Source organism: Larkinella ripae, assembly GCF_054780775.1.
Genome location: NZ_BAAGVR010000025.1, coordinates 1 through 115,343, shown reverse-complemented (window position 1 = coordinate 115,343; position 115,343 = coordinate 1). Strand labels below are relative to the sequence as shown.

Sequence of the window (115,343 nt, the reverse complement as noted above, 5' to 3'; positions counted from 1 at the left end):
TAGAAAGCCGCCAGCGAAATCAGCTGGCCTTCCGACGGATAGAACTCGAAGCGGGCGTCGGCATTGTGAATCCGGGCGGTTTTCAGGTTCGGGTTCCCAACGCGCGACACGTCGTAGTTAAAGTCGTAGTACGAAAACTGCGCCAGCTCCCGGAACTCCGGCCGGTTGACGGACATACTATACGCCAGCCGAATCAGCGACTTGTCGGTCAGATTATAGGATGCGTTAACCGACGGCAGCGGGCTAAACAGCGGATTGTCAACCCGAATCCGTTGCACACCGTTCACCACACTCTGCAGTTGCTGGCGGTTGTATTCGCCCCGGAAACCAACCGTGGCATTAAACCGGGCCGACAACGGGATGTAGGCACCCACGTAGCCCGAAACCAGCAGGTTCTGCGCATCGTAGCGGTCCTGCGTGTTCGTTCCTTCGTTGTAATACAAACCGGTTGACGACAGATTCGAGGTCCGGAAGAACTGCTCCGGCGATTGCGACAGCACCTCGGCGCTGACGTTGTTGGGGTTTACGATCCCGAAATACCGCGCCCGGAACGCCCGGTCTTTGTATTCGGTGTAGGCACCGGCCCGCAGTTTGAGAATTTGCTTGTCTTCCGTTTCGGCCGGAGCGGCTTTTTTGAATTCATAATCGACGCGGCCCGTGGTGACATATTCCGTCAGGTTTGAATAAAACCGGGCGGCATTCTGGAAGGTCGGGCTGGGCTGCTGCGGAACGTCGATGCGGAACGGTTCGTTGCTGCCCTGCGGACGGCTCGACGTAAACCGGCGGTAGTCGGGCTCCTGGCGGTTCGTAAAACCGTACCCGCCCGTCCAGCGCAGACGGCTCTGTCCGTTCAGTTCGTGCGTACCGCTCAACTGGCCGGTGTAAATGCTTTTCTGCTCGTAGCGAAACGCGTAGTTATTCAGTTCCAGGTTGTTATCGTTGTAACCATCCCGCAGCGTCGTTTCTTTCGTACCCAGCTGGTTGAACAGGTTGCGGAACTCAATTTTCGTCCGCGGATTCAGAATCAATGCCCAGTTGGTCAGCACCCCCAGGCGCGTGTTTTCCGACAGAAACTGATCGTTGTAGGCGTATTGAATATCGCTCCTTCCGGTGGTGGGGTCGGTGGCAAAATACCGGTACTGCTCGACGTTCGAGAAGGTGTGCGTGTTCGTGTAGTTGAAGTTGGTAAAGTTGGTCAGCTCCTTGCTGCCGATGTAAAACCGCTTGCTGAAACCCAGTTGCGCCCGCAAATCCGGCGACACCATCTTGTTTTGCAGCGTGAAATAGGGCGAAAGTGATCTGAACTTGTTTACCACCGGCTCCGACGAAGCGCCAAAGGAGTTGATCCGGCGTTGTGACGGGAAATTGGCCGGCAACCGGCGCGTACCGTCGTCGAAACCAAGCCAGTCGGTTTTGCCGCCCTGGTAGGTGTTGTGGTTCTGGAAGGTGGTGTTGGCGCGGTAGGACGTAGAAAAACCGGCGTAGAAGCTGTTGGCGTCCGGGATGGTTTTCGTGTAAATCTTGATGATACCGCCCCCGAAGTCACCCGGCAATTCGGCGGCTCCCGATTTGAAGATCAGCATCCGGTCGATGGCCGAACTCGGAATGAGATCGAACGAAAAGGATTTGATGTCAACTTCCGTCGAAGGCGTAATGATGTCGTTAAGCATCACCGTGTTATACCGCTCGTTCAAGCCGCGTACGATGACGAAGCGGTCGTCCTGAATCGAGATGCCCGGCACCCGGCGGATCACCTGCGAGGCATCGCGGTCCTGGCTGCGGGAGATTTGCTGCGCCGAAATTCCGACGGCCACCTGCTCGATCTGCTTGATTTCGGTGATGACGGCCATTTCGGTGTTGGTGCCGCGCTGGCCTTTTACGATGACTTCCGCCAGCGTTTTGTTGTCTTCTTCGAGGGCCGAGTTGATCAGGGTTGTTTTCCCGGCTTCAACGCGCACGTTGTCGATGGTTTTCGTAGCGTAGGAAACGTAGCTGATTTGCAGTTGGAGAACCCCGGCGGGGACTTTGGCAATCTCGAAATTGCCTTCGATGTCGGTGACCGAACCCAGAACCGGGTTGGAGCCGACGACCTGAATCGTGGCGCCGATGATGGCTTCGTTATTCTTGGCGTCTTTGATGGTCCCTTTGAGGGACCCGCTCTGGGCGAATGCCGCTAAGCTGAAGAAAAGCAGGTTAATTCCTGTTAAAAATACTTTCATGTTTTGGTGTCTTTTTGAACACCCAAAAGTAGAGCAGCAATATTACCCCAGTGTTACGGGAAGGTTATGGGAGGATTGTGTTTTTTCGGGATGGCTTTAAAAACCGGCAGACCGGTATGAGCGACCAGAGACCGCCAGATCGCATTTCGTATTTTTTAAACTGAAATACCGGCATTTCAGCTGTAAATAACTGACTGTAAGATGATTGTCAGCGTTACTAAATGCTACTGGTCAATTTAAATTGATGCGGAAATGCGCCACCGTATTTATGCGTTAGCGGACCTTATAAAGATGGTATTATAAGAACAAATGGCAAAAAATGAAACTGATAATTGCTTTTTCCACGCTGACAATCGCTGTCCTGACGGCGTGTAAACCGAATACAGACAAAAACACAAAAATCACAAGTATGCCAATTACCGCCGATCGTTCGACTTTCAAGAGCGGCTATTCCGCAGTGAACGGACTGAAAATGCAGTATGAAATTTATGGGCAGGTAAGCCGCCTGTTCTCATTCATGGAGGTGGATCAACGCTTCAAACAACGTTTGAAAAGGTTACTCCCTTAGTTGAAAAAACCGAAAAGTCATCGCCATTAAATTGCAGGCTCACGGACGAACAGATGACAGCGATTCAGACCTTACCTTTGACCAGGATGCTGACGATACCGCTCTACTTCTCAAAAAGCTAGCCATTGAAAAAGCCGACTTTTTTGGTTGTAGCAATAACGGAACAACGGCCCTACAACTGGCGATTCGTCCCGCTGAACGGGTAGACATAATAGAATACCTCGGCGAGATAACGACCTTAAAATCCGACACAAAAGAAAGCGAATTGGTAGCGCCAACGATTGAAAAATTCCTCAACAAAACCGCACACTAAAAACAACGACCCGCTACAGCAAAGTAAGTACCAAAGGCCGGCTAAACACCGTATCATTGGACTCCAAAACGGCGTTTCACTGGTACTTTCCCAATCTGTTAACGGTTTTTTTAAACAGCCACCCTGAGTAAAAAACGAGTTTTTTACCGCATCCACACGAACTGAATGAACAGACACCCGGCTATTTTATCACTGCTATTTTTTCTGACCGGCAATCTTCTTTTTGGACAAACGAAGCAAGACAGTTCAGCCATCCAACAAGCCGCCCTGGACTACATCGAATCGCAACACAAGCCGAATCCCGGGCAAATGGAAAGGGCATTGCACCCACGAATGGTGAAACGCACCTTCTGGAAGGACAAAGCAACCGGTAAAGATTATGTGCGCGAAACAACGACCGAATCAATGATTTTGCTGGCCGAAAGCTATAACAAAAAGGGCGATCAATTTCCGGCTTCACCCAGAAAAGAAGTGCTGCTGCTGGATGTTTCGGAACGGACGGCGTCGGTTAAACTGGTGGCTGACGACTGGATTGATTACATGCATCTTGTCAAGATTAATGGAGTCTGGAAAATCATCAATGTGCTTTGGCAATTCAATAAAACTGATCAGCATTAAGGTAGAGAAACCGCTCACGAACCGTCCATGAACTGGAACAAGGGCGCGTCTCCCCCATCGGCTACCGCCTTGAAATTCCCGGAAAATCAATCCCTCAAAATGAGAAACCTGATCAACACCAACGACCTGGAAGGCATCGAACAGGCGCTTTCGGCCAATCCGGCGCTGGCCAACGAAGGCATTCCGTACGATGAACGGAACACAACGAAGGCGCACCCGCTCCACCGGATTTGCGATGGCGTATTTTCGGGTTCCTGCACCGATGAAGAAGCCGTACGGATCGCCCGGTTATTTCTGGCCTACGGCGCCAACGTGGACGGCAACGGCCTGATCGAAAAACAGGACACCCCGTTGCTGGCCGCATCGAGCCTGCACGCCGATCAGGTGGCCCTTTTGTACATCGAAAACGGGGCCAGCATTCATCACCCGGGCGGCCACGGCGGTACGGCTTTGCACTGGGCCGCCTGGTGCGGCAGACCGGCCGTGGTGAGCAGACTGATTCAGGAAGGCGCCGAAATCAACCGGCGATGCCTGGATTTTAAGGCAACTCCGCTCTTCTGGGCCGTTCAGGGACTTAAGAAGGGCGGTAATCAAAACCCGTCTGCTTCTGTGGAATGCGTCGACCTGTTGCTTCGGGCCGGTGCGGACAAAACAATTCCCAATGGCGCCGGAAAAACCGTCTTCGATTTGCTGGCGGAGGATGACGCGGATTTGAAAAACCGCCTGCAGTGAATGAAATTACGTACCCGTTGAATGAGTATAAAACCGCAACCATCTGATTATAGCGAAAACCAGGCCCGTCTTCATGCGACTTTTTCAGACGCTTCTCTGCTGCTTTCTGCTAACGGTAAAAACGCTGGGGCAATCCGGCAAACCGTTTGTGCTGGGTGTCATTGACGAAATTCAATCGAAACAACTGGCCGAGAAACGGATTTTAAACATTTACCTTCCGGAAGGCTACACCGCCACCGACACCACCCGGTACCCGGTTATTTACCTGCTCGACGGTTCGGCGGATGAAGATTTTATTCATGTGGTGGGGCTGGTGCAGTTCAATACTTTTTCGTGGATAAACCGGGTGCCAAAATCCATCGTCGTCGGCATTGCCAACACGGACCGCAAACGGGATTTTACGTATCCGACCACCATCGAAGCCGACAAAAAGCGGTTTCCTACCACCGGGCAGTCCGCCCGTTTTATGGCTTTTATCGAAACCGAACTGCAACCGTTTATTGAAAAAAAGTACAGAACAACCGCATCCAGAACCCTCATTGGCCAATCGCTGGGCGGGCTTCTGGCCACCGAAATCCTCTTCAAAAAACCAACGCTGTTCAGCCGTTACATCATCATCAGCCCGAGTCTCTGGTGGGACAACGGTTCGCTCCTGCGTCAGAATCCCGCCGTTTTGCAAGCCGGTTTCACGCAAAAAACCGCCGTTTATGTGGGCGTCGGCAAAGAAGGGCTGTCCCCCGGCAGCATTCCGCACGTGATGGAAGTGGACGCCAACCTGCTGGTCGATCAACTTAAAACCGCCGGCACGAACCACCTGACGGTTTATTTCGATTATTTACCGCAGGAGGACCACGCGACGATTACCCATCAGGCGGTTTTCAACGCGTTCCGGCTGCTGTACCCCGTTGCAGATGGCAAATAGGATGCCTTTCGTGTCTTCTTCATTCATCATTCCACCACCCCCGTCGCCAGCTTGTTGTCTCCGGTGCTGACATCCAGCCAGAAACCGTTCACGAACACATACCGCAACTGATTGCCCCGGCGCAGCACGAAGGTCGGAATCCGGCCGGTTTGCACGGGTCGGACGGCCGGGGTGGTGGGCTGGAGCAGGTGAACCGGCGCGAGGTGCGTCGTCGCCCGCGATGGAGTCGCCAGCCGGAACGTGGTCACCCCCTGCTGCACCAGCGAATCCAGTTTGTACTTTTTCAGATCCGCCAGCGAACGCAGCGTATCCGGATGAATCCGGCCCGGTGCGAGCGTCAAACCGGTTGCGTCGATTTCTTCAATCCCAAAAAAGGTGGACAGATCGCCGAAATCGTCAATGCTGCTGCGATACCCAAACGTGGTCGCGTTGCCGACATTCACTTCGTAGCGGTTGATGCCCAGATCGACGGTCACCGGTTTTCCTCCCCGCATAAGCTGCGCGTTCCGGATCAGGACGTCGAACAGATAGCGTTCGTTTTCGGGAATGTTGCTGTACTCCGACCGCGATTCGGTCTTGTACGCATCGGTCGCGATGGCTTGCAGGCCCGCCAGAATGGTCACATAATTCAGTTTCCGGATAAACTGCTTCTCGGGATCGTTCGGAAAACCGCCCGATTCGATCAGGATCAGCGTGGTGCCCCATTTCTGGATGTTGTCGCCAAACGCCCGGGGTTCGAACTCGTCGGAAAACCGCCCGACCCCGCCCGGAATAAACTGCTGCAACACCCGGTTCATGCCCACAATCAACTGCATCGACCGCTCACGCACGGGGTTGATGGTGCGCGCTACGTCATAGGCCGTCGCCAGAAACGAAATGGTGGCCTGTTTGCCCGTTTGGCCAGCGCTGTAGCGCGTGTTCTGATCGTGGAGGTTAAAGCCAAAATCCGGTTTCAGACGTTGCTGTAACCCTTTCAGAATCACCGACTCCGGCGATTGCAGCCGCAACGCATCCCGGTTCAAGTCAATGTCCAGGGCATTCCGGCGCTGGTACCGTTCGGCCCCGTCGGGGTTCAGCATCGGCACAAAATAAAGGGTTGTTTCGGCCAGCAACTGCCGTTTGAAATCCTCAAACGGCCCGTCGGTACGGAGCAGGTTGAAAATGTCGAATAGCGCCATGGTGGCCGAGGGTTCGTCGCCGTGCATCTGCGACCACAGCAGCACCTTACGCGGGCCCTTCCCCACCTTAATCATCTGAATAGGCCGTTTTTCGACCGATTCGCCGACGGTCGTTACCTCAAACCGGGCGTCGGTTTTTAATTGGTCGATCAACGGCAGGATATCGCCCTGCTTAAACCGCCGGTGCGTCAGCATGCGCTCGCGGTAGGGATCGTAGGTATCGAAAAGGTATCGGGAGAAGGATAAATCCTGACTGGATGCGGTGGTCATTAGCAAGAAGTTAAACGCAAAGATCAAAAAGGCCGTCGGCGGTTTTCGCATGTCGGTTAGCGGTTTTTTCGGCGAATCTCATCATTCCAAGCTGATCATCAGGGACGCCCGAGGTACAAACCTACCCCCGTCGCCAGCAAACACAACACCACATTGAACACCACATTGGACGCTGCGGCCAGCCAGCGCCCGGTTTGCATCATAAATAAGGTATCCGCACTAAACGTCGAAAACGTGCTGAAACCGCCACAAAAACCGACGCCCATCAGCAGCCGGTAGCTTTCGCGCCCGGACGTCCGGGCCGTCAGCCAGCCCACCAGAAATCCGAGAAGCAGACTCGCGACGACATTGACAAGCAGCGTTGAAACCGGGTAAGGGGTTTTCAGCAGGGGTTGAATATACCGACTGACGCCGTAGCGGGCCACGCTGCCCAAACCGCCCCCCATAAAAACCAGCCAAAACGGATTCGTCATCATTTCTGCCAAATCAGGTCGTAAAAATAGCCGGTTTTTGGCGAAAAAGCCTATTATTGTGAAATGACACCAACCGACCCCAACCGCTCATCGCAACTTCTTCGTCTGTTGGGCGTCGGCTTTGGCGTTGCCGTCACCATCGGCGGTACCATCGGCACCGGCATCCTCCGCCGACCGGGCACCATTGCGCAGGAGTTGGGGCAACCGTCGCTGGCCCTGCTGGTCTGGGCGCTGGTGGGAGTCTATGCCCTGATTGGTTCGCTGCAAGTGGTCGAATTGGGCACGATGATTCCCAAAGCCGGGGCCTGGTACGTGTTTGCACGCCGGGCGTTTGGCGATTACGTCGGGTTTGTGATCGGCATCAGCAGCTGGCTGGGCAGCATTTCGGCGATGGCCTTCGGAGCGGCAGTGATGGGCGAATACATTGCGCTGCTGGTGCCCGACTGGTCGGCCTATATCCGGCTCATGGCGATTGGTATTCTGGTGGCGTTTACGGGTTTTCACTGGTTTGGCGTCCGGCTGGCGAGTCGGGCGCAGGAGGTGATGAGTTTTGTTAAAGCCGTTGGTTTAATGGCGTTTGTCGTGGTCTGCTTTGCCTACACACCCGACGAACCGCTGCACTTTTCGGGCGATAACAGCCTGCCCATCGAAGGGTCGCTTTTCGTCGGGATTCTGGCGGCTTTGCAGTCGGTTTTCTATACCTACGACGGCTGGCACTCGGCGGCTTATTTCACCGAAGAGGATGTCGATCCAAACAAAAACCTGCCCCGTTCGATGATGATCGGGGTCTTGACGATCATCGGCATTTACCTGCTGGTTAATCTGGCCCTGTTTCACGTTTTGCCCATGGAGCAACTGGCGAAATCCAAGCTCCCGGCGGCTGATGCGGTTCAGGTGCTGTTCGGACCGGCCAGCGCCAAAGTGGTGACGCTCCTGCTGATGATTTCGATCATGGGGATTATCAACGCCCAGATTATGTTCAACCCGCGGGTGCTGTTTGCCATCAGCCGCGACGGGTTGTTTGCCCGGTATTTTACCCGCGTCAACGCCGGCGGAACGCCCGGCCCGGCTATGTTTCTGACGGCCGGCGTGTCGATCCTGATGATTATTACCGGCACCTACAGCAAATTGTCGGACATTGCTTCCTTCTTTTTCGTCCTTTGCTACGCAGCCGCGTTTGCTTCGCTGATCCGGTTGCGAAAAACCGCCCCCGACCTGCCGCGCCCGGTTTTAGCCTGGGGCTATCCGGTGACCACCTGGCTCATGCTGGCGGCCTCGCTGGCCTTTCTGGTGGGCGTCATTTACAGCGATGTATACAGCAGCGCCTACGCCGTCGGCTTCATTGCTCTGAGCTATCCCTTGTTTTTGCTGGTGAAGCGATTCAACCGCGCCTAAAACCGGTATCCCAGGTGAACCGTAGGAAAAACCGACCATTCCGCCTGCCGATACGTCTGCCCTTCCACTTGAACGGTTTTTGCCGTGGGCTGGTGAATCAGGGCAATCCACGGAACCAGGTACAGTCCCCGGCGGTGGCGCTCCGGTTTTCCAAACAAAAACCGGTAGCCGGTTCGCAGGCCCAGCGTTGCGCCACGCACGTAAAGAACTACGACCGTTCGCTCATTCGTTTCCGAATCCGGCTCAGCGAAACCGGCGTGATGCCCAGAAACGACGCCAGAATATACTGGGGCACGCGCTGTAAAAGCTCGGGATGCTCGTCGGCAAACTTCCGGTAGCGCTCCTGCGGGCTATCCAGCAAGTAAGAGGCAAACAACCGCTGGGCGTTAATGAAGCGCTGCTCGACGACGCGACGCATGATGACGTGCGTGCTGGGAACTTCCTGATAAAGCCGGTCCAGCGCTTCTTTGCTGATGACCAGCACCAGGCAGGGTTCCAGCGTCTCCAGCGTTTGCAGGCTCGGTTGCTGCGCTAAAAAACTTTCGTGGCAACTGGCAAACATGCCTTCCGAAAAAAGGAAAGACGTGATCTGGTCGCCATTTGGCCGGGTGTAGAGCAGGCGCATCAGCCCGCTTTGCAGGTAAAAAAGCTCGGTGGCGACCTGCCCTTCGGCCGTTAATTTCGTTTTCGCCGGAACTATCCGGGCGGAAAAAGAGTCTTGGAAGCGATTCCACTCCGGTTCATTCAGCGGGACAAGTTTATCCAGCAGGGCTTTCAACGAATCGGCAGCGGGGTAGCGCATAACGGTCGGGGCGTTGTTACGTTCGAGTCCTAAAGGTACGGAGCCGGGCCGGAATGAATTCCGTACGCACAAATTCTTCTTTCGATGCTGTCAACGTTAAAGGCCTTGTTCACCCGCGATCTCGGGCGGCTGCGACGCGAAATCGAGCTTTACCGGGATGAAAAGAAGCTCTGGATCACAGCCGGAGAACTTGCGAATCCCGCCGGTAATCTGTGTCTGCACCTGATCGGCAATCTGAACACGTACATCGGTGCGGTTTTGGGCAATTCTGGTTACATCCGCCACCGCGATCTGGAGTTTTCGCTCCGCGATGTGCCCCGGGCGGAGTTGGTGCAGAAAATTGATGACACGCTGACTACCGTTCTGCATTCGCTGGATCGGGTGAGCGAAAACCAGCTTCAGGCGGACTATCCGCTGCTGGTGTTCGACGAAAAAACCAGTACGGAATTTTTGCTGGTTCATCTGACCACACACCTGACCTACCACCTCGGCCAGATCAATTACCACCGGCGTCTGCTGGATACCGCCGACTAGTACCGCCTTTTATCCTGCCATTCAACCATCGGTACAAATTTTCTCCAAGAAAATACAAAACCGGGTGCCTTGCGGTCCAAACTCCCTAGTTTTGCCACGGCTTTTTGGGCCAACTCTCTTTAACTCAAACAACTATACGATGAAACTTGCTCCACTTCTACTCGCGTTCAGCCTCGTCATTGGCTTGGCCGGCTTTGCAAACTCGTTCACCTCCAGCCTGGACAAAACCTCGTTCAGCGTCAGCGAATCGGATGATTCGTACCAGATTGCCGCCACGTACGACCCGGCCAAAACCGATAAAGTACGAGCGGCTCTGGATGATCATTTAAAGCAACGGAACGACGGCTCGTTTAAAAATACGGATCTGGATGCCACAATGACGCTGAGCAACAACACCATTTTTTACATCAAATCGTCCCCCGGCCAATTGCTCATCAAGCTCGATAAAAAGCGGAATTCGGACCAGGCGCTGGCCCGTTTCAAGAAATTGAGCCAGGATTTGCGGGAACTCCTGACCGACAAAAGCTAAACGCAGCGGGCCAAACGCCCCCTTCAAACAAAAAAACCGGGTCATTGCTGACCCGGTTTTTTGGTGATTGTCTCCTTATTTCTTCGGCTCGTCGTAACTCAGGCCGTATTGTTTCAGGACGTCTTCTGGCACACCGTCCCATTTGTTCGGCGTATTGCCCACATACCCCAGGTCGTCGATGCCCATTTTACTGGTGTAAAAACCGCCCAGCACAAAATTGCGCATCATGGTAAAAAACGCGACGCCCTGTGTCAGATCGGGCGAAACCTGTTTCCCGGGATACGCAATCTGCTCAATCAGGTCGATTTGCTGCGCCCGGGTGCATTTGGCAAACGGATTGCCGTACCGACTCACGCATTTGTTGTTCAGCCAGCGCAAGCCCCCCCGCATCGGCGTCTGAAGCCGCGGCTGGTCGCGCATCATAAACTCGATGAAAGCCGGCACACCCGCCTGCGACGCGCTGCCCGATTTTTCATCGGCCGGAACAATGATGTCGCCCAGCAAGGTTACGGTTTGCAATTCCGCCGGGGTAAAAAACTTCTCGGTGGCGGTGAGCAGTTTCACATCGCGCTCCGCTTCGAATTTCTGCCGTCCGGGCAGCAGCTTAACGGCGGGTTTGGGTTCGGGTGGCTCCGGCACCGCGGCCTCCACCGGATTCACCGCCAAACCCAGGGAAGTCAGGGAGAGGGCTTTTAAGGTATCTCTGCGTTTCATTTCTTTTTCGTTTAAGGTTTGGGGTCTAAGGTTTAACGTGTTTGGAGTCACTGGCTTCGTTTTTTTTATACTTCCAGCCTTTTAATTCAGAATCTTTTAGTTTGGATATTAAGCCGTTCAGCATTTGGCTGACCCTTTTTGCCTTATCAAGCATTCCGGCGAATGTTTCCTGCTCAACATAAGACTGATCCAACGCCCTGTATAGTTGAGAGCGAACTTCACCAGCAGAACCTTTTGAAATAGAAAGAAACTGAATAAACTCACCTCGACTCCCTCTTTCAAAGCCTTCGGCGATGTTATCCATGACTGAACCGGAGGAGCGCCTTATCTGGCTGCGTAAATCAAAATCTTTCGCAAAATTTCCTGAGGAGGAACAGTGGTAAATTTCCCTGGAAAGTTCTCGAGACAACTTCCAGACTTCCAGGTCTTCAAACTGCTGAATCGTTGCCATGCCAAACTCCTTAAACGTTAAACTTTAAACCTCAAACGAATTAAATATTCTTCCGTTTCACTTCGTCAATCAAGTACTCCGACGTGCGCATGGAGGCTGCCAGGATGGTCCAGGTCACGTTTTTGTCGCCCTGCGAGACGAAGGGGGCCGCGTCGACCACGAACAGGTTCTTCACATCATGCGCCTGCTGGTATTTGTTCAGCGCCGACGTTTTGGGGTCGTTGCCCATCCGAACCGTACCCACTTCGTGGATGATCCGGCCGGGAGCCGCCAGCCCGTAGTTTTGCTCCTTGCCCGGTTTGTTGCCCGTCGGAATGCCGCCCATCGCGTGGATGATTTCCTCGAACGTGTCCTGCATGTGCTTGGCCTGTTTGATTTCGGCATCCGACCATTTGTAGTGAAACCGCAGCGTCGGAATGCCGTATTTGTCCACCGTGTTCGGATCAATTTCGCAGTAATTGCTTTCCAGCGGCACCGGCTCACCCCGCCCCGACATGCTGACGTATGCGCCGTAAAACCGCCGGATGTCGTCTTTCAGCCCGGCGCCGTAGCCGCCCGCCGGTTTCATTTTGCCGTCGCGTCCGGGAATTTTACCGTTCAGGGATTCAATGCCGCCCCCAAAACCGTAGCCCGGCATGCCCATGCCCCCGCCGTATTCGATGTGGTAGCCGCGCGGGAAATCGAGCTTGCTGTTGTCGAGCCACCAGGGCGTAAAGACGTGCATCCCGCCCACGCCATCTTCGTTGTAGCGTTTGCGATCCATCAGCGCGGGTACAAAACCGGAGCGCGACGCCCCCGTTGAGTCGTTCAGGTACTTGCCGACCACCCCGCTCGAGTTGGCTAGGCCGTTGGAAAAACGCGGGGATTTGGAGTTGAGCAACAGACGTGCACTTTCGCAGGTGCTGGCGCCCAGGATGACGGTTTTTGCCCGCACCGAAACTTCCTGCAAACTGACCGTATCGACGTAGGAAACGCCCGTCGCCAGGCCGGTTTTTTCGTCCGTCAGCACTTCCCGCACCATGGCGTTATTAATCAGCGTCAGGTTACCGGTTTTCATGGCCGGAATACACAGCACCGACGAGGACGAAAAATCCGCGTAGGCCGAACAACCCCGGTTGCACTGGCGGCAGTAGAAGCACTGCCCCCGTTCGTTGTTGATGGGCTGCGTCAGAATCGACAGCCGCGACGGAATCACCGGAATACCGATGCTGGTGGCGGCTTTCTTGAGCATCAGCTCGTGCAAACGCGGTTTGGGGGGTGGCAAAAAATGACCGTCGGGTTCGTTGTGCAGGTTTTCAACCGAGCCAAAAACGCCGATCAGTTTGTCAACCCGGTCGTAAAAAGGCTTGTAATCCTCGTAGGTGATGGGCCAGTCGTCGCCCACGCCGGAGAGCGATTTACGCCGAAAGTCATCGGGACCAAAGCGCATCGAAATCCGGCCCCAGTGGTTGGTGCGTCCGCCCAGCATCCGCGACCGAAACCAGAAAAAGTCGCCCCCCGGTTTGGAGGAATACGGTTCGCCCTCGATTTCCCAGCCGCCCCAGGCTGCGTCAAAATCGCCCCCTGAGCGCGTGGTGCTGGCTCCGCGCCGGGGCGACTCATACGGCCATTTGAGTTGCGTCATGTACTTGGGGTCGGCGGGGTCGAAATAACCGCCCGCTTCGAGAAGCAATACTTTGGCACCGGCCTTGGTCAGCATGTACGCGGCCATGCCACCCCCGGCACCCGATCCGACCACAACGGCATCGTAAACCACCGGGGCTTTTTTGAGTTGAAATAAATCCATTGAGAAAGGTTTAGGAGTAGGCCTACCGGAAATATACTACGAAATCCGGCAATTATACCCTAAAAAGCAGCCCGCCCGCACCAAACTACTGATGCGGGCGGGCGGTTCATCTGAAATGCCGGGAAAAAGGTCGGAGCGGCTGTTAGACTTTGTCCGTCCGTTCCCGGTTCGGGGTGATTTCGGGCGCACTGCCCGCCCGGGAAGCAACGGCCGGACCCGGTTTTGTTTCAAACATCTTCAGGTCCCAGAGCGCAATGGATTCGTGCGGAACGTTTAGTTTGGCCAGCTCCGTGAGCAGTTCGTTGTAGGAACGCAGGTTCAAACTTTTCAGGCTTTGCAGGTCGGCGGGTTTCAGCAGCGCCAGGGTTTCGATCAGCGTCAGCCGGCCCACTTCGGCCAGATTGCAGATTTTCCGGCGTCGCACCACCGAATAAAACGCGATTCGGGTTTGCACCCGCAACGGAATCTGCTCCAGCGTAATGGCCGGAATTTCCCGAAGGATCTGCTTGCGCCGTTGGATTTCACTTTCCAGAAACGACTGCAATCTGATCAGTTCAGTCCCGGAAACACTTGCGATTTTCTGGCGCAACTGCTCAAGGCTCAATTCCTCCTGCATGGGACAAAATATCAAATACGGTGGTTAATTTCTCCAGCAAAAATAGCGGCTGACGGACGGCAATGCAACGCAGCAATTCTCATTTTTGGAAAGAATTTCTGGTTTTGACCGCACGGAATCAATACCGCTGGTAAATCGCCGTCAGAAAAGTCGCCGTGCGGTTTCGCATGTCGGCAACCGATCCGGCAAAGTTGTTATTCATCAGGCTGAACACCAGCAACTTTCCTTTTTTCGTGATCAAATAACCGCTCAGGTTGTAAACGCCGGTCATCGAACCGGACTTGGCAAACACAAACGGCCGGTCGGTTTTGTACACCCGCTGAATCGTTCCGCTCGACCCGCCCACCGCCAGCAGTTTGAAAAGCCGCTCCTGCGGTACGGTTTTGTAGATTTTTTGCAGCAGGACCACCAGTGAACGCGGGGTAAACAGGTTGTAGCGCGATAAACCCGAGCCGTCGACCCAGTTGGGTTTGTCCGGCAAATCGGCCAGGTGCTTTTGCAGAGCAGTCTGAATCCCAACGGAGCTATTGACCGTATCCTGCACCGACGAACAAAGCAGCATGAGCTGCTCGGCCAGCGTGTTATCGCTTACCTGCAACATTCGTTTGTAAAGCGAGTCGGCGGGCTGGCTGTAGATGGTTTTTGCCGAGCGATCAAACCGGATGCTGGCGACCGAAACCGGGCGGTGCAGGGTGTCGGCCAGCAGGTGCGCGGCCAGTTCCGGCGACCAGCGGAACGGAATGTCCTGCCGGAACGGGCGCACGGCTTCGGGCCGGTCGAAACGGTTGGTCAGCTCACTCCGCTGAACGCTGCGCGAGAATTTCCGTCCCGAAACCGCCGTGACGCTATCCCGAAAAAACCGGGGTTCGACATCCAGCCGGGCCACGCGATCGGGCGAGGTGAAGCGCACAAAATTGCCGTACAGCGGCAAGGGCGCCAGTTCAGTCGAATATTCATCGTTGAAATCATCCCAGGCCCAGCCGGGTCCAAACCGCTGTCCGCTGGAATTGGCCGCTGAAAAAACCAGCCGTTCGGGCCGGTTGCGCAGAAACCGCAAAACCGTGGTGTCCGGTAAATTCAGATTCAGCAGCGAGGGGTCGCCGGTGCCCCAGAAAATCAGCGAATCCCCGCGCGCGACGTACCGCAAGGCCGGAATCGAATCGCCGAGCGTGACCAGACCGGCGTAAAAACTAACGAGTTTGACGTTGGAAGCGGGCGTAAAATACTGGTCGGCGTTGTGCTGCACCACCATTTTCTGCCGTTCCCAATCGTAAAGCGCAAAACCGGTAAAGTGATCGGTGAGTTGGGGGTTTTGCCGAAGCTGGCGCTGAATCGGGCGGTAGGATGCGCAACTGGTCAGGAGCAGGCAAAGGCCAAGGGCGCACAAGGTTGATCTCATACCCCAAAATACGGTTTTTGCGCTAAAAATAAAACCGCCCGGAAACAGCCGGTCAGGAAACCGAAAAGTCCCGGAGGGGCAAAAATAAAAACCGCCTGGATGCTACACCCAGGCGGTTTTGTTGCCAGCGAATAAAAAGCTTAAGCCGGTTTCAGCTTCAGGGCCACCGAATTAAGGCAATACCGCATCCCCGCTGGTGCAGGACCGTCGTTGAAAACGTGGCCCAGGTGCGCATCGCACACCGCACACAACACCTCGACCCGCGTCATGCCGTAGGCATAATCGTTTTCGAGCGTAATCAGCTCCGGATCAATGGGTTCGGTGAAGCTCGGCCAGCCCGTTCCGGAATCAAATTTCTGTTTGGACTCGAACAGGTCGGTGCCGCAGCACACGCACTGGTAGAGACCGGGGTCGTGGCTCTCGCAGTATTCGCCGGTAAAAGCCCGTTCGGTGCCTTTCTGGCGCGTCACCCGGTATTGTTCCGGCGTCAGTTGCTGCCGCCATTCTTCGTCGGTTTTTATCACTTTAGTGATCATAAGGTTCGGTTTGATCGTGAGAAAATGGGTGTCTGATAACCGCTCAGGCCGTTCAGCGAAAGTTCGGTTAGTACCATAAACTATTTTCGGATTGATTTATCTTTACGGCTGGTATGACCATCCACCAAATTCTGAAACAATTCTGGGGGTACGAGTCGTTCCGGCCGTTGCAGGAGGACATCATCCGTTCCGTGCTCGACCGGCGCGACACGCTTGTCCTGCTGCCGACCGGCGGGGGCAAATCGCTTTGTTTCCAGCTCCCGGCACTGGCGCTCGGCGGAGTCTGCATCGTCGTAACGCCCCTGATTGCGCTGATGAAAGACCAGGTTGAGCAGTTGCGTCGGCGCGGTATTCCGGCCGTGGCGATTTATTCCGGCATGCACTGGCGCGAAATCGACCGGGCGCTCGACAACTGCATTTACGGCAACACCCGGTTTCTTTACGTCTCGCCCGAGCGACTCAAAACCGAAATTCTGATTGAACGGGTCAAGCAGATGAAGGTCGGTTTGCTGGCCGTCGACGAAGCCCACTGTATTTCGGCCTGGGGGTACGATTTTCGGCCTCCTTACCTGCAAATCGCGGAGTTTCGCAAATTACTGCCCAGCGTGCCGGTGGTGGCGCTGACGGCATCGGCCACGCCGGAGGTGCAGAAAGACATTGTGGAAAAACTGGAAATGCCCGGGCCGCAGGTGTTCCGGCAAACGTTCGCCCGCAAGAATTTGTCGTATTCCGCGTTCTACGAAGAGAATAAAGAAGCCCGCTTGCTGAAGGTGTTGCAGGGCGTTCCGGGTTCGGCGATTGTGTACGTGCGCAGCCGGCGGCAAACGCAGGAAATTGCGGAATGGCTCCATCACCAAAACCTTCGGGCGGATTATTACCATGCGGGCCTGACGGCGAAGCAACGGTCGGATAAACAGGACGCCTGGCTCCATAACCGGATTCGGATCATCGTGGCCACCAACGCCTTTGGCATGGGCATCGACAAACCGGATGTTCGAACGGTTGTTCACCTGGACGTACCCGATAGCCTGGAAGCCTATTACCAGGAAGCCGGACGGGCCGGGCGCGATGAGAAAAAAGCGTATGCGGTTTTGCTTTACAACCACAAGGATCTGAGCGACATCGAGCAGCGGATCATTCAGCAATATCCGCCGATTGAGATGCTCAAACGGGTGTATCAGGCGCTGGCGAATTACGCCAACCTGGCGGTCGGTGGGGGCGAATTTATGAATATTGATTTTGACCTGACGGCTTTTTGTCAGGCGTTTCAACTGCCGGTGACGGAGACGCATTACGCCCTGAAACAGTTGCAGCTGGAAGGCTTTATTGAGTTGAGTGAAGCGTATTTCAGTCCGTCGAAAGTGGTATTGGCGGTGGACAACCGGGCGTTGTACGAGTTTCAGGTTATGAATCCGCATTACGACCTGTTTCTGAAACTGCTGCTTCGGATGTACGGCGGGGAGTTGTTTACCAACTTCATCAGCATTGCGGAAAGTGCGATGGCCAAAACCGCCCGGATGCCGGAAGAAGAAATTTTTTCGATATTGGAACAGTTGTCGCAGCGGTCGATTCTGCACTACGAAAAACAGAAGGATAAACCGCAGCTGACGTTTCTGACCCCGCGTTTCGACGCCCGGAATCTACCCATCAACGTGATGGAACTGGAGCGCAGCAAGCAACGGAATCTGGCGAAAGTGCGGGCGATGGTCGACTACGTGCAAAACCCGGTGCAGTGCCGGACGCGGCTCTTACAGGCGTACTTTGGCGAAGAACCAAAAGAGGCCTGCGGGGTTTGCGATCATTGCCTGAGCCAGCAGCAGGCGCCGGTGGATACGGACCGGCTGCGGCAACAGATTATTCAGCAACTCGAAGCGACCAACGGGCAGGGGCTGGCCCCCCGTCGGCTGGCCGACCAGCTGAATCTGAATACCGACCGGCTTTCGGACGTTCTCCGGCACATGCTGGCCGACGACCTGCTATGGATCGATGCCGCCGGTCATTTGCACGCCGTAAACACAATGAATCAACGATAAGCGTTTTATGAAAAATTACGTTTCGCGCCTGTTCCTGGCGGTTTTGGTGGGGTGTGGCTCCTCCACGGTTTGGGCGCAGTATCACCCGGGGCTGGTGAGTAGCAATTACGGCGGTATTCACCGGATGCTCCAAAATCCGTCGTCCATTGCGGGTTCGCGGTATAAATTTCAGTTTGTAGCCTTCACCGGGCATTCTTCCGTCAATTCTTTATACACGAAATACGTCGCAAAAGGCTTGTTTCAAACCATTCAGTTACCGTACAGCCGGGGCCTCAGTCTGCCGCTCCGCACCGTCGGTTCCATTACCAACGCCCCCCGTACCACCGCCTACTCCGAAATTCTGGGGCCGTCATTTCTGATTAATGTCGATGGCAATCAGACCATTGCGCTGCACACGCGGATGAAAAGCTATCTCTATGGCTCGGCCCTGCCCGAAAACCTGACGGAAGCCTACCGAAACCGGCTTTTTTACCGGAATCTGCAACCCTCGTCGGGGAACTTCGATTTTGGGCTGGCGCATAACAGCTACGGCGAAGTCGGCCTGACCTACGGGTTGCAGGTGTTCGACGGACACTGGCACCGGCTGAAAATCGGCGCGACGATCCGCCGGATTGTGGGCGCTCAGTTGAGTTATCTGAACGCCCGTGGCAACTACGCCATTCTCCAGAACAACGGTGACGTGGAAAAAACACTCGCTCTTACGAACCTGGATTACGAACTGGGTCAGACCACGGCCCGGAAGGACTTTAGCTTAGGCTCGGTTTTTTCCAGTGCCTACGGCAGCGGTTGGGGGTATGATTTCGGCGCTACGTACGAGATCGGGAAGCGGACGACCGGGCGTGGTTACAATTCCCAGACCCCCACGAAAGACCCGCGTCCGGCCTACTGGCTCCGGCTTTCGGCGGCTTTGATGAACGGCGGAAGCATCAGCTATCCGGCGGGCCAGGCCGTGACCGGCAGCGGCCCGTTAACCTTCAATCAGCCGGAGCTGGAGCAATTAGGAAATGCGCCGATGGATTACCTCACCGCCAAATCCGATAACAGTTCGCAGTCGTATGAACCCGGCAAAGTGGCTCTTCCGCGTATGCTCCACCTCGAAGCCGATATGCGGCTGGCAAGGTCATTTTACGTAAACGGCTTATCAATGAACAACTTAACATCCGGCGCGACGGTTCGTATGCCGAATATGCTGATCATTACGCCCCGGTTTGAAGATGAGGATGTGGAATTTGGCTTACCGGTTTCCATCATTGGTCCCGACAGCCGCGTGGCCGTCGGCATGTCAACCCGCCTAGGACCCATCCACCTCGGTTTTAGCGACATGCGCCGACTGTTCAGCAAAAAAGGCGAAAACCGCAGCTCGCTGGTCTGGATCGGCTTCTCCGTCTGGAAATGGCGCAAAAAAGAATGATGAAGTAGGCATGATGAACGATGAGTTAGCTAATGCAGCGTAATTAATTCATCGTTCATCATGCCTACTTCGTCATTCCAATTTACTTACTCGCTTTGACGACGATGGTGAATTCGCGGGATTTCAGGGAGGCTCCGCCGATCAAACCGCCGTCAACGTCGGGCTGAGCGAACAGTTCGGCAGCATTTTTCTCGTTGGCGCTCCCGCCGTACAGAATTGACGTATTATCGGCCACGTCCTGACCGTAGTGGCTGGCGATGTGCTGACGCAGAATTTCGTGCATCTCCTGCGCCTGCTCCGAGCTGGCGGTCAGTCCCGTGCCGATGGCCCAGATGGGTTCGTAAGCAATGACAACGTGGGCAAATTGCTCCGGCGAAAGGTGAAACAGGCTCTCCGTCAGTTGCGTCCGCACAAAATCCTGATGAACCTCATTCTGGCGTTGTTCCAGCGATTCGCCACAGCAGAAAATAGGCGTCAGGCCGTTTGCCAGCGCGCTGTTCACTTTCTCGGCCAGCTGGGCGTTGGTTTCGCCGAAATATTGCCGCCGTTCGCTGTGCCCCAGAATGACGTGCGAAATGCCGATCGACTTCAGCATGGGGGCCGAGATTTCACCCGTATAGGCACCCGACGCTTTTTCGTGGCAATTCTGAGCGCCCAGCGCCACGCGCGACTGGCCTTCCAGATACGGTTTTAAGGTGGTCAGATAAATCGATGGCGTGCACAACACTACCTCCACATCGCTCGTCACCTCATCCTTAATCATATTGACAACCTCCGACACCAGCGCGACAGCTTCATCGAGCGTCTTGTTCATCTTCCAGTTTCCGGCAACAATCTTTCTACGCATTGCTAACAGTTTTAATGATTTTAAAGCCTGATTACGAATCGGATACAAAAAATTCGGGCTTCATAAACCTTCTGCCGAAATTTCTTGTTCCTCCACTCGCGGGACGAAATTAGCGGTTTTTCAACAGCATTTTTCATTCAAATTGAAAGTATCAGAAACGCAAAATACCATTTTCTAAAAAATTGTGTTATTAGACAAAATAGTTGTATCTTTCCTACGTATTTGATACTAAGCACGATGAGACTGTTTGTTATATTCTTCGGAATGTTGCTCTGCTGGCAGGAGGTGCGGGCAGGCAATGACGAGCAGAACAATTCGGAAAAATACGGTTATTTTATCAGCAATAACCGCAAACAGGCCCGGATTCCATTCCAACTCCATTCCAACCTGATCATTGTCCCGGTCCGAATCAACAATTCGGATACCCTGCATTTTATTCTGGATACCGGCGTTAGCTCGGTTATCATTACCGATCCGACGGCTGTCCGGCGGCAACCGCTGCGTTTTACCCGAAAAGTGAAGCTGACGGGCGCGGGTGAGGGAGGGCAGTTGATGGCTTCCGTTGCCATCGACAACCACCTGAAAATGGGGCAAATGCAGGCCAACCACCAGAACATCGTAGTGCTGGATGATGACATTCTGCGCCTGTCCGAATACGTCGGAGTGCCGATTCACGGTATTTTTGGGTACGAAATTTTCAGCAACTTTGTCGTCACCATTGACTTTCAGCGCCGGGAACTGGTGCTGAACACACCTAAAAATTACCGGTACCGCCGGTCGCACGGGTCCCGTTATCCCATTGCGATCCAGGACACAAAACCGTATACGGATGTAATGGCGCTGCTCGAAAACGGCAAAACGCTGCCCATTCGGGTGGTGATCGACACGGGTGCGGGTCACGCGCTGCTGATTAACCGCAGCAACGGCGACGATATCCGCCTGCCGGATAAGCTCATTCGGGCGCAGCTGGGCCGGGGGTTAAGCGGGGTCATTAACGGAAATCTGGGCCGCATCGAGAAAATCCGGCTGGGCAATTTCGAAATGGCCAATGTGGTGGCTTCGTTCCCCGACAGCGCTTCCTTCGGGCTGAAGATTGCCGAACACGCGGCCGAACGAAATGGTAACCTGGGGTGTGAGATTTTGCGCCGGTTTCGGGTCACGTTCAATTACCAGGACAAGTACATGGTGCTGAAACCCGTCAAACGCATTCTGAAACAGTCGTTTGAACACGACATGAGCGGCCTTGAACTAAAAGCGCGCGGTGATAATTTCCGGAATTATTACATTGAAAAAGTCATCGAAAATTCGCCCGCCGACCGCTCGGGTTTGAAAGACGGCGACGAAGTTCTTTTCATTAACAACACCCCCGCGGGCGACCTGAATGTGAGCGAAATCTACAAGTTGTTGCAGAAAGGCGAAGGCAAGGAGATTAACATTCTGGTTCGGCGCAACGGCGCCATTGTGTTTGCCCAATTCGCCCTGAAACGAATGATTTAAGGCTTGACTAAATAGAAATGCGGAAGTCGCCGAATAGAATTATCCGGCGACTTCCGCATTTTGCTTGACTAAAGTCGGTTCTTTAACGAACAGAGCCCCTTCCGGTGCCGCTGTTTTGGTTAAACCGACAGCGTTCCTTTTTGGTGAGCGTCTTTCAAAACCGCTTCCAATCCTTTTTTGTTGATCGTCCGCATGGCCGAAGTAGCAACCTTCAGTGTAACCCATGCTCCCTGCGACTCCAGGAAGAACCGTTTCTTCTGCAGGTTGGGATAAAACTTCCGCTTTGTTCTATTGTTAGCGTGTGATACGTTATTACCAACCCGCGTCCGTTTTCCTGTAATTTGACAAACTCGTGCCATGACAATACCTTTTTCTGAATGAGCCTGCAAAATTGGCAAATACTTACCAAAAATCCAAACCTGAAGGCATTAAAAGTTATGAATGAAGCATTATGAGTTGGCTGACGCCCTCAAATTATGGTACTATTTTCTTTCGTTAGTTACCTCGAAACCCGAAACGCCGACCCGGCTCAAAGGAAATTCAAAGTAACTTTCAAGTGCATTTAGAACGATTGGATGAAAGTTCTTGATTCATAACTCTTAACTCTTCATTCTCCTCCAGGGGCAGTGTTTGCAGCCGTTTTTGCAGCAATAGCCGCGCTTCAGGTGGTAAGCCCGCGTAAAGACGAGATACCCCGCTTCGTTGATGTAGTAATCTTCGTTGTCCAGTCCTTCAACGTTCGGCTTTTTGGGATTCGTAGCGGGCATAGTTTGTCGGACTGAGCAAGGAGTTGTAATTTTGAAGCGGTTGGCTTTCAGCAGAATTGCCCGAAAATTACGCATCAGCCACCAACTTACCCACTCACCTCCCACTTTGTAATGATGGAAACTTTACCAACAATGACAGCAACCCAACTGGCCATCGACCTGGAATGGCACTACGGAGCCCATAATTACAAACCGGTTCCGGTGGTGCTGAACCGGGGTGAAGGCATTTTCCTGTGGGATGTGGAAGGAAAAAAGTATTTCGATTTTCTATCGGCTTACAGCGCGGTGAGTCAGGGCCATTGCCACCCGCGCATCATCAACGCCCTGATTGAGCAGGCCCAGCGTCTGACCCTGACCTCCCGTGCTTTTCATACCGACCAACTGGGTGTCTGCGAAAAATTCCTGTGCGATTATTTCGGCTATGACAAAGTGCTGATGATGAATTCGGGGGCCGAAGGGGGCGAAACCGCCCTCAAACTCACCCGGAAATGGGCTTACAAAGTGAAAGGCATTCCGCAGAATCAGGCCAAAACCGTATTCGCCACCGGTAATTTCTGGGGCCGGACGCTGGCGGCCATTTCGTCGTCTACCGATCCCGAAAGCACCAACGACTATGGTCCGCTCCTACCCGGGTATCTGCTCGTTCCGTACAACGATCTGACGGCGCTGGAAGACGTTTTCCGAAACGAACCCAACGTCGCCGGTTTTATGGTCGAGCCCATTCAGGGCGAAGCGGGCGTGGTGGTGCCGGACGCAGGTTACCTGAAAGGCGTTCGGGAGTTATGCACAAAATACAACGTCCTGTTTATCGCCGATGAAGTGCAAACCGGCATCGGGCGGACGGGCAAGCGGCTGGCCTGCGATCACGAAGACGTAAAACCGGATCTGCTGGTGCTGGGCAAAGCGCTGTCGGGTGGCACCATGCCGGTTTCGGCCGTATTTGCCAGCAACGAAGTGATGCTGACCATCAAACCGGGCGAACACGGTTCTACCTACGGCGGCAATCCACTGGCCTGTGCCGTAACGATGGAAGCGCTAAAAGTAGTGGAGGATGAACAGCTGGCGGAAAATGCAGAGGCAATGGGTCAGATTTTTCGCCAGCGAATGAGCGCCCTAATCGGAAAAACCGGCCTGGTGAAACGTGTGCGGGGGAAGGGTTTGCTGAACGCCATCGTAATTGACGAACACCCGGTTTACGGTGAAAAAACGTCCTGGGAAATTTGTCTTCGTCTGAAAGACAAGGGATTGCTGTGTAAGCCGACGCACGGCGATAAAATCCGGTTTGCCCCGCCTTTGGTGATTACCGAAGAACAAATGCACGAAGCCTGCGACCTCATCGAGCAGACTCTTCTCGAATTTTCGTAGCCGCCCGCTCCAGCCGCTTAAAAACCGCTACTAAATTGACAAACCGCCGGTGGGCGTTTCCGTGAACGCATCAACCGGCGGTTTTACCCTTCCTTTCGCTCCAAAGAGATCATATGAAGGTTTCGGAACGGAGACGGTGCCGGTTTTAGTACAGATCGCTGAAAAAAAATAAAACCTGGTGCAACGTTGCCCTACCACACCGTGTCATTGAGAAGAAAATCAGCCGCATCCGATTCCTCAGTCCGCTTGGAAACAAAGTTGTATATAGACCGACATGTCGAACTCGTAGAAAGATGTAAACAAGGTGAACGGCGTGCGCAGTACGAATTGTACAAGCACTATTCAAAAGCCATGTTTAACGTTTGTATGCGTATTCTCAACCACATGGGTGAGGCTGAGGACGTATTGCAGGAGGCTTTTCTCGATGCGTTCAACAACCTGCATTCGTTCCGGAATCAATCGACATTTGGGGCCTGGCTGAAACAAATCGTCGTCAATCGGTCTATTAATCAGTTAAGAAACCGGAAAAGCCGGGGCGGAATTCAATGGGTTGACCTGGATTCGCAGCGGCTGGGCGAAGACGATGGTCTGGATCTGGCGGATGCCGAACCGTTTGATGAAGACGGTATTCAACTGGAAGTGGACCGGGTGCGCCGGGCCATGCAGGACCTGCCGGAGGGCTACCGGGTTGTTTTGTCGCTGTATCTGTTCGAAGGCTATGATCATGAGGAAATCGGAGCCGTGCTGGGCATCAGCGAAACCACTTCCCGGACGCAGTACATGCGCGCCAAGAAGCGACTATTAGAGATGTTAAAATAAATTGTGAATGCCAGTATGACGAAATGAGTGAAGATCAACAGCCTGGTCTTCGATCCTGTTCACTCATTCGCTCCATCACCATTCACTTAACGAATATGATGAAAGACCGATTAGAACGATTTGTCCGGGATAACCGGGAAGATTTCGATGTATTTGAGCCGCGGGCGGATTTGTGGAAAGATTTGGAGAAGGGGCTCGGGCACAAAGAACGTCCGCTGTGGTTCGGGCTCAACAGCCCGGCCTGGATGGGGCGCCGAATGGTCTGGCAGATGGCGGCCACCCTTTTGCTGGTGGCCGGTCTGGGCAGTTTCTGGTACTTCAACAGCCAATATGGTGTAACCGACCAGCCCGATGTAGTGGCATTTGATCCAACGTATGCCCGCACCGTGCAACAGTATACCCGTTTGATTGAGGACAAGCGGGGTGAATTAAAAACCGTCCTGGAAAGTGATCCGGCGCTGTACCAGCAGTTTGCGGCTGATCTGGACCGGCTGGAAAAAACGTACCAGAATTTGAAACAGGAGCTGCCCAAAACGCCGAATCAGGAAATCATGATTCAGGCGATGGTCCAGAACCTGAAAATGCAGATCGACCTGCTCAACCAGCAGTTGATGATTATTCAACGTATCAAGCAACAAAACCATGAACCGAATACAAATCCTGTTTAATTTTCTGTTGGTCAGCGTCCTGTCGGTCGGCTTCGTTCGGGCCGATCTGCACGAAATGGGCGAACGGAAGAAAACCATTGTGAAAGTATACGACGTCACCTCCAAAGATCATTTACTAATTGATAATCAGTTCGGAAACGTCAACATCAACCTTTGGAACCGTGACGAAATCCGCGTCGATATTACGATCAAGGCCAGCTCCAGTTCCGACGATCGGATTCAGAAATACCTGGATGCCGTCGAAATCATTGAAAAACGAAACGGCGACCAGATTACCCTGAAAACCAATATTGATAAGAGCGGTTTCGGCGGAAATTGGATCATGACCCGGAACAAGGACGGCGAAAAGAACTTTGTACAAATTGATTACCAGGTGTCGATGCCGAAAACGAATCCGTTGACGGTCAAGAACTCCTTTGGCAACACGAATATTCCGACATTTAGCGCCCCCCTGACCATCAACCAGCAACACGGTAATTTTTCGACCACGGAACTGAACGGAAACCAGGTCGATGTGGACGTGCGGTTTGGTAAAGCCGACATTCAGGCCATGGAAAACGGAAAACTGAACATTCAGTATGCCAAGCTCCAGTTGGAAAAAGCCAACAACATCAACCTGAACAACCAGTTTGGCGGGCTCTGGATCGGTGAAGTGAGCCGGTTAGACGGAAAAATCGGTTATTCGGGCGCCAAGATTGGCACCGTCAAAGAATCGTGTAATCTGAAAGTCGATTTCTCGGGCGGTTTTAAGATCGACCAACTCAACAAATCGGTCAATAACGTTGATATTCAGGCGAGTTACTCATCGGTTACCTTGCCCATGGCCAATACCAACGATTATAATTTCGATGTAACGGTTAGTTATGGCGGGTTCAAATACCCGAACGATGGCCGGATCATGATCAATGCCCAACCCGATGAGGACGAAAGCCGCGGCCCGAAACTGAAAAAACAGTATAGCGGAAAAGTAGGAAAGGGGACGGCTACCCGCGTGCGGGTTGTTTCGCAGTTCGGCGACGTGAAGTTTCAATAACCGGTTTAGGAGTCCGGCGTAAGCAGTTCAATTACTTCGCGGTGCTGCGGGTATTGGCGGACCAACTCCGGCCGACCGGCCAGTTCAAAATCCGCAAAATCGAATCCCGGGGCCACCGTGCAGCCCACCAGCGAATACGCGGTTTCGGCCGCCGGTTTTGAGCCAAACCAGCTCCCGGCCGGCACCACCGCCTGAAACACCTCCCCTGCTGCCGGATTGTTGCCCAGCCGAATAATTTCCAGCGATCCCGACGGGTGAATTACGTACACATTTAGCGGGCCGCCCGCGTAAAAATGCCACATTTCGTCGGCCTGAATGCGGTGCAGAGCCGAGAAATGGTGGTTTTCCAGCAGGAAGTAAATCCCGGTGCTAAAACTCCGGTCGCCGGAAAACCGGGCGGGCAGCGCCGATTGTGGCACGGTTTCGGCCGAGCGGTACGTCTCGACAAAATAACCGCCCTCGGGGTGCGCCTGCATTTGATACGCATCGATCCAGTAATGAGCCGGAAAATTCATGAGCCAAGCCGAATCGGTTAAACGTTACACCCCAATTTTCACCCGCTGAACCAGGGCTTTCACCGGTTCGGGCGACAACACCCGGACCGTGTGCTCCACATCCAGCGGAATATCAATATAGTCACCGGCCGAAAGCCGGATTATTTCACCACCAATCCGGCATTCGCACGTACCTTCCAGAATCAGAAAGCTTTCGCGTTCATCGTGGTGATGCTCGGGCCTGACTTCCTGTTTGACCCAGAGGATAAATTGGGCCACACCGTCGGTGTTCCGCAACGAATGCACATACAGATTTCGAAAGTCACCCGTTGGCTCGATGGCCGCTACGGTGCGTAGCCACTGCTCACTGTCCGCATAGGCGTTGATGAGCGGAAGATTGTTCAGATCAAAGGCCTGCGGCTCAGCCAGTTGCTTTAAAGTCGTCAAAATCCGTTCTTTCAGGTCCGGTCCGGCTGCCGCGGCTTGATTTTCAGCGGACTTCAACAAACGGAAGGCCTGGTCAAGAGCCTGCTGAACTTCGGGATACAAACCCGCCATCCGCTCCACCTCCTGAACTTCCCCGGGCAAAAGCAAGCCCAGGCAGTACTCATCCAGTATTCCAGAGTTGATGAAATCGTTCACTTGGCTCATACCCTAAAATAAATACTGCTTATTTCAGCTACACACGTTGAAATCCGGTTTACCGTAAAACGAAGATACACATTTTTTGCGACCTGCATGCGACTAACTGTTACGCCCGAAACCCTGCTGGAATGGATTGCCCTTCAAATCAATCTGGTTCCGCTGCCGCTGCTGCACGCCCAGATTTTTCCGATTGTTGGTAAAGCCGTCCTGGAAGCCGCGGATAAAGGCGTTTTTGAAGCCGTAAACCAGGGAAAACAGAGCGTTGCCGACATTGCAACCGCCTGCAACCTGCATCCAAAACCGCTGCGGGAACTCCTGGATTTGCTGACGGTTCTGGGTTATCTCCGTTATCAAACGGACCGGTATATGCTCACCCGCATGAGCCAGCGCTGGGTGCTCAGCGAAAATACCGAGTCGGTTCTGGGCCTGATGCTTTTCAACAACCGGGTGGTCTGGCCCTGGCTGGAGCAGTTGGGCCACTACCTGCAAACGGGCGAGGGTATTCAGTATCACGATCACCTGACGACCGAGCAGTGGGCCTATTACCAGCAGGCCATGCTGGCCGCAACCGGCACCGAAGCAAAGGAATTTGGCCGAAAAGCGCCCGTGTCAAAACAGGCCACCCGGATGCTCGACATTGGTGGCTCCCACGGCCAGCATTCCGTGGCCTTGTGCCGAAAACTCCCAAACCTCCAGTCGGTTATTCTGGATTTGCCGCCCGCCATCGAACAGGCGGCCCCGCTGCTGGCGCGGGCGGGTCTGGGCGAGCGGGTGCAGCACCGGGCCGGCAATGCGCTGACGGACGATTTTGGGGAAGCCCAGTACGACATTGTTCTGATGTCGAGTCTGGCCCATCACTTTACGGATGAACAAAACCGGGAAGTCGCCCGAAAAGTGGCCCGGTCGCTCAAACCGGGTGGCGTCTACATCATCAATGAATTCATCCGGCCCGACGCCGACGGCCAATCCGCCGGTGTCGGCACCAACCTCGTGGGCAACAGCATGGATCTGTTTTACGGGTTAACCAGCACCGCCGGGAATTATTCCGTCCGCGAAATCCAGCAATGGCAGACCGCTGCGGGGCTGCAACCGTTTAAAGTAAAAAAGTACCTGTCGATTCCGGGCCGGGCGATGGTGGTCGCTAAAAAGTAACCTCAGTTGAGGACGATCTTTTCGATGAGCAGAATAAACAAATGGATGACTTTGATGTGAATTTCCTGAATGCGGTCGGCGTACCCGAAATGAGGCACCCGGATTTCGACATCGGCGGTACCGGCCAGCTTACCGCCGTCTTTTCCGGTTAGCAAAACGACCTTCATACCCCGGTTTCGGGCGGCTTCCACGGCCCGGACCACATTCTCCGAATTGCCGCTGGTGCTCAGTCCAAGCAGGACGTCGCCTTCGTTGCCCAGCCCTTCGATAAACCGCGAAAATACAAATTCGTATCCGTAGTCGTTGCCGACGCAGGTCAGGTGGCTGGAATCCGAAATGGCAATGGCGGCCAGCGCGCGCCGTTCGTCGCGGTACCGTCCCGAAAGCTCCTCGGCAAAATGCATGGCGTCGCAGTGAGACCCCCCATTGCCGCAGGAGATGATTTTATGGCCGGTTTTCAACGCTTCCGCCATCAGCTGGGCGGCCTGTTCGATGGCCGCAAGCTGGTTGGCGTCGCGGAGAAACGTATCAAGAACCGAACGCGCTTCGGTCAGTTCCTGGCGAATAAGTTGATCAAGCATACTGACGATTCGTTGCGCCGATGGCGTTGACCCGGTTTTTGCAAAAACCGGCCACCATCCGCTCACGGTTTAGAGAACCAGCGTACGGTACGGTAAATTCCAGCGCAGCGCCAGGGAAGTGGATGAGGTGTTGTATTTCAGCCGGTCGGCCTGGCTGTCGCTCATGCGTAAAATCTGTTGAAAATCAACAAACAGGTTGTGTTTGAGCATAAATGACGCCCGCACGTCGGCGTACGTAACCAGCGTTTTGCGGCCCTGCCCAATGTGATGCCCGGTTCCGGCGGGTTGGCCCGGCCATTCGATCCGGCTTTCATAGGGCAGGAGCACATTCCCGCCGTAGTTGCGGCTGGGTGGGTCGGCGCCGTAACTCATCAGCCCAAACGTACCCGTCAGGTTGAAGCGATCCAGGGGTTGATAGCGCACAATGGCCAGCCCTTCGAGGAAGTTGGCGCCGAGCGGGTGGGCCAGCGGTTGGTTGTAATGCGCGTAATTGGTCTGGCCGGACCGGTGTGAATAGGTATACGGTCGGGCCAGATTCATTTCAGCCTGGATGTCAAGATTTGGCACATTAAAGGCATCGATGTATTTCAGGCCCGCCTGAATCGCAAATTTATTGACCCACGACCCATTGCCCGCCCGGAGTTCGCTGATCTTAAATTCGTCGAAGACAATCTGGCTGTAGGCCAGCAATTTCCCCAGAAAATTGCCCTTAAAATCCAGGCCCACCAGCGCATTATCGGCGCTGCCGCGGTACGATTCGATGAACCGGTAAAAGATCACGGGATTGAAATAATTCAATTCCAGCTGGCTGCGGCTGAACACCTCGGCTTCGAACAGTCCGAGGTTAATGTGGTCGCCAATGTTAACGCTCAGGTGGTGAATGGCCGCGTATTTTTGCGGATTCAACTGCTCGTAGGCCCCGGATGTGATCTGCCGGTTTTGAAATTCCGTCAGCAAATTGGTGTACTGAAACCGCCCCAGTTTGGTGCTGATTTTCAGAAACAGATAAGGCGACGAGTTGTCGGATAACAGCAGCGAGCGATAGCCGTTGCCGAAGAAATTGCGGTCGTGGCCGAACTGAATATTGATGATTTTTAAGGCATTGAAGGTGATGTAGCCCCGCGCCGACAGAAAATCAGCGCCAAACAGCAAACCGGGCGGCCCCGGTTTTTTCTTAGTGAACCCTTCAAAGGGCGCAAAACCCAGTTCCGAATTGATCAGGTACTGGTACTGCGTCCCATATTCCCAGATGTAGCGCGGAAACAGCGCCTGATTGTCTGATAAATAGCTATAAAAGCTTAAGCGCTTGCGAATGCTGCCCCGAATCTCAAACCCTCTCGAGTTGACGTACGGATGAAAAGACTTGCCGAGGTCGCCCGAATTAAATTCCGCTCCGTAGCTGAAATTAACCGCCGGGTTGATGTGGATGTCAAAATCTTCGTTTTGATAGCTGTACAGATCGGCTTTTCTCTGATAGAAAGGCCCCCAACCACGCCGGCTATCACCCGTTTTTTTTTGTCCGGCGTGCAGTTCAGTCGCCCGAACCGGGAGCAAAGACAAGGAATCCGGATAGGTAGCGGGAACCCACTCCCAGCTATCGTCGCGCAGGTAGCGGACCGTAGCGCGGTCAACCGGCGATAAGCGAACAAAAGGATCGCTTAGAATACTGTCGGTTAACTGCACGACCGACTGGCGGTTATACGGTTTAACCGTACTGTGAAAACCGCCCGCCCACCGGCCCTGTTTGATTTCCAGCCGGTCGATGAGGTGATAATAATCACTGTTTAAAGGAATTTTCTGGCTTTGAGCCTGCGCCAATCCTGGCACCAGCCAAACAAAAGCTATCCCGATTCTAAAAATATTCCTCATAGGAAGCTTCACACTGGCAACTGCCTGAACAAGTTACCATCATAACATTGACTTAATTCCATGCACAAATTAGGGAAAGGGTTTGGATTATCCGATACATTCCCTTTAAATTAGGCTGAAAAAGCCTCTATGTTTGTTTTTGCCGATCATCCTTCCATTGCCGACCAGTTTATTGCCGAGCTCCGTGATGTTACCATTCAAAAAGATCCGATGCGGTTTCGGCGCAATCTGGAGCGCCTGGGAGAGTTGATGGCCTACGAAATATCCAAATCCATGTCGTTCCAGATGGTGTCGGTACAAACGCCCCTGGGGGTTGCTCCCACACCGCTGATCAGTAAACCGCCGGTGCTGGCCACCATCCTCCGCGCCAGCCTGCCTTTCCATCAGGGCTTTCTGAACTATTTCGACCGGGCCGAAAACGCTTTCATTGGCGCTTACCGCGGTTATTTGCCGGTTGGTGAGGAATTTGAAGTGGCGATGGATTATATTTCCAGCCCCGATCTAAGCGGAAAAACCGTCATTCTGATGGACCCGATGCTGGCCACCGGTCGGTCGCTCGAAAAAGTATATCACGCCCTGCTCCGGTTTGGAACGCCCGCCAAAACGCACATTGCCGCCGTGCTGGCCAGTCCGGAAGGCGTTCGGTATGTGCAGGAGAAAATGCCCCAGTGCCACCTCTGGCTGGGTGCCGTCGATGAACGGCTGGACGCCCATTATTACATTGTACCCGGTTTGGGCGACGCGGGCGACCTGGCGTTTGGTGAAAAAATCTGATCAGAAGCCTTCTTTTTTGTCGTCTTCTTTCTCTTTTTTCTTCTCCACCACCTTTTTCGGCGCTTCTTTCGCTCCGGCCGCCGGTTTTGGTTGCGGTTTCGGTTTTTCCTTGGTTTTGTATTGATCCAGGTACCGGCCCGTAAACTGGTTCTTCTCGAAAGCGTCCGCCGTGATGATGGAAACGCCTTTGGCACCGTTTTTACTGCCGGCCATGATGCGGTCGTTCAGCTCCTGATCCGACGTTAGCAGCGCCAGCTGAGCCGTAGCGCCCCCACCCGATTTATAATCCCAGTAAAACCAGACATCCGGCGAGGCTTCCAGGTAAATGGTGGCTTCGTCGCCCCCGTCGCTTTTCCGGATTTCAACAAACCCTTCCATCTGGGCGTTGACGTCCACGTTGTCAATGTTCGACACGCCAATGGAACCTACGCTGTACAGCGCGTTGTGTTTATCCGACCAGCGCAGATTGACGTTTGAAAGCACCAGCGAAGCCACGAATTTTGGCGCAGCCTGCGTGATCGAAACGTGTTGATTCTGGGCTTTGGTCCGGTACGCATCCGTCGCTTTCTGACCGATGATGGCGGCCAGTTTGGCAGTCAGCCGATCCAGATCTTCGTCGGCGGCTTCGTCGTTTTTTTCGTCCAGATTGGCCTTCACCATTTTGTCGGCAATGGCGGCATTCACCGGCTGCGGAATCGGCAAGGCAAAACCGACCAAAGCGTTCAGGCGCAGGGTGGTGCTGTCCACGTTCGCCCGGCCGGTTCCGGCGCCAAACACAAAGTTATTCGGCGTCGAACCCGTCGTTCCCGTATTCATCACATTCACCGGTCCCTGAAAATTCATCACGCCGGTGGCATCGTTGAACGTAAACGCCCCCTCCACATCCTCCAGACCGGCGGCATCTTTCTTTACAATCCGGAATACCTTGTCCTTGGCGTCGTAGGTCATCAGGCCCGTTGCCCGGAACAGATCATCGTCCTTGTCGTTTTCCTTGGTCGACAAAAAGGTCGGATAAAGTCCGGCGGCTCCCCCACCCCGGAAATGCAAACCGGCCGTCAACGGCTGATTGCCGTCGTTTTTCAGGTTCTGATCGACGGTGATGCTAAACGTCTCGCCAATTTTCTCTTTCATCGGAATCCAGTCACTGACCAGTTTCGGCCGCTTTTTGAGCGCAATTTTGATCGCTCCTTCCAGCTTCAGATCCTGTTCCGGCGCCATCATCGTGATGCTTCCTTTGAACTGCACCTTGGGCGCCAGCGTTACATTGTCGCGCTCGTCAACGTCGGCGCGGGCCACCGTATAGTACGTTTTCGCCAGCTCGTTGCTGGTTTTTCCTTTTCGACCCGCGTTCCGGTTATTGGAAGCCAGCGCGACCGGGCCGGCTTCTTTTAGCTCGAAGCTGCCCATTTTGATGCTGGCCGTGTCGCCTTTGGCGGCCGCAAACTGATAAACCGCTTCGCCGGAAAACCGGGTCCGCGACTGAACCTGAATGTTTCCGCCTTTCAGTTTGTGGAACAGGCTAGTCGTGTCCAGCTCCAGCCGGGCGTTTTTGAGGGGCAGCATTTCGCCGTTCCGCTTGATGGTAATCAAGCCTTTTTCCGGGTAGATCCGGGCGTCGGCCGACGTCACGTAAGGGACTCCGCTTACGTTGAGCGTCGCTTTTTCCACGTCATACACCGCCGACGCGCCGTTGAACGTCAGTCCTTCCTGCTCCTCGGCGGTTGCGGTGAACGTCGACGTTTTGGCGGCTTTCATCGTGATGGTTTTGGCCGCAATGTTCCACTGGGCCTTGCTGATCGACGTTTTATAGGCGGCATTCGGAAATTCCAGGCTCGATACCAGCGTATCGCTGATGGACGTTGCGGAGTTGTTGGTGGCAATGCTGACCACGCCTTTCACCTGATTGAAGTCCACATCGACCTTCGTGCCGAGCAACATGGGCTTGGTGGCATTCACCAGTTTATCCGACATTACGCGGAACTGGGCATTACCGGCCGTAAACCCTTCTTTGTTGAACTTGATCGCTTCCGACTGCGCTTCCGAATCGGCCCGTTTCACCAACCCTTTGCCAAATAAACCGCTCGACCGAACCAGCAGATCGCCCACCAGGTTGGTGGTGCCGTTGTAAAAACTAAAGTGATCGGCTTTGGTCGAGATCTTCATGCTGTCGGCCTTCGGATACCATTTCATCGTGTAATTTTTGATATCCACCGCCGGGAAATACGCTTTGCCGACCAGCCCTTCCTTGATCTGCCCCGACTCACCCGATGCCAGCACCGAATCGGGCGTCATCAGGATATCTTTAGCGGGGAGCGCGGCATTCATGTGAGCAATGACGCCTTCGGCCCGCAGCCCTTTCCGATCCATCACCAGTTTACCGGTAAATTTCAGGTTGCCCTTCCCGCCGTAGAGCGGATAACCGGCCGGCGGTGCCGTATGCTCGAAACCCAGCGAGTTATCAGGCATCGACTTCAGGGTTGTTTTGATCGGCGGAAAAATGCCGTCGGAGAAAAACGTGCCGTCGAAGGCGATGGCCCCTTTGCCCAGACTATCGTTGTCGACCGCCGGGACTTTGAAATTGACGTTCTTGTTGTAAATCAGGCTGCCCCGGTTCGACTGGTTGAAATAAACCGTCATCCCTTCCGGCATCAGAAGCCGCTGCGTGGCTTTTTTGTCTTTCTGGCGGCCCGACTTATTACTTTTGTCGGCCAAAAAAACCGTACCCGGTTTCTCATACTGGATATCACCACCAATCTCCTGATTTTTGCCCTGGGGCGTAAACGTGATCGAGTCGATTTTGGTCATATTCATCGAAAACTGGTCGTAATCGAAACCCAGATCGCGGCCCGTATACCGCATATTGCCGGATTTCAGTTGGCCGGTTAACGTAAACGCCCGGTTTTTGCCGATTCGCAGGGTTTTATCCGTGGGCACGGCGGTAATTTTCAGCGAATCACTGATGCTGAACCGCTCCACCCCCCGAATCGTCAGGAATTTGTCGGCCAGGCTAATGGTCGCGTTGGTCGTGCTGTCGTTGGACGGATAAGTGGACCGGATCAGAAAGTTGTCGTAATCTTTTTTGCGACCGTTGGCCAGCACATACAACACGCCTTTCCGGCTCAGGCGCATTTCTTCCGTTTTGGCGTCCATGTCGATATAGCCCAGTGCCACCATCCGCTGCATGACATTCCGCATCACGGCCGGATTGATTTTGGAATGCACCGCCAGATCGTCCGCAAAAAACGACTGCGTTTTCTTCACCGTAATGTAGTTGGCGGCCAGCTGCAACGGATGAAAACCGAAATCAGCCGACATGCTGGCGTACCGTTCCGGATAAAAGAAATCGAACGATTCAAACCGTACAGGGACTTCTTTTTTAGCCGCTAACTGGTAAAAATCCACTTTCTGGCGCGGCAGATCCCAGCGCACCACTTCGGGCTGAATGTAGAATTTGTGGTAGCTGTCGCTGAAATACGTTTCGGAATACCCGGTTTTTTCCGCCTTGCCCAGCCGGGCAATACCGGTGGCGTTGTCGTAGCGAAACGTAACGCCGGGGTGAAACAGCGTATCCGCGGCATCGATGTAGCCCGTAAAAGCAACCAGCGGGCTGGAAATCGCGGAATCGGCAAACTCAAAACTTCGGCTGCTGGCTTTGAAAGCCGCTTTTCCTTTGTAACGCACCTGCAAATAAGCCAATTGCCGGTCGGCCGCCGAACCATACAGGCGCGTTCCGGCCAGGGCAATACCGCCCCGGTAGCTGATTCCGTTGCCCAGATTCGTCAGGTTCACATCGTTCGACCACGACATAAACCGGGGATACGTCGGCGGCTGGTTGGCCGTGCGCTTTTTGCTTTCGAACTCAAATTTGCCTTTGACCGGTTTGGCCAGCGGTTTGAAGGTAAGCGTCACGTCGTCGGCCGTTACCTTGGGGTTGTTGACGGCGAAACTATAGTCGGCCAGCGTCACGAACGTTTCCGGCTGCCCCGCCGATTCCCAGGAAAACGAACCGCCTTTCCCGACCCAAACGCCATCTTTCAGCAGCACCGCGCCATCGGTTTTTTTCAGCGCCACCGAATCGTGGGCCGTGATCATCACCAGATCCGCCCCTTTCATTTCCAGCACCGGTCCGGTCAGGGCGGGCATCGGTTTTTTATCGACGAAGGAAAGAAAGGGCGCGGCTTTTCCGGTCGAATCCAGCGGCAAATCCCAGCCGTCGGAATCGGCCGGCTTGGGCGGTTGCGGTTTTTTGGTAGTTGCGCTGCTATCGCCCGCTGCTACGGGCGCGTTGCCGTTCTGGTCGGCAAACCGAAGCGTAAACGTGCCGCCACTGGCGTACAGTTTATTGTAGTTGCTGGCGTATAAAAACCGCTTCTCGGCAAACAGCCGAACGGTTTCCAACACTTTCGCCAGCGTTTTGGGATCGTATTTTTCAAATGACTTTTCGGCAACGGTCAGGAAGTTATCAACTTCGGCCGGGCTTGCCTGCTGCGTAACCAGCAAATGGTACAGCGCTTCGTAAAACGGCGCAAACTGCTGCACGGGCGGGTAGCGTTTGGCGTTCATCTTCCGGCTCAGCACCATCACCCGTTCCTTCTGCGGAGCCGACAGCCGGTTTTCGGTGAACAGGGTTTCCAGGTCTTTTTCCGCTTTCTGGGTATAAGCCCCGCCCGGATTCATCAGTTTCTGTAAGTCGGTCAGAAACTGCTCCGGATTGTCCGACAATTTGACGGTTTGCGCGGTTGCCACGGTGGACACCAGCAGCAAACTGGCGAGAATGGTGTATACTTTGTTCATCGTATTCTAACGTATCCACGGACCGGCGGGCGTTCCCGCTTCCTCCGTGATTTGCACCCTAAGCAGCCGATTCAGCCGGCCCGACATGCCCCAAATGGAAACGCCCGCCGGTCATCAGGTGCCTTTACTAAATCGTAGTGAAACCCAGTTGTTCTGAGCGAGTTGACCGGTTTTTATCAAGCCTTCAGCCAGCCCTTTTTGTTCAATATCCGGTGCATCCTGTTCATAAAAACCGCTCACCAGCAACGTGCCGCCCGGTTTCATCAGCCGGACGTAAACCGGAATATCGGCCAGCAATACGTTTCGATTGATGTTGGCCAGCACCAGGTCGAATCGTTCGGACGTATCCACATCCTGAATCGTGCCCTGGAAAACTTCGATGAACGAACACTGGTTCAATTCGGCGTTTTCTTCCGCATTTTCAACGGCCCATTCTTCAATATCAAAAGCAATGACCCGTTCGGCCCCCTGCAATGCCGCCAGAATAGCCAGAATGCCGGTTCCCGAGCCGACGTCCAGCACGGTTTTTCCGGCCGCATCGACGATCAACTGGTGTTCGAGCATCATGGCCGTTGTTTCGTGATGACCCGTTCCGAACGACATTTTCGGATTGATAACGATGTCGTACCGAAACCGGGTGTCCCGTTCGTGAAACGACGCCCGGACCCGAATGGCATCCTGAACTTCAATGGGTTGGTAATTCCGCTCCCACTCCTCGTTCCAGTTCTTTTTTTCTAACGAATTGATCTGGTAGGCTATTGCGGTTTGCCCGGCGTATTTCTCGACGACCGAACGGAGCGCCGTTTCGTCGAAATCCGGTTCCAGAACATAAGCGTTCAGGCCTTCGTCCGTTTCGACGAACGATTCAAAGTTCAGTGCGGCCAGTTCCGCCATCAGAATGTCCGCGTAATCGGCGGAAACCGTTAGTTGCAGTTCGGTATAGTTCATCCCGTAAAGAAACAAAAAAAGGACGAGCCTGGTGAGCCTGTCCTTTTTGCTATAAACCGGTTAAAAGCTGCCAGGTCTTAATGGCCTGAAAGTTCTTACGATTATTTTGTAAAAATTTATCGAATCAATTCCATTAAATCCTTGTCATTCACCTCTTTGCGAATATCGGCCATATCGAGAAATCGTTGGTAGAGCGTATCCAGCGTCGGTTTGTCGTAGCGGTAGCCCAGCAACTCAAGGCGGTGTTTCAGCGCATGGCGACCACTGCGGGCCGTCAGGACGATGGAGGACTGCGGAACACCGACTTCCTGCGGTGTCATGATTTCGTAGTTCTCGGCGTGCTTCAAAAAACCGTCCTGGTGAATGCCCGACGAGTGTGCGAACGCATTGCGGCCCACGACGGCCTTGTTGGCCTGCACCGGCATCCGCATCATGTTCGACACCAGTTGACTGACGGGATAGAGCCGCTTGGCATCAATCCCGGTTTCAAAACCGAGTTCCTTGTGCACTTTCAGCGCCATCACGACTTCTTCCAGCGACGTATTTCCGGCGCGTTCGCCGATGCCGTTGATCGTCACTTCGACCTGGCGCGCGCCGTTCTGAATACCGGCCAGCGTGTTGGCCGTTGCCAGCCCCAGATCGTTGTGGCAGTGAATGGAAATGATTGCCTGATGCACGTTGGAAACGTGTTCGTAGATGTATTTGATTTTCTTCCCGTATTCATCGGGCAGGCAGTAGCCGGTCGTATCCGGAAGATTGACCACCGTGGCTCCGGCGGCAATAACGGCTTCGGTCAACTGAGCCAGGAACTGAAGATCGGCCCGACCGGCATCTTCGGCGTAAAACTCCACATCATCCACGTAGCTGCGGGCGTGCTTGACAGCCGCAACTGCCTGTTCCAGAATCTGTTCGCGGGTGCTGTTGAATTTGTTCCGGATGTGAATGTCCGACGAGCCAATGCCGGTATGAATCCGCCCGCGTTTGGCGTATTTCAGAGCCTCGCCGGCCGCGTCGATGTCTTCTTTTTTGGCCCTTGAAAGCGCACAGATCACTGGCTCGGTAACGGCCTTTGAAATGGCAACAACCGACTGAAAATCACCGGGACTTGAAATCGGGAAACCCGCTTCAATGATGTCGACACCGAGACGTTCCAGTTCTTTCGCCACCACGATTTTTTCCGCTGTGGTTAGCTGGCTACCCGGCACTTGTTCGCCGTCGCGCAGGGTGGTGTCGAAAATATAAATCCGTTGGCTCATGGTTGATAAAGAATATATTGGGTAGAGTTTTTGCGCGTGATCAAAGCTGGGACAGCACTTGTTTTCCCATTTCTTCCGTGCCCAAAATACGATCGGCCGGGGTATTCGCGTCCGCAATATCACGGGTGCGGTACCCGGCCTTCAACACCTGATCAACGGCGTTGACGACCGCTTCGGCTTCGTCTTTCATGCCAAACGAGATATCCAGCATCAAAGCCGCCGATAAAACCGACGCCAGCGGGTTGGCAACGCCCTTGCCCGTGATGTCGTGGGCCGATCCGTGAATGGGTTCGTACAGTCCCGTTGTGTCGCCAATGGAAGCCGATGCCAGCATACCCATCGAACCGGCAATCTGGGAAGCCTCATCCGTCAGAATATCGCCGAACAGGTTGCCCGTTACGACCACGTCAAACCGGCGCGGATCTTTGATCAGCAACATGGCAGCCGCATCGATGAACTGGTGTTCAACTTCCACTTCGGGGTACCGCTTGGCCACTTCCTGCAACACTTCGCGCCACAGCCGGGACGCTTCCAGTACGTTTGCTTTATCGACCGAACACAGTTTTTTCCGGCGGGTCATGGCGGCTTCGAACGCTTTCACAGCAATTCGTTCGACTTCGTAGCGGCTGTAGATCATGACATCATACGCCGTGTCGCCATCGTCTTTCCGGCCTTTTTCGCCGAAATACACATCGCCCGTCAGCTCACGAAAGAACAGAATATCGGCGCCTTGCAAAAATTCCGGTTTGATGCTCGATGCCTGCAACAACTCGTCGAACAGCTTGATTGGGCGCAGGTTAGCGTATAGGCCCAGCGCTTTCCGGATGCCCAGCAAGCCTTGCTCCGGCCGGACTTTTGCCGTGGGATCGTTGTCGTATTTCGGGTGACCAACGGCTCCGAACAAAATGGCGTCCGACTGCTTCGATTTCGTGATCGTTTCTTCCGGAAGCGGGTTGCCCGTCGCTTCGATGGCCGCGTGGCCAATCAGGGCTTCATCGTAGGTGAATTCGTGCCCAAACTTTTCCGCTATCCGGTCTAAAACCTGTTTTCCAACGGCGGTTACTTCCTGACCAATGCCGTCGCCGGCGATGACTACAATGTGTTTTTTCATTCCTCTTTCAATGAGCGAATGGGTGAATGAGCAACTGAGTGAATAACCTACCAGATTCTATTTTTTATTCACTTATTTGCTCATTCGCTCATTCAGCATTCGTATGGGCTAGATCGTATTGTTTGATTTCTTCTTTCAGGCTCAACAGGTAATCGATGTCATCGTACCCGTTCATCAGGCACTGCTTTTTATAGGAATTGATGGCGAAGGATTCCTTCAGCCCATTTTCCAGCACAATTTCCTGATTGACCAGATCGACAATAATTTCGGTTTTGTGGTTAGCTTCAACAGCCTTGAACACTTCGGCCAGAAAGGCTTCGGAAACCTGCACCGGCAACACAAAATTATTCAGGGCGTTGTTGCGGAAAATGTCGGCGAAAAAGCTGGAAATAACCACTTTAAAACCGTAGTCGTGCAAGGCCCAGGCCGCGTGCTCGCGGCTGGAACCCATGCCGAAATTCTTCCCGGCAACCAGGATTCGCGAACCGGCGTAGGTCGGATTGTTCAGCACAAAATCAGCCTTGGGGGTCTCATCGGGGTTATAACGCCAGTCGCGAAAGAGATTGTCGCCGAAGCCTTCGCGCGTGGTGGCTTTCAGGAACCGCGCCGGAATAATCTGATCCGTGTCAATATTCTCAATCGGCAAGGGGGCCGCCGTCGAGACGAGTTTATGCATGGTTTCTTTGCTCATTCTGAATTTCTGTTATCTGTTTACACCAATTCCCGCACATCCGTTACTTTGCCGGTCACGGCAGCCGCTGCCGCCATAATCGGGCTGGCCAGGAAAGTCCGGGCGCCGGGTCCCTGGCGGCCTTCAAAGTTGCGGTTGGAGGTTGAAATGCAGTATTTACCCGCCGGAACCTTGTCTTCGTTCATCGCCAGACAGGCCGAACAGCCCGGTTCGCGCAGTTCAAAACCGGCTTCCATGAAGACCTGATCCAGCCCTTCGGCTTTCGCCTGGTTGGAAACCTGCACCGAGCCCGGCACAATCCAGACTTCGACGCCTTCGGCTTTCCGTTTTCCTTTGACAAAACTGGCAACCGTCCGCAAATCCTCAATCCGGGCGTTGGTACACGAACCGATGAACACGTAATCGACCGGTTTTCCGATCAGTTCCATACCCGGTTCCAGACCCATATAGGCCAGTGATTTCGTGTAGGAAGCCAGTTCGGTCTGCGGAATTTCGCTCAGGTTCGGCACGTGACTATCAACCGAAATGCCCATGCCGGGGTTGGTTCCGTAGGTAATCATCGGACCAATGTCGGCGGCATTGTAGTTCAGCTCCAGATCAAATTCGGCATCTTCGTCGGTTTTCAGCGTCCGCCAGTGTTCAACGGCTTTGTCGAACGCTTCGCCCTGGGGCGCAAACCGCCGACCGCGCAGGTAATCAAACGTGGTTTCGTCGGGGGCAATCAGACCCCCGCGCGCGCCCATTTCGATGCTCATGTTGCAGATGGTCATGCGGGCTTCCATCGAAAGGTTCCGGATCGTATCGCCCGCGTATTCGACAAAATAACCGGTGGCTCCGCTGGCCGATATTTTTGAGATCACGTACAGAATAATGTCTTTCGACGTCACGCCTTTGGCCAGCTGGCCGTTGACGTTGATCCGCATCCGCTTGGGTTTGTATTGCAGAATGCACTGCGTTGACAAAACCTGCTCCACCTCACTGGTTCCGATCCCGAATGCAATGTTGCCCAGCGCACCGTGAGTGCTGGTGTGGCTGTCACCGCAGACGATGGTCATGCCCGGCAGGGTCAGGCCCAGCTCGGGTCCGATGATGTGAACGATTCCCTGAAACGGGTGTCCCAGATCGTAAAAATCGACGCCGAATTCTGCGCAATTCCTCCGCAGGGTTTCCACCTGGTGGCGCGAAAGGGCTTCTTTGATCGGCAGGTGCTGGTCTTTGGTCGGCACGTTGTGATCGGCCGTGGCGGTTGTCCGGTTTACATTGAAAACCTTGACACCCCGCTTCCGTAAACCGTCAAAAGCCTGCGGACTGGTTACTTCGTGAATAAAATGTCTGTCGATAAAAACCGCATCCGGCCCACCGTCCATCGCTTTCACAACGTGGGCGTCCCAGATTTTATCGAAGAGGGTTGTTGGTTTGCTCATAGCTATAGTTCCTTTTCACGCTCAATAATCAGATCAATCCAAATTTTTGCAACGGGTACGTCGTCAGTAGCGGCATCCCAAACCAATTGGAAATCTAGGCCCCAATAGTGATGAATCAACCCGTCACGTAATCCGGCAAAACCTTTTCCTTATACCGGTACCGTTTCACTAATTATATATTCTAACTCGTGCTGAATGTGCCTTAAAAATCAATCGTTGAGGGCCTATTCAATCTCTTTTTTTCTTTCTTTTCAGATCAACGGAGACTGGCGAATGGCAACTTTGTGATTCTGAATCATTTCAAAAACCTGTTCTTTATTCTGCACAGTTTTCATGACGCTCAGATCAAAAATTCAAACAAATCCGGTTTGTCGTTCAAATATTCGAATTGAATTTTAGCTTCTCGCATCCGCTCGATCAGTGATTCGAAATCCGCTTTCTGCTTTAATTCAATACCGACCAGTGCCGGCCCGCGTTCGCGGTTGGTTTTCTTGGAATATTCAAACAGGGTAATGTCGTCCGTGTCGCCCAGCACATCGCTCAGAAACTCCCGCATCGCCCCGGCCCGTTGCGGAAACCGGATGATGAAATAATGCTTTAGCCCTTCATACAGCAGCGATCGCTCTTTGATCTCTTCCGTGCGCGTGATGTCGTTGTTGCCCCCGCTCACCAGACAAACGACGTTCTTGCCTTTGATTTCGTCTTTCAGCAGGTCCAGCGCAGCGATGGTCAGTGCGCCGGCGGGTTCGGCCACGATGGCGTCTTCGTTGTAAAGTTGCAGGATGGTCGTGCAGACTTTACCTTCCGGCACCAGCATCACCCGATCGAGGTATTGACGGCAGATTTCAAACGTCATTTCGCCGACCCGTTTGACGGCGGCTCCATCCACGAATTTGTCGATCTCCTCGAGCGCGACGACGTGCCCTTCGTCGATTGACGCTTTCATGGAAGGCGCGCCCAGCGGCTCGACGCCAATCAGCCGGGTTCGGGGACTCAACTGCCGGAAAACCGTCGATACGCCAGCCGCCAGACCGCCCCCGCCAACGGCCATCAGCAGGTAATCGATTTTAAAATTGGAATCTTTGAAAATTTCCAATCCGACGGTTCCCTGTCCTTCGATCACCTGCATGTCGTCAAACGGATGAACGAACGTGCTGTCGTGGGTATTCACGTACGCAATGGCCGCGTAATAGGCATCGTCGTACGTATCACCGGTCAAAACTACCTCCACGAACTCCTTCCCAAAGAGCTTGACCTGCTTTACCTTCTGGTTGGGTGTGGTCGTCGGCATGAAAATAATTCCCTGGACGGCCATCTTTCGGCAGGCATACGCGAGTCCTTGCGCGTGGTTGCCGGCACTGGCACAGACCACGCCTTTTGCCAGGGCTTCGGCGGGCAAACTAGCCATTTTGTTGTACGCGCCCCGGATTTTGTAGGAACGGACTACCTGCAAATCTTCCCGTTTCAGAAAGATGGTGGCACCGTATTTATCCGACAAATTCAGGTTTTCCTGCAGGGGCGTATGCGTGGCAATGCCCCGCAAGCGGTCAGCCGCCAGATAGATGTTGTCTACGTCCGGAAAGGTTATTTTTTTCTCCGCTTCTACCACACTATAAAGTTTTAAGTTTACGATTGGGGAGTTCAGGAGGCTGTAATCGGGACGTTAAAGGTACTCAAATTCAGTGTACTTTACTATCCGGTTCCTAAACTCCCACAACCGTGCGGGCTAACCCGTCCTAACCTTAGTTCCGCTCCGGACGCAGGCTGCGAACGGCCGTACCGGCCTGCCACATCTCCGACTCGCGCAGTTCTTTCAGTTCTTCTTCCAGTTTTTCGCGGTAATCGACCTGGGAATTCCGGGTGATCGAAATGTTAGCCTGCTCGCCGGCTTTAACGGAATTGTACAATTTTTCAAAAACCGGCTTGGTGGCATCCCGGAACGGTTTCCACCAGTCGAGCGCACCGCGTTGCGCCGTGGTCGAGCAGTTGGCGTACATCCAGTCCATCCCGTTTTCGGCAACGAGCGGCATCAGCGACTGCGTCAGTTCTTCCACCGTTTCGTTGAAGGCTTCCGATGGCGAGTGGCCGTTGGAACGCAACACTTCGTACTGAGCGGCAAAAATACCCTGAATGGCACCCATCAGCGTACCGCGCTCGCCGGTCAGGTCAGAGGTTACTTCTTTGTAGAAGTTGGTTTCGAACAGGTAGCCCGATCCAACGCCGATGCCCATCGCGATGGCTTTTTCGCGGGCCTGGCCGGTAGCGTCCTGATAGATAGCAAAGCTGGAGTTCAGCCCTTTGCCTTCCACAAACATCCGGCGTAGCGACGTTCCGGAGCCTTTGGGAGCAACCAGGAACACGTCAACGTCCGACGGTGGCACGATACCGGTCTGGTCTTTGTACGTAACGCCGAAACCATGCGAGAAATACAGGGCTTTTCCGGCAGTCAGGTATTTTTTCACGGTCGGCCACAGCTCGATCTGGGCGGCATCCGACAGCAGAAAACAAATAATGGTTCCTTTTTCGAGGGCTTCTTCAATTTCAAACAAGGTTTCGCCCGGGACCCATCCATCGCTCACGGCTTTGTCGTAGGTTTTGCCTTTGCGTTGGCCAACGATCACCTGGAAACCATTGTCGCGCATGTTCAGCGACTGACCGGGACCCTGTACCCCATAACCGATGACGGCGATAACTTCGTCTTTGAGGGTTTCTCTGGCTTTTTCGAGAGGAAATTCTTCGCGGGTTACGACTTCTTCTTCAACTCCGCCGAAGTTAATTTTTGCCATTGTTTGACTGGTTTATTTGAATTAAAATTGATTACAGACTTCTAAAACCGCAACTGCCTTTGCAACGTACAGACGATGTGGATCGACAAACAGCCGCAAATATCGCATTCTTACAAATAATATTCCCACTCAGCCTCAGGCAAATACTCGACAAGCCCTTTCTCGGTTTTGCCAACTGCCACCCGGCCCGACCGCACGAATTCCAGGATGCCGTGGGGTTTGATGTAACTGAAAAATTCAAAAATCTCTTTCTCCGACCCGGTTTTTTCGATCACCACGTAATCCAGTTGCCAGTAGACCACCCAGGCATTGAAATGCTTGTTGATGTATTCAATATCCAGCGGTTTTGATCCCAGGGGCGTTTCGATCTTGAAAAGCGCGATTTCGTTGGACACGATTTCGTCATTCAGGTACCCGAAAACCGCCATCACTTCGATGATTTTCCGGATCTGGCGAACCAGCTTCTCGACGGCTTCCCGCGACTCGTGTTTAATGACGATGGTAAACCGCGAAACCCCCATCCGTTCGGTTTCCGAAACGGTCAGACTTTCGATGTTAATCCGCCGGCGGGTGAATATAATGGTGATCCGATTGAGCAACCCAATCGTGTTCTCCGTGAATATGCAAATGGTGTACGTATCCATATCGTTTAAAAATTCAAGGTTTAAGGTTTAGGCCCGGCTTTGGAGCCGGTTAAAGTTCAGACGCTTTCATGTAAAACCGCATCGGCGGCCCGGCTAAATCTTTCAAACCTTACCTAATGCATCATTCCAGACGAATTGAGGCAACACTCGTCCCGGCCGGAATCATCGGAAAGATATTCTCTTCTTTTTCGACGATGATTTCCAGCAGATACGGTTTATCCGACGCCAGCATGGTATCGAGCGACGCCGAAAGGTCTTCCCGCTGGGCGCAGGTGTGGCCCGTAATGCCGAAGCCTTTGGCGATGGTCACAAAATCCGGGTTCTGCAACTCGACGAAGGAGTACCGGCGGTTGTGGAACAATTGCTGCCACTGCCGAACCATGCCCAGGAAGTTGTTATTCAGGATGATAATCTTCACCGGGAGCTTGCTCTGCGCGATGGTGCCCAGCTCCTGAATCGTCATCTGGAAACAGCCGTCGCCAATGATGGCGATGACTTCCCGGCTCGGATCGCCCACTTTGGCCCCGAAAGCTGCCGGCAGCGCAAACCCCATCGTTCCCAGACCGCCCGACGTCACCAGGCTGTGCGGTTTTTTGAACTCGTAGTAAGCCGACGTCATCATCTGGTGCTGGCCCACATCGGCCACCATGACGGCTTCGCCATTGGTTTTTTTCGACAGCAGATCGATGGCTTCCGCCATTTTAATTTTCTCGGTCGTCGGTGCGATGGCCGGTTGCGTTACCTTTTCCTCTTCAATGTCGTCGTACTTCCGGAATTCATTGCGCCAGGCCGTATGATCGTTCGGATTGACCAAATGAATCAAACGCGTCAGAACCTCTTTGGCATCGCCAACCACCGGCGCATCGGCCCGGATAATCTTGTCGATTTCGGCCGGATCAATTTCAATATGAATCACTTTGGCCTGCCGGGCGAACAATTCGGGATTGCCCGTCACGCGGTCGTCAAAACGCATTCCCACGCCGATCAGCAGATCGCACTGATCCGTCATGACGTTGGGGCCGTAGTTGCCGTGCATACCCAGCCAGCCCGTGTACAGCGGATGATCCACCGACAGGGTCGATTGCCCCAACAGGGTTGTGGCCACCGGGATACCGGTTTTTTCGACAAATGCCAGCAGTTCTTGCTCCGCTTTGGAAATGAGCACCCCGTGCCCAACCAGCATATACGGTTTTTTGGCTTTGTTGATCAGTTCGGCGGCTTTTTCGAGCTGCTCGTGTTTCGGGATCAAACGCGGGCGGTAGCTGACCACTTTCTCGCACTTTTTATACGCAAAAGGCCGGGTCATCAACTCCTGCTGCGCATTCTTGGTGATATCCACCACCACCGGACCGGGCCGGCCCGTCTGCGCCAGGAAGAACGCTTTCGCGACGATTTCCGGAATTTCGTCGGCGCTGGTAATCTGATAGTTCCATTTCGTGATCGGCATCGTAACACCGATGACATCGGTTTCCTGAAAAGCGTCCGTTCCCAGCAACTTCATGGCGACCTGCCCAACCAGACACACCATCGGCGTCGAGTCGATCATGGCGTCGGCAATGCCCGTCACGAGGTTGGTCGCACCGGGACCCGACGTCACCAGACAGACGCCCGCCCGGCCCGTCACGCGGGCGTATCCTTCGGCCGCGTGGGCCGCACCCTGCTCGTGCCGCACCAGAATGTGGTTCAGGCGGTTCTGATAATCATACAGCGCATCATAAACCGGCATAATGGCTCCCCCGGGGTAGCCAAAAATGGTTTCTACCCCTTCTTCCACCAGGGCCTGCATGAGCGCTTCGGCACCTGTCAGGGGTTTGAGCAACTTGGCAGCCGGTTGAGGTTCTTCTGCCGTTAATTCACTGACCGTTGTATTCATCGTATTGTCGGTTTTAACTATCCGTACCGCTGATTCGGCATTTGTTGATCTCATTTGTTGTTACGCATCCGTTACGCAGCCTTCGCTGGCCGAACTCACCAGCTTGACGTATTTCCGCAGAATCCCGTGATCGGCGGATTTCTCCAGGGGAGGCACCGTCCAGTTGGCCCGGCGTTCGGCCAGTTCTTCATCCGAGACGTGTACGTGAATGACGTTGTTAACGGCGTCGATCGTGATTTTGTCGCCGTCGTGCACCAGGGCAATGTTGCCGCCTTCCTGCGCTTCGGGCGTAATATGTCCCACCACAAAACCGTGGGTTCCGCCCGAAAACCGGCCGTCCGTGATCAGAGCGACTTTACTGCCCAGTCCCAGACCCATAATGGCCGAAGTCGGTTTTAACATTTCGGGCATTCCCGGCCCTCCTTTCGGCCCTTCATACCGAATGACGACCACGTGCCCTTCTTCAATTTCCCGGTTCTGAATAAATTCCAGCAATTGTTCTTCGCGCTCGCACACTTTGGCAATGCCTTCAAACCGCTCGCCTTCCTTACCCGTAATTTTGGCAACGGCGCCCTGTGTCGCCAGGTTACCGTACAGAATCTGGATGTGACCGGTTTTCTTGATCGGGTTGGCAATCGGGCGGATAATATCCTGCGCTTCAAAATCCAGATCCGGCGCTTCTTCCAGGTTTTCGGCGACGGTTTTGCCGGTGACGGTCAGGCACTCGCCGTGAATGTATCCTTCTTTGTGGAGGTATTTCATCACCGCCGGAACCCCACCAATGGCCAGCACATCTTCCATGAAATACTTGCCGCTTGGTTTCAGATCACCCAGGTACGGCGTCCGGTCGCTGATGTCCTGAATGTCTTTCAACGTCAGCGAAACCCCAACCGACTTGGCAATGGCGAGGTAATGCAAAACCGCATTGGTCGATCCGCCGAGGGCCATCACCACCGTCATCGCGTTCTCAAACGCCTTTTTGGTCATGATGTCGCGTGGGCGAATGTTCTTCGCCAGCAGGTTCATCATCGCTGCACCGATTTTGCGGCATTCTTCCTGTTTGCCTTCGTGCGTAGCCGGAAATGATGAACTATAGGGCAGGCTTAAGCCCATTGCTTCCATCGACGATGCCATCGTGTTGGCGGTATACATGCCCCCACAGGCGCCCGCGCCCGGAATCGAATTCTGAATCACGCCTTTATAATCTTCGTCGCTGATGTTGCCGGCTACTTTTTTACCGTACGCTTCAAACGCCGAGACAATGTCTAATTTCTGTCCTTTATAGCTACCCGACCGAATCGTACCGCCGTACACCAGAATGGCAGGCCGGTTTAAGCGACCCACGGCCATCAGCGCACCCGGCATATTTTTGTCACACCCAACCACGGCAATTACGCCATCGTACCACTGCGCGTGCACGACGGTTTCGATGGAATCGGCAATGATATCGCGGGAAGGCAGCGAATACGACATGCCATCGTTTCCGTTGGTCATGCCGTCGGACACACCAATGGTATTGAAGACCAGCCCCACCAAACCGCTTTCGTTCACTCCTTTTTTGACGTAAGCCGCCAGCCCGTTCAGGTGAATATTGCACGGATTGCCGTCGTAGCCCGCGCTTGCAATGCCGATCTGGGGCTTTTGCATGTCTTCCTCGGTCAGCCCAATACCGTAGAGCATGGCCTGAGCAGCCGGGTTACTAACTTCCTGCGTAAGGGTGGCGCTGTACCGGTTCAGTTGATTTTTTTCGGTTGCTATAGTCGTCATAATTCCAGTTAGCGAAATTTCGCTGAAAGCGTAATTTGTTTCAAAGGAAAAAAATTGAAATAAAATACGCAAGAGTCCGTCAAGGAATTTTTAGTATTTTTTTCACTATGCGTAGTTCGTATGGAATACATTGTACTTTTGGTGTACCAGAAATAGCATTATACGATGATCACCGAAAATTCCTCCCATTACGACCACCTCGAGCGGATGTCCGTTCACGAGTTGTTGACCAACATCAACAAAGAAGATCAGACCGTGCCGATGGCCGTTGAGCGAGCCATCCCGCAAATTGAAGCCCTGGTGACGGAAATTGTCAAACGGATGAAAGAGGGGGGCCGCCTGTTCTACATTGGCGCCGGAACCAGCGGCCGGCTGGGCGTAGTCGATGCCTCGGAGTGCCCGCCCACGTATGGGGTTTCGCCCGATTTGGTAATCGGCATTATCGCCGGGGGTGATCGCGCCATCAGGAGTGCCGTTGAGAATGCCGAAGATGATTCCGATCAGGCGTGGAAAGATTTACAGACCTACCACATCGAGCCGCTGGACACGCTGATCGGTATTGCCGCATCGGGCCGGACCCCCTACGTCATCGGCGGTTTGCAGCAAGCCCGCCAAGCCGGTCTTCTGACGGGATGCATTGTGTGCAACCCCGGTTCGGGCGTTGCCCGGGCGGCCGAATTCCCGGTGGAGGTCGTTGTGGGGCCGGAGTTTGTAACCGGCAGTACACGCATGAAATCCGGAACCGCGCAGAAACTGATTCTCAACATGGTTTCGACCGCGGTGATGATTCAATTGGGCCGGGTGAAGGGCAACAAAATGGTTGATATGCAACTGACCAACCACAAGCTGAAAATCCGGGCGGCCAACATGGTAATGAGCGAAACCGGGGTATCGCGGGAACGGGCGGACGAATTGCTGGCCAAATTCGGCAATGTGCGCAGCGCGATTCTAAACGTTAACTACAATCCGGAAGAATGAAAGCAATTTTTCAGGCAGAACTCCACCAACCGGCCCGCTACATCGATCTGGAAAAACCGGTGGCCGGGCCGGGCGAAGTCATCGTGCAGGTCAAAGCCGCAGCCATCAACCACCGGGACGTGTATGTGCAGCACGGTTTGTACCCTAAAATGCGATTGCCCGTGGTTCTGGGTTCCGATGGCTCCGGCGTGGTGATCGAATTGGGCGACGGCGTTGATCCGGCCTGGCAACAGCAGGAAGTCATCATCAACCCGGCCCTGAACTGGGGTTCCAATCCGGATTTTTACGGCCTGGATTTCAAAATCCTGGGCATGCCCGACAACGGCACGTTTGCCGAATACGTAAAAATCGACGCCCGGTATTTGCATCACAAACCGGCTCACCTTTCCTTCATACAGGCGGCTGCTCTGCCCCTGACGGGCTCAACTGCCTGGCGGGCCCTGATGACGCGGGCCAACCTTCAACCCAATCAGCGCGTGCTGATCACCGGGATTGGCGGAGGGGCGGCTCTGATCGCTCTGCAATTGGCCCGGGCCGCCGGAGCCGAAGTCTGGGTTACTTCCGGTTCGGCAGAAAAACTGCAACGGGCTCAGCAACTGGGCGCTACCGGCGGGGTGAACTACCGGGATGCGGATTGGGCCAAAACCCTGATGGAGAAAACCGGTGGCGGAAAAGGCGGTTTTTTTGACGTCATTATTGACAGCGCAGCCGGGCCGGGTTTTGCTAAACTGGTCGATGTGGCGGCACCGGGCGGACGGATCGTTTTTTACGGGGGCACTACCGGTAACATCACGGACGTAGTGCCGGCAAAAGTCTTCTTCAAACAATTGAACATTCACGGTACGACGATGGGCACGGAATCCGAATTTAGTGCGATGGTCCGGTTTGTCGACGAAAAGCACCTAATTCCGGTGGTGGATGAGGTGGTTCCGCTGGCGGATGCGGAACAGGCACTGCGGAAAGTAGAAAGCGGAAAACAGTTCGGCAAGCTGGTTCTGGCGGTTTCCTGAACTCCGTTTCGTACCAGAACGGATACTTCTTCGTGAATTTGGTAACCCCACCGCTTGGGTTCTGACATTTTTGGTCCTAGATTTCAGCCTCATTCCTAACCCCACCCATCGCGTATGCCTACGAAACGCCGGGATTTTTTAAAGCTGGCCGGACTGGCCGGTGCCGGATTAACCACGAGTCCGGCGAGCGCCGGGCTTATGCCGCCGACCGGGCTTCCACCCACCCGCAAGCAGGCATTCAATATGTCGGGATACGGTGCCGCTAAAATCGACACGGTTCGGATTGCTTACATCGGAATCGGAAACCGGGGCATGGGCGCCCTGCAACGCATCACCCACCTGGAGAACGTTGTGGTTCAGGCAATTTGCGACATTCGCCCGGAGCGCATTGATCAGGCAAAGCCGTTTTTCGAAAAAACCGCCTATCAGCCGACGTACTACAGCGGCAAGGCCGATGCCTGGAAAACCGTCTGTGACCGCAAGGACATTGACCTGATTTACATCTGCACGCCCTGGAATCTGCACGCACCGATGGCGTTGTACGCGATGGAGCAGGGCAAACACGTAGCCTGTGAGATTCCGATTGCCACGACCGTAGACGATTGCTGGAAACTGGTCGAAACCTCCGAGCGAACCCGGCGCCACTGCATGATGCTGGAAAACTGCTGTTATGACTTCTTCGAACTGCTCACGCTCAACATGGCGCGTCAGGGCTTTTTCGGTGAACTCGTCCACGTGGAAGGGGCTTATATTCACGACATTTTCGAGTCGTTCTTCGATAAAAGCAAGCGCTACGACCTGTGGCGGCTGAAAGAAAACCAGCGCAACGGCAATCTGTATCCAACGCACGGCTTGGGACCCATTGCGCAGGTGCTCGACATCAACCGGGGTGACCAGATGGACTACCTGGTTGCCATGTCCAGCCAGGATTTCATGATCAGTAAAAAAATTGACGAACTGGCCGCCCAGGACGCCGATTTTAAACCGTTTCGGGGAAAATCGTTTCGGGGCAACATGAATACGACCACCATCCGGACCAAAAAAGGCCGTACGATCATGCTCCAGCACGACGTCAGCTCTCCACGCCCCTACTCCCGGATTCACCTCATCAGCGGCACCAAGGCTTCGGCCCAGAAATATCCGCTGCCGGGTCGGATTTCGACGGGTCACGAATGGCTCTCGGAAAAGGAATACGGGGAACTGGAGCTAAAATACCAGCCGGAAATTGTTAAACGGGTGGGCGAACTCGCCAAGCAGGTGGGCGGCCACGGCGGCATGGACTTTTTGATGGACTGGCGGCTGATCGACTGCCTGCGCAACGGTTTGCCGCTGGATCAGGACGTGTACGATGCCGCGCTCTGGAGCAGCATTGGCCCGCTCAGCGAATGGTCGGTGGCGCACCGCTCCAACGCCATCGACGTACCGGATTTCACGGCCGGCTCCTGGAAAACCAACAAACCGGTCGACATCAGCCTGGCAACCGGCGGCACTACCCGCATCAAAAAGCCTTAAAAACCGGCGGGCGGTTTTTTACCGCGTCCGCTCAAAAGTATTCTTAGAACCGTACGAACCCAGTAGTCATGACCATTCAGATTTCAAAAACCGCCGAAGAACTTGGCGAACGGGCAGGCAAAATGGCGGCTGAATTGATCCGCCAGACGATTGCCAGCCGGGGACAGGCCAACATCATTCTGGCAACCGGCACCAGCCAGTTTGCGACCTTGCAACAACTCATTCAGGAAGACCTCGACTGGAGTCGGGTGGTCATGTTTCACCTCGATGAATACATCGGATTGCCGCTTTCGCATCCGGCCAGTTTTCGTAAATACCTCCAGGAGCGGTTTCTGGATCAGGTTCCGGCCCTGAAAGCCAGTTATCTGATCAGCGGGGAGGTCGATCCGCAGGCCGAAACGCAGCGTCTGGGCGATCTTATTCAGGCGCATCCGATCGACGTGGCGCTGGTGGGCATCGGTGAAAACGGTCACCTGGCGTTCAACGATCCGCCGGCTGATTTCGACACCGACGAACCGTATCTGATTGTTGATCTGGACGATGCGTGCCGACGCCAGCAATTCAACGAAGGCTGGTTTTCATCACTGGAGGCCGTTCCGGGTCAGGCCATCAGCATGTCGGTTCGGCAAATTATGAAATCGCGCCACATCATCTGTTCGGTGCCGGATGAACGCAAAGCGCAGGCCGTTAAAAATACGCTGGAGCACGCCATCAGTCCTCTTTTTCCGGCCAGTATTTTGCAGTCGCACCCGAATTGCCAACTCTATCTGGACGAGGCCGCGGCCCGGTTACTATCGGCGGAAACGACGCGCCACGCTGCCTGAAATCTGGTGGACCCAGCCCGAAAAAACCGCCCGGTTAACTGCTTGTATAATCAATGTTAACCCATTTCGCTTCCAATTGTTTGGACCGTTCCCTAAGTTTTTATTCTATAAAAAAGCTAAAACAGAGGGACTTATCCACATTTTCCTGTGGATAAGTCCTTACTTTTATACCATTTTTCCACATTCTGTGCTACAGCCAATCCGGTAAGCACTGCTTTAAAAAAGCTGACACCAAGGTGATAAGAGCTGAAAAAACCGTTCGGGAATTGCTGGAAAAACGCCGGGCGGCTGGCCTGCTCCGGTCGTTAAAAAAACCGACGGGCCTGATCGATTTCTGCTCCAACGATTATTTGGGACTGGCGCGTTCGGAGGAGTTGCGGCAGACGCTTGAGCAAGCCGCGCGGGCCTATTCACCGTTATTAAACGGTTCGACCGGGTCGCGGCTACTGGCCGGCAACTCGGCCCTAGCCGAAGAGCTGGAATCCGAAATTGCCTTTTTCCACGCTGCCGAAGCCGCCCTGGTTTTTAATTCGGGTTACGACGCCAATGTGGGTTTGCTGGCCAGCCTGCCGCAACGGGGCGATACGCTGCTCACGGATGAGCTGATTCACGCCAGCATGATCGACGGCGCGCGCCTGAGTGTGGCCAATCGCTTCAAATTCCGTCACAACGACCTAAACGACCTGGAAAATCGGTTGAAAAGCGCCACCGGAACGGTTTACGTGGCCATTGAATCGGTTTATTCGATGGACGGTGATCTGGCTCCCCTGCCCGAAATCGTTGAACTGTGCGAAACCTACGAAGCGGCTTTGCTGGTCGATGAAGCCCACGCAACGGGCGTTTTTGGTCCCAACGGCGTGGGGGTGGTTCAGTCCCTTGGTTTGCAAAACCGGGTGTTTGCGCGGATTCACACCTTTGGCAAAGCGCTGGGCGTTCACGGGGCGGTGGTGGTGGGCTCGGGGGCATTGCGCGATTTTCTGATTAATTTCGCCCGCTCGTTTGTGTATTCGACGGCTTTGCCTCCGCACAGTCTGCTGGCGATTCAGAGCGTGTACCGGTTTTTGCCGCAGAGCGAAGCGCTGATCCGCCGGCTGCACACCCTGCGCACCTATTTCCAGCAGCAGATTGACCAACGCCTGCCGCAAACAGAGTGGATTTCTGCCGACAGCCCGATTCTGGGCCTGCTGGTTCCGGGCAACGACGCCTGCCGCGCGGTGGCAGCGCAGCTTCAGCAAGCCGGTTTCGACATCCGGCCCATTGTGAGTCCGACGGTCCCGGCCGGTCGGGAGCGGCTCCGGATTTGCCTGCACGCCTTCAATTCCGAACCGGAAATTGATGCGCTGGTGCAGACGTTACAAAAATTAATTACGCATTCATGAGTCAGGCCCTACAAATGATCATTGCCGGTATCGGGACCGAAATTGGCAAAACCGTCGTCTCCGCCGTGGTGGTTGAAGCGTTGCAGGCCGATTACTGGAAACCGGTGCAATCCGGCGTGTCGGCCGATGCAGACGGCCCTGTTTCGGATACGGAAACCGTCCGGCAATTCATTTCAAACCCAAAGACCCGGTTTCATCCGGAAACCTACCGGCTCCGGGAACCTTTGTCGCCCCACGCGGCTGCCGCTATCGACGGCATTTCACTCTCTCTAGCCGAATTCAGGATTCCGAAAACCGACAACCACCTGGTGGTGGAACTGGCGGGCGGTTTACTCGTGCCGCTGAACGACCGGGATCTGAACATTGACCTGGTGCAACGGCTCCAGCTACCGGTTTTGCTGGTCTCCAAGCATTATCTGGGTAGCATCAATCACACGCTCCTGTCGGTGGAAGCGCTGCAACGGCGTGAAATTCCGGTGCTGGGACTGGTTTTTAACGGCCCCGAAACCCCGGCCTCCGAAGAATTCATCCTGAATTACACCGGTTTGCAGAGTTTCGGACGAATTGAATGGGCTGATCAGGTTGATCAGGAATTTGTGCGCCTGCATGCAGCCAGAATACGGAGTTTGCTGGAGGCAGGTCAGGTAGATAAAAGAAACCCGTAAAGTCTTAAAGACCTTGGGTTTTGTCAAACGCAACAAAGAGGGATTTACCGGAAGAAAATTATGGAAATTGAGAATAAAGGGACGTTAAATCAGCACGGAATTGAAGACGTTACGGGTTTGGATTTGGGTTTAGCCGAACGCGATAAAGCCGCGATCTGGCATCCCTTTACGCAAATGCAAACCGCTCCGCTCCCGATTCCGATTGTCCGGGGTCAGGGAACGCTTTTGTTTGGCGAAGACGGAACCACCTACATCGATGCGGTTTCGTCCTGGTGGGTAACGATTCACGGCCACAGCCATCCGTACATTGCCGAACGCATTTTCCAACAGCTTCAAACACTGGAGCACGTTATTTTTGCCGGTTTTACGCACCAGCCGGCCGTTGAACTGGCGGAGCGGTTGCTGGCGATTCTGCCCGCCAGCCAGCACAAAATCTTCTATTCGGACAACGGCTCGACGGCGGTGGAAGTGGCCCTCAAAATGGCGTTTCAGTATTGGCACAATACCGGAAAACCGCGTCGAAAAGTGATTGCGCTGGAAGGCGCTTACCACGGTGACACGTTCGGGGCGATGGCCGTCAGCGGACGAAGCGCATTCACGGCGCCGTTCGTGCCGTTTTTGTTCGATGTCGACTACATTCCGGCTCCGGTTCCGGGACAGGAACAAACCGCCCTGGACCAGTTACAGACCTTATTGAGCGAGGATGTGGCGGCTTTGATTGTCGAACCACTGGTGCAGGGTGCCGGCGGCATGGTCATGTACGAACCGGAAATCCTGGATCAGTTCATCAGCCGGGCCCGCCGTTTCGGCGCGCTGATCATTACCGACGAAGTGATGACCGGTTTTGGCCGAACGGGCAAACTGTTTGCGTCCCATTACCTCCGCCAGTCACCCGATCTGATGAGTTTGTCCAAAGGCCTGACGGGTGGAACGATGGCGCTGGGCGTGACGAGCTGTACGTCGGAAATCTACGACGCTTTTTTGTCGGAAGACAAACACAAGACCTTGTTTCATGGGCATTCGTTCACGGCCAACCCGCTGGCCTGCACGGCCGCGCTGGCGAGTCTTGATCTGCTGCTAAGCGCCGAAACGCAGGCTTCCATTCAGCGCATCAGCCAGCGGCATACCGATTTTGCGGAGCGGCTGCGGCAAAAACCGGGTGTGAAGAACGTCCGTCAGCACGGCACGATTCTGGCGTTTGATCTGGATTTTGACGGCCAAAACCGTTCATATTTCAACAACATCCGTGACGTTGCCTACCAGTTTCTGCTGAAGGAAGGTGTTCTGATGCGGCCGCTGGGCAATGTATTGTACATTTTTCCGCCGTATTGCATCACCGATGCGCAGTTAAATACGGTTTATGCCGCCATCGACACGTTGCTCCGGCACCTGAGCGAGTAGCCGTTACAAAGCGTACCACCGGATCAGCAAACCGCCCAGGATGGCGCCGATGAGGGGGCCAACGATGGGCACCCACGCATACCCCCAGCCGGACGAGCCTTTGCCCGGAATGGGCAGTAGCGCATGCGCAATGCGCGGACCCAGATCGCGGGCGGGATTGATGGCGTAACCGGTGGTACCGCCCAGGGAAAGGCCGATGCTCCAGACCAGCACCCCGACCAGATACGGGCCCAACCCAATAGCGATCGTTCCGAGTGCTTTGGCCGAAATGCCGGCAATGCCGATGATCAGCGCCAGCGTCCCGATGACTTCACTGATGACGTTGCCTACCGGATTGGCGATGGCTGGATCGGTGGAAAAAACCGCCAGCTTGGCCCCCGGATCGGGCGTGGCAGCCCAGTGAGGCAGGTAGTTCAGCCAGACCAGCACCGCGCCCAGAAAGGCCCCGATGAGTTGCGCCGGGATGTAGCTGGCAAGATTGCTGTAATCGCCCGTCGCCACGGCAAACGCCACGGTGACCGCCGGATTCAGGTGTGCATCAATGCTGCCGAAGACTTTGGCCACGAAAACACCCATCGTTACGGCAAACGCCCAACCCGTGGTGATGACAATCCAGCCGGATGCTTCGCCTTTGGTGCGCTTCAGCACCACATTCGCGACCACGCCGTCGCCTAGCAAAAGCAAGACCATCGTACCAATTAGTTCGCCAAGGAAGGGAGAAAGCTGCATAGAAAAAGGAAGAGTTTAGGAAACCTGATAAGTCAATAAAATATTCGTTCTGTTATAAAGCCGCCAATATACAGGAATTTTATTACTTACTTCATAGTAAACTCCTAAGCAAATTATGAGTTCTTTTACGATTCTGAGGGTGGTTCCATTACCTTTGCCTTTTCTTTTTCGTTATGCAACTCTCCGCGCTTTCCGCCATTTCACCCATCGACGGTCGTTATCGCCGTCAAACCGAATCGCTGGCTCCTTATTTCTCCGAGTGGGGCTTGATTCGTTACCGCATCCGGATTGAGATTGAGTATTTTATCGATCTCTGCGAACTGCCGCTGCCCCAGTTGAAAGGCGTCGATCAGGCGGTTTTTCCGAAACTGCGGGCGCTGTACGAGAACTTCACGGAAGCCGATGCGCTGCGGATCAAGGAAATTGAGCGCGAAACCAACCACGACGTGAAAGCCGTCGAATACTTTATCAAGGAAAAACTTGCCGATCTGAACATTGCCGATCACCTGGAATTCATTCACTTCGGCCTGACCTCGCAGGACATCAACAACACGGCCACTCCGCTGCTGCTGAGCGATGCGCTCGAGATTGAAATTGAGCCGCAGTACCGGGCGGTTTTTGTCAAATTGCAGCAATTGGCCGAGCAATGGAAAACCGTGCCGATGCTGGCCCGCACCCACGGTCAGCCGGCTTCTCCCACGCGCCTGGGAAAAGAAATTCTGGTGTTTTGCGAACGGATTGAAAAGCAGCTTTACATGCTTTCCGACATTCCGGTATCGGCCAAATTTGGCGGGGCCACCGGCAATTTCAACGCCCACCACCTTGCGTATCCGGACATTGACTGGAAATCGTTCGGAGACGACTTTGCCGAGAAGCTGGGGCTGGAACGCAGCCAGCACACCACCCAGATCGAGCACTACGATATGCTGGCGGCCACACTCGACGCGTTCAAACGGCTGAATACGATTTTGATCGACCTCAACCGCGATATGTGGACGTACATTTCGATGAATTACTTCAAGCAGCAGATCAAAGCGGGTGAAGTCGGTTCGTCGGCCATGCCGCACAAGGTCAATCCCATTGATTTTGAAAATTCAGAGGGCAATCTGGGCATCGCCAACGCCCTGTTCGAGCACCTGTCGGCCAAATTGCCGATTTCGCGGCTGCAACGCGACCTGACCGACTCGACGGTTTTGCGCAACCTCGGTGTTCCGTTTGCCCATTCCCTGATCGCACTGAAATCGCTGTTGAAAGGTCTTGGAAAACTGCAACTGAACGAAGCCGCCATTCAGGCGGATTTAGAGGAAAACTGGGCCGTAGTGGCCGAAGGCATCCAGACCATTCTTCGGCGCGAGGGGTATCCAAAACCGTACGAAGCCCTAAAGGATTTGACCCGCACGAACGAAAAAATCACCGCCGAAACCATGGCCAGGTTTATCGACGGTTTAAACATTTCGGACCAGGTGAAAACGGAGTTGCGGGCCATTACGCCGTATTCGTATACGGGTATTTAAGCGTTTGAACGAGCAAAACCTATAAGAAAGCCTCATAGGTTTGAATACGATCCGTTCGAAAAATTTACGCCTTCGACAACTCCGTGGCCCGAACCTGAGCGGCTTTGATGCCCGCGATCAGCGTATCGGCCAGTTCGCCTTCTTCAAACCGCTTCAACGCGGCTTCGGTCGTACCGCCCTTGGAAGCCACGGCTTTGATCAGGTCGTCCAGTGATTTGTCGGCGGTATTGATCAGGTGAAACGCGCCCAGCATCGTTTGTTTCACCAGCAGCGAAGCGACCGCATCGTCGAATCCCATTTGCTTGCCGGCTTCCACCATCGCTTTGACGAGGTAATAAAAGTAAGCCGGGCCGCTGCCGCTGAGCGCCGTTACGGCATCCAGCAGCGCTTCGTCTTCCAGAAAAATCGACCGGCCCGTGGCATTGATCAGGTTTTCGACTTTGCGCAAATTGGTTAGATCCACTTCTTTAGCCGCCGTAAAGCCGGTAATGCCCATGCCCAGCATCGCGGGCGTATTCGGCATCGCCCGAATCACCAGCCGGTGGTTCAGTTTTTCCTGAATGGTGGCAATCGGAATCCCCGCCATAATGGATAAAACCGCCTGCTGCGGCTGAATAGCCTCCCGGAGAGCCTCCTGTAAACTGCTGAAATCCTGGGGCTTGACCGATAAAATGATCAAATCGGCTTCCGCAATACGGGAGCTGATCGTATCGACCACCACACCGGCTTTCTCGGCTTTTAAGGCGTCGGAGCGTTCGGTACTTTTTTCGATGAGCAGCAGGTCTTCTTTTTTGACCAGATCATACTGCAAAAACGACTTGGCAAACGCCATTCCCATGTTGCCGCAGCCGACAATTGCAATTTTCATTTTGATTAGGAGGTTACGGTATACGGTTTTCCGTTTACGGTTTTCGGTGGGCTGACGCCTTCAGCGTTCAACATTCGTTATTCATTATTCGCCATTGACCAATGTTGTGCGTCAGCGACTGAAAACCGTATACCGAAAACCGTAAACGTTTACTTACTTATTCAGAATTTCACCCAGTTTTTGTTCCAGCGCCTGGCCGCGCAGGTTCTTGGCGATGATTTTCCCTTCTTTGTCCAGCAAAAAGGTGGTCGGAATAACCTGAATCGAATATTGAAGCGCAACGGGCGAACTGCCGTTCTTTTTGCCTAACACGTTCGTCCAGATCATGCCATCGGTTTCGACGGCTTTCAGCCACTTGTCCCGACTATCGTCGAGCGAAACGCTGAACACCTCAAATCCCTGGTCTTTGTACTTGTTGTACACCCGAACCACATTGGGATTTTCCTGGCGGCATGGTCCACACCACGACGCCCAGAAGTCGATCAGAACGTATTTACCCCGCAGCGACGACAGACTAACCGCCTGTCCCTTCGAGTCTTCCAGCGTAATATCCGGAGCAGTTGCGCCTTCCACAATTGCCACCTGATTGGCCTGAGCGCTCATTTCCGCCTTGGTCATGGTCACAAAATTGATGAACGCCCGGGCCTGTTTGCCGCTGACATTGGCCTGCTGCATTTTTTGCGCCAGCGATTCATACAGCGCAAAGTGTTCTTTGGGGTCCAGGTATTTCAACGCAATCATGGCCACACTCGAGGTGCCCATTTGCGGAATCATGGCCTTGACGGTTTGGATCACTTCCTGATTCGCAACGACCACTTCCTGATCGATGGCCTGTCCGGTTTTCAGGTCATTTTTTTCGGCCGCCTTGGCAGCGCGTTTCTGCCAGTCTTTGTGTTTTTCCCGCATCCGGGTGTCGATGGCCACAATTTTCGGATAAAATTCCATGTTAACGGACCCGCTGACCCGGAGCTTGTTTTTATCGTTGGCATCGGCCGTAACCGCCAGGTTTTCACCGCCTTCGACGAGCAGACTGGTCGTCTGTTCGTTGGCCAGATTCAGTTTGTAGAAGCTGCCGCCATTGATTTCGCGTCCTTTCAGGGCAAATTTTCCGGCCGCATCGATCTGCACGGAATCGATTTTTTTTGAAAGCTGCTCGTTTGTTTCCAGATACGCTTTACTGCCCGGTTTTGCGTTTTGAAACGTGCCGCTCACCGTAAATTCTTTCCCGGAATCCTGCGCCAAAACCGCCCACGGCAAGGCCAGACCCACGAGAGCAACGAAACCAATCCGATTTTTTTTCATCTTACCTGCGATTTATAAGGGAGAAGACAACGCTTTTTGCAGCAATTCGTTGGTCAGTTTGGGGTCGGCGCTGCCCTTCGATTTTTTCATGACTTCGCCAACGAACAAACCCAGCAGCCCTTTTTTACCCTTTTTGTATTCTTTTACTTTGTCGGGCCAGGCTGCCAGCACCTCATCTACCAACGTTTGCAAAGCATCGGTATTGCTGTTTTGCAGCAAATTCTGTTCCTGCGCCACCTGCTCCGGCGATTTCTGCGGCTGTTCGATCAAAACCGGAAAAATCCGCTGGCTGGCCGTTGAGAAACTGACCTTTCCGGAATCGACCAGATTGATCAGGCCGGCCAGTTTGTCGGCCGAAACCGGAAACTGCCCGTCGCGCAGTGTTTTTTCGCTCAACTGCGCTTTCACCGGTCCCATAATCCAGTTGGAAACCGCCTTATAATGGGTCGTTTTCTGGCTAACGGCTTCAAAATAATTCGCCAGTTCTTTTACGTCCGCCAGCAGAGCCGCGTCGTATTCGGGCAGACCGTACTGGTTGAGCAGCGTTTCGTACCGCTCTTTCGGCAAGGCGGGCATTCTGGTACGGATATCGGCCAGCCATTCGTCCGAAATGATCACCGGGCTCAGATCCGGATCGGGAAAATACCGGTAATCATTCATGGTTTCCTTCATCCGCATCCCGTGGGTCAAACCGGTGTTGGCGTCGAACATGCGGGTTTCCTGCACAATTGTTCCGCCCTTTTCAATTGTATCGATCTGCCGCCGAAGCTCGGTTTCAATGGCCCGCTGCACGTTGCGGATGGAGTTCATGTTCTTGATTTCCACCTTGGTCCCGAACGCGGGTGCCCCCCACAGCCGCACCGAAATGTTGACATCACAGCGCAGGGAACCTTCCTCCATGTTGCCATCGCAAATGTCGAGATACCGCACCAGCCGCCGGACTTCGGTCAGGTAGGCAGCCGCTTCTTCCGCACTTTGAATCACGGGGTCGGTCACCATCTCGATCAGGGGCGTTCCGGCGCGGTTATAGTCCAGCAGCGTGTTCCAGTCGCTGTCGTGAATGCTCTTGCCGGCATCTTCTTCCAGGTGAATGTGGTGCAGCTGAACCGCCTTTTCGACGGTCTGGCCGCTGGCGTCCTTGAACTTAACCGGAATATTTCCCCCCACGCAAACCGGCGTTTTGTCCTGCGAAAGCTGGTATCCTTTCGGTAGGTCGGGATAAAAGTAGTTTTTCCGGGCAAAAACCGTGTATTGCGTAATGGCCGACTGACAGGCCAGTCCCATGCGGACCGCCAGTTCAACGGCTTTGCGGTTGAGTTTCGGCAAGGTTCCCGGATGGCCCAGCGTGATTACGCTGATGTTGGTATTCGGTTCGCTGCCAAACTGATTGGAATCGGCGGCAAAGATTTTTGTTGCCGTCAGAAGCTGGCAGTGCACTTCCAGACCAATAACCAGCTCGTATTTTGCCAGCACCTCCTCGGATACCGCCTTTTCAGCCGTTTCAGAAACCATAAACGTGGGTTGTAGTGAGTTGCGGTTTTCAGTTTACGGTTTCGCCCGGCCGCCGGAGCGGTGCGGTTTCTCGCCGGGACTGACGTTCGTGGAAAACCGTGCGTTAGCCACAGTAAACCGAAAACCGTATACTGAAAACCGTCCCTTTTTCGCCCGCAAAGATACGGTTAAAATCGCATTTCACTATTCAGGGGACTACTTGGAAAAAACCGCTTTCTGTTGAACAATTTCCAGAGAAACCGTGACAAAAAACACAACTTTCGGGAAGGCTATTGAGTGGTAACAAATTGTCTGTAAATACTTTATAAATTTAGTTGTTGCTACATCATTTCGCTGTAGGCAGACTTTGTCCGATCAGGTAGTTGCACGTTGTCCATTTATTAAAATTTAATACAACCATGAAAAGAGAAATTTACAAACCCAGGAATCCGAAAAAGAGCCTGCTGACGCTGGCGTTGGCTGGTCTGTTGTCTATTTATTCGGCGAAAGCGCAGACCCTCGAAACCGGCTCTGAAAAACCGGGTGAAACGCCCACGCTCCAACTGGCTTTTCACGAGATTGGTACTCTGAAATTCCGGCTGGAAGTCACCCGACCGTTGACGCTGCTGCACGACAACATCGATATTTTTATTCTGAGCGACGACCGGCAAATTCTGCACGCCAGCAAGTATTCGCACCACGAACTCCGCGTCACGACCTTCGACCTCTCGACCTTGCAGGACGGCACGTACCGTTTTGAAGTTCGTTCGGGGGATCAGCGGATCGCGCAGTTGTTCGACATCAAAACCAGGCTGAAACGCGTGGTGCTGGACCGGAATTAAGCGATTTCATGAAAACGGCCCCGATGCTGCGCATCGGGGCCGTTTGTTTTCGGGGTGTGCATTGTAACCCGAATCGTTTCAGTACCGCAATCAATGAGCAGTTTACGTCCAGCTCCACCGAAACCGCATGTAGGTCTGCGCCAGCAAGGCAATTTTTTTCAAATCCGGCACCCGAATCCGTTCCTCCTGAATCCGGGAAGCCGGAATCTGCTTGATTTTGTTGAAAAGCGTCTGGTAATACGTATAGGCCAGATGAACCCCCATGCGCGCCCCCCGGGGCAGCCGCAGAATACCCGCGTAGGCTTCGTCGAAATCGTTCTGGATATCGGCTTCAATCATTCGTTTCGCATCCTTGGTGAAGTCGTTGAAATTGACGCCCGGAAAATAAATCCGGCCCCGATCGACGAAATCGCTCTTGAGATCACGCAGGAAATTGACTTTCTGAAAAGCCGCCCCCAGCTTCCGCGCCGGTTCTTCCAGCCGGTCGAACATGGCCCGGTCGCCTTCGCAAAACACCCGCAGACACATCAGCCCCACCACCTCGGCCGAGCCGAAAATGTATTCCTGGTAGCGGTTCTGGTTGTATTCATTGACGTACAAATCCATTTCCATACTTCTCAGAAAGGCATCGATCAGTTTCCGCTCAATACCGTATTCTTTAACAACCCACTGGAATGCGTGCAGAATCGGGTTCAGGCTGATGCCGTCCCGGAGGGCTTCGTCGGTATCAGCCTTGAATTTGTCCAGCAAATACTTCTGGTCGTACTCGTAAAACGTGTCCACAATTTCGTCGGCATACCGGACAAAACCGTAGACGGCGTAAATCGGAAAATGAAATTTACGGTCTAACGTTTTAATTCCCAGCGTGAATGAAGTGCTGTAGTGTTCGGTGATCAGCTTGCTGCATTCTACCGCGGTTCGATTGAATAACTCGATCATAGTGGATTAGTTGCTGGGCTGCCTCCGGGCCTGCGGGCCACGGCACAGCTATTCATTGTTTCATTTCAAGAACCGTTTCCTAGCCAAATTCTTTCGCTACTTCGTCGGCCACCACCAGTCCGGAGATCAGCGAGGGCGGCACCCCCGGCCCGGGCACCGTCAATTGGCCCGTGTAAAACAAGTTGTTCACCCGTTTGTTCTTCAGGCCCGGTTTCAGGATGGCCGTTTGCCGCAACGTATTCGCCAGCCCGTAGGCATTGCCCCGAAAGGCGTGATAATCAGCGACAAAATTGCTGTGGGCGTAACTCCGCTTAAAAATGACGTGATCGCGGATGGGTTCGCCCACATAGTTTTCCAGCCGGTCCATCACCAGATTGTAATACCGTTCGCGCGTTTCGTCCGGATCGTCCAGGTCCGGGGCCACCGGAATCAGAATAAACAGATTTTCCATGCCGGCCGGCGCCACACTCGAGTCGGTTTTGGACGGCGCCGAAACGTAAAATAAGGGTTTGGTCGGCCACTGCGGTTTTTCGTAAATCTCGCGCGCGTGCAGCCCGAAATCTTCGTCGAAAAACAGGTTATGGTGCTGCAAACGCGGCACCCGCTTGGTAACGCCCAGGTAAAACAGCAACGACGACGGCGCCAGCACCCGGCTTTTCCAGTAGCGATCGTCGTAGTTGCGGTATTCGGGAGCCAGTAATTTACTGTCGACGTGCTGGTAGTCGGCTCCGGCCACCACTACATCGGCGTCGAAAACGCCCTGGTACGTTTCGACCTTGTTGGCAATACCATTTGTTACACCTATTTGTTTAACCGGATGGTTCAATACTATCCTGACGCCTTTTTCTTCGGCCAGTTTTACCATCGCTTTCACAATTTCGTGCATCCCGCCCATCGGATACCAGGTTCCCATCGAAATTTCGGCGTAGTTCATCAAACTGTACATCGCCGGGGTATTCTGGGGCGTCGCGCCGAGAAACAGAATCGGAAATTCCATCAGCTGCAGCAGCCGCTCGTTGCTGAAATACTTCCGAACGTGGCTGGAAAACGATTGAAAAACGTCCAGCCGCAGCACGTCCCGCAGCAGTTTCAGGCTTACAAACTCCGACACCCGCCGACTCGGTTTCCAGACGAACTGATTGATGCCCACCTCGTATTTATAAGCCGCCTGTTTTAGAAAATCCAGCAACCGCCCACTGGCGCCCGGTTCCATTTCTTCAAAAACCGCCTGTAGCTGCTCCAGACCAGCCGGTAGCTGAACCGTGTCATCAGGCCCGAAAATAACGGCGTACGACGGATCAAGCCGGACAAGTTGGTAATAATCGGACGGTTTTTTACCAAACCGACCAAAATACGTTTCAAAAACATCGGGCATCCAGTACCAGCTGGGACCCATGTCAAACGTAAAGCCGTCTTGCTGAAACATCCGCGCCCGGCCACCCGCCTGCGCGTTTTTTTCCAGCACCGTCACGTCAAACCCTTTGTCGGCCAGACTCGTAGCCGCCGACAAACCGGCAAAACCGGCTCCAATAACAATTACTTTTTTAGCCATATACGCAGATTAACCCCAGCCCGAAAGGCTATAGTCGGGTAATAAACACAAAAAAGACGGATTGAAAAATCCGCCCTGATCCAAACCAAAAAAGTTAGACGGAAACCATCTAACTTTTCGGAACCTTCCTCTTTTTTAACCAAAAACTACTCAATCAAATGTCGTTTGAAACCGGAGAAGTAAGACAAGCGCCAATAGAAGGTATTCTTTGATCGGCTGTCTTACTTCTCCCGGTTTTGTTAGCCCTGATAAGCGTATACTTTCAGTTTGTCTTTCAGTTCTTTGCGGGCAATGTGGATGCGGTTTTTAACCGTTCCGATGGGGATATCCAGCCGCGCGGCAATTTCGTGGTATTTAAAACCCCGGAAGTGCATCATAAACGGCGTCCGGTACGTGTCGTCCAGACCGTTCACCGCCCGGTTGATGTCATCCTGAGCGAACGACGAGTACGCCAGGTTGTCGGTGCTGCTTTCCGTTGAGTTAATGTAGTGCAGATTGTCCGTCGTATCGATGAACGTATTTTTCCGCACCATGCGTTGGTAGTTTGTGATGAAGGTATTTTTCATGATGGTATACAACCACGCTTTCAGGTTCGTACCATCCGTATATTTATCACGATTCGTGAAGGCTTTCAATAAGGTGTCCTGCAGTAAGTCGTTTGCGTCTTCAACATCTTTCGTCAAACGCAGAGCAAAGGGCTTCAGCGACTTAGAAACTTTTCCGATGTTGTAGGTAAATTCAAGTGCTGTCATGATTTATAAGTCGTTAAGTCGTTATTGTTGAACCAAGTCTGATATCCATTAGACAACAATGCAACCAAAACAGCTCCTTTTATAATTTACCCTTCGCCACGTTTTTCAAATCACTGACAGACAGACATTTATAAAATATCCTTCGAGGAAACGGGACGAGTGTGCCAACTGGTGTCAAAGAACGAATTGTGGAAGATTTACCACAGTGTGTGGAATCGCACACCACACTTTGTTTAATCTTTCCCAAAATTAGTTAAACAAAATTCATAAACAAGTCCATTTGCCCCTTTCTGCCCACTAGAAATCTGCGAATAAGCTGAAATTAAAAGCGGGACAAAATGCAACCAGGTTGCATAATTGCTTATTTTTGCCGAACGCTTTTTATTGTAACTCTCTGAAAGTGAAGCTTGGTGATCTAAAATATAGCTTAGTAGTGACCTTCTTACTGCTAGTGGGAACAAGATTCCCCACTTTCGGTCAGGACCCCTGCGATTGTTTTATTAAAGGCGTGGTGCTGGACAAGGACAGCCGCCAGCCCATTCCCGGCGCGGCTGTTTTCATCAGAGAAGCCCAAAAAGGCACCGTGACCGATTCTGAAGGACACTACCGAATCGGTCAGTTGTGTCAGGGAAACTATACGCTGGTTAGCCGGATTCTTGGCTACAAAGAGATTGCCCAATCCGTCACGCTTGTGCATACTTCCGACCAAACGGTGCTGCTCACGGAGGATGATATTCACCTGCAGGACGTCAACGTAACGGCGCAACGGGCCACGGCGCTCAGCAGCCAGACGGTTTCGCAGCTGGAAGGCAGAACCCTCGACCAGACGCGGGGCCAGTCCCTCGGCGATGCCCTGCGGACCGTCCCGGGCGTGACCACCCTGCAAACCGGCTCGTCGATTGCCAAACCGGTCATTCACGGGATGCACAGCAACCGCGTGCTGATTCTGAACAACGGAATCCGGCAGGAAGGCCAGCAGTGGGGCTCGGAGCACGCACCGGAAATCGATCCGTTCGTCGCGAATCGGATTACGGTCATCAAAGGCGCTGCGGGCGTCCGTTTTGGTTCCGACGCCATCGGCGGGGTCATCCTGGTCGAACCGGCTCCCCTTCCTACCGGCAAAACCGTTCACGGCGAACTGAATCTGGTCGGTTTCAGCAACGGTCGGCAGGGCGTGGCTTCGCTGCAAACCGAAGGCGGTTTTGGAAACGGCTTTGGCTGGCGGGTGCAGGGAACGCTCAAACGGGGCGGCAACATCCGAACACCGAATTATTTTCTGGACAACACCGGCAGTTCGGAACAGAACGTCTCGGCTTCAACCGGTTACCGCGGCACCCGGTTTCGCTCCGAACTGTATTACAGCCGGTTTGCCACCAGACTGGGCATATTTTCCGGCTCCCACATCGGCAGCCTGAGCGATCTGCAAACCGTGCTGGACAACGGCGAACCCCTCGTCAAATCCGGTTTTTCGTACGCCATCGGACGGCCCTACCAGCAGATCGTGCACGATTTGCTGAAGTGGAAAACCGACTGGAAGCCGGCCACCGGTGGCAACTGGAGCCTGACGCTGGCCCGGCAGTTCGACGACCGGATGGAGTATGACCTGCACCGCCCTCGCAATGATTCGCTGGCGGCTTTGAATCGCCCGGAGCTCCGTTTCCGGCTAACGACCTACACCGGCGATCTGGTTTTTGAGCATAAACCCGTGGCCGAAAAACTGACCGGCAGCGTGGGTGTCAGCGGTTTTTACCAATTCAACATCATGAACGGGCGGCCGCTGATTCCGAATTTCCGCACCTACAATGCCGGGATTTTCTGGATTGAAAAACTAAAACTGAACCGCTGGGAATACGAAGCCGGTGTGCGCTACGACTACCGGCACATGCAGATTTTCCGGTACGAAAACCGGGTGTTGGAAAAACCGCTGTTCGTGTTTCAGAACGTTTCGGGAACCATCGGTGCCACCTACTCGATGAACGACCAGTGGACCACGCGCTTTAACGCCGGAACGTCCTGGCGCGCGCCCAACGTGAGCGAGTTGTTCAGCGATGGCGTGCACCACGGCGCAGCGGCCTACGAACTCGGCGACCGCAACCTGCAAGCCGAAATGGCTTATAATTTGAGCCTCAGCACGGAATACACCGGCAAAAAGCTCCAGGCCGAAGTCGGTTTTTTCTACAACACCATTCGGAATTACATGTATCTAAAACCGCAGGCCGAACCCATTCTGACCATCCGGGGTGCTTTTCCGTCGTTCCGATACACCCAAACCGACGCGCTGTACGCGGGCTTGGATGCGAATCTGACGGCGGTTTTGCTGCCCAACCTGAACGGAACGTCTAAGCTGTCGCTGCTGTACGTGCAGGATCTGGTTCAGAATCAGCCCATCGTGATGACGCCACCAAATCGTTGGGAAAACAGCCTGCGGTATGAACTGGGCAAAGGGATCCGTTTGCAGGACGCCTTTGTTGGCGTTGGCCATTTATGGGTAGCCCGCCAAAACCGGGTTCCGGCCGGGCCGGGTTCGGCCAGCAGCGACTTCGCTCCGCCCCCACCCGCCTACTCGCTCTGGAACCTGACGGCCGGTTTTGCCCTGCCAATTTCGGAAAAATACCAGTTGGATGTGGGCCTAGCCGTTACCAATCTGTTCAATACGGTGTACCGCGATTACCTGAACCGCTTCCGGTACTACGCCGATGATCCGGGCCGGAATGCCTCGCTGCGGCTGAAATGGAAATTTTAAGGCGCGTAATAAAACGCCAGGGGATCGGCGTATTGAAAAGCATACCCGATTGTTCTGATCAGCTTTTCCGGACTCACCAGCTTGAACGGAGCCGGTTCCGGCGGTTCGGCGAAGGTTGGGGTTTCAAAGCCAAAATCGTCGCAGTTCTTGCGGTAAACCGCTTCGCGCGTCGGGTGTTCGGGGGCGACAACGTTGAAGGTCTGGCCCGGTTGTGGCTTTTCCAGAAACGATTTGATGATTTGCACCCCGTCGTCCCGGTGAATGTAATTGACCGGAACCGCCCCCGTCGTCAGGCCCTGTTTCCCCGCTACGTAGCGTCCCGGAATGCGGTTGTACCCCAGCAAACCGCCAAAGCGCAGCACCGTTGAATTGCCCAATCCCAAAACCGTCTGCTCCGCTTCGATAAAGGCCGGCGCCAGCGACTGAGCGGGCTGCACCACGTCTTCCTCCACCACTTCGCGGTTCAGGTCCGGGTAGATCGACGTTGAGCTGACATAGATCGTATACGGGATGTTGGCCCCGGTTTTGCGCAGGGCTTCGGCCACGGCCCGAATCTGCCGGGGATGAAAATCGTCGCCGGTTTTCCCGGCTTTCGGCGGAATATCGATCACCAGCGCATCCGTCGTCAGAAAATCGGTCAACTCGTCCCCTTCCGGTTCCGGATTAAACCGCAATTCGTACGGTTTGATACCGCGCTTCCAGAAAACCGGCAATTTGTCTTTGGAGGTTGAGCTGCCCTTGACCACGTAGCCCTGATCCAGCAACGCTTCAGCCAGCGGAAATCCCAGCCAGCCACACCCTAAAATACTGATGGTTTCGATCTTCATTTGGTGTTTTCTTCGGCAAATTTTTGAAATCCCACAATCATTTCTTCAATCGGCGACTGGCTGTTGGCCAGCAAGATAACGGCAATCTGACGCGCGGGATTGAACGCAACGCAGGTCGCAAAACCGCCCGTTCCGCCCTGGTGCCAGTACCACGGTTTTGCGTTGTCCGCATTGCGGTGCCAACCCAGTCCGACGGCCGTTTTTCCATTCACAAATGTCGTTTGCTGCGTTTGTTTCATCAATTCCACCAGTTTTTTCGGCCCTTTTCCCAGCTCCGCTTTGACAAACAGCACCAGATCATTAACCGACGAACGAAGCCCGCCCGCGCCGGTCAGCGACTGAAACTCCCAGGACGAAACCGGGGCGCCCTGCGCGTCGTGCCCCTGCAAGAACCGCTTTTTATCGGTTTCGTTCAACGTAATGACGGTATGGTCCATCGCCAGCGGTTTGGCAATTCGTTCCTTGACCAGGTCTTCGTACGGTTTTTTGTTAACAACTTCCAGAATAGTGCCGAGCAACCCGACCGCCAGATTGGAGTATTCGTACTCCTTACCGGGTTGCCGCGATACGGTAGCGGTTTTCAGGTAAGTATACAGCAATTTCCGGTCATACTGTTTATACGGATTGGCGGCATCCGTAGCGGACGAAAACAAATTGGTCGGCAGGCGCGGCAAACCGGAAGTGTGGTTTACCAGCGTTTTCAGGGTCACCGGAATCCCGTCTTTCTGCAAAGCCGGAATCGAGTCGGGCAAATACCGGTTGACCGGATCATCGAGCTTCACCAGTCCGCGCTGAATGGCGTCGGCCAGCAGGGTAGCCGTGAATGTTTTGCTGATGGAGCCAATTTCGAATAACGAATGGGCATCCGGCAACTGCCCGCTGCCCCGGGCGGTTTCGCCGTAGTGATACGTAAACAGGCTGTCGTTTCGCAGGATACCGATGCTCAGGCCCACCGTATTTGCTTTTTTGATGTAGGGCTGCGCCACCGCATCCACCTGTTTGTCGAACGCCGTTTGGAGCGGATTGCTGGTTAAAACCGGGGCGGTTTTGTCGGCAACGTCAGCTTCGTACGGTTTAAACAGAAACGTGTGGATTTTTTCCGCCCGGTCGCGGCTGAGGTAAAAATCAATCAGGCCTTTTTCGAAGGTGGCTTTGTAGCGGGCAACGCCGTCTTTCACCGTCCGGCGCTCCGACGATTGCCAGCGCCCCAGCTGGGCCTTCAAACCATGCGAAATCTGGGCAAACTGCGCGGCCGAAATCTGGGCGTGAACCGCTTCGCCCATCAGGGCGTAGGTCGAATCGGGTTGCTGGGCGTTGAAATACCGTTTGGCCCGTTCCGCCAGCGAATCAAGCCGGGCGGTTTCCGGCGTTTGAGCGAGGGCCACGTTTGCAACGAGAGCCAGAACGTAAAGGCTGTATTTCATGGTAGGCATGGGTTGGGTCAGTCAAAAATAACGCATCAGGTTACCAATTCCAGTAATTCCGTCGGCTCCGTCTTGTAATTCCGTTTTGATAACTGGTAAAATACCATTTAATAACTTCTCGTGCTACGCTGGCACCCCAAACAAATGACTACACATGAAATGACTGGCAAAATAATAGTCTTCAAATGAGATAAATAATTTGCTTTTTACCTTTGATCGTGTAAATTCACAAACAACTTGCTGTAAATTCGTAGAGATCCGTAATCTTTATTACTTTATAAAACCGTAACTACTTAAAAATCATGAAAGAGGACGTGGAGTTGATCCCCAATGTTCACAATTACTGCGATTCGTGGTGTGAACGGTGTCCGTTGACCAGACAGTGTCAGAATTTTGCCTCGCAATATCCGGATGGCTTAAAACAGCCGACGATGGACGCCGAAACGCTGGTGAGCCGGTTGATGGAAACCCTCGAACTCACCAAAGCGTATCTTCACAAAGCCCAGCAGCAACGGCTTTTGCCAGAAGCCAAAATGCTCCAACAGGAAACGAAAGCAGCCGGTTTGTCGGTCGGGGAAATGCCCAACCCCCTCACCAACCTGTGCGACGATTACCTAGGCCAAACCGCGGCCTGGCTGAAACAGGAAAAAGATTTGCTGGAACAGGCCGGTTATCAGCAGGCGTTTGAAACCAATCTGGGAATCCGGACGGAGCAGGAAGCCGTAGCGTTGCTGAACCAACTGAAAGAGGCCTGGGAGACCATCAAGTGGTACCGGACGCTGATTCCGGTGAAAGTCGTTTCGGCCCTGCAAATCAACAAAAGCCTGTCGCACGACGCTACGCTGCAAGCTTATTTCAACGGAAAAGCCAAGCTGGTGCTGGTCAGCATCGATCAGTCGCTGCGGGCCTGGCACACCTTGCTGGAAAGTTACCCCGAAAAAACCGACGCGGTGCTCGATCTGCTGATTCTGCTCGGTCGCATTCGGCAGCAGATGGAAAAAAGCTTCCCGGATGCGCGGAATTTCCGACGGCCCGGATTAGATTAGTATTCCACTAGCCGCCATCGGTAAAATGAAAGTACACACAACCAATTACACCGACACGTTTATCGCGGTGGCCGACGACTGCCCGGCCGTGGCCGGCGAAGTGCCGCCCGTTAAAGGCGATGCGAAATCGGTAGCCAACCTCCAGTTTGAGCTGTTGAGCAAAAATCCGTACCGGTTTACGTCCGACGATGTGCTGTTTCAGGTGTATGCCGAACGCAATGATTTGACCGAAAGCGAATGGGAGGCTGCCCGGGCGCAGTTTTTCTCGAAGGGGCAACCGTGTTTTCGGGCCTCCCCGCTGACCAAACGCTACGGCTGGGGCTTACACAGTGACAAGGAAGGGAAAATTGCCCTGTTCAGCCGGGCCAGTGATGCCTACGAAACCCTCAAAAAAGATCCCTCGCTCAACGTAGTGAAGGCCATGAGTTCGAAAAGAGCCTGATTAACTGGCTTTTAAAATGTCGCACTTTTACAATACCGGCGCGCGCCGGTATTGTACTTTTGAATCGTCAACTATACTTCTCTCCGACGATGAAAAAGGTGTGTATCCTATTCGTATTGAGCGCTTTATGCGCTTTGGTAACCAATGAACCCGTTAGTAAGCTAAACGGTGCTTACCGGCAAACCCGTTACAAATTTGGTGCTATGAAATCCTGGAAAAACCGGGATTCGATCACGGTGATCAAGGTGTTTAAAGATGGCTACTGGTTTACGGGCTGGTATGCCGACAAACGACGCGGGCGGCCCTACTTCGACGGCGTCGGGGGCGGCACGTATGAGCTGAAAAACGGCAAGTACCTGGAAAAAATCGCCTACTACTCCTGGGATTCGACGGCCGTGGGCAAGGTGCTGGCGATGGACTACAAAGTCGATCCGAAAGCGTTTCAGCAAACCGGTTTTCTGAATTCCGACAAGTACAAAAACTACGAAGTCAGCGAGGTCGACGAGCGGATTGTGGCCAAAGAAGCGCTCAAAAACCGGGAGCTGGAGGGCGTCTGGCTGATGCAGGAAGGCACTTGGGGCAAAACCCGCCTGGGCGCGGGGCCGTATAAAGGTATTAAAGTGGTGAAAATCTTCAGTTACCCGCTGGTCGTGTATGCGTATTACAACCCCAAAACTGGGCAGTTCAACGGCGCGGGGGCGGGTCGGTACCAGTACGACGGCAAGACTCTGACCGAAACCAACGAGTTTTTCTCCTGGGATCATAAGCAAACCGGCGTAAAAAGCGACTTCAGGATTACCAAACAGGGCGATCATTATACCCAGGAAGGTTGGAAAGGCGGCTTACGCGAAGTGTTTGTCCGGGCGGACTAATCATAGGGACCTGTCAACGGAGTTTGGCCCATAACGAGCCGGCACAGGATGCTACCCGAAACGGGGTATAATCCAATAAAACCGCCTTCTTCTCTTTAAAAATGTCGCAAATTTACAATACCGGCGGTTACCCGGGTTGTAATTTTGAGGCATCAATCAAACCACAATTCACACCATGAAACATCTTACCATCTTCCTCTTTTTTCTAGCCGCAGGCCCGGTTTTAGCCCAATCTACGACCCGGCTCTGGACCGACGCCGACCAGCAGTACACGGTCGAGAACCTGAAACGAACCCGCGACGAACTCATCCGCGAGACCGAGTCCCTGACCGATGCCCAGTGGCATTTCCACGAAACGCCCGAACGCTGGTCGATTGCCGAAGTCGTTGAACACCTGGCACTCTGGGAAATTATCTGGGCGCGCGAAATCAGCGTCGGTACGCGCAACAAACCGCAACCGGAACTGAATCAGACCAGCCGGCCGGATCATTACTACACTACGTTTATCATGGAGGACACCCCGCACCAGTCGTCGGATCTGTCGAAGCCGACCGGTTTTATCCGGGGAAAAGACAATTTAACGTTTTTCCTGCGGCACCGCGACCAGGCCATTGCCTTTGCTGAAAAAACCAAAGTCGATATGCGGGCGCAGTTCGAGTTTACGGCGGCTGGCGACAACCCGCGCAACATGCACCAGGTCTACCTTTACCAGTGGGGCCACGTCGATCGGCACCTGCGGCAAATCCGGAAAGTAAAAGCGCACGCGAATTATCCGAAAGACGGGAAAATTTGAGAGGAACGAGTTGTGTCGCGGAGTTGAGCGGAGAAAAAAGGAGTTACACGGAGGTTCATTAAAACAGTCTCTGCTTAATTCTTCTTTTCTCCGCTCAACTCCGCGATACAACCTTTTCCCTTATTTCTTTTTAATCACAAATTCCACCCGGCGGTTGGTTTGCCGGCCCTCGTCGGTGTCGTTGCTGGCCACCGGTTTTCCTTCGCCGTAGCCTTTGCTGGCCACGCGGTCGGGCTCGATGCCTTTGCCGATAAAGTATTCACGAACGGCGTCGGCCCGGTCCTGCGAAAGTTTCAGGTTGATTTCGTTGGAACCCGTGTTATCGGTATGACCACCCACTTCAATGGTCATTTTGGGGTTTTCGTTAAAGGTGCTGACCATCCGGTCGAGTTCCGGGAAGGACTCGTCGCGCAGCGTGGCTTTTCCCACGTCGAAGAAAATGTTGTTCAGCCGCACGGCACGGCCCACTTCAATCGGAATCAAGGTCAGCTCCTTGCCCTTAATTTCCTGAAATCCTTTGGCTTCCCGCAGATCGACGCTGCCGCCTTCGGCGATAAAATTGGGCGCAATGGCCCGCATGCTGTACTGTTTACCGTACGGCAGAACGATTTTGTATTCACCCGTAACCGGGTCGGAAGTCGCTTCACCCGCTTCGGTGCCATCGGGCAGCGTCTGGTAAATCACTTTGGCTTCGATGGGCTTCCCGGTTTTCTGATCGATTACTTTGCCGCTCACCAGCACAACCGGGTCGGGGCGGATTTCCTGCGGTACGGTTTTGTCGTTGGGGTTTGCCGTATCGATAAGCTTGATGCGCACAATATCGCCTTTGCCGAGCGTGTTTTTGAAACTCGTCATGTAGGCGTATTCGCCCGAAGCCGCCACGGAATAATAGGCGTCATAGCCATCGGTATTGATCGCCGGACCCAGGTTCACCGGTTTTGACCAGTGTTTCCAGGTTTTATCGACCCGTTTGGCCACGTAAATGTCGTTGCTGCCCGAACCGCCGGGCCGGTCGCTGGAGAAATACAGGGTCGCACCGTCGGCGGCCAGAAAGGGCGTGGTTTCGGTTCCGTCGGTGTTGATTTCCGCGCCGAGGTTCAGCGGTTTGCTCCACGAACCGTCTTTTTGCCGAAAGCTGACGTAAATATCGTCTTCCTTGCTGTTCTTTTTTTCGCTGAATGCCATCACCAGCACCTTGCCGTCGGCCGACAGATACCCGCAGTCGTACTGCCCCTTGCTGATGCGCTCGTAGCCCGGAATGTTTAATTTCTGGGGGGGTGACCAGCCCATGGCAGTGCGTTTGCTCGTCGAAAAACCGCGTGTTTCGTAGGTACCGTTGTTGTACGCGCCTTTGATCAGCATCGTATTTCCGTCGGGCGTGATGCTGTATGCGCAGTTATACTCATCTTTATTGAGCGGGGAAGTCATGCGCCGGGCGGCCCCCCAGGTATTCCCCGAACTCAGCTCCGAAAACCAGATATCCTGGCTGCCTTTGTTCCCGTGGGTATTCTGGGGATGGCTGATGCGGGCAAAATAGAGCGTTCGTCCGTCGGGCGAGATCACCGGATTTACTTCATTGTACTCGGAGTTGACCAGATTTCCCAGACTTTCTGCTTTTGCTACCGGGTTCTGCTGGGCCAGGGCCAGCGGCATGATAAGGCCCAAAAATCCGGTCAGCGCACATTCCCGAAGTTTCATTTGCACGGTGTAGAGGTTGATAAAATAAGAACGAAGAATCCGCTCCGATTAGTTTATCGAGATTGAAGTCAAATCAAATGCCAGATTACCCGGATCGGCCCGCTTTTTGCTGTAAATATTTATAAAATTGACGGCATAAATCCAGTTATTTCGGATATTTTCCGCAATTTTAAACCTGTAGTTAGAATTACCGAGATGGACCCCTTCAGAAAACGAAAAAAGAAACATACGGTTTCGCACACCGTACCCTCCCACCGCGAGCGGATTCGCGTGGTGATCAACGTCATTTTGTGTCTGATTGGGCTGGTATTTGGCTACTTCTATCTGGTTAACGGACTGATTCTGGGCTGGTTATTTCTTGCAGCGTTTACCTTCTTCCTGTTCGTTCAGTTTGCCAAACCCACCGACTACGACATTTAAATCGCCTGCTCCCAGAACGCTTCAATTTGCGCCAACAGGTCGTCGATGGTATCCGCAACAATAAGTAATTCCCGGTTTTCGGCTTTCAGAAAACCATCAGCCACCATCCGGTCCAGTTGCTGGAGCATCAGATCATAAAAACCGTTGGTGTTCAGAATCCCCACCGGGCCGTCGTAGAGCCGAAGCTGCCGCCAGGCCAGAATTTCGAAGAGTTCATCCAGGGTTCCGTAGCCGCCGGGCAGCGCAATCACTCCTTTGGCAAACTGCACCATTTTGAACTTCCGCTCGTGCATGGTTTCCACAAAATGCAGTTCGGTCAGTGTGTTATGGGCCACTTCCAAGGCCGCCAGAAAATTGGGAATAACCCCGGTTACCTGACCGCCATTCGACAGCACGGCGTCGGCCACCGCGCCCATCAGGCCCAGATTCCCCCCCCCGTAGATCAACCGGATTTCTCTTTCCGCGAATTTCTCGCCTAATTCCCGAGCGACTTCTTTGTATAGAGGATTGGTGCCGGAGCTCGATCCGCAGTAAACGACAATGCTTTTCATTCCACAAACATACACGCGTGAAACGGGATTCCGTTGGTGAACCCGGAATTATGACCGGTGAAAAACGCGGATTACTTTGTCAGCGTGTTGCTGAGCGCCCGCCAGTCGATCTTCTGCACGATTTCGTTCGCAACCTCGAACGGCGCCTTGATCGTCACAATGACATTTTCGATCATCGTGCCGCCTTTCTTGTAGGAATAATGGTAGAGCTTATCCCCCCGCGGGTTTTTCTGAAGATTGTTTTTCCAGTTGCCCAGCAAGACCACGGTTTCGGGCCGGGCGGCAATCCCGGATTCGTTGGGTTTCAGCACAATCTGGAGCGCCAGCGGGGCGCCATTAACCGAAATGGTTTTGTAGGAAGCCGCAAACCGGTTGCTGATCGGTTCTTCCACGCGGTAATTGCCCGCATTCATTTCCACATTGATATCAACCGTCGATTTGGCCAGATCGGTCGTGCGGTTCGGATCGGCTTCCCGATACACCGAGTCCGTGCTCATCACAAACGAACGTTGCTGCTGGGTGATGGTATCACCAATGGATTTGGCGCTGTCGGCGCGGGCTTTCTGCTGGCTTGCGGCCGAAGCCTGCTGAAACGATAAATCGTAGCGATCTCCGCAAATCCGAAAGATTTTGCCGTATTCATCGCTCAATTCCAGCTTGCCGAGCGAACTCCGCTCGTCGAATACCTTCCAGTCTCCCGCCGGCGGATTATTTTTGAATTGATTCTGGAGCTCTTTTACCACTTTTTCATAAGCCGCATTCTGTTGCGGAGTGGCGGGGTCGCACTGGCTAAAAGCCGCCGTTGCCATCCCTAAAAATGTCACTATCAACGAAATAGATACCTTCATAACCATTCTCAGTTTTAAGCGAAACCGGCGAACGCAGCAAAAGGTTATAAAAAATCAGTCGCCGACAATCGAATCGATCAGCCAGGTGACAATGGAAACCACAACGCTGAAAAGTAGAGCCGCGATAAAACCGTCGACGCGAAAACCGCCGATCAGGTAATCGGTCAGGTAGACCATCAGCACGTTGATGACCAGGTAAAAAAGCCCCAGCGTCAGGATCGTGATGGGAATGGTGAGAAAAACCAGGATCGGTTTCAGGAAGGCATTCAGCAAACCCAGGACGATGGCAACGATCAAAGCCGTGCCAAAACCGTCGACACCGACACCGGGAATCAAATAACTGGCGACAAGAACAGCGACCGCGCTGATAAGGATTCGGATAATCAGGCCCATAGTGCGTATAGCGTTTAACGTTTGATGGCTGAAGTTGTATGAAAAAAACCAACTCCACTCATCAAACCCGAAACGTTAAACCATTGTTCAGCGCCTTATTTGGAATGCCGTTGCTGCAAGACCCCAATGATGTCGTCCAGATCGATGTTTTTCTGTTCGAGCAGGATCAGATAGTGGTACAGCAGGTCGGCGGCTTCGCCTTTAAACAGTTCGTCGTTGCTGTCTTTGGCTTCAATCACCAGTTCGACGGCTTCCTCGCCCACTTTCTGCGCAATTTTGTTCACGCCCTTTTTAAACAGCGAAGCCGTGTAGGAACCTTCCGTCGGATTTCGCTTCCGGTCGCGAATGATGCTTTGCAAATAATTGAGGAACAGCCCTTTGCCGTTGTTTTCTTCGTTAAAGCACGTATCGGCCCCGGTATGGCAGGTCGGGCCGGCGGGCTGGGCTTTGATCAGCAGGGTATCGCCGTCGCAATCGACCCGGATTTCCCTGACGTGCAGGAAGTTATTGGACGTTTCGCCCTTCGTCCAGAGCCGTTGTTTGCTGCGGCTGAAAAACGTCACGACGCCCTCGGCTTTCGTTTTGTCGTACGCTGCCTGATTCATGTAACCGAGCATCAGGACTTTGCCGGTTTCGGCGTCCTGAATAACGGCGGGAATCAGACCGTCGGTATTTTTTGCAAACTCTATTTCCGTATTCATGATCAATCCGTTAAACGAACTTCAATTCCTTTTTTCTGTAAGTAGGCTTTCAGGGCCGGTATTTCGATTTCCTTGAAGTGAAAAATACTGGCGGCCAGTCCGGCATCGGCTTTTCCGCGGGTGAACACATCCACAAAATGCGCCATCGACCCGGCTCCGCCCGACGCAATAACCGGGATGTTGGCCGCGCCCGAAATCTGCGCCGTAAGGTCGAGCGCAAAACCGGCTTTGGTGCCGTCCGTGTCCATCGACGTCAGCAGGATTTCGCCCGCGCCCCGGTTTTCAATTTCTTTCGCCCACGGAATGGTCCGGATTTCCGTCGGCTTTCGCCCGCCGTGCGTATGAACCAGGTGCTCTCCGTTCACAAACCGGGTGTCAATGGCTACCACGATGCACTGACTGCCAAACTCCTGCGCCAGTTCGTCAACCAGCGCCGGATTCCGCACCGCCGACGAATTGATCGACACTTTATCGGCCCCGGCGTTGAGCAGCGCCGACACATCGGCTTTCGACGAAATACCGCCCCCGACCGTAAACGGAATGTTGACGACATGCGCCACCCGCCGGACCAGCTCGATGAGGGTTTTGCGCTCGTCAACCGTGGCCGTAATGTCCAGAAAAACCAGCTCGTCGGCACCCTGCCTGGCGTAAATGGCACCCAGTTCCACCGGATCGCCCGCGTCGCGCAGGTTGATAAAATTCGTTCCCTTGACCGTCCGGCCATCTTTGATGTCGAGGCAGGGGATGATGCGTTTGGTTAGCATATATGCAACTCCGATCTATTAAAATATCCGGATGATTTCGTCAATAATTGCGCTTACCTTTTGTAATTCGACGGTATCCGTATAATGCTTGCTATACTGAAGCGGATTGCTATACGTATAGTGATGGTAATACTTCTTACTGAGTATTTCAAAATGATAACTTGTCCCGTCCGCGATCAACAAAAAACCTCTTTCAGGCCGTTTTTTCATCGTAATGGTAACCTCTCCTCCACTTGATACGTCAACCCGGCGAGAGGTATCGCCGGGTTCCGGTTTATAAGGCCTGAAAACCGGTAATGATACCATATCTGGCAGCATCGTGATGTCGTTCGCTATCAATTTTTTCCAAATGGCCTGGTCTTCTTTTGTATTTATAACCTGTTTTTTAAATCCTGTGAACTTGTGTTTGTCATATTCCAGGCTGTATCTAGTGGTTTTCAGCTTATTGTGTTCTTTGGTTAGCACATAAAGCACCTGGAAATCTCCGTACCGAAGTTCTTCTTTAACCCACATCCGCACTTCGTATTCCCCTTCTTCCAACGCCGGTTTTTTCAACCGAAGTTGACGGGCAAGGCTCTCGAAGCGCGAACGAATGACAGTATCTGTCGCCATTTTGATCACCGTGCCTCCAAAGGCTGTTGATGTTAACAACCCTCCACACCCCAGCCAAAAAACGGTCAACAGCGTTTTCATGTTAAAGGAATTGGCTTAACTCCTTCAACGTCACCCGGTTTTCGTAGATCGCTTTGCCGACGATCACCCCGAACAGGTTCATGTCGGCCAGCACTTCCAGATCCTGCACTCCGCTGACCCCCCCGCTGGCGATGATGTTCAGGCCGGGAAACTGATCCTGCAGGTTGCGGTATAATTCAAACGATGGCCCCTGCAGCAAACCGTCTTTGGCGACGTCGGTGCTGATGACGTACTGGACGCCTTTTTCTCTGTAATTTCCCACAAAATCGTAGACCCAGACTTCGGTGGACTCTTCCCAACCGCTGACAGCGATCTTCTCGTTTTTGGCATCCGCGCCCAGAATAATTTTCTCCGGGCCGTACTGGCTCAGCCAGCGTTCGAACACATCCGGTTTTTTGACGGCGATGCTGCCGCCCGTCACCTGTCTGGCTCCGCATTCAAACACCACCCGCAAGTCCTCATCGGATTGCACGCCCCCGCCAAAATCAATGTGTAACCCGGTTTTGCCCGCAATCAGCTCCAGCACCTTCCAGTTCACGACGCGTTTTTCCCTGGCGCCGTCCAGATCAACAAGGTGCAGCCGCGTCAGGCCGGCATCTTCAAACTGCTGTGCCACTTCGAGCGGGCGGGCGTTGTATTCTTTCTTCTGACTGTAATCGCCCTGCGTCAGCCGGACGGCTTTGCCTTCAATGAGGTCGATGGCGGGAATGATGTGCATGGTGTTGGGACAAAGAGCCGCGACGGCGGAAAGACGAAAGACAGAAAACCGGGGTGAAATCTTTTTTCTCCCGGCTAAGCTCTCTACTCTATTTTTAAAAAATTTTCCAGAATCCGCTGCCCGATGTTCCCGCTGATTTCGGCGTGAAACTGGGCTGCGTAAAAATTATTCTTCTGCAACATGGCGCTAAACGGCTGAACATACTCGCAGACCGCCGTGGTTTCCGCACAAACGCCGGCGCAGTAACTGTGAACGAAATACACGTATGCCTGGTCCGGAAGTCCTTCGGTCAGCGGTCCTTTCAAAGCCGTCAAACTGTTCCAGCCCATGTGCGGCACCTTAAAACCGGGTGTTGTCGGAAACCGCCGGACCTCCGCATCGAACACACCCATACAGGGCGTGTCGCCTTCTTCCGAATACCGACAAAGCAGTTGCATACCGACGCAGGTGCCCAGCACCGGCTGTTTCAGCGACGGAATCAGCCGATCCAGCCCGCGTTCACGCAGGTAGGCCATTGCCGTGCTAGCTTCGCCCACGCCGGGGAAAATAACTTTGTCGGCCGAGCGGATTTCGGCTTCGTCGTCGGTCAGGAGGTAGCTGGCGCCAATGCGGTCCAGGGCGTACATCACCGACTGCACGTTTCCGGCGTTGTATTTGATAATGACGGTTTTCATAACAAAAAACCCGGTTCGGGACAGAACCGGGTTTGGTATCGGGAATTTCGTTGTTTCTTGTTCAACCCCAAAAACGCATCCGTTCTGCCATGCTAACAGACAGAATGATGATGCTGACGAATGGTTCCTGCGGGATTCATACAGCAAATGTAAACCGGCCCGTTATAAAATCAAAACATTGTTGCCAGTCAGTATGAGTACGCCGTATTCTGATTTTGTCCACGGTTATTGTTGTAAAACATCCGATCAAATCTTCGACTCGGTTCGTAAATAGTTCTACCAGGATTTCCTTTATTCGACCCGTTTCTCTGAAGATATAACGCAGAAAAACAACGCTTATAGCGGATTACGTGTCGTTTCAATGACATCCTCATCCCGAATTCCCCGCTGGGTTTCATAAATAGAATCTGTTTTGATTCCGGCCGCCCGAATCGTCGCAATGATACGATGATCACTATTTTCGACCTGATTCTTTCCTTCCCAAAGGGAACAAACCCTGCGCAGACGTTTTAAAACAAACTCCCCTGAACGACTTCGGGCCGGATGTTCGGCTCCTGCAGGTTGAGGCCGCAAACCGCATTCAGTTTCCGGACCCAATACCGGATCAGCTCGGGGGCCGTATCGTTTTCTTCCCCACCGTGAATAAACAGGTAGGCAGTTTGCAAGCCTTTTCCAAACCAGCCGTTCAGCCGCTCAACCCAGGCATCCGTTCGCTCGTAATCGGTCCGGTGGCCTTCATTGGCGACAAACCGCAGCACCAGTTTGGGGCTCGTCAGGCTCATGTGCAGGACATCGCGCCGACCCGCCACGTCGGAAATGACCACATCGCGGTGGAGCGCACCAAGCCGCTCGAGCGTTTGCTGCCAGATCGCCGGTTTTCCAAACCAGTCGGGATGCCGGAACTCCACGGCCACTTCCAGATCGTCGGGCAGGTTTTTCAGGTAATTTTCCAAAACCGGCCATTTATCCGGCCCGAACGTCGGCGGCAATTGAAGAAACGTCGTCCCCAGGTACTCTTCCAGACTCAAAACCGCATTGACAAACTCCTCGGTCAGCGACTCGGCGGCCACCAGCGCCCGGTCGTGGCTGATGGCCTGCGGAAATTTCGGGCAATACACAAACCGGGGACGAATGGGCGAGTCGGCGGCTGCGGTTTTCCACTTTTCAATCATCCCCGGCGTCGGGATGTGGTAGTGGGTGCTGTTCAGCTCAATGGTGTTGAATTGCTGCGTGTAGTAGTGCAGAAAATCCCGTTCTTTCGCCTGCGACGGGTAGATCCGGCCCACGTAGCTTTTATTCGCCCAAAGCGGCCCGCCAATGTATACTTCCGGAGACGTCGTTGGCTCCACTTTGTCCCAAACCGTCTGGTTGAACCACGAATCGGGCGGCAGCGTAAAGTCAACAGTATCGACCGTGGGCAATTTTCCAAAGTCCATGCGCGTAAAAAGATGGTCGTGTGCACGTAAAACCACCAAATCCGGTGTTTCGTTTTCGCGCCCGTTCTGAATTGACTAATTTTGTACCGAATTTAAACGCTGCTTCCCTCTGATGTTCTCTGATAAGCCCTGTGTGACAGCTTAAAAGTTATTTCACAGACGGGCCGCCCGGCGGTTAAGCAGAGTAAATTGGAGTTTATCAGAGTAACATAGGTTATGATTTCAAAGACGTATAATCCGAAAGATATAGAGGCTAAGTGGTACCAGTATTGGCTGGACAGTCGCTTTTTTCATTCCACCCCCGACGAGCGCGAACCGTACACCATCGTCATTCCGCCCCCGAACGTGACCGGCGTGCTGCATATGGGGCATATGCTCAACAACACCATTCAGGATGTACTGATCCGGAAAGCGCGGATGCAGGGCAAAAACGCCTGCTGGGTGCCGGGAACCGACCACGCATCCATTGCGACGGAAGCGAAGGTGGTGGCGATGCTGAAGGATCAGGGAATCAATAAACGGGACATTGGCCGGGAAAAATTCATCGAACACGCCTGGGAATGGACCCACAAATACGGCGGCATCATCCTGGCGCAACTCCGCAAGCTCGGCGCGTCCTGCGACTGGGACCGTACGCGCTTCACGATGGAACCGGTTTTATACGATGCCGTGATCGACACGTTTGTGGATTTGTTCAACAAAGGTCAGATTTACCGGGGTGTCCGGATGGTCAACTGGGACCCGCAGGGCCGGACGGCGGTTTCGGATGAGGAGGTTATCACGAAGGAAGTTCAGCAGAAACTGGTGTACATCCGGTACGAAATCAAAGCCGAACGGGAAGAAGGAGAAAAGGATTACGTGACGATTGCGACCGTCCGGCCGGAGACGATCATGGCGGACGCGGCCATCTGCGTCAATCCGAACGACGAACGGTATACGCACCTGCACGGCAAAAAAGCCCTGATTCCGCTGATTAACCGGGAAATTCCGATCATTACGGACGACTACGTGACGATGGATTTTGGTACGGGTTGTTTGAAAGTAACGCCCGCCCACGACCCGAACGACTACGAACTGGGCATCAAACACCGGCTGCCGGTGATCGACATCCTGAACGAAGACGGCACCCTGAACGAGAAGGCGCAGATCTTTGTCGGGCAGGACCGGTTTGCGGCCCGGAAAGCCATTATTAAAGAACTGGAGGAGAAAGGCAATCTGGTTAAACTGGAAGAATACAAATCCAATGTCGGTTTTTCGGAGCGGACCAACGCGGTAATTGAGCCGAAGCTGTCGCTGCAGTGGTTTCTGAAAATGAAGGAAATTTCGAAACCGGCGCTGGAAAACGTCATGAATGATACCATTCAGCTGCATCCGTCGAAATTCAAGAACATGTACCGGTCCTGGATGGAAAACGTTCACGACTGGTGCATCAGCCGCCAACTCTGGTGGGGCCACCGCATTCCGGCGTTCTACATGAAAGACGGCACGATCATCGTCGCCAAAACGAAGAAAGACGCCCTGCGGATCGCCCGGGATAAATACCAGCTGTTCGCCCTGAGTGAAACCGATCTGACGCAGGATGAGGATGTGCTGGACACCTGGTTTTCGTCCTGGCTCTGGCCGATGTCGGTTTTCGTTCCGTCCAACAACCCGAACGATCCGAAAGCCGGGCCGGGGGATCTCGATTATTATTACCCGACCAACGATCTGGTGACGGCGCCCGAAATCCTGTTTTTCTGGGTGGCCCGGATGATCATTGCCGGTTACGAATACAAAGGTCGTGAACCGTTTAAGAATGTGTACCTGACGGGCATTGTGCGCGACAAACAGGGCCGCAAAATGTCGAAATCGCTCGGCAACTCGCCCGATCCGCTGGACCTGATCGAGCAGTTTGGGGCCGACGGCGTTCGGACGGGGATGCTCTTCAGTTCACCGGCGGGGAACGATTTGCTGTACGACGAGAAGCTGGTGGAGCAGGGCCGGAATTTCTGCAACAAAATCTGGAATGCTTTCCGGCTGGTGAAAGGCTGGCGGGTTAGTGACGAAACGACGGTTGTGGAAAAACCGGCAGCGGTATTGTGGTTTGAGTCGAAACTCAACCAGACCTTGCTGGAGCTGGAAGACCACTTCAGCAAATACCGCATGTCGGACGCCCTGCACACGGTTTATAAACTCATCTGGGATGATTTCTGCTCGCAGTACCTCGAGATGATCAAACCGGGTTACGAGCAGCAGGATCAGGTTCGGCCCATCGACCCGGTTACCTACGACGCCACCATCGACTTTTTCGAGCGGCTGATGAAGCTGGCGCACCCGTTCATGCCGTTCATTACGGAAGAAATCTGGCAGGACATCAGCGAACGGAAAGAAGGCGAAAGCATCTGCGTCTCGGACTACCCGAAAGCGGGCGCCGTTGACAAAGCCTTGCTGGCGGATTTTGACCTGCTGTTCGATATCGTGTCAACCGTTCGGAATATCCGCAACAGCAAGCAGATCAGTCCAAAAACCGCCTTGCCGCTGGCCATCAAAACCGACGATCCGGCCCGTTTCCGACCGCTGGAAAGCCTGATTCAGAAACTGGCCGTCGTCTCCGACATTGGCTACGTTTCCGAAAAAGCCGAGGGGGTTTCGTTCCTCATCAAAAGCACCGAGTTTTTTGTCAATATCGCCGGTGAAATAGATGTGGAACAGGAGCGCACTACCATTGAGAAGGAACTCAGCTACACGAAAGGTTTTCTGGAGTCGGTGATGAAAAAACTCTCGAACGAAAAATTCGTCGCGAACGCCAAACCGGAGGTCATCGAACGTGAACGCCAGAAACTGGCCGACGCCGAAATCAAAATCAAGGCGCTGGAAGCCAATCTGGCGGCCCTGTAATTTCTGAAGTGGGATTCCGCGGAATCCCACTTCAAAATCAAGATTTTAAGATTTTCACTTCCACCCGCCGGTTCAGGCGCTTCGTTTCTTCGCGCGCATTATCGGCAATGGGTTTGCTGCCACCGTAGGCCTGCGTCTGAATCCGGGCGGGTTCGATTGCTTTGCTGGTCAGGTAACTTTTGACGGCATCGACGCGCTTCTGCGACAGGGCCACGTTCAGCTTCGCGTCGCCCACGTTGTCCGTGTGGCCCGCCAGCTCGATTGCCATCACCGGATTGCGCTTCATGATGGCCACCAGCGAATCGAGTTCCGGGTAGGATTCCGGTTCAATCCGGTAAGCCGATTGTTGAAACAGCAGGTTATTGAGCCGGTAGGTCCGACCCGCTTCGACTTTGGCGCCGAAGTTTTCCACTTTCTCGGCCGGAGCCGGTTTTGGATCTTCTTTCGGGAGAGTCTGCGCCAGAACCGTATCCTTTGGCGCGGGTGTGGGAGCCGGTTTTTTGACGGGTGGAACGGCGGGTTTGGTTTTGGACGGCACGGGCGGTTTTTTGACGGGCGGTTTGGTATTCCGCTGATCCTCGGTGTAGGCCAGCACCCGTAGGTCGTAGACGTTGTAAGGCTGCTGCGAGCCGGTGCGGCTTTTGTAAAACCGCACATCCTCCTCAATCAAATCAACCGCATCCACGTTCTTGGCCGGTCGTTCAAAATGCGCTTCGCAGGATATTTTCTCGGCAAAATCAAACCGGGCCGCCTGGGCCTCATCCAGAATAGCGACCTCTTCAACCTGCCCATTGTCCAAAATCGCCTTTATATTTTTAATGTACAGCAGGGCATACTCCCGGTTGCCTTTTTTATCGTAAAGCCGCCATGAATTGGGGTGGCCGGGGCCGTACACGGTTTGTGAACTGTGGGAAAATTCGGAGCGGAGCCGGGGCTTTCGGGTCTGGTTGTCTGATACAAAATAAACCACCATTTTATGATTGGAGTATTCTATTTTGGTAACCTGACCGCCCCCTTCCACCGTTCGCTGGAGCGGATTGACGTCGCGCTGAACAATCTTCTGCGCCCGAACGGCCACCAGCCCGCCCGTGCTGATTAACCATACAATCAGAAAGCCACGTTTAATTATCTCGTTCATCACCTCGCGCTCGTTGTAATCGATAGTGCTACTTTCTAAATCACCGGTTTTTTTACTTTTTATGGACAAAAAGTAAAACTTTATTATTTTATTTCTAATTTTTGCAACTAAAATTCTATTTATTGGAATGATACGTAGAGTTTAGTGCTAATATTGCCAAATCACACAATTCCACACAATGAGCAAATGCATCTTTCTAGATCGGGACGGTGTTTTGAATGAAGACCGGACAGACTATGTATACCGGGTTGAGGACTTTATTATTCCCAAGGGCGTTGTCGAAGGGTTACAACTGCTGAAAAGCGCCGGTTACCTGTTAATTGTTGTTACGAATCAGGCCGGCATTGCGCGCGGTTTGTATTCGCGGAACGATGTCATGCAGTGTCATCAATACCTTCAGGATCAGTGCGGCAATCTGCTGGACGACATCTACTTCTGCCCCCACCATCCCGACTACGATACGCAGTCGTTGCTGCGGAAACCCAACTCGCTGATGCTCGAAAAAGCCATTGCCAAATACAACATCGATGTCAGCCAGTCGTGGATGATTGGCGATGCGCTGCGGGATATGCAGGCCGGCCGGCGCGTCGGTGTCCGCACCGTACACATCACGCGTGAAACACCAAAACCGCCTGTTGGTGATCAACAGGCGCCTAATTTGCTGGAAGCGTCGAAAGTAGTGCTGAATGCGGTTTCTTAGGCGACTTGTTCGGTCGGCACCGGTTGTTTTTTCTGCAACTGGCTGTCATAAGCCGGACACGCCCGGCGCGCGCACGAACCAAGCGATACGACAGCCATCAATCCCAGAATAATACTTATCTTTTTCATTGTTTATGTGTTTTTCGTTTTCCAATAGCCAGGCGGCTATTGGAAAACGGACAAAAACTATGCTATAGTATCAACTCTCCTGCTTTTCTAATTCCTCAACGGACTGCTCCTGCTCTTCTTCGGCTTTGGCCGCTTCGATTTCGAGCGTCACGGGCGTAGCCGTTTGCTGAAAACCCAGGATTTTGAGCATCACTTCACTATCCTGTTCCGGCGCGAACAGCCGCGTCGTGAGTTTGCCTTCACTATCCCGGTCCACTATGACGTGCTGCGGGGCCGGAATCAGGCAATGCTGAATCCCGCCGTAACCGCCCAGCGACTCCTGGTAGGCGCCCGTGTGGAAAAAACCGATGTACTGGTCTTCCGTATCGCGCTCAAAAATCGGCAGGTACAAGTCGGCGCTGTGGGCTTCGGTGTTGTAAAAATCGTGCGAGTCGCAGGTCAAACCGCCCAGGTTGACTTTCTGGTAGGGATTGTCCCAGTTATTCACCGACAGCATGATGTATTTCTGGCCAAGTCCCCACGAATCGGGCAGGTGCGTAATGAACGAACCGTCGATCATGTACCACAGCTCCTTGTCGTTCTGTAGTTTCTGATCAATGACCTTATAAATAACGGCACCACTCTCACCGACCGTATAACTGCCAAATTCCGTGAAAATGTGCGGAACCGGCACGTTGTTCTTGTTGCAGATCCACTGGATACTTTCCACAATCTGATCGACCATCGCCTGGTAGTCGTACGTGAACTGAAACGAGGTTTGAATCGGCATCCCACCGCCAATGTCAATCGAATCCAGATCGGGACAGATTTTGCTCAGCTCGCAGTACTTATACATAAACCGGCTGAGTTCACTCCAGTAATAAGCACTGTCTTTGATCCCGGTATTGATAAAGAAGTGAAGCATTTTCAGCTTGAACTTCCCGCTGTTCTGAATTTTCGAGCGGTACAGTTCATTGATGTCGCTGTACCGAATGCCCAAACGGGAAGTATAGAAGGCGAAGTTCGGTTCTTCGTCGGTCGCAATCCGGATGCCTAGATTTACCGTCTCGGCAGTTACCGAATCTTCGTAGGCTTCAATCTCTTTCAGGTTGTCCAGCACCGGAACGACGTTGAAACCTTCGTTGATCAGCTCACTGATGTACTGCGTGTACAACGGCCGCTTGTAGCCGTTGCAAATCAGAAAGGTGTTCTTGTCGATCTTGCCGTCTTTGTACAGTTCCCGTATAATCGGAATGTCAAAGGCGGACGACGTTTCGAGATGAATTTTATTTTTTAAGGCTTCTTCGAGCACAAACCGGAAATGCGACGATTTGGTACAGTAGCAGTAGGTATACGTGCCCTTGTAATTATAACGTTTTATGGCATTCTTGAACAGCAGCCGGGCGTGTTCAATGTGCTCGGTAATTTTGGGCAGGTAGGTCAGCTTTAAAGGGGTTCCATACTGCTTGATAATGTCCATCAGCGGAACATTGTTGAACAGCAAATGATTGTTCTCCACTTTGAATTCGAGGGTCGGAAATTCAAAGGTCTGTTCGATCAGGTCGTTGTAGCTTTTCATCCTTTCGGCAGAAGCATATAAGATTGTTCTTGGTTTTGAAAAAAGTCTGCGAAAATGCCATAAAAAGAGCAGCTTTGCAATGGCTCGGGAAGCTGTTTACAAAAACAAAATGTAACCCAGACCGAACGCCTGATTGCCAAGCTGCTGCGTGGATCGTTATTCGCAGTAGTGAAAACGAAAAAACCGGGTTTTTGATTCGGGCAGCTGCGTTAAATTTTCCGAGCGGGATGCTCCCGGTTTTAGTAAAGCAGGCGGTTTTTGATCTCCCCGGCGACTTTTCGGTTTAAAAATCAAAAGAACTTGTATTTTTAGCGCCATAAATTTGACAGAATGAAGCCATTGACCATTCATTTTATCTCCATTGGCGGCAGTGTTATGCACAACCTCGCCATTGCGCTGCATCAACAGGGACACCACATCAGCGGTTCGGACGACGAAATTCACGACCCATCCCGAACCCGACTTGAAAAACACGGTTTACTGCCCGCTCAGACCGGCTGGAATCCGGAAGCCGTTCATGCCGGTCTCGACGCCGTGATTCTGGGCATGCACGCCCGGCCCGACAATCCGGAGCTGCAAAAAGCCCGCGAACTGAATTTGCTGGTTTACTCCTACCCCGAATTCGTCTATCAGCAAAGTGTGAACAAACAGCGGGTTGTGGTAGCCGGGAGTCACGGGAAAACCACGATTACGTCGATGATTCTGCACGTGCTCAACTATCATCACCGGAAGTTCGATTATGTAGTTGGCGCGCAACTGGATGGCTTCGATACGATGGTGAAGCTGACCACCGATGCCCCCGTTATTGTCATTGAAGGCGATGAGTATGGTTCGTCTCCTACCGACCCGCAGCCGAAATTTTTGCATTACCAGCCGCATCTGGTCCTGATCAGCGGCATTGCCTGGGATCACGTCAATCTGTATCCGACCTACGACCAGTACGTTCACCAGTTCGAGCGGCTGGCCGACGCCATGTCGAAATCCGGTACGATTATTTTCGATGATACGGACGATATGCTGGACGTGATTGCTCTGAAAGAGCGTGAGGACGTTACCCGGCAACCCTACGATGTGCACTCGTACCGGATCGAAAACGGCAAAACCGTGTTGGTGACCAAACACCAGGGCGATGTGCCGGTTTTGGTTTTCGGCGAACACAACATGAAGAACATCAGCGGGGCGCTGGCCATCTGCGATCACCTGGGCGTCACGGAGGATTTATTTTACGAAGCCATTCAGAGTTTTAAGGGGGCGCACAAACGGCTGGAGAAAGTGTCCGAGTCGGCCTCAACGGTTGTTTTCCGCGACTTCGCCCACGCGCCCTCCAAGGTCGGTGCCACAACCGAAGCCGTAAAGGCCCAGTTTCCGGCCCACCGACTGGTGGCCTGCGTCGAACTGCACACGTTCAGCAGTCTGAACAAAACCTTTCTGAATCAATACCGCGACAAGCTGGACAAGGCCGATGTGGCTGCGGTTTTCTTTAGTCCGCACACGCTGGAGCTCAAAAAGCTTGACCCTATTGATCCTGCCGATATCGTTACGGCTTTTGATCGGCCCGACCTGCAGGTTTTCACCGATTCATCCGCCTTGCAGCAATTCCTGAAAAGCCAGCAAAACGGCCAGCCGACGGTTTTCCTCCTGATGAGCTCGGGAAATAATCTGAATTTTGATGTTTGAATCGTCTGAACGGGGATTAGACAAATTAAATCGGGCCGCCGGAGCGGGATTCACTAAGATATAAAAGATTGCGTTGAGGCAATACATCTTAGTGAATCCCGCTCCGGCGGCCCGATTTAATCTGAGTTCAGAGAGTTCAGGACTTCAGCAAATACGCCACTAAATCCGCCAGCTGCTGCTCCGAGAGGCCCAGCGAGGCCGGGTCGGGCATGAGACTCGTGCTGTACTGCTTGCGGGACGCGATCTGCGCCGTCGGGATGGTGTGTTTCTGCCCGGCGGCATCTTTCATCACAATCGCCTGCTGGCCGTCACTGATCAAAAAACCGTAGTAGGTCTGCCCGTTTTTGGTCGTCACCAGCCAGGGTTCGTAGCCAAACGCCAGCCCCGCACTCGGATTCAGGATGGCGTCCAGCAACCCGTTCCGATCAAACTTCTGGTGAATCTTCGTCAACTCCGGCCCAATGTCTTTGCCCTGCTCTCCGTGGCGGTGGCAGGTAGCGCAGTTGGTTTTGAAAACCGTCAGCCCGGCGGTTTCATTGCCGGACAAAGCCGCAATCTTTTTCAGTGACAAAGCCGCCAATCCGCCGGGGCGCGTAAAGTAGTCGCCTGCCATGGTCCGCACACTTTGATCCGGATTGGTAAAGATCGCTTCACTGATGGCCGGTTTCAGGGTTTCGGGCAGTTTCTTCTCGGCGGCCAGTCCCACCAGCAACTTCCCGCCTTCCGGACTGACGGCCATTTCTTTCGCCAGCTTCAACTTGTCGTCGGCAGAGGTGTATTCTTCCATCAGCTTCTGCCGCATCGTCAAAGCCTTTTGCTCGGCTTCCGAGAGTTTGGGCGGCATTACCTCATCCCAGTTCAGCAAGGTTGCCCAATCGTTCGACCGGCGGAAGTTGGTCCAGTAGTCGGCTTGCTGAGCGATGGTTTTATCGTTTTGCTTCGTCAGTTCCACCATCGCCCGGGCCGCTGCCGGATCTTTCATGAATCCGAGGGCCACAATGGCCTGTTTGCGGGCATCGGCGGTTAAGGTTGGAGCCAAGGCCCGTTGCTTCATCAAGTTAACGGTGCTGACCGGATGAAGCCGCCAGATCAGGTTCGCGGTTTTCTGATCCCACTGAATTGGGTTGGCCGGCATCGACGGCTTCAAAACCGTGTACAAGGCTTCTTCTTTTTTGTCGGCTGCGATGCCGATGGCTTCGAGGTAAAACCGGTCCGTTCCATCGTACCGGTTCACCAGGTTCACCAGAAGATCCTTGCATTGGTCGAACGGCACATCCCGCAAAGCAATGGCAACTTCCCGCCGAACCGCCGGGGACGGATCATCAACCACTTGCCGGGCCAGTGCCACCCCATCCGGTTCCACCTGCTTCAACGCCCGAAACGCCGTGATCCGCAAATCCACCTGCTCCGACTTGAGCAACTCCCGCACCTTCTGCCGCCCTTTCGGACCAAGTTGCGAAAGCAGCCAGACCGCCCGGGCGCGGTGGTACGGATTTGAAGCCGTCAGCAATTTGGCAACAGGTTTGACGACCTTATCGCCCTGCGCCCGCAGCTTATCAAAACCGAGTACCCGAATATTGACCGCCGGGTTCATCAGCGCCTGAAGCTGCCCTTTGGTCTTAGCCGTGTTGATCACCGGCGTTTTCAGATTTTTACCCTTGGGCGTAATCCGGTAAATCCGGCCATAGCCTTTTTTATCCTTCATCTGGTGTCCACCCACCACCGGGTCGAACCAGTCGGCAATGTATAAGGCCCCGTCCGTTCCAACGGCGACATCACTCGGGCGAAACCATTTGCGGATGTCGTCCTTGATGTCATTCCATTTGTATTCTTCGTCTACTTTCGGGAATGTGCTGATAAAATCCACGCGGGGCATCCGGTATCCGGCCCCCTGCGGTTCGGGTTTGTAGCCAAAAAGCACATTACGTCCGGCTTCGCAACTGAGCAGCAGGCCCCGGTAGCTGGGGCCGAGTTCGTCGCCTTCGTAAAAGACCATACCTGTTGGCGAACCGGCTCCGCTAATGTCGCCAGCCGGAACGACACCCGGATCTTCCTGGTGCCAGTGGGCCGTCGGCACGTCCTGACCGGGTCGTTGGTCGCCCTGCCAGTAGCGCGTTCCGTCCTGACTGAAATACCCCATGTTCCCTCCTTCCATCAGCCAACTCGTGCGGCAGGCCACCACTTGATCATCGTTGTCGTTCTGCCACATGTTACCGTACGAATCGAGGGCGGTTTCGTAGTTATTCCGGAAGTTGTGCCCCATCACTTTCAGGCCGGTCCCGTCGGGGTTGATTCGCAGCGCCAAACCGCCCACCCAGATCCGGCCGTCGTCGCTGACCATGTTGCCATTGTTTTGTTTGTTGTAGGGCGTACCACCCGTGTAGAGACTGCCCGACCGGAGCGTCCACCCGCTTTTGTCTTTAACGGTGTGCGGCCCGGCATTGCCCGTGTTGAAATACCACCGGCCGTCCGGGCCAGCCGCCAGGGCGTGCAGCGAATGGTCGTGATCGAGGCCGCCAAAACCGGTCAGGAAAACTTCTTTCTTGTCGGGTTTGTCATCGCCATTTTCGTCGGTGTAGATGATCAGATTCGGAGCCGCCGAGACAATCGTTTTGTTCCCGATCACCGCAATGCCGAGGGGCGAAACCAGGTCTTTATCTTCAACGTAAACTTTGGCCTGATCGGCCTTGCCATCGCCGTTGGTATCTTCCAGAATCATGACCCGCTCCCCGTTCGGGTGATCGAGCCGGGTTTCGGGTTTGTTGTTGAAGTTCCGGTAGTTGACGGCTTCCGTCACCCAGATGCGCCCGCGCGTATCCACGTCGATGTTCGTGGGGTTATAAAATAAGGGTGCCTCCGCCCAAACCGTTGCCTCCAGATCGTCGGGCAAATACAGTTTATTGGAGTCGGCCGCAGCCAGTATATGCCGCCGGTTTTGGTCCATTGAGCCAGGCTCGAAACCCATGCGCTGGCCTGGTTGTTGCACCTGAGTTCCTAACCAGAAGAGGCCGCTCAGCAGGATTGATGTACGTACGATTTGAGGGGAAGTCGGAATAGTCAGTTTCATATTTATACTGTTCCACGTGGAATAATTACCTGAAAAACAACATTTAAGCCCAGTTAAACTTATTATAATAAGTGATTGATTGCTAAAACCGTGGAACAGTGACGCCACGATCCTATGAAAGAATATCTCTTACAAACTTATTATTATAAGTGTAACTTTCCAACATGGTTTTTCCCTCTGGCACAGCACCTTCGATATGCACCCACCCCTGGTACTGAATGTCGTCCATTGCCTTCCGGACTTCCGGATAATTGACCTTCCCCTGTCCGAGCAGGAAGCTATTCTCCTTAAAGTGGAATTCACATATCTGTTTTTGCTTTCCCAACCAGCGGATTTCCTTTAAAATATTATATCCCATAACTGTGGAGTTACAAACGTCATAATAAACCTTCACGGCGGGCGACGCAACGGCATCAATGATCGCCAGGTGTTCTTCGGCACTGAGCCACGATTCGATGGCCAGCACCACGCCCGCCTTTTCGGCTTTGGGTGCCACGGCCTTCAACCGCTCAATAACAACTTTGGTCCCCGCCGGATCGTTTTTCAAATCGCCTTTGTTAAAAAAAGCCAGCAGAATATTTTTGGCACCAAGTGCTTTGGCGACACCCACACTATCCTGCACCCACTGTTCGGCCCGCGGGTCGGATTTATAAGGTACATTGTTGAGTTCGCCCAGAGCCAGCCCGCCGATCTGCACACCGGTTCGTTTGGCGGCTTCGCGCCAGGTTTTCTGGAGTTCTTTCTGGCGCAGGTGCATGTCGTTTTTTTCCGAACCCAGGTTCACCTGAATGCCGTCGAGGCCGATGGTTTTGGCGACCTCGAACGCTTCGATTTTGCTGGACTGGCCAATCGACCAGTCACAGGCTCCGATGCGGAACCGTTGGTTCGTTGGGTTTTGTAAGCTAATTTTAGAATCCAGAAAGGGCCGGGAAAGCGGCACGCTCAATCCCATAACGCCCAAAGTCTGTCGGAGGGCTGCACGTCGGTTCATGAATGGTCAGGAATAGATTTTGTTCAAAAGTACAGGCTAAATGTTATATTCACTCGTTGCCAACGGGTTAGGTTAAATTTTTTTAAAATCCCTTCCAACCGTTGCGTCGGCGGTGGGGTCAGTAGGAGTGAAAATATGTTGGATGAACGAGCGTTAGTTGACGGCTGTCGACATAAGGACCGATCTGCTCAGCGAAAACTCTATGAGTTATTCGCCCGGAAGCTCTTTGTGGTCAGCCAGCGGTATACCAAAAACCGGGACGACGCCGAAGATGTGTTGCAGGATTCTTTCGTGAAGGCGTTTCAGCATATGGATACGTTTCGGTTTGAGTGCCCGCTGGAAGCCTGGCTGAAGCGCATCGTGATTAATACGGCCCTGAAGCACATCCGCAAACAGAAACCGTGGCAAAACCAGGCCGAATTGGAGGATGTAGCGCCCAACGTGCTACCGCAGACGGAAGACAGCCTATCGGGTCTGCACTACCAGCAATTATTAAAGATGGTGCAGGAGCTCCCGCCGGGGTGTCAGGCCGTGTTTAACCTATACGCCATTGAAGGGTACACACACCCCGAAATTGCGGAGTTATTAGATATTTCAGAAGGTACATCTAAATCGCAGTTTTCGCGCGCCCGCATGCTGCTGCAACAAAAGATTCAGAACGAGCGTCCAATTCCGAAATGAGTCTCTCAAAAGAAGAACAATTTAATGAAGAATGGCGAAGCCTCTTCGAAAATGCTGAAGAAAGCCCTTCCGAGGAGCTTTGGGACAGCATTACTCGTCGGCTAGACGAGGAAGAAGCCGAAACCGTAATCCCACTCTGGCCCCGGGCAAAACCGTGGATTTACAGTGTGGCAGCCGCTGTTGTTGCCCTTTTAATGGGTTGGTGGGCGATGCAGTCCACCGAAACCGCCGATATAAACCGCCCACTGGCGGATCAGACCACGAGCTCCTCGTCCGTTCACCCTACCAAAACCGCTGAACCGGCCGTCAAAAACCGGGAGTCATCGGCCGCCACGACACGCTCGCCGGAAAAACCGGCTATTGCTTTCCAGGCTTCGAAAGCAAAACCGGAAACACCCGGAAACCGGAACGAACCGATCGCTGCGAACAAAAATACGACCGACGACCAGGCTGTTGATCCGGAACTGGAACGGACCGAAACCGCTACAACCATTGACGGTATTATTAACGATCAGTCGCTTTTGGCGGAAAGCCGGACAAAGAATGCGTCACGGCGGTCGAAAACCGGAGCTGCCCGCCTTAGGGCAACCGCACCAACGCGGCTTGCCGAAGCCCGCCGAATGAACCGTCCGTCGAAACCGTCGGCCATCGTCGGCCCACCGGAAACCGCCCTGAGCCGGAATGCGCCCTCGACGACGGATCTAGCGACCCGGGCGGCAAAACCGGAAACTGCTGTTGAAGAAGCGGCCGATTCGCGATTGGCCTACGAGGCTTCGTACATCAAAAATAAGGCAACCGCGCTGAAAGATCCCCGGCCCATCAGCCGGATCATCTGGTACCGGGCGCCGGAAACCGCCATTGAACCGCAGGAGAAAGGCCGTTCTAAAAAAGAATACTGGGCGGCTCTGACGGCCACACCGCTGTCATTTAACCCGATGACGTCCATTCATTCGAGCCTGGATCAGGCGTATCTGTCTTATAGCGGTGTGGCCCAGAGCAGCCGTCAGCCAACAAGTGTTTCGTTACAGAACCAGGCTCAGATTTCGATGGCCTGGCAGGCTAGCTCGGGCGTGAAACTGAGCAAACACTGGTCGGTTGAAGCGGGGGTGCAGTACCTGAACGGTCGTTCGCAGGCCCAGAACAATGCCTCGGTAACCAACGCCTTCACCAACCAGACGGAAAACCTGCTGGTGAATGCCGTTCGGAACAGCAGTCCGTCGGTCGCACAGGATGCGCTTCCTCAGAAAAGCAATTCGCTGCTTCCGGCCAATGTGGACAAGAATAATCTGGTGAATTCATCGTACCTGACCGTCGTCCCGTCCGATCAGCTGGTTTCCAACAACTTCCAGTATATCCAGGTTCCGGTGCAGGTGGGATACCATATTTTGCCCGAACGCAAAGTCAGTTACTCGGTGCTGGGTGGTCTGATGGGCAACGTATTCCTGAAGAATACGATTGGCACCCTGGAAGTAGATCGGGCGGATCAGGTCTACCGTCCGATGGCCGTTGCCGGCACGGCGGGTTTGCGGATCAACTATCACCCCACCCACCACTGGTCGGGTTCACTGACGGGTTCGTACCAGCAGTCGCTGCAAAATGGCACCCAATCGGATGCCCAACTCCAGGTTCGTCCGCAAGCCGTCGGAGTCGGTTTTGGTCTGAATTATCACTTCTAAGCCGTCAGCGGCTAAGGGATTTCGATTCTATCTGTAGAATGATGATGTAAAAGCGCTGGATTGGAAGACGCTTTTACATGCATCATTCTGCAGTTTACAGGTATAATACCCTTGTTCTCTTCCAAATAAATCAGAAAACCGGGACAAACTTCGGGCTTTGGTTCCAGCGTATTTTTCCGTCCGAATCAGTCATGATCGGCATCGCCAGTCCGGTATTTTTCACTATTTATTCGTTTTTCTTCCCATTTTTTTTCGACCTCTTCCAACCAATTCTTTTCTAAGTGGGTCTATACTAATGAGCGCTCAAAGAGGTAACCTTAAAACCGATTTGTGATGAAAAAAGTAGCCTTAGTTTCGAGTCTGTTGGCAACGGCCGTTTTCCTGACAACCGCTGGTTGTCAGACAGCGAATGACCAGTCGCCCAACCCGGGAACCGGCGGTTTAAAGCCGACGGCGGAAGCGCGCTTATTCGCCCAAAAAACCAATGACTTTTCCTTCGACTTTTTAAAGCGCGTTAACGAGCAGCACAAGAAGGACGATAATATTTTTGTTTCGCCGTTGAGCCTGCATATGGCACTGGGCATGTTGCTGAATGGCGCTGCGGGTCAGACGGCGGACGAAATGAAGAAAGCGATGCACCTTGACGGTGTTTCGCTGGCCGACGCCAACCTAACCTATGAGTTTTTAATGCAGGGACTGCCCACCGCTGATCCGAAAGTAACAACAAAACTGGCTAATTCGATCTGGTACCGCAACGGCTTTTCGGTGGAGCCGTCGTACTTCAATGCCACCAAAAAAACGTTCAATGCCCAGATTTCGGGGGAAGATTTCAGTAATCCGACGCCAGTAATCAACAAAATCAATCAATGGGCCAGCGACAACACCAACGCCAAGATTAAGAAAGTCATTCAGGAGATCAAGGACGATCAGGTGTTGTTTCTGCTGAACGCGCTTTATTTCAAAGGCGACTGGAAGTATCAGTTCGATCCCAAAAACACGTTCGATTCGCCGTTCGCCCTGGTTTCCGGTTCCGAAAAGCAGGTGAAGATGATGAACCTGAACACCAGCCTCCGGCATGCTTTCCGCCCCACGTATGGTGCCTTTGAATTGCCCTACGGCGACGGTACGTATGCCATGACGGTTTTGTTGCCGACCGGTTCTTCCACGGCCGATGCCATCATCAAGAACCTGAATGCAACGGAATGGGCCGACCTGCAACTGGCGATGAAAGAAAGCAAAGTAGCGGTTGGGTTGCCCAAATTCACGATGGAGTACGAAGCAACGCTCAACGACGCCCTGGCGCAGATGGGTATGCCGACGGCTTTTTCCAACGGCGCCGATTTTTCGGGCATCAGCACCAAACAGGGACTGAAGGTCAGTTATGTGAAACAGAACACGTTTGTGGCCGTCGATGAAAAAGGAACGGAAGCCGCTGCCGTAACCAGCATTGGCGTTGAAGTTACATCCATGCCGCCTTCCCTGATTTGCGACCGCCCGTTTGTTTTCCTGATTACCGAAAAAGGAACGGGCTCGGTGTTATTCATGGGCAAGATCGTTAATCCGCAAACGACATTACAATGAAGATGATACTGACTCTGGTTTCGGCGGTTTTGCTGATCGCAGCTTCCTGTACCGATAAACCCAATGCAACCATTCAACCGCTTTCGGCTACCAACGCTGCCGGTACCTATAAACTCCTTGAACCGGCGTCAAAATTTGAAGTGAGTCTGGTCTTGACGCCCGATTCGGCGAGCAGTGAAGTAACCAGTCGGATTGCTTACAAAATTGGTGGGCGGTCGTCGGTGAACCACTACTTCGGCGGTTTGACCGGTTCGACTACCTCCAACGACGTTCAGGTGACGGCCATTGGCAGCACCAAAATGGCGGGTTCGCCCGAAGCGATGCAGTTTGAAACGGACTATTTCAAGAAGTTGCAGGCCGTAAAACGTTATGAGCTGGCCGGAAACCGGCTGCGGCTGATCATTGAAGATGCCAACGTACTGGTATACGAAAAAGAGAAATAATACAACCTGAAAATAGGAACGGGGCCGGTACGAATCCACACCAGCCGGCCTCCTCCACTTTTTTCGATGAAACTGTTACGGAGTTCTTTGCTCATCTGCGCCCTGATTTTTGCGGCAACGGCCTGCGAAAAATCGTGCGGTTGTTTACCGCCCCCCGAACGCGACACGCAACTGAGTGGCCGGTGGGAATTGATCCGCATCCGGTATGGGATGACCGGAACCGTAGCAACTCCGCAGGAAGCCGGTTATACCGAGACGCTGGAATACGCAGCGGATGGCACATTCCGGCGATTGAAAAACGACAAAGAAGACGAAAAAGGAACGTATTATACCGACCGAATTGAAAACATTGCCGGTTTTACCATAGCGGTTTATTACCAGAACACGACGTATCAACCCTATAGCGTTCAGGAAAACATCCTGCGTCTGTATGAGCGCACTCCCACTGGCGGGACGCTGGCCGACGGCGCAACGTACGAATATAAAAAGCTTTGACCTCTGATTCATTGTGCAAACCGGATTGCCCGGCGGCTCTGCCTGCCGGGCAATTTTTTTAGGAATATATTCCAACGTTTTCATATTCAGGCGGGTCTGTTGATCATATTCCCTAAACAACCGGCTAATTATGAAAAAAGTCATCTACGTTCTGATCGGGATCGTATTGGTGGGCCTGACGGGCTGCACCGACAAATGCAAGGAAACCCGAACGTTTCGGCAATTTACGCCCCTGACGCTAACCGTTGCGCAGGTTCGCAACGGCGTTCAAACTGAACAGGCACGCACGCTCACCAACCCGGGCAAAATCTACACAAAAGACGGTTTTTTGCTCATCAACGAGATTAAGGAAGGCATTCATGTGATTGATAACCGCAATCCGTCGGCTCCCAAAATGGTGTCGTTTCTGCGGATTCCGGGCAATGGCGATATGGCGATTCGCAACAATGTGCTGTACGCCGATAGCTACATGGATCTGATTGCGTTCGACATCAGTGATCCGCAAAACATCCGTGAACTCAACCGGGTGAAGGAAGTCTTCCCGAATGGTCAGTTCGACGGTGGTTACTGGAGCATTAATCAGGACATCATCAACGACCAGAAAGTTGACTACGTCACCCAGACCCTCAGCACCGATTGCGAAGGCGGTTTTACCAATAATGGCTGCATCAACTGCGCGATGGCGCTCGACAGCCGGGGGGGCTGGGTGCAGAGCTTCAACAGCTTCAACAGTGCGGCTCCGCAGCCCAACACGAACGGTACGGGCGGCTCGATGGCCCGGTTTACGCTGTACGACAATTACCTGTATACCGTCAGCCAGTCCGATCTGCTATTGTTCGACATCAAAACCCCTTCGGACCCGAAGAAAGGCAACAAAATCAATCTAGGCTGGGGAATTGAAACGATTTTTCCGTACAAAGACAAGCTGTTTATCGGGGCGCAGTCGGGTATGCACATCTACGACAACAGCAATCCCGAAAAACCGACCCGAATGTCCACCTTCGAGCACGCGCGGGTTTGCGATCCGGTGGTCGTACACGAAGATAAAGCGTACGTGACGCTGCGGTCGGGTTCACCCTGCCAGGGCTTTACGAACCAACTCGAAGTGGTGGACGTATCCAACCTGTACAGTCCGCGCTTGCTGAAAACGTATCCGATGAAAAACCCGCACGGCCTGGGCATCGATTTCCCGAATCTGTTCATTTGCGAAGGTGCTTACGGCCTGAAAACGTTCAACGCCAGCGATGCGCTGAACCTCAACGAGCTTGAGCACCTGGAAGGCTTTCACGCCTTCGACGTTATTCCGCTCGGAAAATCGCTGCTGTTAATCGGAATGGACGGTTTTTACCAGTACGATTACAGCAATCCGAAAAAGCTGCGGCTGCTGAGCAAGATTCCCGTTCAACGTCCTTACCCGGCCAGCTAACCTTTCGGGCTATGAAAAAGATTGGGAACAAAACCGTGTGGTTGTTGTGTCTGCTCGCCTTTCCGGCTTATGCGCAGAAAACCGCTTTTAAGCCGGTTTTTACGAACATGACCGAAGTAGGTGTCTCGTTCGGACAATTTCGTTACAACGTCAATTGGGCCACCGAAAACGTCGGAAAACGGCAGAACATCACCGCCCAGACCTTCAATGGCGTTCAGCTGCGGCCCAAGCTGGCGGTGGGCGGAACCGTGGGGGTCGATTGGTACACTGCCGCCCTGATTACGTCGGTTTGCGGAGGAGTTCGGTATGATCTGGCGCAGCCCGGAAAAAAGAACCTGCGGGTGTTTACGAGCCTCGATTCGGGTTACGGTTTTACGTGGCTGCACGAAGATCCAACGGGCTACAAAACCCGGGGCGGCTGGCTCATTACGCCCGGCCTTGGCTTCCGGATCGGACGACCCCAGAACGCCAACTTCATCATGTCGCTCAGCTACCGGCGGCAGGAAGCCGAAGCCGAAAAACCGCTGGGCTGGAATGAGATTTACAAACACGAAACCCGGGTTTATAACCGGATCGCCTTTCGTCTAGGCGTCAGTTTTTAAAAAGAAAAAGGGAGAACAAGATGAAGGGAACTGGGATTAACCCCTCCTTTCATCCTTTTCTCCCTTTTTCCTTTACTCCTTTCTTATGCCATCGCAAATTTGCTCTGGTTGCGTTTCCGCTCGTTCTCGTCGAGGTAAATCTTCCGAATCCGCATCGACTTCGGCGTTACTTCCAGGTACTCGTCTTTCTGGATGTATTCCATCGATTCTTCCAGCGAGAACGACACTTTCGGGGCAATCCGGACGTTGGCATCCGAACCAGCCGCGCGCATGTTGGTCAACTGCTTGGCGGTCTGAACGTTCACCACGATGTCGTTCTGCCGGTTGTGTTCGCCAATCACCTGGCCGGTGTAGATTTCGTCGCCGGGTTCGATAAAGAAAATACCGCGATCCTGTAGTTTATCAATTGAATACGCCGTAGCCGATCCGCCGGTCATCGAAATCAGTGACCCGTTGATCCGCTCCGGAATGGCTCCTTTGTAGGGTTCAAAGCTCTTGAAACGGTGCGTCATTACGGCTTCACCGAAGGTGGCCGTCAGAACGTTGGAACGCAAGCCGATCAGGCCGCGCGACGGAATCTCGAACTCCAGGTGTTGCAGATCGCCTTTCGGTTCCATGATCAGCAGTTCGCCTTTCCGCTGCGTTGCCAGCTCGATCACTTTGCCGGCGGTTTCTTCCGGTACATCCACGACCAGTGTTTCAACCGGCTCCAGGCGGTTTCCGTTCTCGTCAAACTTATACAATACCTGCGGCTGACCGACCTGTAATTCGTAGCCTTCGCGACGCATGGTTTCAATCAAAACCGACAAGTGCAGAATACCGCGTCCATAGACCAGAAACCGGTCTTCGCTATCGGTGTTCTCAACGCGCAGAGCCAGGTTTTTCTCGGTTTCCTTGTACAGACGATCACGCAAATGGCGCGAGGTCACAAACTTGCCTTCTTTGCCGAAGAACGGGGAATTGTTGATCGTGAACAGCATGTTCATCGTCGGCTCATCCACCGCAATGCGCTCCAGCGCTTCCGGATTCTCAGCGTCGGTCAGCGTATCGCCAATTTCGAAATCCTCCAGACCAGTTACGGCACAAATATCTCCGCACTGTACGTCCGAAACCTTCTGTTTACCCAGGCCTTCAAAAGTCTGCAATTCTTTGATCCGGACTTTCTTGATCACATCACCGGCTTTCACCAGCGCCATGTTGGCACCTTCTTTCAGCGACCCGCGCACGACCCGGCCAATGGCAATCCGGCCCACAAAAGCCGAATAATCGAGGGACGTGATCTGCATCTGCGGAGTGCCTTCCACCACCGGAGCCGCCGGAATGGTTTCGACAATTGTATCGAGCAGGTAAGTAATGTTATCGGTCGGTTTTTGCCAGTCCGGACCCATCCACCCCTGTTTCGACGACCCGTAAACCGTCGGAAAATCCAGTTGTTCTTCAGTCGCACCCAGGTTAAACATCAGATCGAACACTTCTTCGTGTACTTCTTCCGGGCGGCAGTTTTCCTTGTCTACTTTGTTAACAACCAGAATGGGTTTCAGACCCAGTTGCAGGGCTTTGCTCAATACAAACCGGGTTTGGGGCATGGCGCCTTCAAACGCATCAACGAGCAGACACACGCCATCGGCCATTTTCAGTACGCGTTCCACTTCACCGCCGAAATCGGAGTGACCCGGAGTATCGATGATGTTGATTTTTACATCTTTGTAGCGAACCGAAACGTTCTTGGAGACAATCGTGATACCCCGCTCCCGCTCCAGGTCGTTGTTGTCTAAGATAAGATCACCGAATTCCTGATTTTCGCGAAAAATCTTGGAAGCGTGAATAATTTTGTCAACCAAGGTGGTCTTACCGTGGTCAACGTGCGCTATAATAGCTATGTTGCGAATGGATTGCATACAAGGTTATGATAAAAGAGTCGCGACAAGAGACAATCGGCAAAATTACGGTCTAACGCGTGAAATGGCGGTTTTCTGTTGTCCCCTCAATTAAGGCGCAAAGATACGGAAATTTTAGCTGAATAACAGTATTTTACAATTTATTAACCTACAGAAAAACAAAAAGCCGGGTTGCCCCGGCTATAAGTACAATTACGATCTGTACGGCTTAGAACTTTGGACAGCCACACGCATTTTTCTTCTTAAAGAGGCCCCACATAAAGCCTTTTTTCTTCTTGTAACCGCGCGCTTTCTTCCGTTTTAAGATCAACGTGCTTTGTAGTTCATTCGAGGCAGTTTTGACTGCTGCCGCTTCAACCGGAGCCTCCAGCGGAAGCATCAATGTCATGGTTATACCCAGTATCAACAGCTTTTTCATAGATTCACCGGCTCTTTCTATTCCTTAAACGCAAATCCTCTTTAAAATTACGTAAACTTTCTAAAGTTTTTCTTCAAAAGTTAACGAACGAAGCCGCTTACAGGGCTTTGAGAACGAAAAAACCGTCCTTTAAGGGACGGTTTTTTTATCATTAACGGGGTCCACGACTGCGTTGTGAACGATAGCCGTATTGTTGCGGAGCCGATCGCCGGTAATTACGATAGGCCCGTTCCCGACGGTATCGGGGGTATGAACGGTAATGTACCCTCGGCGGGGGCGTCACAATAACCGGTGGCTGGCGATAATAACGATACGGAGCGTATCCATATCCGTACCGGGGTCCGTAGCCATAATCAGTTCGTACACCGACACCAACCGAAGGCGCACAACTGGTCAATACGATGCCCAGAAATGCAATCACTAGCAATGAAGTCAGATTATGCGTTTTCATGATGATAACAGTCAATAGTTACACACTTGAATAACCGTTAGACTGGTTTGGTACCTATAGGTTTAACGCATAAACCAAAAAAGTTGTTCGATTTTTTCCGATTAACCGTTACACCTTCAGGTGGGTCTTCAGGTAATTCAGGGTAATCTGGTAGGCGTCGGCCGTGGCTTCCTTGTTAAAACCGGGGTTACTCGGATTGGCGAAAGCGTGGGGTGCATCGTACATTTTGATGGTGACCCCTTTCTCGGCTTCTTTCATGTTTTTTTCAAATTCGGAAACCGTTGCGGGCGGAATGCCGGAGTCTTTGGCCCCAAAAATACCCAGCACATCGGTGTTCAGGGTTTTCAGGCGTTCCACGCTTTTTTCCGGCTGGCCGTAGTACAGCACGCAACCGACGGTTTGCTTGCCGCCCAGAATCGCCGACTGCAGGGACATACCGCCCCCAAAACACCAGCCGACGCTGGCAATCTGCGCCTGTGGTCCGGCAAAACCGATGGCCCCCTGCATGATGGCTCCCAGCCGTTCGCGCGGCACCTGAACGAGTTTTGAAGCTTCCTCGCGGGTGGTGGCCACTTTACCATCGTACATATCGACGGCCAGCACGTTGACGTCTTTCAGGTCGTTGTAAAGCTTTTCGGCTTCCTGCTTGATGTAGTCGTTCAGGCCCCACCACTCCTGGTACACAAACAGCCATTTATTGGTTTCTTTCGGTGCTTTCAGCAAAAAACCGTTTGCTTCCTGACCGTCCGCCGTTTTGAATTTCACCATTTCACCGGCGGCACTGTGGTACGTAAAAGGCAGCGGTTCTTCGTGGAGCATCACAAACGATTTGTTACTGGCCAGCAACGCCATGTCATTGGAAACGGCCGCAACGGGCTGGTCGCAGCAGGATGGCGCCTGGGCAAAGGAAGACAGCGCAACCACCAGGCCGCTTGCCAAAAGAAAAAGTTTTTTCATAGTGAATTTGTCTTGAACCCGGATTTCACGGATTAAAAGATTAAGCGGATACACAGGTAGTGCTGCGGTAGCCTCCTGGTTAATCCCTTAATCGGTGAAATCCGGGTTCGGATTATGCTTTTTTCAATTCAAAGATGGTAACCTCCGGTAAAATACCGACCCGGCCCGGATAACCCAGATAACCGTACCCGCGATTGACATACAGGTGTTGCTGGCCTTCCTGATACAAACCCGCCCACTGTTTATAGGCGTACTGCGACGGACTCCAGCGGATACTGCCAATCTCAACCCCAAACTGCATGCCGTGCGTATGACCCGCAAACTGCACATCAATATCCGGGAATTGCGGCCGCACCTGCGCATCCCAATGGCTGGGATCGTGCGAGAGTAACAGCTTAACAGGAGAATCTTCGGTGCCTTTCCGCGCTTTGGCCAGGTTGCCGTATTTCGGCCAGCGGCCCGAGCCCCAGTTCTGGATGCCTATTAAAGCGATTTTATCGCCATTTTGTTCTAAAATACGGTTTTCGTCCATCAGCAAATCCCAGCCGAGCAATTTGTGAGCGGCCATCAGGTTCTGCAGATTCTGGCGTTTAGCCTGCTCGTTCGGCCAGTTAACGTAGTCGCCGTAATCGTGGTTGCCCAGGGTCGAATACACGCCCAGCGGAGCCTTTACCTTGCTGAAAATATCAATGTAATTCTCAACCTCATCGGCTGTGTTGTTGACCAGATCGCCCGTAAAAAAGACCAGATCCGGTTTTTCCCGTAACAGCATCTCGACCCCGCCTTTCACCGCGACCTTGTTAAAAAAACTGCCCGAATGAATATCCGAAAGCTGGGCGATTTTCAGGCCGTCGAAACCGGATGGTAGATTCTTCAGTGGCAATTTAATGCGCCGGATGCGGTAGTCGTGGGCACCGGAAACTATACCGTAGGTGAACGCCACCAGCGGAACGGCCCCCGCTACCAGGGCGGTTTTCATCAGAAACTCGGAGCGCGGAATCACGTTCGTGGCCGGAATGGTGGCCTGCGTGGTGTCGTTAACGGCCGCCCGGATATCGGGTCGGTAGAAAAGCGAAGTTACCCAACGCACAAACCGGCCCAGATCATCCGCGAAAATAAACAGAATGGCGAACACCTTGGAGAAATACGGAATCAGAATGGCCGACCAGATGAAACCCCGCGTGATGCGCCCGACGGCATCGGGGGGCAACAACTGCATGGTCAGGTAAGTGATGATGGTGGCGGCTGTAAAGCCCCAGTAGACAAATTGGATAACCCGCTGTGTCGTTTCGGACGTTGAACGCGTTACGGTTTTAATGGCCTGAAAAACATACCAGTCGATCAGGAGTAAAAGGGCTGATACAATAAAAAACAAAACAAGACGATTCATAGCAGTCGGAAAAAGAAAACCCACAGCGTAAACAAACACTGTGGGTTTTTCGGTTCTATACAGTTAGTTATTCATTTACTAATTCGGGTTCCCGCACGGGTTCGGGTTCTTTTTTGGAAAACCGGGCTTTAACCCGCTCACTGACCCAGTACATACAGGGTACAATGATCAAGGTCAGAACGGTTGAGAACGTCAACCCGTAGATGATCGTCCAGGCCAGGATGTTCCAGAACACGGCGCTGTCGCCCCCAATAATGACGTGCGGATCAAAATTCCGGAACAGACCCACGAAGTCGATGGTCAGGCCCAGTGCCAGCGGAACCAGCCCCAGAACGGCCGCCGAAGCGGTCAATAAAACCGGCGTCAGACGAATGGCCCCACCCTCGATGATGGCTTCGCGCAGGGGCGTTCCCCGTTCCCGAAGCTCTTCGATAAATTCGATCAGCAGAATCCCGTTTTTCACCACAATCCCGGCCAGGGCGATAATACCGACCCCGGACATGATAATCGAGAACGATTTTCCGGCGATCATGAAGCCGAGCAACACCCCGATCAGGGACAGCACAATGGTGAAGAAGATGATAACCGGTTTGACCGCGGAGTTAAACTGCGTCGCCAGAATCAGGTAAATCAGCAGCATGGCCATCCCGAACGCCGACATCAGGAACACCATCGACTCCTGCTGTTCTTCCTGTTCGCCACCCATCCGAATGGCGTACCCGTTCGGAACGTCAATGTCGGTGATCAGTTGCTGAATCTGTCCCACAATTTCGTTGGCGTTATAGCCCGGCACCACATCGGAGCCCAGCGTAATCACCCGCTCCTGATTCTGGCGGTTAATCTGGCTGAACGTGGTCGAGTAGCTGATATTTGCCACCGACTGAATCGGTACCTGCCGCAGTTGGCCGCCCAGGTTCATATCCCGGTAAACGATGTTCAGACTCAATAACCGCTCAATCTGGCTGCGGTCGTCCTGCTTCAATCGAACCATGATCGGGTATTCGTCCTTATCGTCGCGGAATTTCGACACTTCCAGACCGAACAGAGCCGTCCGAACCGCCATTGCCACCTGCGACGACGAAATACCCTCGCGTTCGGCTTTTTCCCGGTCGATGTTGATAACGATTTCCGGTTTATTGGTTACCAGGTCCGATTTCAACTGGTCGATTCCCTCAATGCCGGACTGGGCCACTTTCTGCCGAACCTGTTTTTCGAGACTTTGCAGGGTTTTGAAATCATCCCCGGCAATTTCAATCGCAATCGGTTTTCCGGTCGGCGGGCCGTTGTTCTCCCGTTCCACCGAAATTTCCGTTCCCGGAATGCCCTGCGTGGCAGCCCGAACTTCGTTCAGTAGCGTTTCGGATGAAATACCGCGCCGATCTTCTTTCTTGCCGAAAGCCACCGTCACTTTCGATTTGTGGGGGGTATCGGATCGGTCGGGGTTGAACGGATCCCCGGCATTTTTACCGACGTTGGCAATTACCGAATTCACGATGTCGGTTGCCTTGTTCTTTTCCAGCACGTCGAAAACCCGCTTCTCAATGATTTTTGTCACCGAATCCGTCACGCGGGCGTCCGTACCAACGGGCATTACGTTGTAGACGTAAATATAGTCCGGATCACCACTCGGGAAGAAGATGACTTTCGGCTGCACAACGCCCATCAGGAAGAAGGTCACAACCAGTAGCACCACCATGCTGACAATGGCAACAACGGGCCGCCAGCCAACCAGTACCCACGAGATCAGTTTCCGGTATCCGTTTTTGAGTTTGGGTAAAAGGCTCTCCTGGAAAGGAACAATAATTTTGGGGGTGAGGATATAGTGATTGAATACGTACAGAGCCATGAACAGCACCATGAAGTTACCGATTCCACGGTCGATCAGATAACCGAGAACGGTTAAAACCGCCATGATGATCAACGGCCGGCGAATCGGCTGAAATCCCTGATTGTCTTCGTGGTGATCTTCATCGTGGCGTTTCATGAACGTGACGGCAAAAACCGGGTTCATTACATACGCCACAAACAGCGACGAAAAGAGGGTCAGAATAAGCGTCAACGGCAGGAACTTCATAAACTCACCGACAATACCCGGCCAGAACAGCAGTGGGAAAAACGGCGCAATGGTCGTCAGCGTACCGGACAAAACCGGGATAAACACTTCACCCGCGGCCGCTTTCACCGATTTCTTAATGTCCCAGTCTTTGTTCAGGTTGAACAGACGGTGGGTGTTTTCGATCACCACAATGGCGTCATCCACGACCAGACCCAGGCCCAACAGAAACGCAAAGAGGACGATGGTATTCAGGGTAAAAACCGTACCGACGACCGGGCCGACAATGGGCATACAGACGAAAGCCACCAGGGCCGAGAGCGGCACGGACAGCCCCACGAAAATTGCATCGCGGACGCCCATGAAAAACATCAGAACCAGCACCACGAAGATAAAACCGAGGATCACGGTATTGACCAGATCGTGCAAATCGGCGCGGGTCCGCTCCGACTGATCGGCGGTAACCTTGATGTCCAGTCCTTGCGGAAACCGGGTTTCCTTGTAGTCAGCAATAACTTCTTCAATTTTATCGGAGGCCGAAATCAGGTTCGCACCGGAACGCTTGATGACGTTCAGCGTGACGACCGACTTGTTGTTCAGACGGGCAAAATCCTGTTGTTCTTCAAAGCTATCGGCTACCTCAGCCACATCGCCCAGCCGAACCGTCGCACCGGTTGACGTCCGGATTTGGAGGTTTTGCAGTTGCTGTACCGCATTGAATTCGCCTTTTACGCGCAGCGTCCGACGAACACCGTCCACGTTCAGTTCCCCGCCCGATACGTTGATGTTTTCGCCCTGAACGGCCTGCTGAATGTCGAAAAACGCCAGACCTGCCGATTGCATTTTGGGCAAATCCACGTTGATCTGAATTTCCCGTTCCAGTGCGCCGACGATGTCCACCCGGCTGATTTCCGGCATGGCTTCAATCCCATCCTGCAAGTCCTCGGCGTATTCCTTCAACTGTTTCAGGGAGAAATTACCCGCCAGGTTGATGTTCATGATCGGAAATTCCGAGAAGTTCACGTCCTGCGCCGTCGGGCCGCTGTCTACCTTTTGCGGCAAATCGCGACGGGCTTTGTCAATGGCGTCCCGAACCCGTTGCAGGGCATCCGGTATCTGCACATCCGGGTTGAATTCCACCAGAATGACCGATACGTCCTGCAAGGCATTGGATTTAATTTTCTTAACGCCATTGATCGACTTTAGCTGTTTCTCGATGGGCTTATTGATGGTGTTTTCCACATCCGCCGGAGCCGTTCCCAGATAAATCGTGTTGATGTAAATCTGGGGCACTTTAATGTCCGGGAATTGCTCTTTGGGGAGGTTATTATAAACCACCAAGCCACCCAGGGTAATGATAATGGTAAAAATGTAAATAGCCGTCCGGTTTTCTACGCACCAGTTGGTAAAACTCAGGGTTTTATATTGTTCAAATTTCATGGCGCTGTCTGTTTATTGCCACTAATGAAAAAGGAAACTTAGAAGTTGATCGGCTGGCCGTCAACCAATTCCTGATAACCTTGCGTGATGATCTGATCGCCCGTTTGCAATCCGTTCGTAATCTCGATTTGGCCGCCGTAACTCAGGCCGGTTTTTACCTGGCGGGCTTTGGCTACTTTTTTGTTGCTTTCGTTCACCGCAACATAAACCAACTGGCCGTTTTCGGTGCTTTGAACCAGATTCTGGTTAATCACAATCGCTTTTGCCTTCGAAATATCGTTAATCTTAACCTGCGCCAGCATGTTCGGTTTCAGGCTGTTATCCGACGGCAGCGGGGCTTCGATCGAAAACGTCCGGCTCAGCGGATCAACGGTTGTTGACACGAAGCTAATCCGGGATGTCAGTTCTTTGTTGATGTCCGGAAACCGGATGACAACGGCATCACCCCGGCGCACGCTGCCGGCGTAGGTATCGGCCACTTTCGCGACAACTTTGAGCTGCGACAGATTAACCACGTTCACAATGCCCACACCCGGCATGGCGGTTTCGCCGGCTTTTACATTCACCCGGTCCACCACACCCGAAATCGGTGAAGTCACACTCGACTGCGACAGTTGGGCGTTCAAGGTTGCCAGTCGTTTTTCAAGACCTTCTTTGTTATTTTTTGCCTGCAGGTACTGAATTTCCGTGCCGATCTGTTGCTTCCAGAGACTGGCCTGTTTTTCAAAAACCGTATTGGCAAGCGTCAGCTGGCTCTTCACCTCTTCCAGTGATTCCCGCAGAATCTGGTCGTCAATTTTGGCTAAAACCGATCCAGCCCGTACGGCATCCCCTTCCTTGACGTAGACCGCCGTTACCGCACCACCCGATTTTGGGCTTACCTGCACGTTATTCTTGGCGTCGATCGTGCCCTGCAACTCAACAAAATGTTTAAAGGTGGTAGCGGCCAAGGGCGCGATTGTCACCTCTTTCACTTTGGCCTGTTCGGCCTGCTTGGGATCGAGTTTTGCCACTTCCGCTTCCAGGGTCCGGATTTTACCCGAAAGTTCGGTTTGCTGTGATTTCAGCTCGGCTAGTTCCTGCTTTTTAGACGTTAAATCGGACTTCTTTTCCTCCGATGAGCAGGAGATCAAGAAGGCCGTTGTCAATCCGATTAGGTAATATGCTTTCATCTTTGTTAAATCGATAAGACTGCGTTGAACAGCGTGAATATGAGTAGTAGTTATTGGCCGGAATACAGTTTTCCCAGCGCTTTATCCAGATCAACTTTCGTAATCATGTAGTCGAGCAAAGCCGAGAAGTAGTTGGTCTGCGCTTCCCGGGAGGATGTCTCGGCGTTCAGCACTTCAATGTTGGAACCAACCCCTTCTTTGTATTTAATGCGCGTAACCCGCACGACTTCCTGCGCTAGATCCATGTTTCGTTTCTGGTTCTGGAGCGTTTGCAGGTTATTGGAGAGGGTAACCGTTGCCTGACGAATCTGCAGATCAATTGAATTTTTCAGCAGATCACCACTCTGGCGGGCTTTATCGATGGCTATTTTCCGTTGCTGAGCCGCATACCGTTTCTGAAAACCGTCAAAAACCGGAACGTTCAGGTTCAGCGAGATTGCCGCCGAATTAAACCATTGGGTAGTCCAGAAATCCATGAAGTTATTCCGACCGTTGTTGTGTCCGTAGGTTGCGGCTGCGGTCAAACGCGGAAAATACTGTTTCCCAATGCTCTGATAATCCAAGTCTGCTAATTGAATCTGCGTTTGCAGCGTTGAGAACTCAATTCGCTGACCGTAATCAAAAACCGAGTCTAACACGGCCGCCCGATCCAGATCCTGCTGGCTATACGTTTCAATCCGGTCAGTCAACTGAATGGGCGCGTTAACCGATAACCCCATCTGGAATTTCAACAGATTGTAACTGAGGTCAACCAGATTTTTAACGTTCTGCCGTTCGGTCTTCAAGTTATTCAACTGAACTTCCAGCCGGTCCACATCGATTTTTTCGACAAATCCCTGTGTGTTCATGGCCCTGGTTTCGCGCAACAGGGTATCAACCCGGGATACATTCAGATCCAGTAACTTTATCCGCTCCTCGCTCACCAAAACACCATAATAGGCTTTAGCGACTTGTTCGGCAACACTAATTTTGGAAGCCATAATGTTCTTCTGAGCCAATTCCCGGTACGTTGCCGCAGCTTTCAACCCAATCTTATACGAAGCATCGAAAATCAGCTGATTGACGTTGGCCGCTATGTTTCCCTGAAGCTTGACTCCAAACGGAATCGCCGTTACATCATCGCCACTACTGCCGCCACCGGTTGAATCAGCCGGAGCCCCAAAACCGCCAGCCGGGAAGATAAACTTTTGAATAATCGCATTGTAGGTGACCGTTCCGCCCACATTGACTTGAGGCAATGCAACGCCTTTTATTTCTTTGATCCGGGCTTCGGCGCTTAAGGCGTCCAGTTGCGAATTTTTTACATTGATATTTTGCTGGGTTGCGAAATTAATGGCATCATTCAATGAAAAATCACGGGGAGCCTGAGCCATTGCTGAACCAAGTATACCCGTTAGCAGCAATGTGCTGGACAAGATTTTACTGGTGAGCAGATGCGGTGTTATTCTGATATTCCTGAACATATTGGTTGTAGATAATGAATCCTTTTTCAGTCAGTATTCCTCGGACAAAATGATGAAGCAATTGAATTTGAACTTCAACCATACCGGTCAAAGCCCGGGGAAACACATCAGTATCAAAAGCCATACGGATCAGTTCAACACGCAAACGAGCCATAATCTCTACCTCAATATCCGATCTATACAGCCCTTGTTCAATTCCTCTCCGCAAATTCGATCGGATTGATTCAAGTAAAAACTTCTCTTTAAACTCGGTACAAATCTCCCAGGCTCGTGGATAATGGCGCTGCACGTCGATCATTAGAGCCGGATTCATATCCGCTAAATGTTGCCGCATCATATCGGAAGCAAGCAGGATTTCTTCAACAGGATCATGAGCAGCGGCAATATGACAGGCTACATTATCCCGGTTCTGGTTCATTCGATAAAGAATGACCTGATACACAATATCATCTTTATCAGTAAAATGTTGATAAAGGGTTTTTTTAGAAATACCAATTTCCCGGGAAATATCATCCATGGTAACACTGCGCGTCCCATATTTCCAGAACAATGCTTCAGCCTTTACTAGGATTCGTTCTTCAATCTCCAAAGTTTTATAACTTTTTTAAGGCGAAAACTTTGGAAACTTTATTAAAGTTCGTAGTTTCCTAAGTTTTTTCGGGACATTCTCAATGAAGTTCTATTGCAAAGGTGTATCTATAGGAGTATTATATCAACTTTTATGGAGTGAAGCGGCTGATTTCACGGATGAAGTACTAAATTTTTGAAGATGAAAGGAAAAATGATCTCGCAAATTCCCAAATCAGAAGAAAAATGAAACTAAATTTTGCCTATAATAAAATAAATAAAAAACGAATAAATATAACTTTTTAAATAAAGTATTAATTCTGCCAACAAAAAAGCCCTCACCGGTTAGGGTGAGGGCTCGTAATCTGTGGTGGCGGCCACCTACTCTC

104 protein-coding genes and 1 pseudogene (1 of these 105 running past the window's edge) are annotated in these 115,343 nt (G+C 53.1%); 43 read left to right on the top strand and 62 right to left on the bottom strand.

The features are described 5' to 3' along the window. Positions 1 to 2,219: the 5' portion of a TonB-dependent receptor gene (locus ACYVHX_RS20500; protein WP_460673555.1), read on the bottom strand. 589 nt of this gene lie to the left of the window's left edge; the window shows 2,219 of its 2,808 coding nt (coding positions 1-2,219); the start codon lies at positions 2,217 to 2,219; its stop codon lies beyond the left edge, outside the window. Positions 2,220 to 2,538: 319 nt separating this feature from the next. Here ACYVHX_RS20500 and ACYVHX_RS20495 point away from each other — a divergent pair, with 319 nt between their 5' ends. From ACYVHX_RS20495 to ACYVHX_RS20475, 5 genes are all read left to right on the top strand, one after another. Continuing rightward, positions 2,539 to 2,787, top strand: coding sequence for a hypothetical protein (locus ACYVHX_RS20495; protein ID WP_460673554.1), 249 nt, complete (start codon positions 2,539 to 2,541; stop codon positions 2,785 to 2,787). A gap of 31 nt (positions 2,788 to 2,818) precedes the next feature. Further along, on the top strand, positions 2,819 to 3,100 hold the full coding sequence (locus tag ACYVHX_RS20490; RefSeq protein WP_460673553.1) for an alpha/beta fold hydrolase: 282 nt from the start codon (positions 2,819 to 2,821) through the stop codon (positions 3,098 to 3,100). Between the two features lie 165 nt (positions 3,101 to 3,265). Continuing rightward, entirely contained in the window at positions 3,266 to 3,718 is a 453-nt protein-coding gene (locus ACYVHX_RS20485) for a nuclear transport factor 2 family protein (protein ID WP_460673552.1), read from the top strand. A gap of 27 nt (positions 3,719 to 3,745) precedes the next feature. Further along, entirely contained in the window at positions 3,746 to 4,450 is a 705-nt protein-coding gene (locus ACYVHX_RS20480; RefSeq protein WP_460673551.1) for an ankyrin repeat domain-containing protein, read from the top strand. 73 nt (positions 4,451 to 4,523) lie between these two features. Then, positions 4,524 to 5,372 carry an alpha/beta hydrolase gene (locus ACYVHX_RS20475; protein WP_460673550.1) on the top strand — a complete coding sequence of 283 codons (849 nt, stop codon included), beginning with the start codon at positions 4,524 to 4,526 and terminating at the stop codon, positions 5,370 to 5,372. Between the two features lie 26 nt (positions 5,373 to 5,398). On the opposite strand, the gene ACYVHX_RS20470 is transcribed toward ACYVHX_RS20475, so the two are convergent. Next, complete coding sequence (locus tag ACYVHX_RS20470) at positions 5,399 to 6,820, bottom strand: M14 family metallopeptidase (RefSeq protein WP_460673549.1); 1,422 nt, start codon at positions 6,818 to 6,820, stop codon at positions 5,399 to 5,401. Positions 6,821 to 6,918: 98 nt separating this feature from the next. Beyond that, positions 6,919 to 7,293 (bottom strand): fluoride efflux transporter CrcB, encoded by a 375-nt coding sequence (gene crcB / locus ACYVHX_RS20465; protein ID WP_460673548.1) that lies wholly within the window; start codon positions 7,291 to 7,293, stop codon positions 6,919 to 6,921. A 63-nt stretch (positions 7,294 to 7,356) separates the two neighbouring features. Between crcB and ACYVHX_RS20460 the strand changes: the two genes are divergently transcribed. After that, entirely contained in the window at positions 7,357 to 8,688 is a 1,332-nt protein-coding gene (locus ACYVHX_RS20460) for an APC family permease (RefSeq protein WP_460673547.1), read from the top strand. Here ACYVHX_RS20460 and ACYVHX_RS20455 read toward each other — a convergent pair. Both ACYVHX_RS20455 and ACYVHX_RS20450 read right to left on the bottom strand, forming a co-directional pair. After that, the gene (locus ACYVHX_RS20455; RefSeq protein ID WP_460673546.1) at positions 8,685 to 8,888 is read right to left on the bottom strand and encodes a hypothetical protein; all 204 of its coding nucleotides are present in this window, start codon (positions 8,886 to 8,888) and stop codon (positions 8,685 to 8,687) included. The two genes, ACYVHX_RS20460 and ACYVHX_RS20455, sit on opposite strands and share 4 nt — an antisense overlap. An 8-nt stretch (positions 8,889 to 8,896) precedes the next feature. Beyond that, complete coding sequence (locus tag ACYVHX_RS20450; protein ID WP_460673545.1) at positions 8,897 to 9,490, bottom strand: Crp/Fnr family transcriptional regulator; 594 nt, start codon at positions 9,488 to 9,490, stop codon at positions 8,897 to 8,899. Positions 9,491 to 9,574: 84 nt separating this feature from the next. On the opposite strand from ACYVHX_RS20450, the gene ACYVHX_RS20445 reads away from it, so the two are divergent. Together ACYVHX_RS20445 and ACYVHX_RS20440 are read left to right on the top strand one after the other, a co-directional pair. Continuing rightward, the gene (locus ACYVHX_RS20445) at positions 9,575 to 10,024 is read left to right on the top strand and encodes a DUF1572 family protein (RefSeq protein WP_460673544.1); all 450 of its coding nucleotides are present in this window, start codon (positions 9,575 to 9,577) and stop codon (positions 10,022 to 10,024) included. A gap of 139 nt (positions 10,025 to 10,163) precedes the next feature. Further along, positions 10,164 to 10,553 (top strand): hypothetical protein, encoded by a 390-nt coding sequence (locus ACYVHX_RS20440; protein ID WP_460673543.1) that lies wholly within the window; start codon positions 10,164 to 10,166, stop codon positions 10,551 to 10,553. A gap of 75 nt (positions 10,554 to 10,628) precedes the next feature. On the opposite strand, the gene ACYVHX_RS20435 is transcribed toward ACYVHX_RS20440, so the two are convergent. The 6 genes from ACYVHX_RS20435 to msrB all read right to left on the bottom strand — a co-directional run bounded on the left by ACYVHX_RS20435 (position 10,629) and on the right by msrB (position 16,055). Next, a complete protein-coding gene (locus tag ACYVHX_RS20435) occupies positions 10,629 to 11,267 on the bottom strand; it encodes a gluconate 2-dehydrogenase subunit 3 family protein (protein WP_460673542.1) in 639 nt (212 codons plus the stop codon). A gap of 25 nt (positions 11,268 to 11,292) precedes the next feature. Beyond that, positions 11,293 to 11,718, bottom strand: coding sequence for a four helix bundle protein (locus ACYVHX_RS20430; RefSeq protein WP_460673541.1), 426 nt, complete (start codon positions 11,716 to 11,718; stop codon positions 11,293 to 11,295). 40 nt (positions 11,719 to 11,758) lie between these two features. Then, a complete protein-coding gene (locus tag ACYVHX_RS20425; protein WP_460673540.1) occupies positions 11,759 to 13,504 on the bottom strand; it encodes a GMC oxidoreductase in 1,746 nt (581 codons plus the stop codon). A gap of 142 nt (positions 13,505 to 13,646) precedes the next feature. Beyond that, positions 13,647 to 14,120, bottom strand: coding sequence for a hypothetical protein (locus ACYVHX_RS20420; RefSeq protein ID WP_460673539.1), 474 nt, complete (start codon positions 14,118 to 14,120; stop codon positions 13,647 to 13,649). Between the two features lie 118 nt (positions 14,121 to 14,238). Beyond that, positions 14,239 to 15,519: a D-alanyl-D-alanine carboxypeptidase/D-alanyl-D-alanine-endopeptidase gene (locus ACYVHX_RS20415; protein ID WP_460673538.1), complete on the bottom strand. Its 1,281-nt coding sequence runs from the start codon at positions 15,517 to 15,519 to the stop codon at positions 14,239 to 14,241. Between the two features lie 140 nt (positions 15,520 to 15,659). Further along, complete coding sequence (gene msrB / locus ACYVHX_RS20410; RefSeq protein ID WP_460673537.1) at positions 15,660 to 16,055, bottom strand: peptide-methionine (R)-S-oxide reductase MsrB; 396 nt, start codon at positions 16,053 to 16,055, stop codon at positions 15,660 to 15,662. 113 nt (positions 16,056 to 16,168) lie between these two features. Here msrB and ACYVHX_RS20405 point away from each other — a divergent pair, with 113 nt between their 5' ends. Then, entirely contained in the window at positions 16,169 to 18,088 is a 1,920-nt protein-coding gene (locus tag ACYVHX_RS20405; protein WP_460673536.1) for a RecQ family ATP-dependent DNA helicase, read from the top strand. A 7-nt stretch (positions 18,089 to 18,095) separates the two neighbouring features. Beyond that, positions 18,096 to 19,499, top strand: a complete 1,404-nt coding sequence (locus tag ACYVHX_RS20400) for a DUF5723 family protein (RefSeq protein WP_460673535.1) — start codon at positions 18,096 to 18,098, stop codon at positions 19,497 to 19,499. A gap of 82 nt (positions 19,500 to 19,581) precedes the next feature. Here the strand turns inward: ACYVHX_RS20400 and tpiA are convergent, their stop codons facing one another. After that, complete coding sequence (gene tpiA / locus ACYVHX_RS20395) at positions 19,582 to 20,346, bottom strand: triose-phosphate isomerase (RefSeq protein ID WP_460673534.1); 765 nt, start codon at positions 20,344 to 20,346, stop codon at positions 19,582 to 19,584. Positions 20,347 to 20,583: 237 nt separating this feature from the next. Between tpiA and ACYVHX_RS20390 the strand changes: the two genes are divergently transcribed. After that, entirely contained in the window at positions 20,584 to 21,843 is a 1,260-nt protein-coding gene (locus ACYVHX_RS20390) for a retropepsin-like aspartic protease (protein ID WP_460673533.1), read from the top strand. A gap of 119 nt (positions 21,844 to 21,962) precedes the next feature. Here ACYVHX_RS20390 and rpmB read toward each other — a convergent pair whose 3' ends face one another. Together rpmB and ACYVHX_RS20380 are read right to left on the bottom strand one after the other, a co-directional pair. Then, positions 21,963 to 22,202, bottom strand: a complete 240-nt coding sequence (gene rpmB, locus ACYVHX_RS20385) for a 50S ribosomal protein L28 (protein WP_460673532.1) — start codon at positions 22,200 to 22,202, stop codon at positions 21,963 to 21,965. Between the two features lie 240 nt (positions 22,203 to 22,442). Next, positions 22,443 to 22,610 carry a DUF5522 domain-containing protein gene (locus ACYVHX_RS20380; protein ID WP_460673531.1) on the bottom strand — a complete coding sequence of 56 codons (168 nt, stop codon included), beginning with the start codon at positions 22,608 to 22,610 and terminating at the stop codon, positions 22,443 to 22,445. Positions 22,611 to 22,742: 132 nt separating this feature from the next. Between ACYVHX_RS20380 and rocD the strand changes: the two genes are divergently transcribed. The 4 genes from rocD (at position 22,743) to ACYVHX_RS20360 (ending at position 26,495) form a co-directional block, all read left to right on the top strand. Next, a complete protein-coding gene (gene rocD, locus ACYVHX_RS20375) occupies positions 22,743 to 23,975 on the top strand; it encodes an ornithine--oxo-acid transaminase (protein WP_460673530.1) in 1,233 nt (410 codons plus the stop codon). Between the two features lie 246 nt (positions 23,976 to 24,221). After that, a complete protein-coding gene (locus tag ACYVHX_RS20370) occupies positions 24,222 to 24,794 on the top strand; it encodes an RNA polymerase sigma factor (protein ID WP_460673529.1) in 573 nt (190 codons plus the stop codon). A 98-nt stretch (positions 24,795 to 24,892) separates the two neighbouring features. Then, positions 24,893 to 25,462: a hypothetical protein gene (locus ACYVHX_RS20365; protein ID WP_460673528.1), complete on the top strand. Its 570-nt coding sequence runs from the start codon at positions 24,893 to 24,895 to the stop codon at positions 25,460 to 25,462. Further along, on the top strand, positions 25,437 to 26,495 hold the full coding sequence (locus ACYVHX_RS20360) for a hypothetical protein (protein ID WP_460673527.1): 1,059 nt from the start codon (positions 25,437 to 25,439) through the stop codon (positions 26,493 to 26,495). The genes ACYVHX_RS20365 and ACYVHX_RS20360 overlap by 26 nt, the downstream gene beginning before the upstream one ends. 5 nt (positions 26,496 to 26,500) lie before the next feature. Here ACYVHX_RS20360 and ACYVHX_RS20355 read toward each other — a convergent pair whose 3' ends face one another. Together ACYVHX_RS20355 and ACYVHX_RS20350 are read right to left on the bottom strand one after the other, a co-directional pair. Then, positions 26,501 to 27,010, bottom strand: a complete 510-nt coding sequence (locus ACYVHX_RS20355) for a cupin domain-containing protein (protein WP_460673526.1) — start codon at positions 27,008 to 27,010, stop codon at positions 26,501 to 26,503. A gap of 24 nt (positions 27,011 to 27,034) precedes the next feature. Next, positions 27,035 to 27,640: a cupin domain-containing protein gene (locus ACYVHX_RS20350; protein ID WP_460673525.1), complete on the bottom strand. Its 606-nt coding sequence runs from the start codon at positions 27,638 to 27,640 to the stop codon at positions 27,035 to 27,037. A gap of 87 nt (positions 27,641 to 27,727) precedes the next feature. On the opposite strand from ACYVHX_RS20350, the gene ACYVHX_RS20345 reads away from it, so the two are divergent. Next, positions 27,728 to 28,786 carry a methyltransferase gene (locus ACYVHX_RS20345; protein WP_460673524.1) on the top strand — a complete coding sequence of 353 codons (1,059 nt, stop codon included), beginning with the start codon at positions 27,728 to 27,730 and terminating at the stop codon, positions 28,784 to 28,786. Between the two features lie 2 nt (positions 28,787 to 28,788). On the opposite strand, the gene lpcA is transcribed toward ACYVHX_RS20345, so the two are convergent. Both lpcA and ACYVHX_RS20335 read right to left on the bottom strand, forming a co-directional pair. Next, positions 28,789 to 29,367 (bottom strand): D-sedoheptulose 7-phosphate isomerase, encoded by a 579-nt coding sequence (gene lpcA / locus ACYVHX_RS20340; RefSeq protein WP_460673523.1) that lies wholly within the window; start codon positions 29,365 to 29,367, stop codon positions 28,789 to 28,791. A 69-nt stretch (positions 29,368 to 29,436) separates the two neighbouring features. Next, positions 29,437 to 31,194, bottom strand: a complete 1,758-nt coding sequence (locus tag ACYVHX_RS20335; RefSeq protein WP_460673522.1) for a hypothetical protein — start codon at positions 31,192 to 31,194, stop codon at positions 29,437 to 29,439. 171 nt (positions 31,195 to 31,365) lie between these two features. On the opposite strand from ACYVHX_RS20335, the gene upp reads away from it, so the two are divergent. Further along, positions 31,366 to 32,010, top strand: a complete 645-nt coding sequence (gene upp / locus ACYVHX_RS20330; RefSeq protein WP_460673521.1) for a uracil phosphoribosyltransferase — start codon at positions 31,366 to 31,368, stop codon at positions 32,008 to 32,010. Here upp and ACYVHX_RS20325 read toward each other — a convergent pair whose 3' ends face one another. The 12 genes and pseudogenes from ACYVHX_RS20325 to ilvD form a co-directional block, all read right to left on the bottom strand. Then, complete coding sequence (locus ACYVHX_RS20325) at positions 32,011 to 36,804, bottom strand: hypothetical protein (RefSeq protein WP_460673520.1); 4,794 nt, start codon at positions 36,802 to 36,804, stop codon at positions 32,011 to 32,013. 114 nt (positions 36,805 to 36,918) lie between these two features. After that, positions 36,919 to 37,752 (bottom strand): 50S ribosomal protein L11 methyltransferase, encoded by an 834-nt coding sequence (gene prmA / locus ACYVHX_RS20320; RefSeq protein ID WP_460673519.1) that lies wholly within the window; start codon positions 37,750 to 37,752, stop codon positions 36,919 to 36,921. Positions 37,753 to 37,868: 116 nt separating this feature from the next. Further along, a complete protein-coding gene (locus ACYVHX_RS20315; RefSeq protein WP_460673518.1) occupies positions 37,869 to 39,008 on the bottom strand; it encodes a 2-isopropylmalate synthase in 1,140 nt (379 codons plus the stop codon). A 40-nt stretch (positions 39,009 to 39,048) separates the two neighbouring features. Then, a complete protein-coding gene (leuB, locus tag ACYVHX_RS20310) occupies positions 39,049 to 40,119 on the bottom strand; it encodes a 3-isopropylmalate dehydrogenase (protein WP_460673517.1) in 1,071 nt (356 codons plus the stop codon). 88 nt (positions 40,120 to 40,207) lie between these two features. After that, a complete protein-coding gene (leuD, locus tag ACYVHX_RS20305; protein ID WP_460673516.1) occupies positions 40,208 to 40,810 on the bottom strand; it encodes a 3-isopropylmalate dehydratase small subunit in 603 nt (200 codons plus the stop codon). Positions 40,811 to 40,830: 20 nt separating this feature from the next. Beyond that, positions 40,831 to 42,234, bottom strand: a complete 1,404-nt coding sequence (leuC, locus tag ACYVHX_RS20300) for a 3-isopropylmalate dehydratase large subunit (RefSeq protein ID WP_460673515.1) — start codon at positions 42,232 to 42,234, stop codon at positions 40,831 to 40,833. 2 nt (positions 42,235 to 42,236) lie between these two features. Beyond that, positions 42,237 to 42,365 (bottom strand): annotated as a pseudogene (locus tag ACYVHX_RS20295) (HepT-like ribonuclease domain-containing protein); the annotation flags it as partial. A 209-nt stretch (positions 42,366 to 42,574) separates the two neighbouring features. Continuing rightward, positions 42,575 to 43,843 carry a threonine ammonia-lyase IlvA gene (ilvA, locus tag ACYVHX_RS20290; RefSeq protein ID WP_460673514.1) on the bottom strand — a complete coding sequence of 423 codons (1,269 nt, stop codon included), beginning with the start codon at positions 43,841 to 43,843 and terminating at the stop codon, positions 42,575 to 42,577. Between the two features lie 133 nt (positions 43,844 to 43,976). After that, positions 43,977 to 45,020, bottom strand: coding sequence for a ketol-acid reductoisomerase (ilvC, locus tag ACYVHX_RS20285; protein ID WP_460673513.1), 1,044 nt, complete (start codon positions 45,018 to 45,020; stop codon positions 43,977 to 43,979). Between the two features lie 110 nt (positions 45,021 to 45,130). Beyond that, the gene (gene ilvN, locus ACYVHX_RS20280; protein WP_460673512.1) at positions 45,131 to 45,664 is read right to left on the bottom strand and encodes an acetolactate synthase small subunit; all 534 of its coding nucleotides are present in this window, start codon (positions 45,662 to 45,664) and stop codon (positions 45,131 to 45,133) included. Between the two features lie 121 nt (positions 45,665 to 45,785). Beyond that, positions 45,786 to 47,537 (bottom strand): biosynthetic-type acetolactate synthase large subunit, encoded by a 1,752-nt coding sequence (gene ilvB, locus ACYVHX_RS20275; protein WP_460673511.1) that lies wholly within the window; start codon positions 47,535 to 47,537, stop codon positions 45,786 to 45,788. Between the two features lie 60 nt (positions 47,538 to 47,597). Beyond that, positions 47,598 to 49,304, bottom strand: coding sequence for a dihydroxy-acid dehydratase (gene ilvD, locus ACYVHX_RS20270; RefSeq protein ID WP_460673510.1), 1,707 nt, complete (start codon positions 49,302 to 49,304; stop codon positions 47,598 to 47,600). A 165-nt stretch (positions 49,305 to 49,469) separates the two neighbouring features. On the opposite strand from ilvD, the gene murQ reads away from it, so the two are divergent. From murQ to bioA, 7 genes are all read left to right on the top strand, one after another. Beyond that, positions 49,470 to 50,282 (top strand): N-acetylmuramic acid 6-phosphate etherase, encoded by an 813-nt coding sequence (murQ, locus tag ACYVHX_RS20265; RefSeq protein WP_460673509.1) that lies wholly within the window; start codon positions 49,470 to 49,472, stop codon positions 50,280 to 50,282. Further along, positions 50,279 to 51,292 (top strand): zinc-binding dehydrogenase, encoded by a 1,014-nt coding sequence (locus tag ACYVHX_RS20260; protein WP_460673508.1) that lies wholly within the window; start codon positions 50,279 to 50,281, stop codon positions 51,290 to 51,292. The genes murQ and ACYVHX_RS20260 overlap by 4 nt, the downstream gene beginning before the upstream one ends. A gap of 114 nt (positions 51,293 to 51,406) precedes the next feature. Beyond that, positions 51,407 to 52,804: a Gfo/Idh/MocA family protein gene (locus tag ACYVHX_RS20255; protein WP_460673507.1), complete on the top strand. Its 1,398-nt coding sequence runs from the start codon at positions 51,407 to 51,409 to the stop codon at positions 52,802 to 52,804. A 68-nt stretch (positions 52,805 to 52,872) separates the two neighbouring features. After that, positions 52,873 to 53,628, top strand: a complete 756-nt coding sequence (locus tag ACYVHX_RS20250; protein ID WP_460673506.1) for a glucosamine-6-phosphate deaminase — start codon at positions 52,873 to 52,875, stop codon at positions 53,626 to 53,628. Positions 53,629 to 53,864: 236 nt separating this feature from the next. After that, the gene (locus tag ACYVHX_RS20245) at positions 53,865 to 55,007 is read left to right on the top strand and encodes an aminotransferase class I/II-fold pyridoxal phosphate-dependent enzyme (protein WP_460673505.1); all 1,143 of its coding nucleotides are present in this window, start codon (positions 53,865 to 53,867) and stop codon (positions 55,005 to 55,007) included. Then, positions 55,004 to 55,672, top strand: coding sequence for a dethiobiotin synthase (gene bioD / locus ACYVHX_RS20240; RefSeq protein ID WP_460673504.1), 669 nt, complete (start codon positions 55,004 to 55,006; stop codon positions 55,670 to 55,672). The genes ACYVHX_RS20245 and bioD overlap by 4 nt, the downstream gene beginning before the upstream one ends. Before the next feature lie 60 nt (positions 55,673 to 55,732). After that, complete coding sequence (gene bioA / locus ACYVHX_RS20235) at positions 55,733 to 57,073, top strand: adenosylmethionine--8-amino-7-oxononanoate transaminase (protein ID WP_460673503.1); 1,341 nt, start codon at positions 55,733 to 55,735, stop codon at positions 57,071 to 57,073. A gap of 3 nt (positions 57,074 to 57,076) precedes the next feature. Here the strand turns inward: bioA and ACYVHX_RS20230 are convergent, their stop codons facing one another. Next, positions 57,077 to 57,802, bottom strand: a complete 726-nt coding sequence (locus ACYVHX_RS20230) for an MIP/aquaporin family protein (RefSeq protein WP_460673502.1) — start codon at positions 57,800 to 57,802, stop codon at positions 57,077 to 57,079. Between the two features lie 173 nt (positions 57,803 to 57,975). Here ACYVHX_RS20230 and purB point away from each other — a divergent pair, with 173 nt between their 5' ends. After that, positions 57,976 to 59,316: an adenylosuccinate lyase gene (purB, locus tag ACYVHX_RS20225; RefSeq protein ID WP_460673501.1), complete on the top strand. Its 1,341-nt coding sequence runs from the start codon at positions 57,976 to 57,978 to the stop codon at positions 59,314 to 59,316. 64 nt (positions 59,317 to 59,380) lie between these two features. On the opposite strand, the gene proC is transcribed toward purB, so the two are convergent. From proC to gatB, 3 genes are all read right to left on the bottom strand, one after another. Then, complete coding sequence (gene proC / locus ACYVHX_RS20220) at positions 59,381 to 60,184, bottom strand: pyrroline-5-carboxylate reductase (RefSeq protein WP_460673500.1); 804 nt, start codon at positions 60,182 to 60,184, stop codon at positions 59,381 to 59,383. A gap of 153 nt (positions 60,185 to 60,337) precedes the next feature. Beyond that, on the bottom strand, positions 60,338 to 61,486 hold the full coding sequence (locus tag ACYVHX_RS20215; RefSeq protein ID WP_460673499.1) for a redoxin domain-containing protein: 1,149 nt from the start codon (positions 61,484 to 61,486) through the stop codon (positions 60,338 to 60,340). Positions 61,487 to 61,498: 12 nt separating this feature from the next. Next, a complete protein-coding gene (gatB, locus tag ACYVHX_RS20210; protein ID WP_460673498.1) occupies positions 61,499 to 62,998 on the bottom strand; it encodes an Asp-tRNA(Asn)/Glu-tRNA(Gln) amidotransferase subunit GatB in 1,500 nt (499 codons plus the stop codon). 398 nt (positions 62,999 to 63,396) lie between these two features. On the opposite strand from gatB, the gene ACYVHX_RS20205 reads away from it, so the two are divergent. Beyond that, the gene (locus ACYVHX_RS20205; protein ID WP_460673497.1) at positions 63,397 to 63,819 is read left to right on the top strand and encodes a hypothetical protein; all 423 of its coding nucleotides are present in this window, start codon (positions 63,397 to 63,399) and stop codon (positions 63,817 to 63,819) included. Between the two features lie 102 nt (positions 63,820 to 63,921). On the opposite strand, the gene ACYVHX_RS20200 is transcribed toward ACYVHX_RS20205, so the two are convergent. The 3 genes from ACYVHX_RS20200 to ACYVHX_RS20190 all read right to left on the bottom strand — a co-directional run bounded on the left by ACYVHX_RS20200 (position 63,922) and on the right by ACYVHX_RS20190 (position 67,062). Next, positions 63,922 to 64,758 (bottom strand): phytoene/squalene synthase family protein, encoded by an 837-nt coding sequence (locus ACYVHX_RS20200; protein ID WP_460673496.1) that lies wholly within the window; start codon positions 64,756 to 64,758, stop codon positions 63,922 to 63,924. 79 nt (positions 64,759 to 64,837) lie between these two features. Beyond that, positions 64,838 to 66,310, bottom strand: a complete 1,473-nt coding sequence (locus ACYVHX_RS20195) for a phytoene desaturase family protein (protein WP_460673495.1) — start codon at positions 66,308 to 66,310, stop codon at positions 64,838 to 64,840. Between the two features lie 239 nt (positions 66,311 to 66,549). After that, positions 66,550 to 67,062 carry an RNA polymerase sigma factor gene (locus tag ACYVHX_RS20190; protein ID WP_134031778.1) on the bottom strand — a complete coding sequence of 171 codons (513 nt, stop codon included), beginning with the start codon at positions 67,060 to 67,062 and terminating at the stop codon, positions 66,550 to 66,552. Between the two features lie 451 nt (positions 67,063 to 67,513). Between ACYVHX_RS20190 and ACYVHX_RS20185 the strand changes: the two genes are divergently transcribed. Beyond that, complete coding sequence (locus tag ACYVHX_RS20185; RefSeq protein WP_460673494.1) at positions 67,514 to 69,805, top strand: TonB-dependent receptor; 2,292 nt, start codon at positions 67,514 to 67,516, stop codon at positions 69,803 to 69,805. Here the strand turns inward: ACYVHX_RS20185 and ACYVHX_RS20180 are convergent. Continuing rightward, entirely contained in the window at positions 69,802 to 70,632 is an 831-nt protein-coding gene (locus ACYVHX_RS20180; protein ID WP_460673493.1) for a Rossmann-fold NAD(P)-binding domain-containing protein, read from the bottom strand. The genes ACYVHX_RS20185 and ACYVHX_RS20180 overlap by 4 nt on opposite strands. Then, positions 70,629 to 72,056: a serine hydrolase domain-containing protein gene (locus ACYVHX_RS20175; protein WP_460673492.1), complete on the bottom strand. Its 1,428-nt coding sequence runs from the start codon at positions 72,054 to 72,056 to the stop codon at positions 70,629 to 70,631. The genes ACYVHX_RS20180 and ACYVHX_RS20175 overlap by 4 nt, the downstream gene beginning before the upstream one ends. A 302-nt stretch (positions 72,057 to 72,358) precedes the next feature. Here ACYVHX_RS20175 and ACYVHX_RS20170 point away from each other — a divergent pair, with 302 nt between their 5' ends. From ACYVHX_RS20170 to ACYVHX_RS20155, 4 genes are all read left to right on the top strand, one after another. After that, positions 72,359 to 73,102 carry a hypothetical protein gene (locus tag ACYVHX_RS20170; protein ID WP_460673491.1) on the top strand — a complete coding sequence of 248 codons (744 nt, stop codon included), beginning with the start codon at positions 72,359 to 72,361 and terminating at the stop codon, positions 73,100 to 73,102. Positions 73,103 to 73,127: 25 nt separating this feature from the next. Beyond that, the gene (locus ACYVHX_RS20165) at positions 73,128 to 73,544 is read left to right on the top strand and encodes a DUF6157 family protein (protein WP_460673490.1); all 417 of its coding nucleotides are present in this window, start codon (positions 73,128 to 73,130) and stop codon (positions 73,542 to 73,544) included. A gap of 203 nt (positions 73,545 to 73,747) precedes the next feature. Next, positions 73,748 to 74,416, top strand: a complete 669-nt coding sequence (locus ACYVHX_RS20160; protein ID WP_460673489.1) for a hypothetical protein — start codon at positions 73,748 to 73,750, stop codon at positions 74,414 to 74,416. Between the two features lie 175 nt (positions 74,417 to 74,591). Then, positions 74,592 to 75,209, top strand: a complete 618-nt coding sequence (locus ACYVHX_RS20155; protein WP_460673488.1) for a DinB family protein — start codon at positions 74,592 to 74,594, stop codon at positions 75,207 to 75,209. A gap of 120 nt (positions 75,210 to 75,329) precedes the next feature. On the opposite strand, the gene ACYVHX_RS20150 is transcribed toward ACYVHX_RS20155, so the two are convergent. Continuing rightward, on the bottom strand, positions 75,330 to 76,862 hold the full coding sequence (locus ACYVHX_RS20150) for an OmpA family protein (protein WP_460673659.1): 1,533 nt from the start codon (positions 76,860 to 76,862) through the stop codon (positions 75,330 to 75,332). Positions 76,863 to 77,102: 240 nt separating this feature from the next. Between ACYVHX_RS20150 and ACYVHX_RS20145 the strand changes: the two genes are divergently transcribed. After that, the gene (locus ACYVHX_RS20145) at positions 77,103 to 77,327 is read left to right on the top strand and encodes a hypothetical protein (RefSeq protein WP_460673487.1); all 225 of its coding nucleotides are present in this window, start codon (positions 77,103 to 77,105) and stop codon (positions 77,325 to 77,327) included. On the opposite strand, the gene ACYVHX_RS20140 is transcribed toward ACYVHX_RS20145, so the two are convergent. The 9 genes from ACYVHX_RS20140 to ACYVHX_RS20100 form a co-directional block, all read right to left on the bottom strand. Continuing rightward, positions 77,324 to 77,878, bottom strand: a complete 555-nt coding sequence (locus tag ACYVHX_RS20140) for an LOG family protein (protein WP_460673486.1) — start codon at positions 77,876 to 77,878, stop codon at positions 77,324 to 77,326. The genes ACYVHX_RS20145 and ACYVHX_RS20140 overlap by 4 nt on opposite strands. A 71-nt stretch (positions 77,879 to 77,949) precedes the next feature. Continuing rightward, entirely contained in the window at positions 77,950 to 78,726 is a 777-nt protein-coding gene (locus ACYVHX_RS20135; RefSeq protein ID WP_460673485.1) for a hypothetical protein, read from the bottom strand. Between the two features lie 54 nt (positions 78,727 to 78,780). Further along, a complete protein-coding gene (locus ACYVHX_RS20130) occupies positions 78,781 to 79,119 on the bottom strand; it encodes a phage holin family protein (RefSeq protein WP_460673484.1) in 339 nt (112 codons plus the stop codon). Between the two features lie 95 nt (positions 79,120 to 79,214). Further along, positions 79,215 to 79,820 (bottom strand): bifunctional phosphoribosyl-AMP cyclohydrolase/phosphoribosyl-ATP diphosphatase HisIE, encoded by a 606-nt coding sequence (hisIE, locus tag ACYVHX_RS20125; protein WP_460673483.1) that lies wholly within the window; start codon positions 79,818 to 79,820, stop codon positions 79,215 to 79,217. Between the two features lie 2 nt (positions 79,821 to 79,822). Further along, positions 79,823 to 80,584 (bottom strand): imidazole glycerol phosphate synthase subunit HisF, encoded by a 762-nt coding sequence (gene hisF / locus ACYVHX_RS20120; RefSeq protein ID WP_460673482.1) that lies wholly within the window; start codon positions 80,582 to 80,584, stop codon positions 79,823 to 79,825. Between the two features lie 18 nt (positions 80,585 to 80,602). Then, a complete protein-coding gene (locus ACYVHX_RS20115) occupies positions 80,603 to 81,277 on the bottom strand; it encodes a hypothetical protein (protein ID WP_460673481.1) in 675 nt (224 codons plus the stop codon). 1 nt (position 81,278) lies between these two features. Continuing rightward, complete coding sequence (hisA, locus tag ACYVHX_RS20110) at positions 81,279 to 81,995, bottom strand: 1-(5-phosphoribosyl)-5-[(5-phosphoribosylamino)methylideneamino]imidazole-4-carboxamide isomerase (protein WP_460673480.1); 717 nt, start codon at positions 81,993 to 81,995, stop codon at positions 81,279 to 81,281. A gap of 83 nt (positions 81,996 to 82,078) precedes the next feature. Beyond that, the gene (gene hisH, locus ACYVHX_RS20105; protein WP_460673479.1) at positions 82,079 to 82,669 is read right to left on the bottom strand and encodes an imidazole glycerol phosphate synthase subunit HisH; all 591 of its coding nucleotides are present in this window, start codon (positions 82,667 to 82,669) and stop codon (positions 82,079 to 82,081) included. A gap of 509 nt (positions 82,670 to 83,178) precedes the next feature. Then, a complete protein-coding gene (locus tag ACYVHX_RS20100; protein WP_460673478.1) occupies positions 83,179 to 84,105 on the bottom strand; it encodes a DUF72 domain-containing protein in 927 nt (308 codons plus the stop codon). A 216-nt stretch (positions 84,106 to 84,321) separates the two neighbouring features. Here ACYVHX_RS20100 and ACYVHX_RS20095 point away from each other — a divergent pair, with 216 nt between their 5' ends. After that, positions 84,322 to 86,982, top strand: coding sequence for a valine--tRNA ligase (locus tag ACYVHX_RS20095; RefSeq protein WP_460673477.1), 2,661 nt, complete (start codon positions 84,322 to 84,324; stop codon positions 86,980 to 86,982). Between the two features lie 37 nt (positions 86,983 to 87,019). Here the strand turns inward: ACYVHX_RS20095 and ACYVHX_RS20090 are convergent, their stop codons facing one another. Further along, positions 87,020 to 88,120 carry an OmpA family protein gene (locus ACYVHX_RS20090; RefSeq protein ID WP_460673476.1) on the bottom strand — a complete coding sequence of 367 codons (1,101 nt, stop codon included), beginning with the start codon at positions 88,118 to 88,120 and terminating at the stop codon, positions 87,020 to 87,022. A 178-nt stretch (positions 88,121 to 88,298) separates the two neighbouring features. Between ACYVHX_RS20090 and ACYVHX_RS20085 the strand changes: the two genes are divergently transcribed. After that, positions 88,299 to 88,820: a D-glycero-alpha-D-manno-heptose-1,7-bisphosphate 7-phosphatase gene (locus tag ACYVHX_RS20085; protein ID WP_460673475.1), complete on the top strand. Its 522-nt coding sequence runs from the start codon at positions 88,299 to 88,301 to the stop codon at positions 88,818 to 88,820. Here ACYVHX_RS20085 and ACYVHX_RS20080 read toward each other — a convergent pair. Continuing rightward, entirely contained in the window at positions 88,817 to 88,948 is a 132-nt protein-coding gene (locus tag ACYVHX_RS20080) for a hypothetical protein (protein WP_460673474.1), read from the bottom strand. The genes ACYVHX_RS20085 and ACYVHX_RS20080 overlap by 4 nt on opposite strands. 70 nt (positions 88,949 to 89,018) lie before the next feature. Further along, entirely contained in the window at positions 89,019 to 90,506 is a 1,488-nt protein-coding gene (locus tag ACYVHX_RS20075) for a type III PLP-dependent enzyme domain-containing protein (RefSeq protein WP_460673473.1), read from the bottom strand. A 35-nt stretch (positions 90,507 to 90,541) separates the two neighbouring features. Between ACYVHX_RS20075 and ACYVHX_RS20070 the strand changes: the two genes are divergently transcribed. Continuing rightward, positions 90,542 to 90,793: a hypothetical protein gene (locus tag ACYVHX_RS20070; RefSeq protein WP_460673472.1), complete on the top strand. Its 252-nt coding sequence runs from the start codon at positions 90,542 to 90,544 to the stop codon at positions 90,791 to 90,793. Positions 90,794 to 90,836: 43 nt separating this feature from the next. Then, positions 90,837 to 92,183 (top strand): UDP-N-acetylmuramate--L-alanine ligase, encoded by a 1,347-nt coding sequence (locus tag ACYVHX_RS20065; protein ID WP_460673471.1) that lies wholly within the window; start codon positions 90,837 to 90,839, stop codon positions 92,181 to 92,183. Between the two features lie 136 nt (positions 92,184 to 92,319). Here ACYVHX_RS20065 and ACYVHX_RS20060 read toward each other — a convergent pair whose 3' ends face one another. Together ACYVHX_RS20060 and ACYVHX_RS20055 are read right to left on the bottom strand one after the other, a co-directional pair. After that, entirely contained in the window at positions 92,320 to 95,148 is a 2,829-nt protein-coding gene (locus ACYVHX_RS20060; protein ID WP_460673470.1) for a PVC-type heme-binding CxxCH protein, read from the bottom strand. Between the two features lie 214 nt (positions 95,149 to 95,362). Next, positions 95,363 to 96,241 (bottom strand): sugar phosphate isomerase/epimerase family protein, encoded by an 879-nt coding sequence (locus tag ACYVHX_RS20055; RefSeq protein WP_460673469.1) that lies wholly within the window; start codon positions 96,239 to 96,241, stop codon positions 95,363 to 95,365. Positions 96,242 to 96,376: 135 nt separating this feature from the next. Between ACYVHX_RS20055 and ACYVHX_RS20050 the strand changes: the two genes are divergently transcribed. The 7 genes from ACYVHX_RS20050 (at position 96,377) to ACYVHX_RS20020 (ending at position 103,145) form a co-directional block, all read left to right on the top strand. Then, positions 96,377 to 96,922, top strand: coding sequence for an RNA polymerase sigma factor (locus tag ACYVHX_RS20050; protein ID WP_460673468.1), 546 nt, complete (start codon positions 96,377 to 96,379; stop codon positions 96,920 to 96,922). Continuing rightward, positions 96,919 to 98,598, top strand: coding sequence for a hypothetical protein (locus ACYVHX_RS20045; RefSeq protein WP_460673467.1), 1,680 nt, complete (start codon positions 96,919 to 96,921; stop codon positions 98,596 to 98,598). The genes ACYVHX_RS20050 and ACYVHX_RS20045 overlap by 4 nt, the downstream gene beginning before the upstream one ends. Before the next feature lie 333 nt (positions 98,599 to 98,931). After that, positions 98,932 to 100,179, top strand: a complete 1,248-nt coding sequence (locus ACYVHX_RS20040) for a serpin family protein (RefSeq protein ID WP_460673466.1) — start codon at positions 98,932 to 98,934, stop codon at positions 100,177 to 100,179. Continuing rightward, on the top strand, positions 100,176 to 100,622 hold the full coding sequence (locus ACYVHX_RS20035) for an META domain-containing protein (protein WP_460673465.1): 447 nt from the start codon (positions 100,176 to 100,178) through the stop codon (positions 100,620 to 100,622). Before ACYVHX_RS20040 ends, ACYVHX_RS20035 begins: the two co-directional genes overlap by 4 nt. Before the next feature lie 66 nt (positions 100,623 to 100,688). Continuing rightward, positions 100,689 to 101,117 (top strand): hypothetical protein, encoded by a 429-nt coding sequence (locus tag ACYVHX_RS20030; protein ID WP_460673464.1) that lies wholly within the window; start codon positions 100,689 to 100,691, stop codon positions 101,115 to 101,117. A gap of 130 nt (positions 101,118 to 101,247) precedes the next feature. Beyond that, complete coding sequence (locus ACYVHX_RS20025) at positions 101,248 to 102,543, top strand: LVIVD repeat-containing protein (RefSeq protein ID WP_460673463.1); 1,296 nt, start codon at positions 101,248 to 101,250, stop codon at positions 102,541 to 102,543. An 11-nt stretch (positions 102,544 to 102,554) separates the two neighbouring features. Next, complete coding sequence (locus ACYVHX_RS20020) at positions 102,555 to 103,145, top strand: hypothetical protein (protein ID WP_460673462.1); 591 nt, start codon at positions 102,555 to 102,557, stop codon at positions 103,143 to 103,145. A gap of 83 nt (positions 103,146 to 103,228) precedes the next feature. Here ACYVHX_RS20020 and typA read toward each other — a convergent pair whose 3' ends face one another. The 8 genes from typA to ACYVHX_RS19980 form a co-directional block, all read right to left on the bottom strand. Next, positions 103,229 to 105,043 carry a translational GTPase TypA gene (gene typA, locus ACYVHX_RS20015; RefSeq protein WP_460673461.1) on the bottom strand — a complete coding sequence of 605 codons (1,815 nt, stop codon included), beginning with the start codon at positions 105,041 to 105,043 and terminating at the stop codon, positions 103,229 to 103,231. Between the two features lie 208 nt (positions 105,044 to 105,251). Beyond that, complete coding sequence (locus ACYVHX_RS20010; protein ID WP_460673460.1) at positions 105,252 to 105,461, bottom strand: hypothetical protein; 210 nt, start codon at positions 105,459 to 105,461, stop codon at positions 105,252 to 105,254. 559 nt (positions 105,462 to 106,020) lie between these two features. Next, positions 106,021 to 106,869, bottom strand: coding sequence for a dienelactone hydrolase family protein (locus tag ACYVHX_RS20005; protein WP_460673459.1), 849 nt, complete (start codon positions 106,867 to 106,869; stop codon positions 106,021 to 106,023). Between the two features lie 112 nt (positions 106,870 to 106,981). Then, on the bottom strand, positions 106,982 to 108,259 hold the full coding sequence (locus tag ACYVHX_RS20000) for a metallophosphoesterase (protein WP_460673458.1): 1,278 nt from the start codon (positions 108,257 to 108,259) through the stop codon (positions 106,982 to 106,984). 67 nt (positions 108,260 to 108,326) lie between these two features. After that, positions 108,327 to 111,752 (bottom strand): efflux RND transporter permease subunit, encoded by a 3,426-nt coding sequence (locus ACYVHX_RS19995; protein WP_460673457.1) that lies wholly within the window; start codon positions 111,750 to 111,752, stop codon positions 108,327 to 108,329. Between the two features lie 38 nt (positions 111,753 to 111,790). Continuing rightward, positions 111,791 to 112,924: an efflux RND transporter periplasmic adaptor subunit gene (locus ACYVHX_RS19990; protein WP_460673456.1), complete on the bottom strand. Its 1,134-nt coding sequence runs from the start codon at positions 112,922 to 112,924 to the stop codon at positions 111,791 to 111,793. A gap of 50 nt (positions 112,925 to 112,974) precedes the next feature. Further along, complete coding sequence (locus tag ACYVHX_RS19985) at positions 112,975 to 114,297, bottom strand: TolC family protein (protein WP_460673455.1); 1,323 nt, start codon at positions 114,295 to 114,297, stop codon at positions 112,975 to 112,977. 46 nt (positions 114,298 to 114,343) lie between these two features. Then, the gene (locus ACYVHX_RS19980; RefSeq protein WP_460673454.1) at positions 114,344 to 114,976 is read right to left on the bottom strand and encodes a TetR/AcrR family transcriptional regulator; all 633 of its coding nucleotides are present in this window, start codon (positions 114,974 to 114,976) and stop codon (positions 114,344 to 114,346) included. Positions 114,977 to 115,343: the final 367 nt, after the last annotated feature.

Bases quoted from the DNA above. Each gene is read 5' to 3' on its own strand.
- ACYVHX_RS20495 (WP_460673554.1), top strand. From the start codon at position 2,539: ATGAAACTGATAATTGCTTTTTCCACGCTGACAATCGCTGTCCTGACG.
- ACYVHX_RS20485 (WP_460673552.1), top strand. From the start codon at position 3,266: ATGAACAGACACCCGGCTATTTTATCACTGCTATTTTTTCTGACCGGC.
- ACYVHX_RS20480 (WP_460673551.1), top strand. From the start codon at position 3,746: ATGAACTGGAACAAGGGCGCGTCTCCCCCATCGGCTACCGCCTTGAAA.
- ACYVHX_RS20475 (WP_460673550.1), top strand. From the start codon at position 4,524: ATGCGACTTTTTCAGACGCTTCTCTGCTGCTTTCTGCTAACGGTAAAA.
- ACYVHX_RS20470 (WP_460673549.1), bottom strand. From the start codon at position 6,820: ATGACCACCGCATCCAGTCAGGATTTATCCTTCTCCCGATACCTTTTC.
- crcB (WP_460673548.1), bottom strand. From the start codon at position 7,293: ATGACGAATCCGTTTTGGCTGGTTTTTATGGGGGGCGGTTTGGGCAGC.
- ACYVHX_RS20460 (WP_460673547.1), top strand. From the start codon at position 7,357: ATGACACCAACCGACCCCAACCGCTCATCGCAACTTCTTCGTCTGTTG.
- ACYVHX_RS20450 (WP_460673545.1), bottom strand. From the start codon at position 9,490: ATGCGCTACCCCGCTGCCGATTCGTTGAAAGCCCTGCTGGATAAACTT.
- ACYVHX_RS20445 (WP_460673544.1), top strand. From the start codon at position 9,575: ATGCTGTCAACGTTAAAGGCCTTGTTCACCCGCGATCTCGGGCGGCTG.
- ACYVHX_RS20440 (WP_460673543.1), top strand. From the start codon at position 10,164: ATGAAACTTGCTCCACTTCTACTCGCGTTCAGCCTCGTCATTGGCTTG.
- ACYVHX_RS20435 (WP_460673542.1), bottom strand. From the start codon at position 11,267: ATGAAACGCAGAGATACCTTAAAAGCCCTCTCCCTGACTTCCCTGGGT.
- ACYVHX_RS20430 (WP_460673541.1), bottom strand. From the start codon at position 11,718: ATGGCAACGATTCAGCAGTTTGAAGACCTGGAAGTCTGGAAGTTGTCT.
- ACYVHX_RS20425 (WP_460673540.1), bottom strand. From the start codon at position 13,504: ATGGATTTATTTCAACTCAAAAAAGCCCCGGTGGTTTACGATGCCGTT.
- ACYVHX_RS20420 (WP_460673539.1), bottom strand. From the start codon at position 14,120: ATGCAGGAGGAATTGAGCCTTGAGCAGTTGCGCCAGAAAATCGCAAGT.
- ACYVHX_RS20415 (WP_460673538.1), bottom strand. From the start codon at position 15,519: ATGAGATCAACCTTGTGCGCCCTTGGCCTTTGCCTGCTCCTGACCAGT.
- msrB (WP_460673537.1), bottom strand. From the start codon at position 16,055: ATGATCACTAAAGTGATAAAAACCGACGAAGAATGGCGGCAGCAACTG.
- ACYVHX_RS20405 (WP_460673536.1), top strand. From the start codon at position 16,169: ATGACCATCCACCAAATTCTGAAACAATTCTGGGGGTACGAGTCGTTC.
- ACYVHX_RS20400 (WP_460673535.1), top strand. From the start codon at position 18,096: ATGAAAAATTACGTTTCGCGCCTGTTCCTGGCGGTTTTGGTGGGGTGT.
- tpiA (WP_460673534.1), bottom strand. From the start codon at position 20,346: ATGCGTAGAAAGATTGTTGCCGGAAACTGGAAGATGAACAAGACGCTC.
- ACYVHX_RS20390 (WP_460673533.1), top strand. From the start codon at position 20,584: ATGAGACTGTTTGTTATATTCTTCGGAATGTTGCTCTGCTGGCAGGAG.
- rpmB (WP_460673532.1), bottom strand. From the start codon at position 22,202: ATGGCACGAGTTTGTCAAATTACAGGAAAACGGACGCGGGTTGGTAAT.
- ACYVHX_RS20380 (WP_460673531.1), bottom strand. From the start codon at position 22,610: ATGCCCGCTACGAATCCCAAAAAGCCGAACGTTGAAGGACTGGACAAC.
- rocD (WP_460673530.1), top strand. From the start codon at position 22,743: ATGACAGCAACCCAACTGGCCATCGACCTGGAATGGCACTACGGAGCC.
- ACYVHX_RS20365 (WP_460673528.1), top strand. From the start codon at position 24,893: ATGAAAGACCGATTAGAACGATTTGTCCGGGATAACCGGGAAGATTTC.
- ACYVHX_RS20360 (WP_460673527.1), top strand. From the start codon at position 25,437: ATGAACCGAATACAAATCCTGTTTAATTTTCTGTTGGTCAGCGTCCTG.
- ACYVHX_RS20355 (WP_460673526.1), bottom strand. From the start codon at position 27,010: ATGAATTTTCCGGCTCATTACTGGATCGATGCGTATCAAATGCAGGCG.
- ACYVHX_RS20350 (WP_460673525.1), bottom strand. From the start codon at position 27,640: ATGAGCCAAGTGAACGATTTCATCAACTCTGGAATACTGGATGAGTAC.
- ACYVHX_RS20345 (WP_460673524.1), top strand. From the start codon at position 27,728: ATGCGACTAACTGTTACGCCCGAAACCCTGCTGGAATGGATTGCCCTT.
- lpcA (WP_460673523.1), bottom strand. From the start codon at position 29,367: ATGCTTGATCAACTTATTCGCCAGGAACTGACCGAAGCGCGTTCGGTT.
- upp (WP_460673521.1), top strand. From the start codon at position 31,366: ATGTTTGTTTTTGCCGATCATCCTTCCATTGCCGACCAGTTTATTGCC.
- ACYVHX_RS20325 (WP_460673520.1), bottom strand. From the start codon at position 36,804: ATGAACAAAGTATACACCATTCTCGCCAGTTTGCTGCTGGTGTCCACC.
- prmA (WP_460673519.1), bottom strand. From the start codon at position 37,752: ATGAACTATACCGAACTGCAACTAACGGTTTCCGCCGATTACGCGGAC.
- ACYVHX_RS20315 (WP_460673518.1), bottom strand. From the start codon at position 39,008: ATGAGCCAACGGATTTATATTTTCGACACCACCCTGCGCGACGGCGAA.
- leuB (WP_460673517.1), bottom strand. From the start codon at position 40,119: ATGAAAAAACACATTGTAGTCATCGCCGGCGACGGCATTGGTCAGGAA.
- leuD (WP_460673516.1), bottom strand. From the start codon at position 40,810: ATGAGCAAAGAAACCATGCATAAACTCGTCTCGACGGCGGCCCCCTTG.
- leuC (WP_460673515.1), bottom strand. From the start codon at position 42,234: ATGAGCAAACCAACAACCCTCTTCGATAAAATCTGGGACGCCCACGTT.
- ilvC (WP_460673513.1), bottom strand. From the start codon at position 45,020: ATGGCAAAAATTAACTTCGGCGGAGTTGAAGAAGAAGTCGTAACCCGC.
- ilvN (WP_460673512.1), bottom strand. From the start codon at position 45,664: ATGGATACGTACACCATTTGCATATTCACGGAGAACACGATTGGGTTG.
- ilvB (WP_460673511.1), bottom strand. From the start codon at position 47,537: ATGAATACAACGGTCAGTGAATTAACGGCAGAAGAACCTCAACCGGCT.
- ilvD (WP_460673510.1), bottom strand. From the start codon at position 49,304: ATGACGACTATAGCAACCGAAAAAAATCAACTGAACCGGTACAGCGCC.
- murQ (WP_460673509.1), top strand. From the start codon at position 49,470: ATGATCACCGAAAATTCCTCCCATTACGACCACCTCGAGCGGATGTCC.
- ACYVHX_RS20260 (WP_460673508.1), top strand. From the start codon at position 50,279: ATGAAAGCAATTTTTCAGGCAGAACTCCACCAACCGGCCCGCTACATC.
- ACYVHX_RS20255 (WP_460673507.1), top strand. From the start codon at position 51,407: ATGCCTACGAAACGCCGGGATTTTTTAAAGCTGGCCGGACTGGCCGGT.
- ACYVHX_RS20250 (WP_460673506.1), top strand. From the start codon at position 52,873: ATGACCATTCAGATTTCAAAAACCGCCGAAGAACTTGGCGAACGGGCA.
- bioD (WP_460673504.1), top strand. From the start codon at position 55,004: ATGAGTCAGGCCCTACAAATGATCATTGCCGGTATCGGGACCGAAATT.
- bioA (WP_460673503.1), top strand. From the start codon at position 55,733: ATGGAAATTGAGAATAAAGGGACGTTAAATCAGCACGGAATTGAAGAC.
- ACYVHX_RS20230 (WP_460673502.1), bottom strand. From the start codon at position 57,802: ATGCAGCTTTCTCCCTTCCTTGGCGAACTAATTGGTACGATGGTCTTG.
- purB (WP_460673501.1), top strand. From the start codon at position 57,976: ATGCAACTCTCCGCGCTTTCCGCCATTTCACCCATCGACGGTCGTTAT.
- proC (WP_460673500.1), bottom strand. From the start codon at position 60,184: ATGAAAATTGCAATTGTCGGCTGCGGCAACATGGGAATGGCGTTTGCC.
- ACYVHX_RS20215 (WP_460673499.1), bottom strand. From the start codon at position 61,486: ATGAAAAAAAATCGGATTGGTTTCGTTGCTCTCGTGGGTCTGGCCTTG.
- gatB (WP_460673498.1), bottom strand. From the start codon at position 62,998: ATGGTTTCTGAAACGGCTGAAAAGGCGGTATCCGAGGAGGTGCTGGCA.
- ACYVHX_RS20205 (WP_460673497.1), top strand. From the start codon at position 63,397: ATGAAAAGAGAAATTTACAAACCCAGGAATCCGAAAAAGAGCCTGCTG.
- ACYVHX_RS20200 (WP_460673496.1), bottom strand. From the start codon at position 64,758: ATGATCGAGTTATTCAATCGAACCGCGGTAGAATGCAGCAAGCTGATC.
- ACYVHX_RS20195 (WP_460673495.1), bottom strand. From the start codon at position 66,310: ATGGCTAAAAAAGTAATTGTTATTGGAGCCGGTTTTGCCGGTTTGTCG.
- ACYVHX_RS20190 (WP_134031778.1), bottom strand. From the start codon at position 67,062: ATGACAGCACTTGAATTTACCTACAACATCGGAAAAGTTTCTAAGTCG.
- ACYVHX_RS20180 (WP_460673493.1), bottom strand. From the start codon at position 70,632: ATGAAGATCGAAACCATCAGTATTTTAGGGTGTGGCTGGCTGGGATTT.
- ACYVHX_RS20175 (WP_460673492.1), bottom strand. From the start codon at position 72,056: ATGAAATACAGCCTTTACGTTCTGGCTCTCGTTGCAAACGTGGCCCTC.
- ACYVHX_RS20170 (WP_460673491.1), top strand. From the start codon at position 72,359: ATGAAAGAGGACGTGGAGTTGATCCCCAATGTTCACAATTACTGCGAT.
- ACYVHX_RS20165 (WP_460673490.1), top strand. From the start codon at position 73,128: ATGAAAGTACACACAACCAATTACACCGACACGTTTATCGCGGTGGCC.
- ACYVHX_RS20160 (WP_460673489.1), top strand. From the start codon at position 73,748: ATGAAATCCTGGAAAAACCGGGATTCGATCACGGTGATCAAGGTGTTT.
- ACYVHX_RS20155 (WP_460673488.1), top strand. From the start codon at position 74,592: ATGAAACATCTTACCATCTTCCTCTTTTTTCTAGCCGCAGGCCCGGTT.
- ACYVHX_RS20150 (WP_460673659.1), bottom strand. From the start codon at position 76,862: ATGCCGCTGGCCCTGGCCCAGCAGAACCCGGTAGCAAAAGCAGAAAGT.
- ACYVHX_RS20145 (WP_460673487.1), top strand. From the start codon at position 77,103: ATGGACCCCTTCAGAAAACGAAAAAAGAAACATACGGTTTCGCACACC.
- ACYVHX_RS20140 (WP_460673486.1), bottom strand. From the start codon at position 77,878: ATGAAAAGCATTGTCGTTTACTGCGGATCGAGCTCCGGCACCAATCCT.
- ACYVHX_RS20135 (WP_460673485.1), bottom strand. From the start codon at position 78,726: ATGAAGGTATCTATTTCGTTGATAGTGACATTTTTAGGGATGGCAACG.
- ACYVHX_RS20130 (WP_460673484.1), bottom strand. From the start codon at position 79,119: ATGGGCCTGATTATCCGAATCCTTATCAGCGCGGTCGCTGTTCTTGTC.
- hisIE (WP_460673483.1), bottom strand. From the start codon at position 79,820: ATGAATACGGAAATAGAGTTTGCAAAAAATACCGACGGTCTGATTCCC.
- hisF (WP_460673482.1), bottom strand. From the start codon at position 80,584: ATGCTAACCAAACGCATCATCCCCTGCCTCGACATCAAAGATGGCCGG.
- ACYVHX_RS20115 (WP_460673481.1), bottom strand. From the start codon at position 81,277: ATGAAAACGCTGTTGACCGTTTTTTGGCTGGGGTGTGGAGGGTTGTTA.
- hisA (WP_460673480.1), bottom strand. From the start codon at position 81,995: ATGCACATCATTCCCGCCATCGACCTCATTGAAGGCAAAGCCGTCCGG.
- hisH (WP_460673479.1), bottom strand. From the start codon at position 82,669: ATGAAAACCGTCATTATCAAATACAACGCCGGAAACGTGCAGTCGGTG.
- ACYVHX_RS20100 (WP_460673478.1), bottom strand. From the start codon at position 84,105: ATGGACTTTGGAAAATTGCCCACGGTCGATACTGTTGACTTTACGCTG.
- ACYVHX_RS20095 (WP_460673477.1), top strand. From the start codon at position 84,322: ATGATTTCAAAGACGTATAATCCGAAAGATATAGAGGCTAAGTGGTAC.
- ACYVHX_RS20090 (WP_460673476.1), bottom strand. From the start codon at position 88,120: ATGAACGAGATAATTAAACGTGGCTTTCTGATTGTATGGTTAATCAGC.
- ACYVHX_RS20085 (WP_460673475.1), top strand. From the start codon at position 88,299: ATGAGCAAATGCATCTTTCTAGATCGGGACGGTGTTTTGAATGAAGAC.
- ACYVHX_RS20080 (WP_460673474.1), bottom strand. From the start codon at position 88,948: ATGAAAAAGATAAGTATTATTCTGGGATTGATGGCTGTCGTATCGCTT.
- ACYVHX_RS20075 (WP_460673473.1), bottom strand. From the start codon at position 90,506: ATGAAAAGCTACAACGACCTGATCGAACAGACCTTTGAATTTCCGACC.
- ACYVHX_RS20065 (WP_460673471.1), top strand. From the start codon at position 90,837: ATGAAGCCATTGACCATTCATTTTATCTCCATTGGCGGCAGTGTTATG.
- ACYVHX_RS20060 (WP_460673470.1), bottom strand. From the start codon at position 95,148: ATGGGTTTCGAGCCTGGCTCAATGGACCAAAACCGGCGGCATATACTG.
- ACYVHX_RS20055 (WP_460673469.1), bottom strand. From the start codon at position 96,241: ATGAACCGACGTGCAGCCCTCCGACAGACTTTGGGCGTTATGGGATTG.
- ACYVHX_RS20050 (WP_460673468.1), top strand. From the start codon at position 96,377: ATGTTGGATGAACGAGCGTTAGTTGACGGCTGTCGACATAAGGACCGA.
- ACYVHX_RS20045 (WP_460673467.1), top strand. From the start codon at position 96,919: ATGAGTCTCTCAAAAGAAGAACAATTTAATGAAGAATGGCGAAGCCTC.
- ACYVHX_RS20040 (WP_460673466.1), top strand. From the start codon at position 98,932: ATGAAAAAAGTAGCCTTAGTTTCGAGTCTGTTGGCAACGGCCGTTTTC.
- ACYVHX_RS20035 (WP_460673465.1), top strand. From the start codon at position 100,176: ATGAAGATGATACTGACTCTGGTTTCGGCGGTTTTGCTGATCGCAGCT.
- ACYVHX_RS20030 (WP_460673464.1), top strand. From the start codon at position 100,689: ATGAAACTGTTACGGAGTTCTTTGCTCATCTGCGCCCTGATTTTTGCG.
- ACYVHX_RS20025 (WP_460673463.1), top strand. From the start codon at position 101,248: ATGAAAAAAGTCATCTACGTTCTGATCGGGATCGTATTGGTGGGCCTG.
- ACYVHX_RS20020 (WP_460673462.1), top strand. From the start codon at position 102,555: ATGAAAAAGATTGGGAACAAAACCGTGTGGTTGTTGTGTCTGCTCGCC.
- typA (WP_460673461.1), bottom strand. From the start codon at position 105,043: ATGCAATCCATTCGCAACATAGCTATTATAGCGCACGTTGACCACGGT.
- ACYVHX_RS20010 (WP_460673460.1), bottom strand. From the start codon at position 105,461: ATGAAAAAGCTGTTGATACTGGGTATAACCATGACATTGATGCTTCCG.
- ACYVHX_RS20005 (WP_460673459.1), bottom strand. From the start codon at position 106,869: ATGAAAAAACTTTTTCTTTTGGCAAGCGGCCTGGTGGTTGCGCTGTCT.
- ACYVHX_RS20000 (WP_460673458.1), bottom strand. From the start codon at position 108,259: ATGAATCGTCTTGTTTTGTTTTTTATTGTATCAGCCCTTTTACTCCTG.
- ACYVHX_RS19995 (WP_460673457.1), bottom strand. From the start codon at position 111,752: ATGAAATTTGAACAATATAAAACCCTGAGTTTTACCAACTGGTGCGTA.
- ACYVHX_RS19990 (WP_460673456.1), bottom strand. From the start codon at position 112,924: ATGAAAGCATATTACCTAATCGGATTGACAACGGCCTTCTTGATCTCC.
- ACYVHX_RS19985 (WP_460673455.1), bottom strand. From the start codon at position 114,297: ATGGCTCAGGCTCCCCGTGATTTTTCATTGAATGATGCCATTAATTTC.